General features: G+C 74.5%; 103 protein-coding genes. 51 read left to right on the top strand and 52 right to left on the bottom strand.

Going from position 1 to position 109,360, the window contains the following annotated elements:
• Nucleotides 1-77 precede the first annotated feature (77 nt).
• On the bottom strand, nucleotides 78-1,781 hold the full coding sequence (locus PHK61_RS08395; RefSeq protein ID WP_274280522.1) for an acetyl/propionyl/methylcrotonyl-CoA carboxylase subunit alpha: 1,704 nt from the start codon (nucleotides 1,779-1,781) through the stop codon (nucleotides 78-80).
• A gap of 88 nt (nucleotides 1,782-1,869) precedes the next feature.
• Between PHK61_RS08395 and PHK61_RS08390 the strand changes: the two genes are divergently transcribed.
• The 10 genes from PHK61_RS08390 (at nucleotide 1,870) to PHK61_RS08345 (ending at nucleotide 13,244) form a co-directional block, all read left to right on the top strand.
• Nucleotides 1,870-3,483, top strand: a complete 1,614-nt coding sequence (locus tag PHK61_RS08390; protein ID WP_274280521.1) for an acyl-CoA carboxylase subunit beta — start codon at nucleotides 1,870-1,872, stop codon at nucleotides 3,481-3,483.
• The gene (locus PHK61_RS08385; RefSeq protein WP_274280520.1) at nucleotides 3,480-4,256 is read left to right on the top strand and encodes an enoyl-CoA hydratase/isomerase family protein; all 777 of its coding nucleotides are present in this window, start codon (nucleotides 3,480-3,482) and stop codon (nucleotides 4,254-4,256) included. Before PHK61_RS08390 ends, PHK61_RS08385 begins: the two co-directional genes overlap by 4 nt.
• Entirely contained in the window at nucleotides 4,253-5,071 is an 819-nt protein-coding gene (locus PHK61_RS08380; protein ID WP_274280519.1) for an ester cyclase, read from the top strand. The genes PHK61_RS08385 and PHK61_RS08380 overlap by 4 nt, the downstream gene beginning before the upstream one ends.
• Complete coding sequence (locus PHK61_RS08375) at nucleotides 5,071-6,060, top strand: LLM class flavin-dependent oxidoreductase (protein ID WP_274280518.1); 990 nt, start codon at nucleotides 5,071-5,073, stop codon at nucleotides 6,058-6,060. Before PHK61_RS08380 ends, PHK61_RS08375 begins: the two co-directional genes overlap by 1 nt.
• Nucleotides 6,057-7,310 (top strand): cytochrome P450, encoded by a 1,254-nt coding sequence (locus tag PHK61_RS08370; RefSeq protein WP_274280517.1) that lies wholly within the window; start codon nucleotides 6,057-6,059, stop codon nucleotides 7,308-7,310. Before PHK61_RS08375 ends, PHK61_RS08370 begins: the two co-directional genes overlap by 4 nt.
• Nucleotides 7,307-8,902, top strand: coding sequence for a class I adenylate-forming enzyme family protein (locus tag PHK61_RS08365; protein WP_274280516.1), 1,596 nt, complete (start codon nucleotides 7,307-7,309; stop codon nucleotides 8,900-8,902). The genes PHK61_RS08370 and PHK61_RS08365 overlap by 4 nt, the downstream gene beginning before the upstream one ends.
• The gene (locus PHK61_RS08360; protein ID WP_274280515.1) at nucleotides 8,899-9,711 is read left to right on the top strand and encodes a MaoC family dehydratase; all 813 of its coding nucleotides are present in this window, start codon (nucleotides 8,899-8,901) and stop codon (nucleotides 9,709-9,711) included. Before PHK61_RS08365 ends, PHK61_RS08360 begins: the two co-directional genes overlap by 4 nt.
• Before the next feature lie 16 nt (nucleotides 9,712-9,727).
• Entirely contained in the window at nucleotides 9,728-10,558 is an 831-nt protein-coding gene (locus PHK61_RS08355) for a mycofactocin-coupled SDR family oxidoreductase (protein WP_274280514.1), read from the top strand.
• A gap of 90 nt (nucleotides 10,559-10,648) precedes the next feature.
• Complete coding sequence (locus tag PHK61_RS08350) at nucleotides 10,649-11,605, top strand: alpha/beta hydrolase (RefSeq protein WP_274280513.1); 957 nt, start codon at nucleotides 10,649-10,651, stop codon at nucleotides 11,603-11,605.
• Nucleotides 11,606-11,627: 22 nt separating this feature from the next.
• The gene (locus PHK61_RS08345; protein ID WP_274280512.1) at nucleotides 11,628-13,244 is read left to right on the top strand and encodes a flavin-containing monooxygenase; all 1,617 of its coding nucleotides are present in this window, start codon (nucleotides 11,628-11,630) and stop codon (nucleotides 13,242-13,244) included.
• On the opposite strand, the gene PHK61_RS08340 is transcribed toward PHK61_RS08345, so the two are convergent.
• The 3 genes from PHK61_RS08340 to PHK61_RS08330 all read right to left on the bottom strand — a co-directional run bounded on the left by PHK61_RS08340 (nucleotide 13,241) and on the right by PHK61_RS08330 (nucleotide 15,618).
• Nucleotides 13,241-14,041, bottom strand: coding sequence for a GAF and ANTAR domain-containing protein (locus tag PHK61_RS08340; RefSeq protein ID WP_274280511.1), 801 nt, complete (start codon nucleotides 14,039-14,041; stop codon nucleotides 13,241-13,243). The two genes, PHK61_RS08345 and PHK61_RS08340, sit on opposite strands and share 4 nt — an antisense overlap.
• A gap of 87 nt (nucleotides 14,042-14,128) precedes the next feature.
• A complete protein-coding gene (locus PHK61_RS08335) occupies nucleotides 14,129-14,473 on the bottom strand; it encodes a hypothetical protein (protein WP_274280510.1) in 345 nt (114 codons plus the stop codon).
• Between the two features lie 140 nt (nucleotides 14,474-14,613).
• Entirely contained in the window at nucleotides 14,614-15,618 is a 1,005-nt protein-coding gene (locus PHK61_RS08330; protein ID WP_274280509.1) for an AraC-like ligand-binding domain-containing protein, read from the bottom strand.
• A gap of 218 nt (nucleotides 15,619-15,836) precedes the next feature.
• Between PHK61_RS08330 and PHK61_RS08325 the strand changes: the two genes are divergently transcribed.
• Both PHK61_RS08325 and PHK61_RS08320 read left to right on the top strand, forming a co-directional pair.
• Nucleotides 15,837-16,190, top strand: coding sequence for a hypothetical protein (locus PHK61_RS08325; RefSeq protein WP_274280508.1), 354 nt, complete (start codon nucleotides 15,837-15,839; stop codon nucleotides 16,188-16,190).
• On the top strand, nucleotides 16,103-18,001 hold the full coding sequence (locus tag PHK61_RS08320; protein ID WP_274280530.1) for a molybdopterin-containing oxidoreductase family protein: 1,899 nt from the start codon (nucleotides 16,103-16,105) through the stop codon (nucleotides 17,999-18,001). The genes PHK61_RS08325 and PHK61_RS08320 overlap by 88 nt, the downstream gene beginning before the upstream one ends.
• Nucleotides 18,002-18,014: 13 nt before the next feature.
• On the opposite strand, the gene PHK61_RS08315 is transcribed toward PHK61_RS08320, so the two are convergent.
• The 7 genes from PHK61_RS08315 to PHK61_RS08285 form a co-directional block, all read right to left on the bottom strand.
• Nucleotides 18,015-18,311, bottom strand: a complete 297-nt coding sequence (locus PHK61_RS08315) for a hypothetical protein (protein ID WP_274280507.1) — start codon at nucleotides 18,309-18,311, stop codon at nucleotides 18,015-18,017.
• Nucleotides 18,295-18,501 (bottom strand): hypothetical protein, encoded by a 207-nt coding sequence (locus PHK61_RS08310; protein ID WP_274280506.1) that lies wholly within the window; start codon nucleotides 18,499-18,501, stop codon nucleotides 18,295-18,297. Before PHK61_RS08310 ends, PHK61_RS08315 begins: the two co-directional genes overlap by 17 nt.
• A gap of 219 nt (nucleotides 18,502-18,720) precedes the next feature.
• A complete protein-coding gene (locus PHK61_RS08305) occupies nucleotides 18,721-19,377 on the bottom strand; it encodes an O-methyltransferase (RefSeq protein WP_274280505.1) in 657 nt (218 codons plus the stop codon).
• Nucleotides 19,374-21,932, bottom strand: coding sequence for an HAD-IC family P-type ATPase (locus PHK61_RS08300; protein ID WP_274280504.1), 2,559 nt, complete (start codon nucleotides 21,930-21,932; stop codon nucleotides 19,374-19,376). Before PHK61_RS08300 ends, PHK61_RS08305 begins: the two co-directional genes overlap by 4 nt.
• 59 nt (nucleotides 21,933-21,991) lie before the next feature.
• Nucleotides 21,992-22,462: a hypothetical protein gene (locus PHK61_RS08295; RefSeq protein ID WP_274280503.1), complete on the bottom strand. Its 471-nt coding sequence runs from the start codon at nucleotides 22,460-22,462 to the stop codon at nucleotides 21,992-21,994.
• Nucleotides 22,463-22,596: 134 nt separating this feature from the next.
• Nucleotides 22,597-23,205, bottom strand: coding sequence for a TetR/AcrR family transcriptional regulator (locus tag PHK61_RS08290; RefSeq protein WP_274280502.1), 609 nt, complete (start codon nucleotides 23,203-23,205; stop codon nucleotides 22,597-22,599).
• 71 nt (nucleotides 23,206-23,276) lie between these two features.
• Entirely contained in the window at nucleotides 23,277-23,936 is a 660-nt protein-coding gene (locus PHK61_RS08285; RefSeq protein ID WP_274280501.1) for a TetR/AcrR family transcriptional regulator, read from the bottom strand.
• Nucleotides 23,937-23,994: 58 nt separating this feature from the next.
• Here PHK61_RS08285 and PHK61_RS08280 point away from each other — a divergent pair, with 58 nt between their 5' ends.
• The gene (locus tag PHK61_RS08280) at nucleotides 23,995-25,716 is read left to right on the top strand and encodes an MFS transporter (RefSeq protein ID WP_337993939.1); all 1,722 of its coding nucleotides are present in this window, start codon (nucleotides 23,995-23,997) and stop codon (nucleotides 25,714-25,716) included.
• Here the strand turns inward: PHK61_RS08280 and PHK61_RS08275 are convergent.
• Nucleotides 25,713-26,315, bottom strand: a complete 603-nt coding sequence (locus tag PHK61_RS08275) for an FMN reductase (protein WP_274280500.1) — start codon at nucleotides 26,313-26,315, stop codon at nucleotides 25,713-25,715. The two genes, PHK61_RS08280 and PHK61_RS08275, sit on opposite strands and share 4 nt — an antisense overlap.
• Complete coding sequence (locus PHK61_RS08270; protein WP_274280499.1) at nucleotides 26,315-27,409, bottom strand: LLM class flavin-dependent oxidoreductase; 1,095 nt, start codon at nucleotides 27,407-27,409, stop codon at nucleotides 26,315-26,317. Before PHK61_RS08270 ends, PHK61_RS08275 begins: the two co-directional genes overlap by 1 nt.
• Before the next feature lie 198 nt (nucleotides 27,410-27,607).
• Here PHK61_RS08270 and PHK61_RS08265 point away from each other — a divergent pair, with 198 nt between their 5' ends.
• Nucleotides 27,608-29,227 (top strand): FAD-dependent oxidoreductase, encoded by a 1,620-nt coding sequence (locus PHK61_RS08265; RefSeq protein ID WP_274280498.1) that lies wholly within the window; start codon nucleotides 27,608-27,610, stop codon nucleotides 29,225-29,227.
• Here the strand turns inward: PHK61_RS08265 and PHK61_RS08260 are convergent.
• From PHK61_RS08260 to PHK61_RS08250, 3 genes are all read right to left on the bottom strand, one after another.
• Nucleotides 29,224-30,690 carry a protein adenylyltransferase SelO gene (locus tag PHK61_RS08260; RefSeq protein WP_274280497.1) on the bottom strand — a complete coding sequence of 489 codons (1,467 nt, stop codon included), beginning with the start codon at nucleotides 30,688-30,690 and terminating at the stop codon, nucleotides 29,224-29,226. The genes PHK61_RS08265 and PHK61_RS08260 overlap by 4 nt on opposite strands.
• On the bottom strand, nucleotides 30,687-31,358 hold the full coding sequence (locus PHK61_RS08255; protein ID WP_274280496.1) for a hypothetical protein: 672 nt from the start codon (nucleotides 31,356-31,358) through the stop codon (nucleotides 30,687-30,689). Before PHK61_RS08255 ends, PHK61_RS08260 begins: the two co-directional genes overlap by 4 nt.
• Nucleotides 31,359-31,535: 177 nt before the next feature.
• The gene (locus PHK61_RS08250; RefSeq protein WP_274280495.1) at nucleotides 31,536-32,744 is read right to left on the bottom strand and encodes an alpha/beta hydrolase; all 1,209 of its coding nucleotides are present in this window, start codon (nucleotides 32,742-32,744) and stop codon (nucleotides 31,536-31,538) included.
• Between the two features lie 78 nt (nucleotides 32,745-32,822).
• Here PHK61_RS08250 and PHK61_RS08245 point away from each other — a divergent pair, with 78 nt between their 5' ends.
• On the top strand, nucleotides 32,823-34,595 hold the full coding sequence (locus tag PHK61_RS08245) for a pyruvate dehydrogenase (protein WP_274280494.1): 1,773 nt from the start codon (nucleotides 32,823-32,825) through the stop codon (nucleotides 34,593-34,595).
• A 111-nt stretch (nucleotides 34,596-34,706) separates the two neighbouring features.
• On the opposite strand, the gene PHK61_RS08240 is transcribed toward PHK61_RS08245, so the two are convergent.
• Nucleotides 34,707-34,889 carry a hypothetical protein gene (locus PHK61_RS08240; protein ID WP_274280493.1) on the bottom strand — a complete coding sequence of 61 codons (183 nt, stop codon included), beginning with the start codon at nucleotides 34,887-34,889 and terminating at the stop codon, nucleotides 34,707-34,709.
• A 344-nt stretch (nucleotides 34,890-35,233) separates the two neighbouring features.
• Here PHK61_RS08240 and katG point away from each other — a divergent pair, with 344 nt between their 5' ends.
• Nucleotides 35,234-37,426 carry a catalase/peroxidase HPI gene (katG, locus tag PHK61_RS08235; protein WP_274280529.1) on the top strand — a complete coding sequence of 731 codons (2,193 nt, stop codon included), beginning with the start codon at nucleotides 35,234-35,236 and terminating at the stop codon, nucleotides 37,424-37,426.
• 81 nt (nucleotides 37,427-37,507) lie between these two features.
• Here katG and PHK61_RS08230 read toward each other — a convergent pair whose 3' ends face one another.
• Nucleotides 37,508-38,947, bottom strand: a complete 1,440-nt coding sequence (locus PHK61_RS08230) for a carotenoid oxygenase family protein (protein ID WP_274280492.1) — start codon at nucleotides 38,945-38,947, stop codon at nucleotides 37,508-37,510.
• 347 nt (nucleotides 38,948-39,294) lie between these two features.
• Here PHK61_RS08230 and PHK61_RS08225 point away from each other — a divergent pair, with 347 nt between their 5' ends.
• Nucleotides 39,295-39,606, top strand: a complete 312-nt coding sequence (locus PHK61_RS08225) for a hypothetical protein (RefSeq protein ID WP_274280491.1) — start codon at nucleotides 39,295-39,297, stop codon at nucleotides 39,604-39,606.
• A 97-nt stretch (nucleotides 39,607-39,703) separates the two neighbouring features.
• Here the strand turns inward: PHK61_RS08225 and PHK61_RS08220 are convergent, their stop codons facing one another.
• Nucleotides 39,704-40,111, bottom strand: coding sequence for a hypothetical protein (locus tag PHK61_RS08220; protein WP_274280490.1), 408 nt, complete (start codon nucleotides 40,109-40,111; stop codon nucleotides 39,704-39,706).
• 99 nt (nucleotides 40,112-40,210) lie between these two features.
• Entirely contained in the window at nucleotides 40,211-41,008 is a 798-nt protein-coding gene (locus tag PHK61_RS08215) for a class I SAM-dependent methyltransferase (protein WP_274280489.1), read from the bottom strand.
• Nucleotides 41,009-41,085: 77 nt separating this feature from the next.
• On the opposite strand from PHK61_RS08215, the gene PHK61_RS08210 reads away from it, so the two are divergent.
• Nucleotides 41,086-41,871: an aldo/keto reductase gene (locus PHK61_RS08210; RefSeq protein ID WP_274280488.1), complete on the top strand. Its 786-nt coding sequence runs from the start codon at nucleotides 41,086-41,088 to the stop codon at nucleotides 41,869-41,871.
• Here the strand turns inward: PHK61_RS08210 and PHK61_RS08205 are convergent.
• Genes PHK61_RS08205 through PHK61_RS08190 form a run of 4 tightly spaced genes read right to left on the bottom strand, consistent with a single transcriptional unit; the run spans nucleotide 41,868 to nucleotide 45,245 of the window.
• Nucleotides 41,868-42,602 carry a YoaK family protein gene (locus tag PHK61_RS08205; RefSeq protein WP_274280487.1) on the bottom strand — a complete coding sequence of 245 codons (735 nt, stop codon included), beginning with the start codon at nucleotides 42,600-42,602 and terminating at the stop codon, nucleotides 41,868-41,870. The genes PHK61_RS08210 and PHK61_RS08205 overlap by 4 nt on opposite strands.
• Nucleotides 42,599-43,201 carry a TetR/AcrR family transcriptional regulator gene (locus PHK61_RS08200; protein WP_274280486.1) on the bottom strand — a complete coding sequence of 201 codons (603 nt, stop codon included), beginning with the start codon at nucleotides 43,199-43,201 and terminating at the stop codon, nucleotides 42,599-42,601. Before PHK61_RS08200 ends, PHK61_RS08205 begins: the two co-directional genes overlap by 4 nt.
• Nucleotides 43,202-43,223: 22 nt before the next feature.
• Nucleotides 43,224-44,396 carry an acyl-CoA dehydrogenase family protein gene (locus PHK61_RS08195; protein ID WP_274280485.1) on the bottom strand — a complete coding sequence of 391 codons (1,173 nt, stop codon included), beginning with the start codon at nucleotides 44,394-44,396 and terminating at the stop codon, nucleotides 43,224-43,226.
• Nucleotides 44,397-44,450: 54 nt separating this feature from the next.
• Nucleotides 44,451-45,245, bottom strand: coding sequence for an SDR family NAD(P)-dependent oxidoreductase (locus PHK61_RS08190; RefSeq protein ID WP_274280484.1), 795 nt, complete (start codon nucleotides 45,243-45,245; stop codon nucleotides 44,451-44,453).
• A gap of 53 nt (nucleotides 45,246-45,298) precedes the next feature.
• Between PHK61_RS08190 and PHK61_RS08185 the strand changes: the two genes are divergently transcribed.
• Nucleotides 45,299-46,108, top strand: coding sequence for an enoyl-CoA hydratase/isomerase family protein (locus tag PHK61_RS08185; RefSeq protein ID WP_274280483.1), 810 nt, complete (start codon nucleotides 45,299-45,301; stop codon nucleotides 46,106-46,108).
• Here the strand turns inward: PHK61_RS08185 and PHK61_RS08180 are convergent.
• Genes PHK61_RS08180 through PHK61_RS08160 form a run of 5 tightly spaced genes read right to left on the bottom strand, consistent with a single transcriptional unit; the run spans nucleotide 46,095 to nucleotide 50,044 of the window.
• A complete protein-coding gene (locus PHK61_RS08180; RefSeq protein WP_274280482.1) occupies nucleotides 46,095-46,745 on the bottom strand; it encodes a TetR/AcrR family transcriptional regulator in 651 nt (216 codons plus the stop codon). The genes PHK61_RS08185 and PHK61_RS08180 overlap by 14 nt on opposite strands.
• 9 nt (nucleotides 46,746-46,754) lie before the next feature.
• Nucleotides 46,755-47,012 (bottom strand): hypothetical protein, encoded by a 258-nt coding sequence (locus tag PHK61_RS08175; RefSeq protein ID WP_274280481.1) that lies wholly within the window; start codon nucleotides 47,010-47,012, stop codon nucleotides 46,755-46,757.
• Nucleotides 47,012-47,506 (bottom strand): aromatic-ring-hydroxylating dioxygenase subunit beta, encoded by a 495-nt coding sequence (locus tag PHK61_RS08170; protein ID WP_274280480.1) that lies wholly within the window; start codon nucleotides 47,504-47,506, stop codon nucleotides 47,012-47,014. The genes PHK61_RS08175 and PHK61_RS08170 overlap by 1 nt, the downstream gene beginning before the upstream one ends.
• A complete protein-coding gene (locus PHK61_RS08165) occupies nucleotides 47,503-48,777 on the bottom strand; it encodes an aromatic ring-hydroxylating oxygenase subunit alpha (RefSeq protein WP_274280479.1) in 1,275 nt (424 codons plus the stop codon). Before PHK61_RS08165 ends, PHK61_RS08170 begins: the two co-directional genes overlap by 4 nt.
• Nucleotides 48,778-48,826: 49 nt before the next feature.
• Nucleotides 48,827-50,044, bottom strand: coding sequence for an enoyl-CoA hydratase-related protein (locus PHK61_RS08160; protein ID WP_274280478.1), 1,218 nt, complete (start codon nucleotides 50,042-50,044; stop codon nucleotides 48,827-48,829).
• Between the two features lie 58 nt (nucleotides 50,045-50,102).
• Between PHK61_RS08160 and PHK61_RS08155 the strand changes: the two genes are divergently transcribed.
• The gene (locus PHK61_RS08155) at nucleotides 50,103-50,870 is read left to right on the top strand and encodes an enoyl-CoA hydratase/isomerase family protein (protein WP_274280477.1); all 768 of its coding nucleotides are present in this window, start codon (nucleotides 50,103-50,105) and stop codon (nucleotides 50,868-50,870) included.
• A 78-nt stretch (nucleotides 50,871-50,948) separates the two neighbouring features.
• Nucleotides 50,949-52,652, top strand: coding sequence for a class I adenylate-forming enzyme family protein (locus PHK61_RS08150; RefSeq protein ID WP_274280528.1), 1,704 nt, complete (start codon nucleotides 50,949-50,951; stop codon nucleotides 52,650-52,652).
• Between the two features lie 6 nt (nucleotides 52,653-52,658).
• Here the strand turns inward: PHK61_RS08150 and PHK61_RS08145 are convergent, their stop codons facing one another.
• From PHK61_RS08145 to PHK61_RS08135, 3 genes are read right to left on the bottom strand one after another with little or no spacing between them, the layout of a single operon-like run.
• The gene (locus PHK61_RS08145; RefSeq protein WP_274280476.1) at nucleotides 52,659-53,969 is read right to left on the bottom strand and encodes a phytoene desaturase family protein; all 1,311 of its coding nucleotides are present in this window, start codon (nucleotides 53,967-53,969) and stop codon (nucleotides 52,659-52,661) included.
• A 34-nt stretch (nucleotides 53,970-54,003) separates the two neighbouring features.
• The gene (locus PHK61_RS08140) at nucleotides 54,004-54,132 is read right to left on the bottom strand and encodes a hypothetical protein (protein WP_274280475.1); all 129 of its coding nucleotides are present in this window, start codon (nucleotides 54,130-54,132) and stop codon (nucleotides 54,004-54,006) included.
• A 31-nt stretch (nucleotides 54,133-54,163) separates the two neighbouring features.
• Complete coding sequence (locus PHK61_RS08135; RefSeq protein ID WP_274280474.1) at nucleotides 54,164-54,520, bottom strand: hypothetical protein; 357 nt, start codon at nucleotides 54,518-54,520, stop codon at nucleotides 54,164-54,166.
• Nucleotides 54,521-54,824: 304 nt separating this feature from the next.
• Here PHK61_RS08135 and PHK61_RS08130 point away from each other — a divergent pair, with 304 nt between their 5' ends.
• Nucleotides 54,825-55,481: a TetR/AcrR family transcriptional regulator gene (locus tag PHK61_RS08130; protein WP_274280473.1), complete on the top strand. Its 657-nt coding sequence runs from the start codon at nucleotides 54,825-54,827 to the stop codon at nucleotides 55,479-55,481.
• Nucleotides 55,482-55,753: 272 nt separating this feature from the next.
• On the opposite strand, the gene rox is transcribed toward PHK61_RS08130, so the two are convergent.
• Complete coding sequence (rox, locus tag PHK61_RS08125) at nucleotides 55,754-57,220, bottom strand: rifampin monooxygenase (RefSeq protein WP_274280527.1); 1,467 nt, start codon at nucleotides 57,218-57,220, stop codon at nucleotides 55,754-55,756.
• A gap of 115 nt (nucleotides 57,221-57,335) precedes the next feature.
• Nucleotides 57,336-59,735, bottom strand: a complete 2,400-nt coding sequence (locus PHK61_RS08120; protein WP_274280472.1) for a xanthine dehydrogenase family protein molybdopterin-binding subunit — start codon at nucleotides 59,733-59,735, stop codon at nucleotides 57,336-57,338.
• Between the two features lie 74 nt (nucleotides 59,736-59,809).
• Here PHK61_RS08120 and PHK61_RS08115 point away from each other — a divergent pair, with 74 nt between their 5' ends.
• A complete protein-coding gene (locus tag PHK61_RS08115; protein WP_274280471.1) occupies nucleotides 59,810-60,616 on the top strand; it encodes an SDR family NAD(P)-dependent oxidoreductase in 807 nt (268 codons plus the stop codon).
• 85 nt (nucleotides 60,617-60,701) lie between these two features.
• Nucleotides 60,702-61,490, top strand: a complete 789-nt coding sequence (locus PHK61_RS08110) for an alpha/beta fold hydrolase (RefSeq protein WP_274280470.1) — start codon at nucleotides 60,702-60,704, stop codon at nucleotides 61,488-61,490.
• A gap of 3 nt (nucleotides 61,491-61,493) precedes the next feature.
• On the opposite strand, the gene PHK61_RS08105 is transcribed toward PHK61_RS08110, so the two are convergent.
• The gene (locus PHK61_RS08105) at nucleotides 61,494-62,267 is read right to left on the bottom strand and encodes an AfsR/SARP family transcriptional regulator (protein WP_274280469.1); all 774 of its coding nucleotides are present in this window, start codon (nucleotides 62,265-62,267) and stop codon (nucleotides 61,494-61,496) included.
• A gap of 125 nt (nucleotides 62,268-62,392) precedes the next feature.
• Here PHK61_RS08105 and PHK61_RS08100 point away from each other — a divergent pair, with 125 nt between their 5' ends.
• From PHK61_RS08100 to PHK61_RS08050, 11 genes are all read left to right on the top strand, one after another.
• Nucleotides 62,393-62,554 carry a DUF1059 domain-containing protein gene (locus PHK61_RS08100; protein ID WP_274280468.1) on the top strand — a complete coding sequence of 54 codons (162 nt, stop codon included), beginning with the start codon at nucleotides 62,393-62,395 and terminating at the stop codon, nucleotides 62,552-62,554.
• A 110-nt stretch (nucleotides 62,555-62,664) separates the two neighbouring features.
• Complete coding sequence (locus tag PHK61_RS08095) at nucleotides 62,665-64,800, top strand: hydantoinase/oxoprolinase family protein (RefSeq protein WP_274280467.1); 2,136 nt, start codon at nucleotides 62,665-62,667, stop codon at nucleotides 64,798-64,800.
• Between the two features lie 3 nt (nucleotides 64,801-64,803).
• Nucleotides 64,804-67,113, top strand: coding sequence for a hydantoinase B/oxoprolinase family protein (locus PHK61_RS08090; protein WP_274280466.1), 2,310 nt, complete (start codon nucleotides 64,804-64,806; stop codon nucleotides 67,111-67,113).
• 1 nt (nucleotide 67,114) lies between these two features.
• A complete protein-coding gene (locus PHK61_RS08085) occupies nucleotides 67,115-68,689 on the top strand; it encodes an FAD-dependent monooxygenase (protein ID WP_274280465.1) in 1,575 nt (524 codons plus the stop codon).
• The gene (locus PHK61_RS08080; RefSeq protein WP_274280464.1) at nucleotides 68,686-70,281 is read left to right on the top strand and encodes a (2,3-dihydroxybenzoyl)adenylate synthase; all 1,596 of its coding nucleotides are present in this window, start codon (nucleotides 68,686-68,688) and stop codon (nucleotides 70,279-70,281) included. The genes PHK61_RS08085 and PHK61_RS08080 overlap by 4 nt, the downstream gene beginning before the upstream one ends.
• On the top strand, nucleotides 70,278-71,030 hold the full coding sequence (locus tag PHK61_RS08075; RefSeq protein ID WP_274280463.1) for a maleate cis-trans isomerase family protein: 753 nt from the start codon (nucleotides 70,278-70,280) through the stop codon (nucleotides 71,028-71,030). The genes PHK61_RS08080 and PHK61_RS08075 overlap by 4 nt, the downstream gene beginning before the upstream one ends.
• 11 nt (nucleotides 71,031-71,041) lie before the next feature.
• Nucleotides 71,042-72,217 carry a cytochrome P450 gene (locus tag PHK61_RS08070; RefSeq protein WP_274280462.1) on the top strand — a complete coding sequence of 392 codons (1,176 nt, stop codon included), beginning with the start codon at nucleotides 71,042-71,044 and terminating at the stop codon, nucleotides 72,215-72,217.
• Nucleotides 72,218-72,245: 28 nt separating this feature from the next.
• Complete coding sequence (locus PHK61_RS08065) at nucleotides 72,246-72,977, top strand: TetR/AcrR family transcriptional regulator (protein WP_274280461.1); 732 nt, start codon at nucleotides 72,246-72,248, stop codon at nucleotides 72,975-72,977.
• Between the two features lie 52 nt (nucleotides 72,978-73,029).
• Nucleotides 73,030-74,049, top strand: a complete 1,020-nt coding sequence (locus tag PHK61_RS08060; protein ID WP_274280460.1) for a LysR family transcriptional regulator — start codon at nucleotides 73,030-73,032, stop codon at nucleotides 74,047-74,049.
• Nucleotides 74,050-74,160: 111 nt separating this feature from the next.
• Entirely contained in the window at nucleotides 74,161-75,462 is a 1,302-nt protein-coding gene (locus PHK61_RS08055) for an MFS transporter (RefSeq protein ID WP_274280459.1), read from the top strand.
• On the top strand, nucleotides 75,459-76,664 hold the full coding sequence (locus PHK61_RS08050; protein WP_274280458.1) for a CaiB/BaiF CoA transferase family protein: 1,206 nt from the start codon (nucleotides 75,459-75,461) through the stop codon (nucleotides 76,662-76,664). The genes PHK61_RS08055 and PHK61_RS08050 overlap by 4 nt, the downstream gene beginning before the upstream one ends.
• Here PHK61_RS08050 and PHK61_RS08045 read toward each other — a convergent pair.
• A complete protein-coding gene (locus PHK61_RS08045; RefSeq protein ID WP_274280457.1) occupies nucleotides 76,628-77,443 on the bottom strand; it encodes an enoyl-CoA hydratase-related protein in 816 nt (271 codons plus the stop codon). The genes PHK61_RS08050 and PHK61_RS08045 overlap by 37 nt on opposite strands.
• 191 nt (nucleotides 77,444-77,634) lie before the next feature.
• Here PHK61_RS08045 and PHK61_RS08040 point away from each other — a divergent pair, with 191 nt between their 5' ends.
• From PHK61_RS08040 to PHK61_RS08030, 3 genes are read left to right on the top strand one after another with little or no spacing between them, the layout of a single operon-like run.
• A complete protein-coding gene (locus PHK61_RS08040) occupies nucleotides 77,635-78,258 on the top strand; it encodes a VOC family protein (RefSeq protein WP_274280456.1) in 624 nt (207 codons plus the stop codon).
• Nucleotides 78,255-78,500, top strand: a complete 246-nt coding sequence (locus PHK61_RS08035) for a hypothetical protein (protein ID WP_274280455.1) — start codon at nucleotides 78,255-78,257, stop codon at nucleotides 78,498-78,500. Before PHK61_RS08040 ends, PHK61_RS08035 begins: the two co-directional genes overlap by 4 nt.
• Nucleotides 78,497-79,750 (top strand): alpha/beta fold hydrolase, encoded by a 1,254-nt coding sequence (locus PHK61_RS08030; RefSeq protein WP_274280454.1) that lies wholly within the window; start codon nucleotides 78,497-78,499, stop codon nucleotides 79,748-79,750. The genes PHK61_RS08035 and PHK61_RS08030 overlap by 4 nt, the downstream gene beginning before the upstream one ends.
• Nucleotides 79,751-79,892: 142 nt before the next feature.
• On the opposite strand, the gene PHK61_RS08025 is transcribed toward PHK61_RS08030, so the two are convergent.
• Nucleotides 79,893-80,885, bottom strand: a complete 993-nt coding sequence (locus PHK61_RS08025) for a mechanosensitive ion channel family protein (protein ID WP_274280453.1) — start codon at nucleotides 80,883-80,885, stop codon at nucleotides 79,893-79,895.
• Between the two features lie 190 nt (nucleotides 80,886-81,075).
• Between PHK61_RS08025 and PHK61_RS08020 the strand changes: the two genes are divergently transcribed.
• Nucleotides 81,076-82,131 (top strand): YihY/virulence factor BrkB family protein, encoded by a 1,056-nt coding sequence (locus PHK61_RS08020; RefSeq protein WP_274280452.1) that lies wholly within the window; start codon nucleotides 81,076-81,078, stop codon nucleotides 82,129-82,131.
• A gap of 4 nt (nucleotides 82,132-82,135) precedes the next feature.
• Here the strand turns inward: PHK61_RS08020 and PHK61_RS08015 are convergent, their stop codons facing one another.
• On the bottom strand, nucleotides 82,136-82,501 hold the full coding sequence (locus PHK61_RS08015) for a VOC family protein (RefSeq protein ID WP_274280451.1): 366 nt from the start codon (nucleotides 82,499-82,501) through the stop codon (nucleotides 82,136-82,138).
• A gap of 26 nt (nucleotides 82,502-82,527) precedes the next feature.
• Nucleotides 82,528-83,271, bottom strand: a complete 744-nt coding sequence (locus PHK61_RS08010; RefSeq protein ID WP_274280450.1) for an SDR family NAD(P)-dependent oxidoreductase — start codon at nucleotides 83,269-83,271, stop codon at nucleotides 82,528-82,530.
• 34 nt (nucleotides 83,272-83,305) lie between these two features.
• Between PHK61_RS08010 and PHK61_RS08005 the strand changes: the two genes are divergently transcribed.
• Complete coding sequence (locus tag PHK61_RS08005) at nucleotides 83,306-84,316, top strand: phosphotransferase family protein (protein ID WP_274280449.1); 1,011 nt, start codon at nucleotides 83,306-83,308, stop codon at nucleotides 84,314-84,316.
• On the opposite strand, the gene PHK61_RS08000 is transcribed toward PHK61_RS08005, so the two are convergent.
• The 5 genes from PHK61_RS08000 to PHK61_RS07980 all read right to left on the bottom strand — a co-directional run bounded on the left by PHK61_RS08000 (nucleotide 84,313) and on the right by PHK61_RS07980 (nucleotide 89,544).
• Nucleotides 84,313-85,425, bottom strand: coding sequence for a uroporphyrinogen decarboxylase/cobalamine-independent methonine synthase family protein (locus tag PHK61_RS08000; protein ID WP_274280448.1), 1,113 nt, complete (start codon nucleotides 85,423-85,425; stop codon nucleotides 84,313-84,315). The two genes, PHK61_RS08005 and PHK61_RS08000, sit on opposite strands and share 4 nt — an antisense overlap.
• Nucleotides 85,422-86,564, bottom strand: a complete 1,143-nt coding sequence (locus tag PHK61_RS07995) for an LLM class flavin-dependent oxidoreductase (protein ID WP_274280447.1) — start codon at nucleotides 86,562-86,564, stop codon at nucleotides 85,422-85,424. The genes PHK61_RS08000 and PHK61_RS07995 overlap by 4 nt, the downstream gene beginning before the upstream one ends.
• 8 nt (nucleotides 86,565-86,572) lie before the next feature.
• Nucleotides 86,573-88,018: an aldehyde dehydrogenase family protein gene (locus tag PHK61_RS07990; RefSeq protein WP_274280446.1), complete on the bottom strand. Its 1,446-nt coding sequence runs from the start codon at nucleotides 88,016-88,018 to the stop codon at nucleotides 86,573-86,575.
• The gene (locus PHK61_RS07985; RefSeq protein ID WP_274280445.1) at nucleotides 88,015-88,713 is read right to left on the bottom strand and encodes a class II aldolase/adducin family protein; all 699 of its coding nucleotides are present in this window, start codon (nucleotides 88,711-88,713) and stop codon (nucleotides 88,015-88,017) included. The genes PHK61_RS07990 and PHK61_RS07985 overlap by 4 nt, the downstream gene beginning before the upstream one ends.
• A gap of 102 nt (nucleotides 88,714-88,815) precedes the next feature.
• Nucleotides 88,816-89,544 carry an IclR family transcriptional regulator gene (locus tag PHK61_RS07980; protein WP_274280444.1) on the bottom strand — a complete coding sequence of 243 codons (729 nt, stop codon included), beginning with the start codon at nucleotides 89,542-89,544 and terminating at the stop codon, nucleotides 88,816-88,818.
• Between the two features lie 48 nt (nucleotides 89,545-89,592).
• On the opposite strand from PHK61_RS07980, the gene PHK61_RS07975 reads away from it, so the two are divergent.
• Together PHK61_RS07975 and PHK61_RS07970 are read left to right on the top strand one after the other, a co-directional pair.
• A complete protein-coding gene (locus tag PHK61_RS07975) occupies nucleotides 89,593-91,407 on the top strand; it encodes an FAD-dependent monooxygenase (protein WP_274280443.1) in 1,815 nt (604 codons plus the stop codon).
• A 43-nt stretch (nucleotides 91,408-91,450) separates the two neighbouring features.
• Complete coding sequence (locus PHK61_RS07970) at nucleotides 91,451-92,146, top strand: hypothetical protein (protein ID WP_274280442.1); 696 nt, start codon at nucleotides 91,451-91,453, stop codon at nucleotides 92,144-92,146.
• Nucleotides 92,147-92,303: 157 nt separating this feature from the next.
• Here the strand turns inward: PHK61_RS07970 and PHK61_RS07965 are convergent, their stop codons facing one another.
• A complete protein-coding gene (locus PHK61_RS07965; protein WP_274280441.1) occupies nucleotides 92,304-93,710 on the bottom strand; it encodes a flavin-containing monooxygenase in 1,407 nt (468 codons plus the stop codon).
• The gene (locus PHK61_RS07960; RefSeq protein WP_274280440.1) at nucleotides 93,683-94,267 is read right to left on the bottom strand and encodes a P-loop nucleotide/nucleoside kinase family protein; all 585 of its coding nucleotides are present in this window, start codon (nucleotides 94,265-94,267) and stop codon (nucleotides 93,683-93,685) included. Before PHK61_RS07960 ends, PHK61_RS07965 begins: the two co-directional genes overlap by 28 nt.
• A gap of 52 nt (nucleotides 94,268-94,319) precedes the next feature.
• Between PHK61_RS07960 and ypfJ the strand changes: the two genes are divergently transcribed.
• Genes ypfJ through PHK61_RS07935 form a run of 5 tightly spaced genes read left to right on the top strand, consistent with a single transcriptional unit; the run spans nucleotide 94,320 to nucleotide 98,217 of the window.
• Entirely contained in the window at nucleotides 94,320-95,336 is a 1,017-nt protein-coding gene (ypfJ, locus tag PHK61_RS07955; protein WP_274280439.1) for a KPN_02809 family neutral zinc metallopeptidase, read from the top strand.
• Nucleotides 95,337-95,392: 56 nt separating this feature from the next.
• Nucleotides 95,393-95,743 carry a hypothetical protein gene (locus PHK61_RS07950; RefSeq protein WP_274280438.1) on the top strand — a complete coding sequence of 117 codons (351 nt, stop codon included), beginning with the start codon at nucleotides 95,393-95,395 and terminating at the stop codon, nucleotides 95,741-95,743.
• 10 nt (nucleotides 95,744-95,753) lie between these two features.
• Nucleotides 95,754-96,524 (top strand): IclR family transcriptional regulator, encoded by a 771-nt coding sequence (locus tag PHK61_RS07945; RefSeq protein WP_274280437.1) that lies wholly within the window; start codon nucleotides 95,754-95,756, stop codon nucleotides 96,522-96,524.
• A 19-nt stretch (nucleotides 96,525-96,543) separates the two neighbouring features.
• Nucleotides 96,544-97,560: an S-methyl-5-thioribose-1-phosphate isomerase gene (gene mtnA, locus PHK61_RS07940; RefSeq protein ID WP_274280436.1), complete on the top strand. Its 1,017-nt coding sequence runs from the start codon at nucleotides 96,544-96,546 to the stop codon at nucleotides 97,558-97,560.
• A gap of 30 nt (nucleotides 97,561-97,590) precedes the next feature.
• Nucleotides 97,591-98,217, top strand: coding sequence for a class II aldolase/adducin family protein (locus PHK61_RS07935; RefSeq protein ID WP_420791371.1), 627 nt, complete (start codon nucleotides 97,591-97,593; stop codon nucleotides 98,215-98,217).
• Between the two features lie 13 nt (nucleotides 98,218-98,230).
• Here PHK61_RS07935 and PHK61_RS07930 read toward each other — a convergent pair whose 3' ends face one another.
• Both PHK61_RS07930 and PHK61_RS07925 read right to left on the bottom strand, forming a co-directional pair.
• The gene (locus PHK61_RS07930) at nucleotides 98,231-99,241 is read right to left on the bottom strand and encodes a uroporphyrinogen decarboxylase/cobalamine-independent methonine synthase family protein (protein WP_274280434.1); all 1,011 of its coding nucleotides are present in this window, start codon (nucleotides 99,239-99,241) and stop codon (nucleotides 98,231-98,233) included.
• A 2-nt stretch (nucleotides 99,242-99,243) separates the two neighbouring features.
• Entirely contained in the window at nucleotides 99,244-100,722 is a 1,479-nt protein-coding gene (locus PHK61_RS07925; RefSeq protein ID WP_274280433.1) for a hypothetical protein, read from the bottom strand.
• Nucleotides 100,723-100,887: 165 nt separating this feature from the next.
• Here PHK61_RS07925 and PHK61_RS07920 point away from each other — a divergent pair, with 165 nt between their 5' ends.
• The 3 genes from PHK61_RS07920 to PHK61_RS07910 all read left to right on the top strand — a co-directional run bounded on the left by PHK61_RS07920 (nucleotide 100,888) and on the right by PHK61_RS07910 (nucleotide 104,138).
• Nucleotides 100,888-101,766, top strand: a complete 879-nt coding sequence (locus PHK61_RS07920; protein WP_274280432.1) for a methylenetetrahydrofolate reductase — start codon at nucleotides 100,888-100,890, stop codon at nucleotides 101,764-101,766.
• Nucleotides 101,763-102,284 carry a DUF6790 family protein gene (locus PHK61_RS07915; protein ID WP_274280431.1) on the top strand — a complete coding sequence of 174 codons (522 nt, stop codon included), beginning with the start codon at nucleotides 101,763-101,765 and terminating at the stop codon, nucleotides 102,282-102,284. Before PHK61_RS07920 ends, PHK61_RS07915 begins: the two co-directional genes overlap by 4 nt.
• Nucleotides 102,285-102,497: 213 nt before the next feature.
• Nucleotides 102,498-104,138, top strand: a complete 1,641-nt coding sequence (locus PHK61_RS07910) for an acyl-CoA dehydrogenase family protein (protein ID WP_274280430.1) — start codon at nucleotides 102,498-102,500, stop codon at nucleotides 104,136-104,138.
• On the opposite strand, the gene PHK61_RS07905 is transcribed toward PHK61_RS07910, so the two are convergent.
• Both PHK61_RS07905 and PHK61_RS07900 read right to left on the bottom strand, forming a co-directional pair.
• Nucleotides 104,113-105,426 carry an aspartate aminotransferase family protein gene (locus PHK61_RS07905; protein WP_274280429.1) on the bottom strand — a complete coding sequence of 438 codons (1,314 nt, stop codon included), beginning with the start codon at nucleotides 105,424-105,426 and terminating at the stop codon, nucleotides 104,113-104,115. The two genes, PHK61_RS07910 and PHK61_RS07905, sit on opposite strands and share 26 nt — an antisense overlap.
• Nucleotides 105,427-105,459: 33 nt before the next feature.
• Entirely contained in the window at nucleotides 105,460-106,407 is a 948-nt protein-coding gene (locus PHK61_RS07900) for a GntR family transcriptional regulator (RefSeq protein WP_274280428.1), read from the bottom strand.
• Nucleotides 106,408-106,643: 236 nt separating this feature from the next.
• Here PHK61_RS07900 and PHK61_RS07895 point away from each other — a divergent pair, with 236 nt between their 5' ends.
• The gene (locus PHK61_RS07895; protein ID WP_274280427.1) at nucleotides 106,644-107,315 is read left to right on the top strand and encodes a maleylpyruvate isomerase family mycothiol-dependent enzyme; all 672 of its coding nucleotides are present in this window, start codon (nucleotides 106,644-106,646) and stop codon (nucleotides 107,313-107,315) included.
• 9 nt (nucleotides 107,316-107,324) lie between these two features.
• On the opposite strand, the gene PHK61_RS07890 is transcribed toward PHK61_RS07895, so the two are convergent.
• Complete coding sequence (locus tag PHK61_RS07890) at nucleotides 107,325-107,597, bottom strand: hypothetical protein (RefSeq protein ID WP_274280426.1); 273 nt, start codon at nucleotides 107,595-107,597, stop codon at nucleotides 107,325-107,327.
• 47 nt (nucleotides 107,598-107,644) lie between these two features.
• Nucleotides 107,645-108,787 (bottom strand): sodium:calcium antiporter, encoded by a 1,143-nt coding sequence (locus PHK61_RS07885; RefSeq protein WP_274280425.1) that lies wholly within the window; start codon nucleotides 108,785-108,787, stop codon nucleotides 107,645-107,647.
• Nucleotides 108,788-109,360 lie beyond the last annotated feature (573 nt).

Below are 109,360 nucleotides of genomic sequence, written 5' to 3'. Positions count from 1 at the left end.
AGCCCCAGCCCCGAGCACCCGCTCCGACACCCCACTTTCTTCAGCACTCTCCTAGGTCGTGGCTGCCGCGCCTCCGGTCAGGACATCACCACCAGCGCGCTGCCGGCCGTGACGCGGTCGCCCGGGGCGACGTTCACCGCGTCGACGCGCGCCGCGTGCGGCGCCCGCACGGGCAGCTCCATCTTCATCGCCTCGAGCACGACGAGGACCGCGCCCGCGGCGACGTCGTCGCCGGCCTTCACCGCGACGTCGACGACCGTCGCATCCATCGGGGCGACGGGGTCGCCGGTGGCCGCGGCGGCGCCCGGGATGCCGGCCGACGGGGCGGCGGCCTCGCTCTCGGGCCGCGTCGCCGGCGCGCCGTGCCGCGGGACGCGCAGGGCCAGCGGGCCGCGGTCGGTGGCGAGGCGGACCGTGCGCGTCGCCGAGGGCGTGACCGGGGCGGCGGGCGCCGCCACCGGTGCCCAGTCGCGCTCGACGCTGCCGGTGTCGTGCGCCATCGCCGCGTACCCGGGGCGGTCGAGCACCGTGCGCAGGTAGGACGCGGTGGTGGGCACGCCGGTGACGTCGAGGTCGTCGAGCGCGCCGGCCAGGCGGGCCACGGCCGTCGCGCGGTCGGGGCCCCACGCCAGGACCTTGCCGAGGAGCGAGTCGTACGCGCCGGGCACGGCGTCGCCGGCCTCCACGCCGAGGTCGGCGCGCACCCACGGCCCGCTCGGCACGCTCAGCGCGCTGACCCGCCCCGGCGCCGGCCGAAAGCCCGCCCCCGGGTCCTCGGCGGCGATCCGGGCCTGGACCGCGTGGCCCCGCACCTCGACGTCACCGACCACGGCGGCGAGCTCCTCCCCGGCCGCCAGACGCAGCTGCGCGACGACGAGGTCGACGCCGGTGACCATCTCGGTGACGCCGTGCTCGACCTGCAGGCGGGTGTTCATCTCGAGGAACGCCGGCGCGCCGGTGTCGCGGTCGAGCAGGAACTCGACGGTGCCCGCGCCCCGGTAGCCCACCGCCGCCGCGAGCCGGCGCGACGCCGCGTGCAGCTCGGCGCGCACCGCGTCGGGCAGGTCGGGCGCCGGGGCCTCCTCGAGCAGCTTCTGGTGGCGGCGCTGCACCGTGCAGTCGCGGTCGCCGAGCACGGCCACGGCGCCGTGGTGGTCGGCGAGCACCTGCACCTCGACGTGGCGCGCGCGGGCGACGTGGCGCTCGAGGAACACCGCGCCGCGCCCGAACGCCGCCGTCGCCTCGCGGCCCGCGGCGGCCAGGGCGTCGTCGAGGTCGCCCGGGCCCGCGACGACGCGCATGCCCCGCCCGCCCCCGCCGTGCGCGGCCTTCACCAGCAGCGGGAAGCCGATCCGCGCGGCCGCCTCCCGGGCGGTCCCGGGGGGCACCGGCCCGTCGGTGCCGTCGAGCACCGGCACGCCGGCGTCCCGGGCCAGCGCCCGCGCCCGGACCTTGTCGCCCATCGCCGCGACGACCTCGGCGGGCGGCCCCACGAACACCAGCCCGGCCTCGGCCACCGCCCGCGCGAACCCGGCGTCCTCGGCGAGCAGGCCGTAGCCGGGGTGCACGGCCCGGGCGCCGCCGTCGACGGCCGCGCGCACCACGGCCTCGGCGTCCAGGTAGGAGGTCACGGACACGGCGGCGTCCGCCCGCCGCGTGACCAGCGATCCCGCGTCCACGTCGGTGTGGATCGCGATCGAGCGCAGACCCAGCTCCCGGCAGGCGCGCACGATGCGCACGGCGACCTCACCCCGGTTGGCGACGAGGACCGTGCCGGGCATCGCGACCTCCTGAGGAGTCATCTACCAAACGGCCGGATGGTAGATTACCGTCGCCGCGAGAGCCACGTCACGCCACGCAGGAGGCACCGTGCCAGTCGAGCACGCCGGAGGGCGCGCCAACGGTCACGAGGCGCCCCCGGACGACGCGCCCCGCTCCGGCATGGACGCCGCGCAGGCCGAGCTCGACCGTCGCCGCGCCGCCGCCGAGGCCATGGGCGGCGAGCAGGCGATCGCGCGCCACCACGCGTCCGGCCGCATGACCGTGCGCGAGCGGGTCGCGGCGGTGGTCGACGCCGGGACCTGGTTCGAGATCGGCGCGCTGGCCGAGCCGGAGATCCGGCGCGACAAGCCGGTGCCCGGCGACGCGGTCGTCACCGGGTTCGGCACGCTCGACGGGCGCCGGGTCGGGGTGATCGGCATCGACGCGACGGCGGTGGCGGGCACGACGGCGCCGATCAGCATGCGCAAGCAGGGCCGGCTCATCGAGCACGCCCAGCGCGGCGGCTTCCCGCTCGTGCTGCTCTGCGACGCCGACGGCGGGCGCATGCCCGACGTCATGGGCTGGCGGTTCTCCGGCCTGCCCCTGGACTTCACGAGCTTCCTCGGTGCCACCGACGGCTCCCCGGCCGTCCCGCGCGCGGCGGCGGTCCTCGGCCCGAGCTACGGCGACTCAGCGCTGCACGCCGCGACCGCGCACTACGTCGTCATGACCCGCGGCTCCTCGGTGGCGCTCTCGGGGCCGTCGGTGGTCGAGCCCGCGATCGGCGAGCGCCTGTCCGACGACGAGCTCGGCGGTCCCGGGGCGGCGACGGCCGCGGGCAACGCGCACCTCGTCGTCGACACCGAGCACGACGCCCTCGCCGCGCTCGGCGCGTTCCTGTCCTACCTGCCGTCGAACGCCGCGCGGCCCGCGCCGGTGAGCGAGCCCGTGGCGCCGGCCCGCGCGCCCGCCGAGCTCGCCGACGTGGTGCCCACCGGCGCCCGCGCGGGCTACGACATGCGCGAGGTGCTCGCCGCCGTCGCCGACGCGGACTCGGTGCTGCCCTGGGCCGACGGGTGGGGCCCGAGCCTGCTGTGCGCGCTCGCCCGGATCGAGGGCCGGCCGGTGGGGATCGTCGCCAACCAGCCGCTGGTCCGCGCCGGCGCGCTCGACCCCGAGTCGCTGGCCAAGGAGCACGACTTCGTCGACCTCTGCGACACCTTCGGGCTGCCGCTGGTGTTCCTGCACGACGTGCCCGGCCTGATGATCGGCAGCCAGGCCGAGCGCGCCGGCATCCTGCACGCCTACGAGCGCACGGTGTCGCGCATCGCCCGCGCCGCCGTGCCGCGCGTCGGCGTGGTGCTGCGCAAGGCCTACGGCGGCGGGCACTTCGCCATGGGCGGACGCCCCACCCGGCCGGACTTCCTCTACGCCTGGCCCACCGCCGAGATGGGGTTCATGGCACCCGAGACCGGCATCCGCACCGTGCACCGCCGCGCGCTCGACCGCCTGCTCGACGAGGACGGCCCGGAGGCCCGCGACGCCCGGGCCGCCGAGCTGACCGCCGAGTGGGTCGCCGAGTCCGAGCCGTGGGAGGCCGCCGCGCACCTCTCGCTCGACGACGTCATCGCGCCCGCCGCGACCCGCCACGTGATCGCCACCAGCATCGAGATCGCGTGGGGCGAGCGGCCGCACCGCACGGGCCACCAGGGGGGTCGATGAGCGAGTACACCGAGATCACGGTCAAGGACGACGGCCCGGTGGCGGTGATCCACCTCGACCGGCCCGAGAAGCTCAACGCGCTCACCGAGGCGTTCTGGCCGCAGATGCGCGACGCGCTGTCCCGGCTCGAGGCGTCCGGCACGACGCGCGCGGTGGTGCTCACCGGCGCCGGCGACAAGGCGTTCTCCGCGGGCGGCGACATCGCGGGCTTCGGCGAGCTCGAGGGCACCGCGGCCAAGCGCGCGTTCCAGGCCGACTGCCTGCGCACGTTCGCGGCGATCGAGGAGTCGCCGCTGCCGGTGATCGCCGCGGTCAACGGCTACGCCTTCGGCGGCGGCTGCGAGCTGGCGCTGGCGTGCGACCTGGTGCTCGCCTCCGAGCGCGCGGCGTTCGCCATGCCCGAGAGCGGGATCGGTCTGGTCCCGGGCTTCGGCGTGCTGCGCGGGCCGGCGGTGATGGGCCGGCACTGGACGAAGTGGATGGTGCTCGCCGGCGAGCGGCTCGACGCCGCGACCGCCGAGCGCGTCGGCCTGGTGCAGAGGGTCGTGGCGCACGACGCCCTGCTCGACGAGGCCGTCGCGCTCGGCGAGCGCATCGCCCGGGCCGCGCCGCTGGCCGTGCGCGTCGGCAAGACGATGATCAACCGCGGCGTAGACCGCGGCGAGACGGGCTACTCGCTCGAGGCGGTGACCATGCTGCAGGAGACCGCCGACACCGCCGAGGGCATCGCGGCCTTCACCGAGAAGCGCCCGCCACGGTTCGAGGGGCGGTGAGGGAGACGAAGCGCAGCGGAGCTCGACCCGGCAAGACCGTGGAGCCCTTCATCGCCCTCATGCGCCGCTACGTCGTCGACTACACCAACTCCCACGACCTCGCGGTGTGCGACGAGATCATGGAGCCCGACTACGTCCTGCGCATGGGCCCGCACGAGGTCGCCGGCCGCGACGAGGCCTACAAGCCCGCGACGCGCCGCCAGCTCGAGCAGTTCCCGGGGCTCGGGCTGACCGTCCACGACGTCGTCACCGACGGGGAGCGCCTGGCGCTGCTGTTCTCCGAGCACGGTGCCTCGGTGCGCCACGACGGCGCCGTCGCGGCCTGGCGCGGCCTCGGCCTCTACGCGTGGAACGGGACGCGCCTGACCGCCAACCGCGTCGAGCAGGACTACCTCGCCCGCCGCCGCCAGCTCGCCGACGGCGTCCCGGACGTCGTGCCCCCGCCGGCCCCCGCGCCCTGGGACACCCCGGCGCGCGAGCCCGACACCGCGGTGGAGAAGGTGGCCCGCGCCTGGGCGGAGCAGGGGGCGCCCGCGGTCGGCGAGGTCGTGCTCGACGACGGCCGGGACCCGTCGGCGCTGGTCGAGGCCGACGAGGTGGTCGTCGACGACCTGTTCACCGCCGGCGACCGGGCCGCCCTGCACGTCACCGTGCGCGGCGCCTACCGCGGCGGCCTGCCGGGCCTCGACGAGCACGTCGGGGCTCTGGCGACGCTGCACGCCGCCGCGCTCGTCACCGTGGCGGACGGGCACGTGGTCGCCGGCCAGGTCGTCCGCGACCGGCTGGGACTCGCGAAGGCGCTGGGGGGTCGCTGATGCCCCGCGTCGGCCTCTACCTCGACCTGCGCATCCCGCCGGGCACGCGCGGCGCCGACGTCTACGCGCGCACGCTCGACCGCGTCGCCGACGCCGAGCGGCGCGGGCTCGAGGCCGCGTGGGTCACCGAGCACCACGGCTTCGCCGACGGGTACCTGCCCGCGCCCCTGACGGCCGCGGCGGCGATCGCCGCGCGCACCCGCACCCTGCGCGTCGGCACCGCGGTGGTGATCGGGCCGATGCTGCCTGTCGAGACGCTCGCCGAGCAGGCCGCCGTGGTCGACCTGGTCTCGGGCGGGCGGCTCGAGCTCGGCGTCGGCGCGGGGTGGAGCGCCGCGGAGTTCGCCCGCGTCGGCGCCGACCACCGCGCCCGCTACACGACCCTGGAGGACCAGCTGCGCCGCCTGCCCGGGCTGTGGGCCGACGGCACCGTCACGCCGGCGCCGGTGCAGGACCCGCTGCCGACGTGGGTCGGGGCGCGCGGTCCGCGCGGGGCGCGGCTGGCCGGGCGCGTCGGCGCCGGGCTGCTGTGGCTCGACCCGGCGCTGCTCGCGCCGTACGCCGAGGGCCTCGCCGCCGGCGGCCGGACGCGCGGTCGCCTCGGCGGCCTGGTCAACGTGCTGCTCGCCGACGACCCGGACGCCGCGAAGGAGGAGGTCCGCGCGGCGGCCCGGCGCAACCGGGCGTCGTACTCCGGCAACGACGACGCGGCCGCCAACAGAGCAGATGGTCCGGCTCCGCTCCGCTCCGCGTCCGGGGGCGACGCCACCTTCCCGAGGCTCACGGTGCGCACCGCCGACGACGCGGTGGCGGCGATCCGCGAGCAGCTGGCCCCGCTGGTCGGGACATACCCCGTCACCGACGTCTTCTGCTTCGCCGACCTGGGCGGGCTGCCCGCCGACCTCGTCGACCGCCACCTCGAGCTGGTCACCGACGTCCTGCGGCCCGGCCTCGCCGATCCCGTGCCCGCCCTCGGAGGTGTGACGTGACGGTCGATCTCCCCGACGACCTGCTGGCGCCCGACGCCGTGCGCGACCCCGACGCGGCCGCCGCGGTGCTGCGCGAGCACGACCCCGTGCACTGGAGCCCGACCCACCGGGCCTGGCTCGTGACGCGCTTCGACGACGTCGTCGCCGCGTGCCGCCACCCCGCACTGTCGTCGGATCGGGTGCGGCCGCTGATGGAGCGCCGCGAGCCGTCGCACGACGCCTCCCACCGCATGCTCGCCCTGATCAGCGAGTGGATGGTGGTCACCGACCCGCCCGCGCACACCCGCCTGCGGCGCCTGGCCGGGGCGGCGTTCAAGCAGCAGCAGATCGCCGCCATGGAGGAGCGCATCCAGACCCTCGTCGACGAGCTGGTCGACGGGTTCCTGGCCGACCAGGGCACCGACCTCCCCCGGGATCTCATCGCGGGCGTCGCCTACCCGCTGCCCGCCATCGTCATCGCCGAGATGCTCGGCGCGCCGCCGGAGGACCGCGACCGGTTCCGGGAGTGGTCCGACGAGCTCGCCCTCGTCGCGTTCGGCGCCGGCGGCGACGCGCGCCCCGACCGCCACGAGCGCGCCCTGCGCGGGCTCGAGGAGATGGCGGCCTACTTCCGCGAGCTGGTCGCGCTCCGCCGCCGCGACCCGGGCGGCGACATGCTCTCGGCGATGATCGCGGGCGACGGGTCCGACACGGACGGTCTGTCCGACGACGAGCTCGTCGGCATGTGCGCGCTGCTGCTCTTCGCGGGGCACGAGACGACGACCAACGCGATCGCCAACGCGATCCGCCTGCTCACCGCCGACCCCGCGCTGCGCGACCGCGTGCGCGACGACCCGGCGCTGGTCAACCCGGCCGTCGAGGAGGCGCTGCGCCTGGTCGGGCCGATCAAGGTGCTGGTGCGCTGGGTCATCGAGGACCACGAGCTGCGCGGGCGCACCATCCGCCGCGGCGAGCGCGTCTACCTGCTGCTCTGCGGCGCGAACCGCGACCCCGAACGCTTCGCCGACCCGGATGCCGTCGACCTCGCCCGCGAGCGCGCCACGCACATCGCGTTCGGGCGCGGCATCCACGCCTGCATCGGCGCCCAGCTCGCGCGCATCGAGACCCGCATCGCCGTCGGCACGCTGCTGCGCCGGCTGCCCGGTCTGCGGGTCGAGGGCGAGCCGGAGTACCTGCCGACGATCGCGTCGCGGGCGCAGCGATCGCTGACGGTGGTGCACGACGGCGTCGCCGCGGGGAGCCCGCGATGACGCGCGCGCGGGTGACCACGCTGCACGAGCTGGTCGACGAGTCCGCCGCCCTCGACCCGCACGCCGAGGCCCTCGTCTTCGCCGACGGCGAGCGGCTCACCGTCGGCGCGCTCGCCGAACGCTCCGTGCGCCACGCCGCGGCGCTGCTCGCGCTCGGCGTCACCGCGGGCGACCGGGTGGCGCTGCTGCTGCCCGCGTCGGCCGACCTCGTCGCGCTGCTGCTCGCGGTGACCCGCGTCGGGGCGGTCGCGGTGCCCGTGAACGCCCGCTACCTGCCCGACGAGGTGCGTCACGTGGTCGTGCACTCCGGTGCCGCGCTCGTCGTCACCGCGTCGCCGTCGACGCCCGGCGCGCCCGACCTCGACGACCTCGCCCGCCGCGCCGTCGACGCGGGGCCCGCGCCGGAGCTGCGGGCGCTGGTGACGCTCGCGGAACTGGGGGATCACGACACGGGACCCGTCGCGCCCGATGTCGACACGGCCCAGGCCGGCACCCGTGTCCGCGACGCCGCCGTGCTCGTCTACACCTCCGGCACGACCGCGGCGCCGAAGGGCGCGCTGCTCTCGCACGAGGCGCTCGTGCGGCTCGCGGCCGGGATCGCCGAGCGGATGGCGCTCACGCCCTCCGACCGCATCTGGACCGCGATCCCGCTGTTCCACGGCGGCGGCATCACGTTCGCGCTCGCGGCGCTGACCGCGCGCGCCGCGTTCGTCCACCCCGGCTTCTTCGACCCGACCACCACGCCCGCGCTGCTCGAGTCCGAGCGGGTCACCGTGGCGCTCGCGGCCTTCGAGACGATCTGGATGCCGGTGCTCGACCGCCCCGACTTCACCGACCGCGACCTGCACCGGATCCGGCTCGTCATGGCCGTCGGGGTGCCCGAGCGGCTGCGCACGATGGCCGACCGCGTCCCGCAGGCGGTACACGTCTCGTGCGTGGCGATGACCGAGTCGTCGGCGTTCCTCGCGCTGGGCCGGATCGACGACCCGCTCGACGCCCGGCTGACCACCGGCGGCCACCCGATGCCGGGGATGAGCGTGCGCGTCGTCGACCCGGAAACGGGTGCCGACCTGCCGCCCGACACCCCGGGCGAGCTGCTCTTCCGCGGACCGACGGCGTTCGACGGGTACTTCCGCGACCCCGAGGCCACGGCCGCGACGATCGACGCGCAGCGCTGGGTGCACACCGGCGACGTCGTCACCGTCGACGCCGACGGCCGGGTCACGTTCCGCACGCGCCTGAAGGACATGCTCAAGGTCGGCGGCGAGAACGTGTCGGCCGCCGAGATCGAGAACCACCTGCTGACCCACCCCGCGGTCGGCGTCGTCGCCGTCGTGGCCGCGCCCGACGCCCGCTACGTCGAGGTGCCCGCCGCGTTCGTCCAGCTCGCGCCGGGCGCCACCGCGACCGCCGAGGAGCTGATCGCCCACTGCGTCGGGCGGATCGCGAGCTTCCGCGTGCCGCGCTACGTGCGCTTCGTCGACGCGTGGCCCATGTCCGGCACGAAGATCCGCAAGGTCGAGCTGCGCGGCCGGATCGCCGAGGAGCTCGCGGCCGCGGGCATCACCGAGGCGCCGCGGGTCGGCGCGTGACGGCACCCGCGCCCGAGGCGCTCGCCGGCCGCCGCCTGCCCGGCGGCACCTGCCGCGTCGAGGGCTACGAGAGCCTGCTGATGCACGACGCCGTGCGCGCCCCGCGCGACGAGCACCCGCACCCGATCTGGGCGTTCCTCGCCCCGCAGCGGGGGATGGGGATGACGCTGGCGGGGCTGTTCGACAGCTTCGGGTGCCGGCTGGAGGACGGCCCGTTGCTCGGGCGGTTCGGGGCGCGCCTCGCCGGGCCGCTGGTGCTCGACGTCGAGCACGAGGTGCGGGGCGGCATCACCGCCGTCCGGCGCCGGCGGGGGCGCGTCCTCGGTGTGGTCGACGAGGTGGAGATGGTGCTCGACCTGCGCCGCGACGGCGCCCCGGTGCTCACCGCGACCTACGGCTTCCTGCTGCCGCGGCCCGGGGTGACCGACGCGCCCGCGGCCGACCGGCCTCCGGAGCGGACCGCGGAGAGCACCGAACACCTCGGATCCCCGATCACCGTCCGCGCCGACGAGATGAAGCTGCTGGCGCTGCTGCTGCGCGACCCGAACCCGATCCACCTCGACCCGGACGCCGCCGCCGCGGTGGGTCTCGGGCGCGCCTGCGTCAACCAGGGCCCGGCGAACCTCGCCTACGCCCTGACCCACGTCACCGCGCGGCACCCCGGCGCGACGCTCGCCGCGTTCGACGCCCGCTTCCGCGCGACGGTCGTGGCCGGCGACGTCGTCACCCCGGTCGCGTGCGACGACGGCCGGTTCGCCCTGCGGCACGCGGACGGACGCGACGCGGTCACCGGGACCGCGCGGTTCTGAGGACGGGAGGTCCGGCATGGGACGGGTCGAGGGCAAGGTCGCCCTGATCACCGGGGCCGCGCGCGGCCAGGGACGCTCGCACGCGCTGCGGCTGGCGCAGGAGGGCGCCGACGTCGTGCTCGTCGACGCCTGCACCCCGATCCCCAGCGCGCCGATCTCGATGCCGGGCGAGGACGACCTGGACCGGGTCGCCGAGGAGGTCCGTGCAGCGGGCCGGCGCGCGATCGCCCACGTCGTCGATGTGCGCGACACCGGCGGGCTGGCGAAGGTCGTCGACGACGCCGTCGGCACCCTGGGGCGCCTCGACGTGGTCTGTGCGAACGCCGGCATCTTCGCGACCGCGCCGGCCGTCGACACCGACGACGCGCTGTGGGACGAGACCCTCGCGATCAACCTGACCGGGGTCTTCCGCACCGTGCGCGCCGCGGTCCCGCCGATGATCGACCGGGGCGAGGGTGGCTCGGTGATCCTCACCAGCTCCACCGCCGGGCTCAAGGGCGTGCCCAACACGGTCGCCTACGCCGCGGCCAAGCACGGCGTCGTCGGGGTGATGCGGGTGCTCGCGAACGAGCTGGCCCGCCACCGGATCCGGGTGAACTCGGTGCACCCCACGGGCGTCGACACCGACATGATCCGCAACGAGGCGACCTACCGGCTCATGGTGCCCGGCGAGGAGCACCCGACCTCCGAGCAGGCCGAGCCGGTGTTCCGGTCGGTCAACGCGCTGCCGGTGCCGTGGGTCGACGCCGCCGACGTCAGCAACGCGGTGCTCTGGCTCGCCTCCGACGAGTCCCGCTACGTCACGGGGGTGACCCTGCCCGTCGACGCCGGCGCGACGGTGAAGTGAGCGCTCCGCATCCGGATGCTCGCGGACCGTTGTGATGGAGAGCACCACGAAATAGACTACCGACCGTTTGGTAGCGAGGAGCGGAGGCCCATGGCTCTCGACGACGCGAGCACGGCGCTGCTGATGCAGCTCGGGGAGAGCGGCCTCCCGCCGATCAGCGACATGACCCCGGAGCAGGCCCGCGCCCTCGGGCCGGCGCTCGCCGAGATGTACGGGCCCGGGCCGGACGTCGAGGACGTCGTCGAGCCGGCGGACGCGCCGGTGCCGGTGCGCGTGATCGTGCCCGCGGGCACGCCGCGCGGCGTCGTCGTCTACTACCACGGCGGCGGCTGGGTGATCGGGGCGCTCGACGAGTTCGAGACGCTCGGCCGCACCCTCGCGGTGCGCACCGGCTGCGTCGTGGTGCTCGTCGACTACCGGCTCGCGCCCGAGCACCGCTACCCGACCGCGGTCGACGACGCGTGGGCCGCGCTGCGCTGGGTCGACGAGCACGTCGAGACCCTGGCCGGCGCGCGGGACACCGAGCGCAGCGGAGCCGGACCATCGGGTCGGCTGCCGGTGATCGTCGCCGGCGACTCGGCGGGCGGCAACCTCGCCGCCATCGTCGCCCGCCGCGCCCGCGACGCCGGCGGTCCGGCGATCACCGCGCAGGTGCTCGTCTACCCCGTCACCGACGCGAACGTCGACCGGCCGTCCTACACCGACCCGGCCAACCAGCTCATCGTCAGCCGCGGCGCCATGATCTGGTTCTGGGGCCACTACGTCCCCGACCCGGCGCTGCGCGGCGAGCCCGACGCGTCGCCACTGCGCGCCGAGGACCTCGGCGGGCTGCCGCCCGCGGCGGTCCTGCTCGCCGAGCACGACCCGCTGCGCGACGAGGGCCAGGCCTACGCCGAGCGCCTGGCGGAGGCCGGCACCACCGTGTCGACGCTGCTCGTGCCCGGCCAGATGCACGGCTTCTTCACCCTGCTCACGCTGCCCGGCGCGGCCGTGGGCATGGACTTCGTCGTCGAGGAGATCGCGAAGCACCTCGCGCCGACCCCCTGACGTCCGTCACCGGAGGTGACCCGTGACCGCTCCCGCCACCCCCGTCCGCCGTGTCGACGCGCTCGTCGTCGGCGCGGGCCTGTCCGGGCTCTACATGCTCCACCGCTTCCGCGGACTCGGGCTCGACACCGTCGTCCTCGAGGCCGGCAGCGACATCGGCGGCACCTGGTTCTGGAACCGCTACCCCGGCGCCCGCTGCGACGTGGAGAGCATGGAGTACTCGTACTCGTTCTCCCCGGAGCTCGAGCAGGACTGGGACTGGACCGAGAAGTACCCGACGCAGCCGGAGATCCTGCGCTACATCCACCATGTCGCCGACCGGTTCGGCCTGCACGACGGGGTGCGGCTGGAGACCCGCGTGGCGTCCGCGCACTACCGCGACGCCGAGGGCCGGTGGACGGTCACGACGGAGGCGGGGGACCGGTACGACACCGAGCAGCTGGTGATGGCCACCGGGTGCCTGTCGACCTCGAAGCTGCCCGAGATCCCCGGCGTCGAGCGCTTCGCCGGCCGCACGTTCCACACCGCGCACTGGCCCCACGAGGAGGTCGACTTCACCGGCCGGCGGGTGGCGGTGATCGGCACCGGATCGTCGGGCATCCAGGCGATCCCGCTGATCGCGGAGCAGGCCGCCGACCTCACGGTGTTCCAGCGGACGGCGAACTTCAGCATGCCGGCCAACAACGCCCCGCTCTCGGAGCAGGCGCAGGCCGAGCGCAAGCGGGGGTACCGCGAGCACCGCGAGGCCGCGCGCACGTCCGGGTTCGGCATCCCGGTGCCGGAGGCGACGCGGTCGGCGCTGGAGGTCGACCCGACCGAGCGGCACGCCCAGTACGAGAGCGTCTGGGGCCGCAACCTCGTCGGGATGCTGACCTCGTACACCGACAGCATCGTGGACCCGGCCGCCAACGAGACCGCCGCCGAGTTCGTCCGCGAGAAGATCCGGGGCATCGTCGACGACCCGGAGACCGCGGAGACGCTGTGCCCGCGCGACCACCCGTTCGGCACCAAGCGCCCGTGCCTCGACAGCGGCTACTACGCGACGTTCAACCGGGAGACCGTGCACCTGGTCGACCTCAAGAAGACCCCGCTGACCGAGATCACCGAGCACGGGGTGCGCACGTCGGAGGCGGAGTACGCGGTGGACGACATCGTCTTCGCCACCGGCTTCGACGCGATGACGGGCAGCCTGGCCGCGATCGACATCCGCGGGCGCGCGGGTCGGCCGCTGGCCGACAAGTGGGCCGACGGGCCCGTGACGCACCTGGGCCTGCAGGTCGCCGGGTTCCCGAACCTCTACATGATCACCGGTCCCGGCAGCCCGTCGGTGCTGTCGAACATGATGGTGTCGATCGAGCAGCACGTGGACTTCGTCGCCGACACCGTCGCGCACGCCCACACCCGCGGCGACACGGTGGTCGAGTCCACCGAGGAAGCCGAGCAGGGGTGGACCGACCACGTGCGCGAGGTCGGCGACTACACGCTCTACCCGCAGGCGGACTCCTGGTACATGGGGTCCAACGTGCCGGGCAAGCCGCGGGTGTTCATGGCCTACATCGGCGGCGTCGGGGCCTACCGCGCGCACTGCGAGCAGCTGGCCGCCGACGGCTACCCGGGGTTCGCGTTCTCGGCGCGCTAGCCGAGGTCGACGACGAGCGCGGCGACCTCGCGCAGCTTGATGTTGTGGTTCTGCGAGAGCCGGCGCAGCAGGGCGAACGCCTCGCCGTCGTCGCGGCCGCGCGCCATGAGCAGGCCCTTCGCCTGCTCGATGACCGCGCGCGACTCCAGCGCGGTGCGCAGCTCCTCGGTCAGCTTGGTCATCGCGGCCTGGCGGGCGAGGGCGGCGAGCGCGGTCGAGGCGAGGTCGGCGGCGAGGCGGGCGACGGGGCGCACGACGTCGAGGTCACCGGCCGGGTCGGTGGCGTAGAGGTTGAGGCTGCCGAGCACCTCGTCGCCGGCCGAGAGCGGCACGACCAGGCAGGAGCGCACGCCGAGCTCCGCGGCGCACGTGGCGTAGGGCGGCCAGGTGCGGCCCGCCGTGGCGTCCACGAGGACCGCACGGTGCTCGCGCAGCGCGAGCGGCACGGGCCCGACGCCGCCGGCGTACTGCACGTCCTCGAGGGCGGTGAAGCGCGCGACGTCGCGGCGCACCGAGCGCGGGACACCGTCCCGCAGGAGCGTCACGCCGTGGCCGGCGACGCCCGGCAGACCCGGCAGGGCCTGCTCGACGGCGGCCACGGCGAGCTCGTCCGCGACGTCGGGGGCGGCGGTCGCCGGCTCCTGCGCGAGGCGGTCGAGGACGCCCGCGACGGCGTTGAGCCCCCGGTCGACGGGGGCCGACGGGCGGGCTCGCGGGCATGCACTCACTCCAGGGGAATCGACCCCGAGCGCGACGCGCCGGGGCAGCTCCTCCGGTGGCGTGAGCGTCTCAACCACCGTGTCTCGGCCGCGCGAACCTACTGGACATGCCGATGTGAGCGAACGTCGGGGCCATGGCCCCGACGTTCGCTCACAGGGGGTGGGTCAGGCGAAGCCGTCGGGGTCGGTGCGGACGGTCTCGTAGGTGCCGTCGGCGTCGGTGTCGATGGCGGCGGTGTCGAAGTCGCCGTCGTCGTCGGTGTCCATCATGATCGTCTCGCCGTGGCCGTCGGCGTTGGTGTCGACCACGCCGGTCTCGAAGGTGCCGTTGTGGTCGGTGTCGGCGACGACGGTGTCGACGCGGCCGTCGCCGTCCTCGTCGGTGGAGGTGGAGGCGAGGTGGCCGTGCTCGTCGAGCTGGTAGGTGCCGACCACGGTGCCGTCGGCCTCGTAGATGTTGCCGTCGGCGGCGAAGTGGCGGTCGCTGGTGTCGGCAGTGTCGGCGCTCATGGTCGGTGCTCGCTCTCTGTGGGTGCTCGGTGCCCTCGTGGTGGGCGTTCGGCCCTCGTGGTGGGCGTTCGGCACTGTGACGGTGCGGGCGGGGCGGGATGTTCCCCGGGGAGCAGGGAAATCTCTCCGCGAACCGGCGACTACGCCCGGTGGCGGACGCGGAATGTGCTCGGCGGCTCGTGGAACGTCCCCTTGAACGCCCGGCTGAACGTGGCGAGGTCGCCGAAGCCGCAGCGCAGCGCGATGTCGGTGACCGAGAGGTCGGCGAGCCGCGGGTCGGCGAGCTCCCGCTGCCCGTGCTCGAGGCGCCGCCGGCGCACCAGCCGCCCCACCGTCGTCGACGCCTCCGCGAACGCCCGGTGCAGCTGGCGGGTCGACACGAAGAGCGCCCGCGCGATGGTCTCCGGGCCGAGCTCGGGGTCCTCGAGGTGCTCGGCGACGTAGGCCTCCACCCGCGCGCGCAGGTCGGCGACGCCGCGGGGGCCGGCGAGCCGGTCGTCGTGCAGGGCCTCGCCGGCCACGGTGCCCAGGAGGTCGGCGAGCTCGGTGGCCAGCCGCGCACCGGCCACCGGGGAGAGCTCGGGCGGCGCGGCCACCACGTCGGCGAGCGTGCGGCCGACGATGGCGCCGAGGCGGTCGCCGCCCAGGGCGCGGGCGGTGACGGCCCGCGACGTGTCGCGCCCGATGCCGACGAGGTCGCGGGGCCAGGTGAACACCAACATCCGCCAGTCGCCCCGGAACCGCCACGCGAACGGCCGCCCCGTCTCGTAGATCGTGTAGGCGCCGGGGCCGAGCAGCGCCTCGCGACCGTCCTGGCGCACCACCGCCTCGCCGCGCGCGATGAGGCCGACCTGGAGGTAGTCATCGGGGTCGTGACGCGCCAGCCCCGGCGTGCGCACGCACTCCTGCCCGGTCGAGTCGACGGTGGCCACCGCGAGGTGCCCGACGAGGCTGCTGCGCACCGCGCCGTCGAACGGGTCGTCGGGCTCGGCGTTGACGTCGAGCGCCACGAAGTGCTCGCGCAGGAGGTCGCGCCAGCCGTCCAGACGGTCGGCGCGCCCGTGCACCTGCGGCGACCCCGGCGCGCGCGCCACCGTCGTGCGGGGCCGGGGGAACGGCCCCACGGGGCGGGCGGTGGTCGCCACGAGCGGCTCCCGGGAGGGGAGTGAACGGGGGCGGGGGACGGTGGTCGCTCGACGCTAGGGAACCGGTGGCCCGCTGGTCAACGGGGCGCGATCCGTCGCGGAGCGACAAGCGCCCGACACCGGTGGGTGGTCACGCTGTCACCGGCGGTCGCCCCGCCCCTCGGGGCGACCGCCACTCCACCAGGACACAGCCCGAGACCACCACCCCGGGAGCTGCCGTGACCGCGCTCGACGACCTGCCGCTCACGCCCACGACGACCACGGTGCGCGCGGCGTGTCCGCACGACTGCCCCGACACCTGCGCGATGACGGTGACCGTCGAGAACGGCGTGGCCACCGGCGTCCGCGGCGACCCCGAGCACCCGATCACACGCGGCGGGCTGTGCGTCAAGGTCAACAACTACCAGGACAAGGTCTACAACCCCGACCGCGTCCTGCACCCGCTGCGCCGCACGGGACCCAAGGGCAGCGGGGCTTCGAGGAGATCACCTGGGACGAGGCGCTGGAGACCATCGCGTCGACGTTCCGGGCGAAGATCGCCGAGCACGGCGCCGAGACGGTCATGCCGGTGAGCTACCTCGGCACCCAGGGCATCCTCAACGGGCTCTCGGTCGGTGACGCGTTCTTCCACCGTCTCGGCGCCACCATCACCGAGCGGACCTACTGCGACTCGGGCTCCTGCACCGCCTACGCCGCCACGATCGGCGCGACCGCGGGCGTCGACCCCGAGAGCATCGTGCACTCCCGCTACATCATCATCTGGGCCTGCAACATGGTCTCGACCAACCTGCACCTGTGGCCGATCGTGGCCGAGGCGCAGAAGCGGGGCGCGAAGGTCGTCGTCATCGACCCCGTGCGGCACAAGACCGCGCGGCGCGCCGACTGGTACATCCCGATCCGGCCCGGCACCGACGGCGCGCTCGCGCTCGCGATGATGAACGTGATCATCAGCGAGGGCCTCACCGACGAGGACTACGTCCGCGAGCACACCGCGGGCTACGAGGAGATGGTCGAGCGCGCCGCGCAGTACACGCCGGAGTGGGCGTCGCAGGAGACCGGCATCCCCGCGGAGGACATCCGCACGCTGGCCCGCGAGTACGCCACCACCGATCCCTCGCTCATCCGCATCGGCGTCGCGATCGAGCGGCACGCGGGCGGCGGGCAGACGGTCCGCTCGATCGCCTGCCTCCCGGCCCTGGTCGGCGCCTGGCGCCACGTCGGCGGCGGGCTGCTGCAGCTCCCGCTGTGGGCGCACCCGGTGAACTGGCCGGCCTTCATCCACCCGGAGATGGCGACGCCGGGCACCCGCGTCGTCAACCAGTACCTGCTCGGGCGGGCGCTGACCGGCGAGGGCGGGGCGAGCGGAGCGACGGGGAACGACGGAGTGCTGGACCCGCCGATCTCGGCGCTCGTGGTCTACAACTCGAACCCCATGGTGGTCTGCCCCGAGCAGGAGAAGATCGCGCGCGGGCTGGCCCGCGAGGACCTGTTCACCGTGGTCAGCGACCACGTCCTCACCGACACCGCGCGCTACGCCGACATCGTGCTGCCGGCGACGACGCAGCTCGAGCAGCACGACATCATGTTCAGCTGGGGGCACTTCTACGTCACGCTGAACACCCCGGCGATCGAGCCGCTGGGCGACGCGATCCCCAACACCGAGCTGTTCCGCCGCCTCGCCGCGGCCATGGGCTTCGACGACGAGTACTTCACGCTCACCGACGAGCAGCTGCTCGAACAGTCCTACGACTGGTCCGCGCCGGCGATGGAGGGCATCACCCTGGAGTCGCTGCGCGAGACCGGCTGGGCGCGGCTCAACCTGCCGAGCCCCGACGAGTACCGCCCGCACGCCGAGGGCGGGTTCCCGACGCCGTCGGGGAAGACCGAGTTCCGGTCGTCGGCCCTGGAGGCGGCGGGCAACTTCGTCGTCCCGCTGTTCCGCCAGCTCTGCGAGGAGTACCAGCCCGGCGGGGTCGTCGACCCGCTGCCGCACTACGTGGCGCCGCGCGAGACCGGCGACAGCCACCCGCTGAACCTGCTCTCGCCCAAGTCGCACGCGTTCCTCAACTCGAGCGCCGGGGACCAGGCGATGCAGAAGCGCGTGCAGGGCGAGCAGATGGTGACCCTGCACCCCGCGGACGCCGAGGCCCGCGACATCGTCGACGGCACCTACGTGTCGGTCTACAACGACCGGGGTCGGTTCGTGGCGCTGGCGCGCGTCAGCGACGAGGTGGCCCCGGGCGTGGCGGTGGCGCCGATGGGGGCGTGGCCGAAGAACGCGAAGGACCAGAGCACGGTCAACGCGGTCAACCCGTTCGTCTTCGCCGACCTCGGCAACGCGCCGACGTTCTCCGACACCCGGGTGGAGATCGCGCCGGTCTGAGCTGCCCGTCCGCCTACCGGGCGGCCAGGACCTCCGGGACCTGGTCGCCCGGGGCGCGGGGCGCGGGCGTGGTCACCGGCGGCGGCGACGCCGCGTCGAGCGCGGCGGAGATCCGGCGCGCGGCACGGTCGGCGACGTCGGCGACCTCGTCGGCGTCCCGTCCCCGCCCGACGGCCCGGAAGAGCTCGGCGACCGCGGCGATGGCCGCCGGCGAGAGCGTCACGCCGCCGCCCGGGACGGCGCGCGGGGCGAGGGCGGCCGCGGCCCGGGTGCAGGCCGCGCCGGGCGCGATCTCACCGACCCCGGACACGGACCGACTCCGGGACGTCGGCGGCCACGGTGGCCGCAGGGGTGTCGCGCCAGACGCGCTGGAACGAGCCGGCCTTGGCGGTCGTGCTCTTCTCGGTGCGCGTCCCCTTGGCCCGCGTGTCGGTGCGGCCGAGGTCGGGTCGCTTCGTCTCGATGCGCGCCACGTCGGCGCGCCAGTGCAGGTGCCACATGGGCGGGGTCCTCCTCGTCCGCCACCGGGACCCGTGGTCGCGCGCCCGTACGGGCTAGGGCGCCGGCGCTCACGGAGGGTCGACCGTGGCTCGCGGACTGAACACGGCACCCGCGATGGTGGTCCAGATCACGCACCGCTCGCCATGCGAGCGAAGTCTGAACCGAAACAGCACCGTATCGGCTGAGGGTTCCTTCACCGGTGGTCCACCGGCTGCTCATCACCCGGTCACGGTGGCGAGCAGGACGCCGTCCCAGCCCTTGCGGTCGACGACCTGCAGCGCGGTCGCCCCCGCGAGACGCGGGTCGGCGTCGACGAGCTCGACCACCTCGCGCACCCCGCGCACGGTCGCGGAGTCGTCGCCGGGGTCGGCGACCCGCCCGCCGCGCACGACGTTGTCGACGACGACCAGCGCGCCCGGGCGGCACAGCGGCAGCGCGGCGCGGACGTAGCCCGCGTTGTTCTCCTTGTCGGCGTCGACGAACACGAGGTCGAGGGGCCCGGGCACCGTCGGCAGGGTCTCGAGGGCGGGACCGAGGACGATCTCGACGCGGTCGCCCACCCCGGCCCCGTCGACGCACGAGCGGGCGACCTCGGCGTGGTGCGGGTCGATCTCGAGGGTCGTGACGAGGCCCCGCGCGCCGACCGCGCGGGCGAGCCAGATCGTCGAGTAGCCGCCGAGGGTGCCGACCTCGAGCACCCGCCGCGCGCCCGCGAGCCGCGCGAGCAGGGCCAGGAACGCGCCCTGGGCGGGCGCGACCGCGATGTCGGGCAGGCCGGCGCCGCCGGCCCGCTCGCGCGCCGCGCGCAGGGCGTCGTCCTCGAGGTGCAGGTGCTCGGTGAACCAGGCGTCGACGTCGTCCGCGGTGGGGCTCATGGGTCGACCGTAGGCGCGGGGCGCAGCCCCAGGAGGCGCTCGAGCACGCGGTACCGGAGCACGAGGCTCAGCGTGACGAACCAGAGCACGGTGCCGATGAGGGCGGTCCTCACCACCGGTGGATCCGGGGCGGTCAGACCGAAGTAGGCCCGGGTGGACGGGACCAGCAGCACGACGGCGAAGGCCACGAACAGACCGAGCGCCAGCCAGAGGGGCCGACGGTCGTCGCTCACGGGCGCCCAAGCGGTGAAGATCCTGTGTGGTGGCTTGAGCAGCAGGATGAGGATCAGCGACGTGGTTGACACGAAGATCGAGAGCCCGGACTGGGCGCCCAGGGTGGCCGAGGCCTCCACGAAGTCGGCGTCGACGCCGTAGGTGAGCCCGGTGTAGCTCTCGAAGAGCTCGACCGCCCGCGGGAGCGGCGTGCCGGACAGCCCGGTGGTGACCCTCCGGTAGAGGAAGGCGTAGATGGCGGTCGCGAAGCCCGCGGTGAGCACCCCGACCGGGATGACGAACCGCGCGAGCGAGACCAGCAGGTCCTCGGCGGGCGGCGCCGGGCGGGCCCACATCGTGAGGAAGAACGTCGGGACCCCGACCGTGAACAGCGTCAGGCCCACCTGGGTGGGCGTGTAGGGGAAGCCGAGCCCGAGCAGCGTCACGGTGAGGATGACGAGCATCTGCGTGGCCACGCGCGACAGGAACAGGTACATCGACGAGCTGACGCCCGCGATGATCCGCCGGCCCTCGGTGCGCGCGGGCGGCAGCGTCGTGAACGAGTCGTCGAGCAGCACGATGTCGGCGACGTCGCGGGTCACCGAGCTCCCCGAGCGCATCGCCACCCCGACCTGCGCGGCCTTGAGCGCCCGGGCGTCGTTGACGCCGTCGCCGACCATCGCGACCTGGTGCCCGCGCCGGCGCAGCGAGGCGACGATCTGTTCCTTCTGCTCCGGGGCGATCCGGCCGAAGACGCCGTGGGTGTCGACGGCCTCGTCGAACGGCTCGCCCTCGAGCGCCGCGAGCTGCGGCCCGGCGATCGCGGGGGCGTCGAGCCCGGCACGGCGCGCGAGGGCGGCCACGGTGTCCGGGTCGTCGCCCGAGATGACCTTGACCGCGACGCCCTCGGCGCCCAGGTCGGCGAGGACGTCGGTGACGCCGTCGCGCAGCTCGTCGGCCAGCGCCACGAGGGCGACGCCGCGCAGGCGGGGCAGGTGCGGGTCGCCGTCGGGGGCGCGCAGGCCGTGCTCCGACCGGGCGAGGACCAGCACCCGCAAACCTTGGTCGGTGCGCCGGCGCACGGCGTCCTCGGCCGCGAGCGCGGGGTCGGTCAGCGCAGGGCGCAGGGTCGAGGGCGCGCCGAGCACGAGGGACGTGCCGTCGGCCAGCGTGATCCCGCTCCAGCGCAGCGACGAGCGGAACTCCACCTCGTCGACGACCTCGACCGGCTCGCCGGGGAGCGTGCCGTCGGCGGCGAGGGCGGCGGTGGTGGCGTTGGTCGCCGACACGGACCGGGCGAACGTGCCCAGGAGCCGCCGCGCGCCCGCCGCGTCCGTCTCATCGGGTCGAGCTCCCCTATCGGTGTGCTCGTCTGATCGCTCCGTCTCCCGCCCCTCGGGCACCACCTCCGCGAGGGTGAGCCGTCCGCTGGTCAGCGTCCCCGTCTTGTCGGTGCACACGACGTCGACGCGGCTGACCGCCTCGACGGCGTTGGTGCGCTGCACCAGGGCGCCGCGCCCGGCGATGCGTGCCGCCCCCACGGTGTAGGCCACGGCGATGAGGAAGAACAGGCCGTAGGGCACGAGGCCCGACAGGACCGCGGACGTCTGGACGAAGCGCAGCACCGTCGATCCGTCGAGGGCGGCCTGGGCGAGGATCGCGCCGCTCATCAGCACCACGAGCAGGATGAGCAGGCGCACCACCAGCTCGATGCGCCTCTGCAGCGGGGTCAGCACCGTCGTGTCGGCGCGGGCGGCGAGCGTCAGGCGCCCCGCGTGGCTCTCGGCGCCGACGGCCGCGGCGCGCTGCAGGCCCTCGCCGCCCGCGCACGAGCTGCCCGAGAGCAGCGGATCGCCGAGGGCCTTGGCGATCGGGTCGGACTCGCCGGTCAGCAGCGACTCGTCGGCCTCCACCCGGCCCGCGACGAGCGGCCCGTCGACGACGATCTGCTCGCCGGTGCGCACGCGCACCAGGTCGCCCTCGACGACCTCGCCGGGCGCGACCGTCCGGTCCGCGCCGTCGCGCACGACCGTGACGGGCTCGCGGGCGAGCAGCTGGAGCCGGTCGAGCTGCCGCTTGGCGCGCAGCTCCTGGACCGCGGCGAGCGCCGCGTTGATGATCCCGAGACCCACGCTGACCAGCGCGTCGCTGTAGCGCCCGAGGACGAGCAGCGCGAAGCCGATGACGAACAGCGTGTTGTTGTAGAACGAGAAGACCGTCGTGCGCAGGATGCGGCCGGTCGTGCGGCCCGATCCCGAGACCGGGTTGTTCGCCCGGCCCCGTCGCGCGGCGTCCTGCGCCTGCGCCTCGCTGAGCCCCTCGAGCGTCGCCGCCTGTCCCACGGGGGCATGATCCCGTCCCTTCCTGGTGCGGAGCTGAAGGGGCGGCCGGGGATCCCCGGTCAGGGCTCCGTGGGGTCGTCGTCCCCGGACCGGATCGCGCCGAGGGCCTGCTCGAGCGACCGCCACACCTCCGCCGCGGGGACGGGGCTCTCGAGCACCTGGCCCTCGGGGGCCGGTCCGAGCTCGAACCAGATCCGGTGCCCGCCGCGGTAGGGCTCCTCGCCCCAGCCGCGGGCGAGGGCCGCGTGGGGGAGGCCGTGCGTCTCGCCCCGCGCGACGGGGCGCACGGCCGATCCGTCGGCGATGCCGACCCGCAGCACTTCGTCGGCGAGGCTCAGCTCGAGGACGAGGCTGGTCTCGTTCCCGGCGTGGGCGACCACGTCGCTCGTCAGGTCGTCGACGAGCACCGCGAGGTCCTCGACGGCCGCGGGTGCGCTCCAGGCCGTGGCGAGGGCCAGGGTGATGGTCCGCGCGTCCCGGACGGTGAAGGTCGTCGTCGGCAGGTCGACGGTTGCGGTGAGTGTTGACATGGGCGTCCGATCTCCGGCGCTGGGCACCAGGACACTCGCTCGGAGCAACGCGTCGGAGGGTACAACGCCTGCTCTCCACAGAGTGTCACACACTCGATTGTGCGCAACGTGATCGCGACGCCGAGCCGGGACCGTCAGCCGGCCCGCAGCGCCCGCCGCCACTGGTCGGTGACGTCATGGCGCAGGCGTTCGGTGTCGACGCCCTCGGGGTCCACGAGGCGCTGCATGCCGATGCCGCGCAGCTGGCCGACCACGGCCACGGCGACGGCGTCCGGGTCGGCGTCGGAGCGGACGTCGCCCGCGGCGATCCCCGCCTCGACGTCCACGCGCAGGTCGGCGCGGAAGCCGCGGTCACGATCGCGGAACGTGTCGGCGAGCTCGGGGGTGGTGGCCGCCTCGGCCCAGAGCAGCAGGAACGCGCGGTTCGCCGTGCCGAGCGCGGTGACGGCGTGCAGGTAGCCGTCGACGAGCGCGAGCAGGCGGCCCAGCCCCGGGTCCATCGCGTCGAGACCGGGGACGAAGCCGCCTTGGATCGAGCGGGCCAGCGCGTCGACGAGGCCCTGTTTGGAGCCGAAGTGGTGGGTGACGATCCCGCGGCTGTAGCCGGCGCGCTCCCCGACGCGGGCGAGCGTGAGGGCCCGGACCCCGGACTCCACGACCACCTCGGCCGCGGCCGCCACCAGCGCGGTCTCGGTGTGCTCGCGGCGCTCCTGCTGGGTGCGGCGACGGGACGGGACGGTCACGGCCGGAGCCTAGCAGCACGACTTGCGTGTCGAATGACAAGTATGCAAGCGACCACCGGGCGGCCCCGGGGTCACGCACGCCCCCGACGCACGGGGGTGACCGGGGCGAGCCACACGCCGACGAGCACGTCGACGAGTCCGGTGGCGGTGTCGGCCCACGTGGCGCGGACGGTCGGCGCGCCCTCGGCGAGGGCCCGCTCGCGCTCGGCGGGGACGTGCACGAGCAGGTGGCGCCCGACGTCGCCGCGCTCGCGCCGCACGGCGGCGGGCAGGGCCGGCAGGCACGCCTGCAGGCCCTCGAGGACGCGCTGGAGCACCGGCGAGCCGAGCGACTCGTCGACGAGGATCGCGCGCAGCGCCGGGTCGGTCATCACCTGCGCCCCGAAGCGCGCGTACCAGGTGGGCGCGCCCAGGGTGGCGAGGTGGTCGAACGTCGGGCGCACGAGGCAGTCGAGCCAGTCGCGCAGGTCGTCGCCGTGCTCGATGCGCGCGACCATCTGCTCGCGGAGCTCGTCGATGGCCGCGGTGTGCCGGTGCACGATCGCGCGGACCAGGTCGGTCTTCGTGCCGAAGTGGTAGCCGACGACGGCCGTGTTGCCCTGCCCGGCGGCCTCGGCGACCTGGCGGTTGGAGACCTCGTGGACGCCGTGCTCGGCGAAGAGGCGCTCCGCGGCGTCGAGGATGCGCTCCCGGGTGGCGGCGTTGCGGTCGGTCCGGGCCTTGGCGGGCACGGCACCGAGTGAACGACCTCCTCTCGCCCGCGTCAATCGACTGATTTAGATTGTGGCCGTGACCTCGGCTGCCACCCCGGCCCGCGCACCGGCCTTCGTCCCGGTGCTCGCGCTGGCCGGCATCACCGTCTCGCTGCAGCAGACGCTCGTGGTGCCGCTGGTGCCGCAGTTCCCGCGGCTGCTCGGCGCCCCGCCGGCCGACACGGCCTGGATCGTCACCGCGACCCTGCTCACCGCGGCGGTGGCGGTGCCGATCGTCGGGCGCCTGGCCGACATGGTCGGCAAGCGCCGGATGCTGCTCGTCTGCCTCGCCATGCTCATCGCGGGCTCGGTGGTCGCGGCCCTGTCGACGTCGCTGGTCCCACTCGTCGTGGGACGCGCGCTGCAGGGGCTCGCGACCGGTGTCATCCCGCTGGGCATCAGCCTCATGCGCGACGAGCTGCCGCCCGAGCGCCTCGGCTCCGCGACGGCGCTGATGAGCGCCTCGCTCGGCGTCGGCGGCGCGCTGGGCCTGCCGCTGGCCGCGCTCATCGCGCAGACCTCCGACTGGCACGTGCTGTTCTGGGCCGCGGGCGGGCTCGGGGTCGTGGTGCTCGTCGGTGTCGTCGTGCTCGTCCCCGAGTCCGCGCAGCGCGCGGGTGGGCGCTTCGACCTCGTCGGTGCGGTCGGGCTCGCGGTCGCGCTGGTGTGCCTGCTGCTCGCGGTGTCGAAGGGCGGCACCTGGGGCTGGGGCAGCGCGACGACGGTCTCGCTGTTCGTCGCCGCGGCCGTCGTCCTGCTGGCGTGGGCGTGGTGGGAGCTGCGGACGCGCCGGCCGCTGGTCGACCTGCGGGTCAGCCGGCGCCGTCAGGTGCTGCTGACCAACACCGCGTCGATCGTCATGGGCTTCTCGATGTTCGCGATGTCGCTGGTCTACCCGCAGCTGCTGCAGCTGCCCGTGGCGACCGGCTACGGGCTCGGGCAGTCGATCCTGGTCGCGGGCCTCGTCCTCGCCCCCGGCGGGCTGTGCATGATGGCGATGTCGCCGGTGTCGGCGCGCATCAGCGCCGCCTCCGGCCCGCGCACGACGCTGATGCTCGGCGCGCTCGTGGTGGCCGTCGGCTACGGCGTCGGCGCGGCGTTCCACGGGTCGGTGGGGGAGCTGGTCATCAGCTCGATCGTCATCGCGTGCGGCATCGGGCTCGGCTACGGCGCGATGCCCTCGTTGATCATGGCCGCGGTGCCGGTCGAGCAGACGGCCGCGGCGAACAGCCTCAACAACCTCATGCGCGCGCTCGGCACGTCGTTCGCGAGTGCGGTCGCGGGCGTCCTGCTCGCCTCGCTCGTCACCGCGGCGGGCGTGCCCACCGAGGGCGCCTTCGTCCTCGTCATGCTGCTCGGGGCCGGGGCGGCCGTCGTCGCGGTGGCGATCGTCGCCGCGATCCCGCCGCAGCGCCCGGGGGCGCGGACGACGGCGGTCGCCGGCGCGCCCGAGCCGACCGGGCCCGCGCTCGTCCGCGGCACCGTGCGCCACCGCGACGCCCCGGCCGCCGGCGCCGTGCTGACCGTCGTGAGCACCGACGGCCACCAGCTCGGCACGGTCCGGGCGGCCGAGGACGGGACGTTCGCGGTCGCGCGCACCGGCGCGGGGCGGGCGCACCTGCTCGTCGTGCAGTGGTCCGGGATCGCGCAGGCCGAGCCGCTGAGCGGCACCGACGGCGTCGAGCGCGACGTGGATCTCGTGGCGCCCGAACGGGGCGGGCGCCCCGATGATGCAGCGCCCGCCCCGGTCGGTGTCTAGCCGCGCAGCAGCGCCTCGAACGGCGTCGGGTCGGCGAACGGGTCGGGCGCCGCCGTCGTCGGCCGGGCCGCCACGAGGTCGGCGAGCTCGCCGGCTGCCCGCGTGATGCGGTCGGTCAGCTCCGTGCTCGACCCCCAGTCCTCGGACGCCGCGAACACGCCGGTCGGCACGGCGGTGGCGTGCAGGTAGGCGAACAGCGGGCGCATCGCGTGGTCCAGCGCGAGCTGGTGGCGCGCGGTGCCCGCGGTCGCGCCGAGCAGCACCGGGGTGCCCGCGAGCGCGTCGCGGTCGAGGACGTCGACGAACGTCTTGAACAGGCCGCTGTAGGACGCCGAGAAGATCGGGGTGACGGCGACCAGCCCGTCGGCGCCGGCGACGGTCTCGAGCACCGGGCGCAGCGCGGCGTTCGGGAAGCCGGTGACGAGGTGGTCGGCGAGGTCGCGCGCGTGGTCGCGCAGCTCGATCACCTCGGGCCGCGCCTCGACCCCGCGCTCGCGCAGCGCGGTCACGACGCCGTCGGTGAGACGGTCGGCCAGCAGACGCGTCGACGACGGTGTCGACAGCCCGGCGCTGACCACCGCGAGGGTGCGGGTCTCCATCAGACGGTCACCTCCACCTTGCTGTCACGCGCGGCGACCAGCGACCCGTGGGTCGGCGCCTCCGGCACGTGGGCGGGCTTGAGGGCGGCGAACTCCCGGCGCAGCACCGGCACGACCTCCTCGCCGAGCAGGTCCAGCTGCTCGAGGACGGTCTTGAGCGGCAGGCCCGCGTGGTCGATGAGGAACAGCTGGCGCTGGTAGTCGCCGACGTAGTCGCGGAAGCCCAGCGTCCGGTCGATGACCTGCTGCGGGCTGCCGACGGTCAGCGGCGTCTCGCGGGCGAAGTCCTCCAGCGACGGGCCGTGGCCGTAGACCGGGGCCTCGTCGAAGTAGGGACGGAACTCGCGCACGGCGTCCTGGGAGTTCTTCCGCATGAACACCTGGCCGCCGAGGCCGACGATCGCCTGGTCGGCGTCGCCGTGGCCGTGGTGCTCGAAGCGGCGGCGGTAGAAGTCGACCATGCGCCGGGTGTGGTCGGCGGGCCAGAAGATGTGGTTGTGGAAGAAGCCGTCGCCGTAGTACGCCGCCTGCTCGGCGATCTCGGGGCTGCGGATCGATCCGTGCCACACGAACGGCGCGATGCCGTCGAGCGGGCGCGGGGTCGAGGTGAAGCCCTGCAGCGGCGTGCGGAACTTCCCCTCCCAGTCCACCACGTCCTCGTCCCACAGACGGCGCAGCAGCGCGTAGTTCTCGATCGCGAGCGGGATGCCCTGGCGGATGTCCTGGCCGAACCACGGGTAGACCGGCCCGGTGTTGCCGCGGCCCAGGGTCAGGTCGACGCGGCCGGCCGCGAGGTGCTGCAGCATCGCGTAGTCCTCGGCGATCTTCACCGGGTCGTTCGTGGTGATGAGCGTGGTCGCGGTCGACAGCTGCAGCCGCTGGGTGCGGCCCGCGAGGTAGCCCAGCGTCGTCGTGGGCGAGGACGAGAAGAACGGCGGGTTGTGGTGCTCGCCGAGGGCGAAGACGTCGAGCCCGACCTCCTCCGTCTTCTCCGCGATCCGCAGCACGGCCTGCAGCCGCTCGGCCTCGGTGGGAGCACGGCCGGTCGTCGGGTCGGGGGTGATGTCGCTGACCGAGAAGACACCGAACTGCATGGCCCTCCGCTCCATTCGTTGACGGTTCAACTTGCACTCTGGCGAACACTGGTTGACCTGTCAACTATTCCGGGATCTTGTTGACCGCCGTTCTGCCCGTGCGTTGTACTCAGGGTCATCGCCGGTCCGGGCAGAGGTCCCGTTCGGCCCAGTTGTCGGGGGACCGCCAGGACGTCGTGTGACGAACAGGAGCGTGCCATGGCCGAAGACGTCGTCGTCGTGGGTGCGGGCCCGGTCGGGCTGACCACCGCGGTCGAGCTCGCCCGGCGCGGGGTGCGGGTGCGGGTGATCGATGTCCTCGCCGCCCCGCGGCACTACGCGAAGGCCGTCGGGCTCCAGCCGCGCACGCTCGAGCACTGGGAGCGCAGCGGCATGCTCGCCCCGGCGCTCGACGAGGTCCGTCACCTGCGGGGCCAGATCGTCCACCGCGACGGCGTGGAGGTCGCGCGGACGGAGATGGTGCTGCCGCCGGACGTGCCCTACGTCTTCTCCACGCTGCCCCAGTACACGACCGAGCGCCTCCTCACCGAGGAGCTCCGGCGCCGAGGTGGCGCGGTCGAGCGGGGCACCGAGCTGGTCGGCTTCACCCAGGACGCCGACGGCGTGGACCTGCTCCTGCGCACGCCCGCCGGCGACGAGCAGGTGCGGACGTCGTACCTCGTCGGCGCCGACGGTGCCCACAGCGTGGTGCGCAAGGGTCTCGGTCTGTCCTTCGAGGGCGACGCGTTCCCCGAGTCGTACATGCTCGGCGACGTCGTGCTCGACTGGTCGATGCCGGCCGGGTTCGCGGTCCGGTGCACGCGCGGCGACGACGGACTCGTCGCCGTCCCGCTGCCCGACCACGGTCGCTACCGCATCTCGATGCTGGCCCCGCCCGAGCTCGTCGACAGCGGCTCCGGTGGCGACGGTGTCGTGCACGGTCTCGAGGCCGGCCGGACGCCGACCCTCGCCGACCTCCAGGCCGTCGTCGACCGCCTCGCCCCGGAACCGACGACCGTGTCGGACCTGCGCTGGTCGTCGGTGTTCCGCATCAGCCACCGGCTCGCCGGCGGCTACGGCGCGGGACGCTGCTTCATCGCCGGCGACGCCGCGCACATCCACCCGCCGACCGGCGGCCAGGGCATGAACACCGGCATTCAGGACGGGCTCAACCTCGCCTGGAAGCTCGCGCTCGTCCTCGACGGCACCGCCGACCCGGCGCTGCTGGAGAGCTATCACGCCGAGCGGCACCCCATCGGCGAGGAGGTCGTCGGCCGCACCGTGCGGCACGCCCGCGAGGGCTTCGACGCCGAGGACCCGGCGATGATGGCGCGGCGCGAGGCGCAGCTGCTGGTCGCCTACCCGGACAGCCCGATCGTCGGGGCCGCCGGCGAGGCCCTCGGGGTCCGGCCGGGGGAGCGCGCCCCGGACGCGCGTGGCCTGCGCCGCGAGGTGGTCAACGACCCGCTGCGCCTGCACGCGGTGCTCGCCGCCACCGAGTTCGCGCTGCTCGCCTACGTCGACGATCCCGCCCAGCTCGCCGCCGTCGCCGCGGCCCGCGAGGTCGCCGCGGCGTCGGGGCTGTCGCTGGTCGTGCACACGGTGGCCGCGCCGGACCTCGGCGCCGCGTTCGCGGACGCCGGCGAGCCGTGCCTCGTCGACGGTGCCGGCGACGTCGCCGCCGCCTACGGCGTGCGCGGCGGTGACGCGGTGCTCGTGCGTCCCGACGGCTACGTCGGCTGGACGGCGCGGCCGCTCACGGCGGCGGGCCTCACGGCGCACCTCGCCGTGCTGACCGGGGCGCCGCTGCCGGAGCCGCCCCCGGTCGCGATCGCCTAGGTCCCGCAGTACGTGACGTACCCCGTGGCCGACGGGTCGCCCTGCGCGTACTCCTCGAGCCCCGGCCGCTCCTCGAACGGGCGGGAGACCACGTCGACGAGCCGGTGGAACGGCGCGGGATCGCCCGCGACCGCGGCGTCCAGCGCGGCCTCGACGTGGTGGTTGCGCGGGATGTAGACGGGGTTGACGCGGTCCATGGCGTCGGCGGACTCGGCCGCCGGGCGGTCCTGGTCGTCCAGCACCGCGCGCCAGCGACCCAGCCAGGCGTCGAGTGCGTCGCGGTCGACGACGAGGTCGAGCACGGGGGAGGCGTCGCCCCGCGCGGCGCTCGAGAGCCCGCGGAAGAAGCGGGTGTGGTCGGGCTTCTGCTCGGCCATGAGCGTGATCAGCTCCTCGGCGAGCTCCCGGTGCTCGCCGACCAGCCCGAGCTTGGCGTGCAGCCCCGCCGAGCGGTGCCGGGCGAAGCGCGGTGCGAACGAGGACACCACCTCGGTGGCCGCGGGGATCGCGGCCTCCGGGTCGTCCTCGATCCGGCTCAGCAGCGACTCCGCGAACCGCGCGAGGTTCCACTGCGCCACCTGCGGCTGGTTGCCGTACGCGTACCGCCCGCCGTGGTCGATCGAGCTGTAGACCGTCGCCGGGTCGTAGGCGTCGAGGAACGCGCAGGGCCCGTAGTCGATGGTCTCGCCGGAGATCGTCATGTTGTCGGTGTTCATGACGCCGTGCACGAACCCGACGTCCATCCACTGCGCGACGAGCGCCGCCTGCGCCTCGACGACCGCCTCGAGCAGGGCCAGCGCGGGCCGCTCGGCCTCGGCGGCCTGCGGGTGGTGGCGCGCGATCGCGTGGCCGGTGAGGCGCGCGAGCAGGTCGGCGTCGCCCGTCGCCGCGGCGTACTGGAAGGTGCCGACGCGCAGGTGGCTGGACGCGACGCGGGCGAGCACGGCGCCGGGCAGCGGCCGCTCGCGCATCACCCGCTCGCCGGTGGTGGCGACGGACAGCGCGCGCGTGGTCGGGACGCCCAGCGCGTGCATCGCCTCGCCGACGACGTACTCGCGCAGCATCGGACCCAGGGTCGCCAGCCCGTCCCCGCCGCGGGCGAACGGGGTGCGGCCGGAACCCTTCAGGTGCAGGTCGCGGCGCCGCCCGGCGGTGTCGGTGATCTCGCCGAGCAGCAGCGCGCGCCCGTCGCCGAGGCGCGGGGAGTAGTTGCCGAACTGGTGGCCGGCGTAGGCCATCGCCACCGGTGTCGCGCCCGTCGGCACGGCCGTGCCGGTGAGCACCGCGACGCCCTCGGGGGCGCGCAGGGCGGCGGCGTCGAGACCGAGCTCGGCGGCGAGGTCGTCGTTGAACGCGACCAGCTCCGGCGACGGGGCGGGCGCGGCCTGCCACGGCTGGTAGAGGCCCCCGAGGTCCCGGACGAACCAGTCGTCGAGGGGGACGGGCGACGCGGCGACGGTCATGTCTCCGAGGCTAACCGCGCGTCCCGGCCGGTATTCACCGTCGGCGCGGCGGCTCCGCCGCGCTGCGTGCCGCCGGTATGCCTAATCGACGTCGTGATGCGCACCAGCGACGGCGTCCGCGGCGTCGACCCGAAGCCGAAGTGCACCGGCGGGGAGACCGCGGTGAGCGCACCCTGGTCGGCACCCTCCCAGCGCACGCGCGCGCGGGTCACCCGGAGCAGGTCCCGCGCGCCGTAGTACTCGCGACGCCCGCCGCCCGCGGTGCCGACCGTGCGCACACCGGGCAGGACACGCCGCGCCACGGCGTCGATTGCGGTGATCCACGCCGGGGCGGTCGCGAGCCGTGCGGGCACCGCGCGCAGCAGCCACCCCAGCGGTGGGCGGCCGCCGACGTGCAGGGTGAGGTCGAGGTCGGTGGTCGTGACGCGGTGCTCCCGGCCCTCCCGGGCGTGCGTCACCGGGCCCAGCCGGGTCTCGTCGAAGGTGTACGTGGCGCCCACGAACGCGGCGACGCGCTCGTCGGGCGCGAGCAGGATCCGGTGGCCGTCGGGGCGCTCGACCATCACGTCGGTGAAGGCCCCGAGCGGCGACGCCGGCCAGTGCCCCACCACCGCGCGCAGCCCGCCCGCCGTCCCGATGCCGGCGATCCAGCCCTCGAACCTGTCCACGACCTGGGCGTACCCGCTCCCGGCCGACGCCTGCGGTGATCGGTCACGATGCCGAGGCGGTGTCCGTGACGGGCACGGAGCCGCACGCTCCGGGCAGGCGCCGGCCGATGAGCGACGTGGTCGCCCGGCTCTGGGAGGCCGTGCGGGCGGCCACGCACGGGGTGATCGGAGAGGTCCTCACCGAACCCGGCGCGTGACCCAGTCCGCGAGCACCGAGAACGCGGCCTGGTGCCCGAGCGAGCCGTCCGGGCCGACGTCGAAGGCGTGGTCGGCGAACGGGATGTCGACCTGCTGCGCGTCCACCCCGGCGGCGCGCGCGGAGGCGACGAAGTGGGCCGCGCCCTCGGGGGGCACGAGGTGGTCGCGGGCCGGCACGATCGCGAGGGTCGGCGGCGCCGCCGGCGTGAGCGCGTCCGTGCCCGACACCGCGCCGTAGCGGCCGGGGACCTGCTCGGGCGTGCCGCCGGTGTAGGCGACGGCGAACGGCTGCGCGCCGATGCCGCGGCGGTGGGTGTCGGCGAGGTCGACCGCGGGATAGATCGTGGCGACCGCGCGCGGGACGGGCACCGGCACCGGGGACGCGCACGCCGAGGGCTGGGTGCCGGCCGCCGCCCGGTAGCCGACCGAGATCGCGAGCTGGCCCCCCGCGGAGTCGCCGCCGAGCACGATGCGGCGCGGGTCGCCGCCCTGCTCGGCCGCCTGCTCGGCGACCCGGGCGAGCGCGCACGCGACCTGCGGGCCGGCGACGTCCCAGGTGGGGCGCCCGGGTGCGGAGAGCGTGTACTCCACCGAGACCGCGAGGAAGCCGGCGTCGGCGAGACGGCGCATGTCGGCGGCGCGGTCGAGCTCCGAGCCGGTCGCCCAGCCGCCGCCGTGCACCCACACGAACACCGGCGCGGGGCCGGGCGTGCGCGGGCGCGTGACCGCGAGGTGGAGGTCCTGGCCCTCGGGGGTGGTCGTGTACACCGTGCGCGTGTCCGGGGCCGCATCCGCGGGCGGCCCGGCGAGCGTCAGCGCGCGCCACGGGTCGATGCTCCCGCCGGCGCCGAGCGTCGCGGTGACCACGCCGCCGATGGCCCCGGCGAGCACGAGCGTCGCGACCGTGGCGGTCGCCGCCACCGCGGTGCCGACCATCCGGAACGCCCGGCGCGACGCGCGCACGAGCCACGCGCCGACCGACACGACGAGCCCGAGGAGCACGAGCAGCGGGCCGTGCACGACCACGACGCGCTTCGAGGGCTCCGTCCCGAGCAGGGCCGCCCCGGGCACCAGCGCGGTGACCGCGGCGGTGAGCAGGAACAGCGCCGCGAGGCCCAGCACGACGAGCAGCGCGACGGTGACGGCGCGCGGGGTCGTGTGCTCCGGCGCCTCGTCCACGTCCACCACGTACCCAGGGTGCCGTGCGGGCAGGTGGTCGCTGTCGGGCCGGGTGCGTTCCGAGCGTGCAGGCGCGAAGATCGCGCCATGGCTCGCACCGTCGCCGACCAGATCATCGAGGTCCTGATCCAGGCCGGCGTCCGCCGGATCTACGGCCTGGTCGGGGACAGCCTGAACCCGATCGTCGACGCGGTGCGCCGCTCGGGCGGGGCCGCGGCGGGCGGGATCGACTGGATCCACGTGCACAACGAGGAGGCCGGGGCGCTCGCGGCCGCCGCCGAGGCGCAGCTGACCGGCGCGCTCGCGGTGTGCGCCGGCAGCTGCGGGCCGGGCAACACGCACCTCGTCCAGGGGCTCTACGACGCGCACCGCTCCGGCGCGCCGGTGCTCGCGATCGCGTCGCACATCCCGTCGCTGCAGATCGGGACGAACTACTTCCAGGAGACGCACCCCGAGCGGCTGTTCGTCGAGTGCTCCTCGTGGGTCGAGCTGATCTCGCGGCCGGAGCAGATGCCGCGGCTGCAGCGGATCGCGATGCAGACCGCGCTCGCCGACCGCGGGGTGTCGGTGCTGGTGCTGCCCGGCGACATCACCGCGCTGCCCGCCGCGCACCCCACCGGCCGGGGCGACCTCGTCGCCCCGTCGTCGGTGGTGCAGCCCGCGCCCGACCGCGTCGAGGCGCTCGCCGAGCACATCAACCGCGCGCGCACGGTGACGCTGTTCGTCGGCGCGGGGGTGCGGGAGGCGCGCGACGAGGTGCTGGCCCTGGCCGAGCGGATCGGGTCGCCGGTCGGGCACTCGCTGGGCGGCAAGGAGTGGATCCAGTACGACAACCCCTACGACGTGGGGATGAGCGGGCTGCTCGGCTACGGCGCCTGCTTCGAGGCGAGCCACTCCGCCGAGCTGCTCGTGCTGCTCGGCACCGACTTCCCCTACGACGGGTTCCTGCCGCAGACGCGCACCGTGCAGGTCGACCGCGACGCGCGGCACCTCGGGCGGCGCACCGTGCTCGACCTCGGCGTCGAGGGCGACGTCGGCGCGACCCTGCGCGCGCTGCTCCCGCTGGTCGAGGAGAAGACCGACCGCACGTTCCTCGAGGAGATGCTGCGTCACCACGCCGACGCGCTCGAGCACGTCGTCGACGCCTACACGCGGCGCGTCGAGGACCACCGGCCCGTGCACCCCGAGTACGTCGCCTCGGTGCTCGACGACGAGCTCGACGACGACGCCGTCGTCACCGTCGACACGGGCATGTGCAACGTGTGGGCCGCGCGGTACATCACGCCGACGGGGCGGCGGCGCATCATCGGCTCGTTCCGCCACGGGACGATGGCCAACGCGCTGCTGCACGCGATCGGGGCGGCGGTGTCGCACCGTGACGTCCCCGGGGGCCGTCAGGTCGTGTCGATGTCCGGTGACGGCGGGCTGACCATGCTGATGGGCGAGCTGCTGACCGCCGCCGAGCAGGACCTCGACCTCACGGTCGTCGCGTTCAACAACGGCTCGCTGGGCATGATCCGCCTGGAGATGATGGTCGCGGGGTTCCCGTCGTTCCAGACCGACCACGGCCCCGCCGACCTCGGCGCGATCGCCCGCGCGTCCGGTCTGCACGCCGTGACCGTGGCGGACCCGCAGGAGCTGCGCGGCGCCCTGCGCTCGGCGCTCGACCACCGCGGCCCCGCGCTCGTCGACGTGCGCACCGACCCCAACGCGCTCTCGATCCCGCCGCACATCACCGCCGAACAGGTCCGCGGCTTCGCGCTCGCGGGCATGCGCACGGTGCTGGCCGGCGGCGTCGGGAAGATGGTCGACCTCGCGCGCTCGAACCTCCGCTCGGTGCCTCGCCACCCCCTGCGCTGACCGCTCGCTCCACCGGGGGGCGCCGTGCCGCGAGCTTCAGCGTGTCGCGTCGGCGAGGATGTGGCGATCCTGGCGTCACACGCCAGCGATGCCGCATCGCTCGTACGGCGGTCAGCCCGGCGCGTGCACGCGGGTGACGCGCGAGCGGCCGCGCAGGCGCACCACTCCAGCAGAGGCCGACGAGCACCGCGGCGGCGAGGTAGAGGCCGAACCCCACAGGTTGCGGTCGAGGGCGCCCTCGAGGTCGGCCACCAGCGACTGGGTCGGCAGCACGTAGCCGGCGAGCCCCAGCACGATGGCCGCGCCGACGACGTTCGCTCGTCTCAGGTGTGTCGATCGCCACCGCCGTCGCCGCCGTGGCTCACCCACCCGCGGCGACTGGTCCGATCGAGTGATCGGTGACGGCACGCCCGGTACGGCGTGTCATCGCCGGTGGTCACGGCGTGATCGGCGACGCGCAGATGTTGCTCGCTCACCCCGGATTCTTGATCTGTTCCAGAAAAGGGGCGACACTGCGACGCGTGTCTCCGCCGGTCCGGACCCGCCTCGACGGGGCCGCGAGCCCGGCTCCACCGCATTGACAGCTCAGTGACCCGGAGGACTTCCTCGTGTCAGAACACGTGACCCGCGAGACCGAGATGAACACCCAGGACGCTGGTGGGTGCCCGGTCAACGCCGGTCGTCTCGCGCACCCGACCGAGGGCGGCGGCAACGTCGACTGGTGGCCGAACCAGCTGAACCTGCGCGTCCTGCGCACGCACACCGCCGTCTCCGACCCGATGGACGACGACTTCGACTACGCCGAGGCGTTCAAGACCGTCGACCTCGACGCGCTCGCCGCCGACGTCGACCACGTCCTGACGACCTCGCAGGACTGGTGGCCCGCCGACTTCGGCCACTACGGCGGCTTCATGATCCGCATGGCCTGGCACTCGGCCGGCACCTACCGCCTCGCCGACGGTCGGGGCGGAGCGGGCATGGGCATGCAGCGCTTCGCGCCGCTGAACAGCTGGCCGGACAACGGCAACCTCGACAAGGCCCGTCGCCTCCTGTGGCCGGTCAAGCAGAAGTGGGGCAAGAAGGTCTCCTGGGCCGACCTCATGATCTTCACGGGCAACCGTGCCCTCGAGACCATGGGCTTCCCGACCTTCGGCTTCGCGGGCGGGCGCCCCGACGTGTGGGAGCCCGACAACGAGACCTACTGGGGCCCCGAGAACTACTGGCTCGGCGGCGACCAGCGCTACACCGGCGACCGCCGGCTCGAGCAGCCGCTCGGCGCCTCGCAGATGGGTCTGATCTACGTCAACCCGGAGGGCCCGGACGGCAACCCCGACCCGCTGGCCGCCGCCCGCGACATCCGCGAGACGTTCGGCCGGATGGCGATGAACGACGAGGAGACCGTCGCCCTCATCGCCGGTGGTCACACCTTCGGCAAGACCCACGGTGCCGCCGACCCCGACCAGTACGTCGGCCCGGAGCCCGAGGGCGCCGACATCACCGAGCAGGGCCTCGGCTGGCACCAGCAGTTCGGCAAGGGCAAGGGCCGCGACACCATCACCTCCGGCCTCGAGGTCACCTGGACCTCCACGCCGGCGCAGTGGAGCAACGGCTACTTCGACAACCTCTTCGGCTACGAGTGGGAGCTCCACAAGTCGCCGGCGGGCGCGTGGCAGTACCGGCCGGTGGACAACGGCGGCGCGAACACCGTGCCGGACCCGGAGACCGGTGAGCTCACCCGCCAGCCCACGATGCTCGTCACCGACATCTCCCTGAAGGTCGACCCGGTCTACAAGGAGATCTCGCAGCGGTTCCACCAGAACCCCGACGAGTTCGCCGACGCGTTCGCCCGCGCCTGGTACAAGCTGACCCACCGCGACATGGGCCCGATCCAGCGCTACCTCGGCCCCTGGGTCCCGCAGGAGACGCTGATCTGGCAGGACCCGGTGCCCGCGCACGAGGGCCCGGTGATCGGCTCCGCCGAGATCGCCGACCTCAAGAAGCAGATCCTCGACTCCGACGCGACGGTGTCCGCGCTGGTCAAGGCCGCCTGGGCCTCGGCGTCGACGTTCCGCATCGGCGACAAGCGCGGCGGCGCCAACGGTGCCCGCGTGCGCCTCGACCCGCAGAAGGACTGGGAGGTCAACGACCCGCAGGAGCTGCGCCGCACGCTGGCCACGCTCGAGGGCATCCAGTCGTCGTTCAACGCCTCGGGCACCCAGGTGTCGCTGGCCGACCTCATCGTCCTCGGCGGCGTCGCCGCGGTGGAGAAGGCGGCCCGCGGCGCCGGGTACGACGTCACCGTCCCGTTCACCCCGGGCCGCACGGACGCCTCGCTCGAGTGGACCGACGTCGACTCGTTCACCCACCTCGAGCCGCAGGCCGACGGCTTCCGCAACTACCTCGGCAAGGGCCACCAGCTGCCCGCCGAGTACCTGCTGGTCGACCGCGCGAACCTGCTCAACCTGTCGGCGCCGGAGATGACCGTGCTCGTCGGCGGCCTGCGCGTGCTCGGCGCCAACACCGCCGGCGCGACGCACGGCGTGCTCACCGACCGTCCCGGGCAGCTGACGAACGACTTCTTCGTCAACCTGCTCGACATGGACACCCAGTGGGCGAAGGTGGCCGAGGAGGACGGGCTGTACGAGGCCCGCGGCGCCGACGGCGAGATCCGCTGGACCGGCACCCGCAACGACCTCGTGTTCGGCTCGAACTCCGAGCTGCGCGCGATCGCCGAGGTGTACGCCTCGTCCGACGGCGCCGAGAAGTTCGTCCGCGACTTCGCGAAGGCGTTCGACAAGGTCATGATGCTGGACCGCTACGACCTGAACTGATCGCCCTCTGATCACGACGCCTGATCACGACGAAGGCCCCGGCCGCACCAGCTGTCGGGGCCTTCGTCGTCCTCGGGCGCGCTACTCCTCGGTCGGCAGCCAGGCGCCGTGCAGGCCGAGCGGGACGCGCACCGGGATGCGCACCCTGGCGACCGGCCCGGCGCCGGGATCGGCGGCGGCGAACACGACGAACCAGCTCGAGCGGTCGGTGCGGTCGGTCGCGAACGTGACCCACCAGCCGTGCGCGGTGTCCCCGTCATCGGTACTGCCGCCGGGCCGCGGCACGAAGCACGGCTCACCGACCGACAGGTCACCGGCGTCCCACGTGACCGTCTGCTCGGTGGCGGTGTCGAGCCACAGCACCGCGTCGAACTCGCCGTTGGCGAGCGCGACGCGCTGCGTCTTCGTGCCGAGCGCGACGACGCCGTGCTGCTGCCCGATGCGACGGTCGTCGACGCGCGGGAACTCCATGCCGTGCGGGTCGGTGAGGAAGCGGCGGCGGATCGTCCCGCTCACCGGGTCGATCTCGGCCCGCGCGATGCCGCCGACGACCGGGCCCGTGTCCGGCGACAGGCCGCCCGGCCGGGACCACTCCACGTAGTCCAGCACGACGCCGCCGTCCGGCGCGTCGTAGGCGTTGGCGCTGTGCCAGCTCCAGAACGCCTCGGTGTGCGCCCACCGCACCGGCCCGCCGTCGCGCGGGATCAGCGCGACGCGGGTCCCGTCCCCGGGGCGCCACGCGAGGAGCGACCCGCCGCGCATCGCGGCGGCGACGTCGAAGTACATCGGCCCGAGCACGAGCACGACGAAGCGTTCGGTCAGCGCCATGTCGTGGATCATCACCGGCTGGTCGACCCCGGCCACCGCGGCCGGCGCCCGTCGCGTGCCCCCGTCGGGGCCGAGCACCGACCACGTGAGGTGGGGCGCCTCCAGTCCGTAGCAGAACACGACCATCTCGCCGGTGCGCGGATCGACCTTCGGGTGCGCGCAGATGCCCGCGGGCAGCGAGCCGCCGAAGGTCTCGCGGCCGACGGTCGCGAGCTCGGGGGTCAGCGCGTACGGCGGGGCCGACTCCGCGAGCGCGAGGAGCTTGCCGCCGTGGCGGACCACGTTGATGTCGGGCAGGTCCTTCATCGTCCCGGCCAGCGACGGCCCGACCTCGGCGGCGCCGGGCGTGTAGCCGGTCATGAGCCCGCCCCACAGCGCGCGGCCGGCCGCGATCTCCGCGTCGAGCATCGGCGTGTGCACGAAGCGGTTCGCGTAGCGGGCCTTCCCGCCGGAGACCCACATCCCGTGCACCATCCCGTCGCCCTCGAGCGGGAAGATGTACGAGCCCAGCGGCGTGAAGCGCGGGTTCGGGCCGTTGCGGACGTACATGCCGTCCATCTCGGGCGGCAGCTCGCCGGTGACCTCGAGGTCGCCGGCGTCGATCTCGTCGATCACCGGCTCGAACGTCCCGGACAGGTGCGGGTCGTGGGCGGCGTCGACGGGCGGGGGTGCGCCCGGCACGGTGGCGGTCACGGTGCCCTCCTTCAGGCCGGCTGGCCGGGGGACGGGACGCCTCGTGCGCGCCCTGGCTGCGGGCCTGCTGCGCGGCGTGCTCGGGGTACGAGCTGGTGATCTTGACCGCGACCACGATCGCGACGACCGGGACGACCCAGTTGCAGAGGTCGGGGCTCGCGCCGAGGAAGCCGACCGCCGCGTCGCACAGCGCGTTGAGGACGAACACGCCGCCCCACAGGCCGGTGAGCACGCGGTTGACCTTCTTGAAGGTCGGCGTCTCCCAGACCTCCCGCGGCGCCTCCTTCTTCGCGTAGAACTCGGTGAACGGCCGGCCGACGGCCAGCGAGCCGAGGGCCACCACGGCGATGACGACGCTCGAGATCAGCTGGGCGCGGTCCTCGATCGGCTGCAGCGTCGCGCGGTCGAGCACGAGCGCGAGCACCACCAGCACCGCGAAGAAGACCAGCGCCGCCGCGTCGAGGACGCTGATCGACCGGCTCCGCCGCCAGTCCGGGACCGACAGCACGAGCGAGCACACGAGCGCGGCGAGCGCCGCCCACATCCAGGTGCTCGGTCCCGCGATGACCGAGAAGACGATCCAGGGCACGAACCCCAGGAAGATGGCGGCCTTCTGCACGATGCCTCCTGCCGGTGATGATGACTCTCCGTCATCATGAGAGCGGGAAGGCCCGGAGAACAAGAGATCTGTCGTCGGTGTGACTCGCGGAAGGTAACGATCTTACGTGCTCGATGGCCCGGACGGGTGACGAGAGCTCAGTGCGCGGGACCGACCGGGCGCAGGGTGGCGATCGCGGCGCGGAGGGGGACCCCGCCGACGGTGCGCGGCATCGGGACGGTCCCGGCGGTGGCGCCGACCACGACCAGCCCGTCGACCGCCGGGTGCTGGGCGTAGCGGGCCAGGCGCGTGCTCAGTGCCTCCGAGGAGGGAGGCGCCGCGACCGCCGGCACGATCCCGATCGAGGCCTCCACCCGCGGGAACGGCTCCGCGACGAGCAGGGGCAGGTGGTCGCCGGTGCCGAGCGCATAGTCCCGGACCGTGACGAACCCGGCGCCGGCGAGCAGCAGCGCGATCACGCTGATCACCGAGGTGGCCTCGAGGTGTGGGAACGCAGCGCCCTCGATCAGGTCCACCACGCGCTGGGCCAGCAGGTCGGCGTGCACGATCCCTCCCTCCCCGCGTCGGGTCTCGTCGGCACCATGATTCCCGTTGGGGGGCCGCGGGGCGAGACCCAAGTTCGGCGCGTCGTGAGGGGATCTCCGTCAGGGGCGCTCGGCCTCGACGAGGTGGGCCGACATCGCAGCGGTGACCGGGCCGTCGCCGAGCAGCCGGGTCATCGCGACGGCGACGCGCTCCACCGTGCCGTCCAGGTCGCCGCGGCGCTCGAGCTCGGCGCGCAGCGGCGAGCCGGTGCACAGGCCGACGGCGACCTGGCGCGCGTCCTCGGCGCGGCCCTCGAGCGTCAGGGTCGCGACGTCGACCACCTCGAGGCCGCCCGCGCGCACGTCGGCGCCGACCTGCTCGGTGTCGTGGTAGCCGTGCGGGACCGCCTCGAGGAACGCCGGCACGTCTCCGGCGAACACCTGCTCCAGGGCCAGCCCGAGCGGATGGCCGAAGCCGTGCGAGGCGAGCGCGTCCCACGTCGTGAAGAGCAGCCGGCCGCCGGGCGCGAGGACGCGCGCGGCCTCGGTGAAGGCCGCCTTCTTGTCCGGCACGAACATCACCCCGAAGCCGCACACCACGCGGTCGAACGACGCGTCGGGGAACGGCAGGGCCACCGCGTCGGCGACCTGCCACGTCGGCCCGGGGACGCGCGACGTCGACAGCTCGACCATCGCCGGGTTGAGGTCGGTCGCCGTGATCTCGGCGTCCGGGCAGGTGGCGAGGAGCTCCCGGGTCACGGCGCCGGTGCCGGCCGCCAGCTCCAGGATCCGGTGCGGGTCCCCGCGCGCGACGCGCGCGGCGAGCTCGCGCGCGAACGGCGTGAAGAACGGCCCGACCAGGCACCGCTCGTACACCTCGGGCATCGACCCGACCCAGCGGGCGTCCTCACCGTCCATCCCCGTTGTTGTCCTCGCCCTGCCGGCGCGAGGCAAGAGCCGGACAGAGCAGAGAGGAGAGTGGAGGATCGACGTCGATGACCGACATCCCGTACCTCACGCTCAACGACGGCACCGCGATCCCGCAGTTCGGGCTCGGCGTCTACCAGGTGCCCCCGGACGACACCGCCGCGCTCGTGCGCTCCGCGCTGGAGATGGGCTACCGCCACATCGACACCGCCCAGGGCTACGGCAACGAGGAGGGCGTCGGGCAGGGGCTGCGCGCGTCCGGTGTCCCGCGCGAGGACGTCTGGATCACGACGAAGCTCGACGATCCCTTCCACGGCGACGCCGCGCCGGCCTCGCTGGACGACAGCCTCGCCCGGCTCGGCACCGACCACGTCGACCTGTTCCTCGTCCACCGCCCCGGCGACGGCGACGACGTCGACACCTGGCGGGCGCTCGAGTCGCTGCGCCGCGACGGGCGGGCGCGCTCCATCGGGCTCTCCAACTTCACACGGGACGGCATCGAGCGCCTCGTCACCGCGACCGGCGTCGTGCCCTCGGTGCACCAGATCCGCCTCAACCCCCGCACCCCGCAGAGCGTCTTGCGGCGCTACCACCGGCGCCGGGGCATCGCGACCGAGTCGTGGGCTCCGCTGCGCGAGGGCAAGCTCGCGCGCGACCCGATCGTGCGGCGCATCGCCGCGCGCCACGGCCGCACGCCCGCGCAGGTCGTGCTGCGCTGGCACCTGCAGCACGGGCTCATCGTGTTCCCGAAGTCGTCGAGCCCGCAGCGGCTGCGCGAGAACCTCGACGTCACGGGTTTCCGGCTCTCCCGCGCGGACCTCGCGGCGCTCGCGCTGCTGCGCCGCAGGCCCTAACGCGGTGCCGTCCACGGGGCCTCGGCGCGCGACACCACGTGGCTGCCCGCGCCGACCGCCGCGATGATGAGCAACCCGAACGCCAGCGCGGCGCCGGGCGAGACGAGGCGCACGAGCAGACCGCCCGCGAGGACGCCGGTGACGAAGGCCGCGACCGCGAGACCGCGGCGCAGGACCAACGGGTCGTGGTGCTCCGCGCCGCGCTCGGTGAGCATCCCGATCGTCGTGAACGTGACCATCGCGGTGAGCAGGTCCGGGACCTTGACGTAGCGGATGAGCGCCATCTGGGCGCCCATCGACGCGGCGAGCAGGGCCGTGACGACGAACCGGACGGTGGGGTGCAGCGGCTGGTCGCCGGCGAGCACGACGACGACCGTCACCGGCACGGCCAGGACGGCCTTGGTGATCGCGGTGTCGCGGACCGCCCGCCCGCGGTGGCGCCCGCCGGGCCGCCGGCAGACGCGGGCCGAGACGATCGCGCCGACGATGAACCCGCCCACCGCGACGGCCGGGGAGACGATCGAGAAGCCGCTCGCTCCGGACAGTCCGAGCCCGAGGAAGACGATGTTGCCGGTGATCGCGGCGACGAAGACGTGGTCGAGCGCGAGGATGCTCGTCGCGTCGACGACGCCCGCGAGCATCGTCAGCGCGATGAGCATGGCGGGCAGCGGGCCGTCGCGGTCGTCGACGAGCGCACGCCGCAGCGCGGAGCCGCCCGCGGGCGCGCTCACGCCGCGAGCCCCTGCCGCACCAGGCGCTGCGCCGCGTCGATGACACCCTCGAGCGAGCCGCGCGCCGGGTCCCACCACTCGGCGGTCCAGTTGAGCGCGCCCAGCACGACCATCAGCGCGGTGCCCGGGTCGAGCGCGGGGTCGAGGTCGCCCTCCTCGCGCACCTGCGTCACCAGCGCGCGCCACACGTCGACGTAGTCGCGCTGGGCCTGGCGGTGGCGCTCGCGCATCGCCTCGGGCAGCTGCGGCACGGTGCGCACCGCCGCGGCGGCGTGGTCGGAGTGCGTGAGCAGCGTGCGCAGGTGCGCGGCGACCGCGATCGCGAGCCGGTCGATCGCCGGGGCGTCCGCGGGCGCCTCGGCGAGCGCGTCGGTGACGAGCGACCGCGCGCGGTCGAGCCCGACGGCGACGGCCTCGTCGATCAGATCCTCGCGCGAGGAGAAGTAGTAGTAGATCGCCGGCGCCTGCACCTGCGCGACCTCGGCGACGTCGGACAGGCGCGTGCCCGCGTAGCCGCGGCGCAGCAGGACGTGCGCGGCCGCGTCGACGACGCGCCGGCGGGTCCGCGCCGACTTGCTGTCGTGCGCGGGCCCGGTCACCACGCCAGCCTAGGGCCGCGCGTCAGTACGAGGACGGAAGACCGAGGCTGTGCTGCGCGACGAAGTTCAGCACCATCTCGCGGCTGACCGGCGCGGTCTTGAGCATGCGCGCGAGGAACCAGAGGTCGGCGAGCCCGTACTCCAGCGCCAGGCCGTTGCCGCCGTGGGTCTGCATGGCCTGGTCGAGCGCGCGCAGCGACGCGTCGGCGGCGGCGAACTTGGCGATGTTCGACGCCTCGGCCGCATCGGCGCCGGCGTCGAAGAGCTCGGCGGCGCGGGCCGTCATCAGCCGTGCCTGCGCGACGCCGATGTAGGCCTCGGCGAGCGGGTGCGCGACGCCCTGGTGCGCGCCGATCGGCACGCCCTTCCACACGGTGCGCTGCGTCGCGTACGCCGCGGCCTTGTCCAGCGCGTACCGCGAGATGCCGTTGCTGATGGAGGCCGCGGTGATGCGCTCGGGGTTGAGCCCGGAGAACACCTGGCGCAGCCCGTTGCCGTCGTCGCCGATGAGCGCCTCGGGGCCGAGCGGGACGTCGTCGAACCACACCGTGAACTGGTGCTCGGGCTGCACGAGCGCGGCCTCGATCGGCTGCCAGGTCAGGCCGGGGGAGTCGGTGGGGACGACGAACAGCGACAGCGGACGGCGCGTCCTGCCGGCCTCCGCCGTGCCGCTGCGCGCCACCACGAGGATCGCGTCCGCTTCGTCCACGCCGGAGGTCCAGTACTTGGTGCCGCTCAACCGCCATCCGTCCCCGTCCCGGTGCGCGGTGGTCGTGATCTCGTGGGAGTTCGACCCGGCGTCCGGCTCGGTGATCGCGAACGCCATCTTCGTCGAGCCGTCGGCGATGCCGGTGAGCCAGCGCCGGTTCATCTCCTCCGACGCGTGGCGGGCCAGGATCGTGCCGCAGATGGCGGGCGAGATGACGGTCATCAGCAGCGGGCAGCCCGCGGCCGACGCCGCCTCGACGACCACCGAGAGGTCGCCGAGCGTGCCGCCGCCCCCGCCGTACCGCTCGGGCAGGTGCACGCCGAGGAAGCCGCCCGCGCCGAGGTCCTTCCACAGCGCGGTCGGCTCCTCGTGCGCCCGGGCCCGCGCGACGAAGTAGTCGTGGCCGTAGCGACCGACCAGGCCCGTGACGGCCTCGCGCAGCGCCGCGCGCTCGTCGGTCTCGGGGACGATCGAGGTCTTGTTCACGCGGGCTCCCGTGCTCGGATTCTCATCGAGAATAAAAAACGAGTGCGGCCGTGTCTACGGCATGGAGGAACCACCGCCGACGGCGATCACCTGGCCCGTCACCTGGCGCGCCGCGCGCGGGGAGGAGAGCCAGACGACGGCGTCGGCGACGTCGCCGGGCGTGGTGAGCCGACGCAGCGGCTGCTGCTCGAGGACGGACGCGACCTGGTCCTCGTCGAAGATCGCGTCCCGGCCCGCGGACCAGAGGCTGTCCGCGCCGACCCCGCCCTCCTCGGGCAGCACGAGCCCCGGGCACACGACGTTCGCGCGCACCCCGCGGCGGCCCTGCTCGCGCGCGGTCGTGCGCGCGAGCGCGATGAGCCCCGCCTTCGTCGTGCCGTACACGCCCTGGCGGATCGCGCCGAACGCGGCGTCGCTGGAGATGAACACGATCGACCCCGCGCCGGCCTCGCCCAACGGCCCGAGCGCGGCCTGCGTGCAGTCGATCGCCGTGTAGAGGTTCGTCTCGATCGTGCGCTGCCACAGCGCGCGGTCGGTCTGCTCGGTGAGGAAGCCGGGGACGCTCCAGCCGGCGTTGTTCACCAGCGCGTCGACGCCGCCGAAGCGGTCCACCGCCGCACCGACCACCCGCCCGCCCGCACCCTCGACGGTGAGGTCGAGCTCGAGCACCTCCACCGCCGCGGCGCCGAGCGCGAGCCCCTCCTCGCGTACGCGGGCGGCCTGCTCGCCGTCGCGGTCGACGAGCAGGACGCGCGCCCCCTCGCGCGCGAACCCGTGCACGATGCCGCGCCCGATGTTCGACGCGCCGCCGGTGACGACGACGCGGGCGTCGGCGAGCGCGAGCTCCATGGGCCCTCCCGTGTACGGTTAATCCGCATTAGAAACCAGCGAGGAGGGTACCGGTGGGCGAGCAGCTCGTGGGGTCCGGACCGGTGCTGCTCGACGTCGACGACCGGGGTGTCGCCCGCCTGCGGCTCAACCGGCCGGAGGCCTCGAACGGCCTGGACGTCGAGCTGCTGCGCGCGTTCCACGACGCGGTGATGGCGTGCCACGCGCGCCCGGGTCTGCGCGTGCTCGTGATCTCCGGCGAGGGGAGGCACTTCTGTGCCGGCGGCGACGTCAAGACGTTCGCGAGCAAGGGGACCGGCCTCCCGGACTACCTGCGCGAGGCCACGTCGCGGCTGCAGATGGTGGTGCAGGCGCTGCTCGCGCTGCCCGCGCCGGTGGTCGCGTCGGTGCACGGGTTCGCGGCGGGCGGCGGCGGCTTCGGCCTCGTGTGCGCGGCGGACCTGGTCGTGGCCGCCCAGTCCGCGCAGTTCCTCAGCGGCGCGACCCGCGTCGGCATGGCGCCGGACGCGGGCGCGACGGTGACGCTCCCGGCGCTCGTGGGCCTGCGCAAGGCGATGGAGATCGCGCTGACCAACCCCGTGCTGTCCGCCGCCGAGGCGCTCGACGCCGGCATCCTCACCGCGGTGGTGCCCGACGACGAGCTCGCCGCGCGCACCGAGGAGCTCGCCCTGCGCCTCGCCGCCGGCGCCCCGCAGGCGCTCGCCGCCACCAAGCGCCTGCTCTGGTCCGGGCTCGGCGCGCGCGTCGAGGCCCAGTTGGGAGAGGAGGCGCGCACGGTCTCCGAGCTGTCGGGCACCGCCGACGCGCGCGAGGGCCTCGACGCGGTGATCGAGCGCCGGGCGCCGCGGTTCACCGGCCGCTAGCTGCCCTGGCGAGCCCCCGGCGCACGACGTGCTGGGTGGTCGCGACGACCTCCTCGAGCGGCCCGCGCTCCGGGTTCCACCACTCCGGCGCCCAGTTCAGCGCGCCGAGCACGAGCATGCGCGCCGCGCGCGCGTCGACGTCGGCGGTCAGCTCCCCGGCGGCGACGGCGTCCTCGACGAGCCCGCGCCACACGTCGGCGTACGCGCGCTGGCCGACGAGCTGGCGCTCGCGGATGTCGTCGGGCAGCTGCGCGGCGTTGCGGATCGCGGCCAGCGAGAACTCGGAGCGGCGCAGCACCACCTCGAGGTGCGCCGCGATCGCGCGGTCGATCCGGTCGAACGCCGAGGCGTCCGCGGGCAGGGCGTCCAGCGACGCGACGACGTGCTCGAGCGTCGCCTGCTGGCCGGTGACGACGACCTCGGCCAGCAGGTCCTCGCGCGAGGTCCAGTAGTAGTACACCGCGGGCGCCTGCACCGCGGCGACCTCGGCGATGTCGACCAGCCGCGTGCCCGCCCAGCCCTTGCGGCTGAGGATCTGCGCGGCCGCGGCGAGGATGCGCTCGCGCGTGCGGGCGGACTTCCGTCCCGACGTGGGCGCGCCGTCGGCCGACGGCCGCGCGGTCCGCTCCCGGGGCACGGCGTGATCCTAGGCGGGCGGCTCCTCGGGCGGCTCCGGCATCGACTCCTGCGCGGGGCCCCGGTCGGCGTCGCGCCACCGGTGCTGGGACGGGTCGAGCAGCGCGCGCATCCAGCTCTCCGGCGCCCACACGATCGACTCCAGCTCGAGCGCGTCGAGGAAGCGCACCGTCCCGGTGCGCAGGTCCTCGAGACGCAGGCGCGTGCCGTTGCCGTGGTCGTCGACCGAGACGGACACGGTGGCGAACTCGCTGGCGACGACGTCCATCAGATCAGGAACGACATCGTCGGCAGGGCGCGGTCGCTGTCGACGAGGACCACGGTCTTGGCGGCCATGCGCAGCTCGCCGTCGAGACGACGCAGGCGGTGGGTGACCCGCCCGACCCACCACGTCGCGCCGCGGTCGCGCGACTCGAGGATCTGGACGACGGAACCGACGACGGTGTCGCCCCTGTCGTCACCGCCCTCGACGCCCAGCACCTCGACGTTCGTCACCGACCGGCACAGCCGCGACGGCGGGCGCTGCGAGTGCCGCCGGCCGGTCTGCAGCTGCTTGATGCGCGTCGCGATCCGCCCGCGGTTGTCGAAGACGATCGACATGTGCGTGCGCGGGTCGGCGTCGGGGTCGACCGGCACGTGGTAGACGGCGTCGTCGGTCCAGAGCGCCTCCCACTCCTCGAGCGCGAACGCATCGGCCAGGCGCGCCTCGCGGTAGAGGAACTGCTCGGCCTCCCGGAGGTCGATCGCGAGCGCCGTGGTCATGTCATCAGCTCCAGGTAGTGCCGCCACATCGCGCGCATCGACGTCTCGTCGGTGGCGGTGCCGATCGTGTGGCCGTCGTCGTCGACGCGCTCGCGGTGGAGCCCGCGGGTCAGGTCGAGCCACTCCGGCCGGCGCTGCGCGACGCCGCGCTGGTTGCGCTCGTACATCTCCGCGTCGTCGGCCAGCAGCATCCCGGCGGGCCCGACCGAGCCGACGCACTGGGTGACGAGCCGGCGGTTGAGGTCGGGCGCGCCCGCGAACTGGATCGCGGTGACGTGCTGGACGGTGCGGTCGACCGCGAGCGGCTGGATCTGGAAGAGCTGGATCTCCGCGACGAACAGGTTCGGGAAGATCATGACGTGGGGCGAGCCGTCGATCATGATCTCGTCGGCGGTGTCGGTGCCGTAGGCGTCGCGCATGGCGGCGACGTAGTCCGGGATCTTGGCCTCGGGCGTGCCCGCCCAGCCCATCGGCACCCCGAGGCGGCGGAACTCGGGGCTCAGGTCGTTCTCGGTGTGCCCGCCGCCGAGCGCGCGCGTCACCGCCGTCGACTTGTCGCTGTAGAGCGCGCCGATGCCGCTGCCCGAGATCGAGAAGATCGAGGAGTGGACGAACTGCGGGTGGTAGCCGTCGGTCTCGTTCTCGACGAGCATCTTCCAGTTCGCGGTGACCTCGTGGCGGACCCAGCCCGCGGTCAGCTCCACCTCGCCGGAGGGGGAGAGCCGGCAGAGCCGGTCGAGGCGCTCGGCCGCCGCGCCCAGGTGCTCGCGCAGCGTCGGCCCGTCCGGCGACAGGCTCGCGAACACGAAGCCGCGGTAGGACTCGACGCGCGGGGCGGTGGCGAGGCCGGGCAGCTGCGCGCGGGCGGAGGAGCCGCCGTAGCCCTGGTTGAACGGGAAGCCGAGCAGGTCGCCCGTGTTCGCGAACGTCCACCCGTGGTACGGGCAGCGGAACGAGCCGGCGTTGCCGCGCTCGGCGTCGCAGACGAGGTTGCCGCGGTGCGAGCAGCGGTTGTGCAGCACGTGGATCGCGCCGGTCTTGTCGCGGGTCATGACGACCTGCTGCGGGCCGATCGTCTTGCGCACGTAGTCGTTGGGCTCAGGCACCTCGCTCGCGTGCCCGACGTAGACCCACGTCGTGTACCAGATGCGCTCGAGCTCGCGGGCGTAGACGTCGGGGTCGGTGTAGATCGAGCCGTGGACGCGGTCGGGGAGGACCAGCGAGCGGATGCGGGCTGCCTCGGGGTCGGTATCGACGTCGGTGGTGGTCACGGCGTGCCTCCTCTGCTCCTCGTGCTCGGACCCGGACCCGCGCCGAGGCCTAGCGTCCCCGGAAGTCGGGACGCCGGCGCTCGACGAACGCCGTGATCCCCTCCCGCGCGTCGGCCGTCGCGCCGCTCGCGGTCATGCGCCGGGACTCCTCGGCGAGCTGGTCGGACAGCGTCGCGTCCTGGCTCGCGAGCAGCAGGCGCTTCATGTGCCCGAACGCCCGCGTGGGGCCGGCGGCGAGGGTCGTCGCGAGATCCCGGGCCCGCGCGGCGAGCTCGCGGGCCGGCACCACCTCGGTGACGATCCCGGCCTCGAGCGCCTCGGGACCGGTCAGCACGCGGTTGAGCAGGAACATCTCCTGGGCGCGCCGCATCCCGACCAGGCGCGGCAGGTACCAGGTGTTCGCCCCGTCCGAGGCCAGCCCGATCGCGCCGTAGCCGACGGCGAACTTGGCGTCCTCGGCGGCGACGACGATGTCGCTGACGTGCGCCAGGCCGAGCCCGCCGCCGGCGAGCGCCCCGTGCACCGCGCACACCACCGGCGCCTCGAGCGTGGCGAGCCGGTCGAGGGTGACGTGGTAGCGGTCGATGATCCCCCGCAGGCGCGCCGGGATGTCGTCGGCATGGCGGGCGAAGTACGCGAGGTCGCCGCCGACCGAGAGGCTGCGTCCGCCGCCGCGGATCAGCACCGCGCGCACCGCCGGGTCGTGCGCGGCGCGGAAGGTGGCCTCGTCGAGGTCCTCGACCATCGTGGGGTCGATCGCGTTGCCGGCCTCGGGACGGTCGAGCTCGACGGTCGCGACACCGTCGGCGACGTCGTAGCGCACGACGCGCAGCTCCCGCTGGCCGGCGGGCGCGGACCGGGTGGCAGCCGGATCGAGGGCCTGGGCCCAGCGGGCGCTGTCGGTGTACTGGCGCAGGGAGGCGATGCGGCCGTCGTCGGCGAAGGTCAGGACGTGCGCGAACGCCGCGTCGAGCGCGCGCCCGCCGTCGCGCGCGCTGCCGGTGTAGCGCCCGAGGACGACGAGCCCGCCGTCGGCGAGGGCCAGGAACTGGGCGGGCTCGGCGCGGGCGCGGTAGTGCTGCCCGATCGCCCACCAGAAGTCGTCGATCATCGCCTCGGCGCCGTGGTGGGCGCCGCCGAGGCCGAACGGCAGCCCCTCGGTGGCCTCGCCGGTGAAGGCCGGGTCGAGCAGCGTGTCGAGGAGCGCGCGGTCGCCCGTCGCGAGCGCGTCGTAGAGCAGGCGCGCGGACTTCTCGTGGGACGTCATGCAGGCCCTCCTCATTCTTCTAATATAGATTAGAACACGCCGTGGGAGAGGAGTCACCGTGTCCGAGGACGCCCCGGTGCTGGCCCGGCTCGAGGGGGACGTCGGGCACGTCGTCCTGCACCGCCCGCGGGCCCGCAACGCGATCACCGTGGCGCTGGCCGAGGCGCTGCACGACCACCTCGTCGACCTCGCGACCCGCGCGCGGGTGATCGTCGTCCGCGGCGCCGGCGGGCACTTCTGCGCGGGTGGCGACGTGGACGAGGTGACGCGGCGGCGCGCCGCGGGCGGGGACGCGCTGCGCGGGCTGTTCGACGCCTTCCACCGTGCGTGCTCGGTGGTGGCGACACTGCCGGTGCCGGTCGTCGCGGCCGTCGAGGGGTCCGCGACCGCGGGCGGCTTCGAGTTCGTGCAGGCCGCCGACGTCGTGGTGGTGCGCGACGACGCGGTGCTCGCCGACAACCACGCGCGCCTCGGCCAGGTCCCCGCGGGCGGCGGCTCGCAGCGCCTGCCGCGCCTGCTCGGGCCGCAGCGCGCGCTGACCCACATCCTGCTCGGCGAGCGGCTCTCCGGCGACGAGGCGGTCGCGCTCGGGCTGGCCTGGCGCAGCGCGCCCGCCGAGGGGTTCGAGGCGCTGGTGGACGAGGTCGTCGAGCGCCTGCTGCGCGTCGACCCCGGGGCGGCGGCGCGCACGAAGCGGCTCGTGCACGAGGGCTTGCGCGCCCCGCTGTCCGACGGGCTGGCGCGCGAGACCGCGGTGGTGCTCGAGCACCTCGCCGACCCGGCGGTGAGCGAGCGGCTGGCCCGGTTCCGCGCCCGCGGAAACTGAGGGTGGTCCGGGTCACGGGTCGCCCATATTCTTCTCGCGACTAAAAAACGGGGGAACGGCCCGGGGAGTGGTGCGGTGATGGGTGCGAGCCTCGAGGAACGACGCGACGCGCTGCGGCGGCGCTTCCCGGAGTGGACGCCGATGGCGCTGCACGAGCGGCTCGCGCGGTGCGCCGAGGAGTTCGGCGACCGCCCGATGGTGATCACCGACGACCGGACGGTGACCTACGCCGACGTCGCCGCGTGGACCGAGCGCCTGGCCGACGGGCTCGTCGCGCTGGGCGTGCGCCCGGGCGACCGGGTCGGGCTGGTGATGGCGAACTACGTCGAGTTCGTGCCGCTGAAGTTCGCGATCTCGCGCGCCGGCGCCGTCGCGATCCCGTTCAACTTCCTCTACCGCACCGACGAGCTGCACTACGTCCTCGAGCAGTCGCAGGCCAACCTGCTGATCACGATGACCGGGTTCGCGGGCCTCGACCACCTCGGGATGCTCGACGAGATCGCGCCCGGGTGGGACCGCGGCGAGCAGGACGCGCTCCCGGACCTGCGGGGTGTCGTCACGCTCTCGACCGATGGGCGGTGGCGGGAGGGCGTCGGGTCGGTCGAGGACCTCGAACAGCTCGGCCGCGAGCACCCGGGCGGCAGCGCGGGCCGCGGTGGCGCCGCCGACGACGTCGCCGACATCCTCTACACGTCGGGCACCACCGGCTCGCCCAAGGGCGTGCTCATCACCCACGACGCGAGCCAGCGCACGGGCTACGCGTCGGCGCTGACCCGGGCGTTCGAGGACGGCCGTCGCATCCTGTTCTCGCTGCCCTGCTACCACATGTTCGGCTACGTCGAGGGCCTCATGGCGGCGATGATGGTCGGCGGCGCGATCATCCCGCAGACCGCGTTCGACCCGGGCCGCTACCTCGAGGGCATCGAGCGCCACCGCGCCACCGACATCCTCTGCGTGCCGACGATGACCGTCGCGATCCTCGAGCACCCCGACCTCGCGACGCGCGACCTCTCCAGCCTGCGCGCGATCCTCTCCGGCGCCGCGCCGGCGCCGGTGTGGCTGTGGGAGAAGGTCCGCGACACCCTCGGCGTCGACGAGATCGTCACCGGCTACGGCATGACCGAGCAGGGCGGGGCGATGACGCTCTCGCTGCCCGAGGACCCGTTCGAGCGCCTCGCGGGGACCGTGGGCCGGGTCAAGCTCGCCGGGTCCGCGGGGCTGCCGGAGACCGGGGACCTCACCGAGTACCGCACGATCGACGTGCTCACCGGCGAGCCGCTGCCGGCCGGCGGCGAGGGCGAGCTCGCCGCGCGCGGGCCGACGAACATGCTGGGCTTCTGGGGCAAGCCCGAGGAGACCGCGCGGGCCCTCGACGACGAGGGCTGGGTGCGCTCGGGCGACCTCGGCTACCTCACCGAGGACCGCTACGTCGTGCTCACCGGGCGCAGCAAGGAGCTCTACAAGTCCGGTGGCGAGCTCGTCATGCCCAAGGAGGTCGAGGAGGTCCTCTCCCGCCACCCGGGTGTCAGCCAGGCGTTCGCCGTCGGGGTCGCCGACGACCGCTGGGGCGAGATCGGCGTCGCGTGCGTGGTGCCGAAGGCCGGCGCGGCGGTCACCGCCGACGAGCTCGTCGCGCTGTGCCGCGAGCAGCTCGCGCGGTTCAAGGTGCCGCGGCGCGTGGTGTTCCTCGAGGCGGCGGACCTGCCGACGACGCCGACCGGCAAGGTGCAGAAGTTCCGCCTGGCGCGGATGGTGGCGCAGACCCAGCCGGCGCCCGCCTAGCTGCACCTAGCGCAGAGCCGCGACCGGGTACCGCGCGGCGATCTCGTCGGTGACGAGCGCGGCGGTCTCGGCGCACGCCGTGGTGCCGCCGTTGGCGTACTGCTTCACCGCGTCGCCGACGTTCCAGAGGTTCGCGATCGGTGTGGTGTGCGGCAGGTCGTGGCCGGCGACGGCGCGCTGCGGCGGCCACGCGTCGCGCCACACGGTCGTGGAGAGCACGCGCGCCCCGTCGAACCCGGGGATCTGCTCGCGGAGGTCGGCGTGGAGGAGCTCGAGCTCGGCGTCGGCGTTGAACGCGCCGGTCGCGGGCTCGGGCACCGAGGTGCCGTTGTAGAGGTGCCAGCCGTCGGGGGCCATCTCCGGGCAGGTCGCGGTGAAGTTCGCGACGTAGGCCATGCGCCGGGTGGTGGCGAAGCTGAGCAGTCCGGGTGCCTCCACCAGGGGTTCGCGGCTCGCGAAGTTGACCACCAGCATCGCGCACGGCGTCGTGTCGACGGCGGCGGTGTGGTCGGCGGGCAGGCGGTCGCGCCCGACGAGGTCGGCGGTCGCCGCGGGCCCGGCGTCGCTGATCGCGACCCGGCAGGTGACCTCGATGTCGCGCCCGGCGCGCCGCACCGTCGCGGCGCTGACCGTGCCGTCGGCACCGAGCCGCAGCGACGACACCTCGCTGTCGAGCCACACCTCGCCGCGGCCCGTGCCCTCGATCGCGTCCGCCAGCGCGCGCCAGACACCGATCGTGCCCTCGGGGCAGAAGCCGAACCTCTTGAACGCGCTGCGCCGGGTGAAGTAGGTCAGGAAGACCGCCGCCGGGAGGTCCTCGGAGCTCACCGCGAAGATCGACGCGCACATGTTGCGGAAGATCCCGTGCACCTTCTCGTTCGCGGTGTACCGGCGCACCCAGTCGGCGGTCGAGAGCTCCCCGTCGGGCAGTCCGTCGTCGGTGCGCGCCGCGCCGAGGCCGTCGAGCAGCTTCGCGCCCTGGCGCGTGAGCTTGCCCAGCAGGTAGCCCCAGCCGCCGCCGGTGACGTCGACGTCCTTGCCGCCGAGCCGGTAGAGGATCGGCGGCGTCGCCGGGCGCACGTCGAAGCGCGCGCCGACCTCGGCGAACGTCGCCTCGGTGATCCCGCCGGTCTCGATGACGATCGCACCGTTGTTGACCGTGAAGCCGTCGATCACCTCGCTCGAGGCCCGCCCGCCGAGGCGGTCGAGGCGCTCGACCACGAGCGTGCGGTAGCCGCGGTGGGCGAGCCGGGCGGCGGTGAACAGCCCGCCCGCGCCGGCGCCGATCACCAGGACGTCGACCGCGGGGTGCTCCATGGGTCCGGATCGTCGCCCACGCCGCCCAGTTTTTCTAGTCTGTATTCAAAGATGTGGGGAAGCGCGTCGGGATGAGCGGGCCGGCCGTGGCCGCGAGGCGGCGACCGAACGCCCGGACGATGCCGCCGGAACCGCCCGCCACCAGCGCCCGAGGTCGGCTCACGGGGCGAGGCAAGATCGCCCGCGGGGCGGGCCTACACGGGCAGGACGGGCGCCGTCTGCGGGCGCCGGGCGACGAAGTGCGCGCCGTCCTGGTCGTCGGGGACGTGGTTCCACCCGCTGACGAACACCCCCTGCTCGGTGAGCACACGCACGGCCACGGCCTGGGCGACGGCCGGGCGCACCCGCGGCGCCGCACCACGCGGGGCCAGGGGCATCGACCACGCGATGCGGCCGGCGCGACGGCACAGCAGCGACCACCCGTCGCGGGACGGCGGGACCTCGCAGAGGAGCTCGTAGGTGATCTCGTCCAGCGGCGCCGGCCGGGCCGGGGCGGCGAGGTCGCCGAGGTCGCGGACCCCGATGACGTCCAGATCGCGGTTCGTGATCACGATGAGTCCCTCCCCGCCGCCGTGCCGCCCCTGCGCCCACCCGGCGATACACAGCAGCCATGTATCGAATCGACCCAAACGTTATCCTCGCCACAGCGCCGTGAGCAACACGGTCTGTATCGGTCACCCCGGTGGCGCAGGGAGTCCGTGGTCACACGTCACCCTGACGGAGCAGTCATGATCGCCCCTGGTGAGAGCCGGACGGCGTGGCGGGCAGCGGTCACTGTCCGCAGCGATACGACACGTTTGTGTATCCGTCCGGCAGGGTCACCTAGGGGTCGTGTCCGCGGCCGAGCACTCTCCCGTGCCCCCACCGGCGGCGCCGCCCCGCCCGGCGGCGTCCGGTGACGGTGCGGTGCACGTGGGCGGGCGGCCCCGCAACGCCGAGATCGACCGGCTCGTCCTCGAGGTGGCCCTGCGCCACCTCCGCCACCAGGGCCTGCCGGGCCTGTCCGTGGCCGCCGTCGCGGAGGAGGCGGGTACGACGCGCGCGGCGGTCTACCGCCGCTGGTCGGGGCGGACCGAGCTCGCGCTCGCCGCGGTCGCCACCATCGAGGCCCGCGGGCCCGCGCCGGCGTCGGGCGACGCGTTCGCCGACCTCGTCGCCGAGCTCGCCCGGTTCCGGCACTTCGTCGTGGAGCACGATGTGGCCGCCCTCGTCGCCGTGGCACTGGGCGCGGGCGCCGACCCGCGCGTCCGCGAGGAGATCCGCCGGCGTCTCCTCGAGCCCTGTCGCGCCCGCCTGCGCGCCTGCCTGCGTGCCGGCGTGGAGTCCGGCGCCCTGCGCGGCCACGCCGACCACACGACGGCGGAGGACCTGCTGACCGGCTCGTGGCTGGCGCACGCCGCCCGCGGCGAACCCCTCGCCGAGGACTGGGCGGCCCGCACCGCGGCGATGGTCTGGGCGGGCTGCGGAGGCGTCCCCGGGGAGCGCCGGGGACACGCCGCCCCGATCGAGTGATCGAGTTCCGGGCGGAGCGTGCCGTTGGGAGGATGTGACCGTTTCGCCGGGTATCGCCCCCCAGAGAGTCTCCGAGCGAGCCTCCGACCGCCTCGTCGCCGGTGTCGCCGCAGTGCGCGCCGGGATCGCCGACGGGTCCCTGCACCACCACCGACCCGAGGACGTCCCCGCCGGTCACCGGTCGCATGCGGTCGACGTGGCGCGGGCCTGGGCCGCGGGGGAGGACCTCGACGCCCAGCGCCGTCGCTGCGGGGTGTGCGCGCCCGCCCTCGTCACGCCCCGCCCGCGAGAGCGCCGGTGACGAGACCGGCCCGCACGGGCGGGCCGAACCACTGCGCCAGCCGCGCGGTGAGGCCGGCCGGGTCGTCGCCGACCCAGGCGACGTAGCCGTCGGGGCGCACGAGGACCGCGGGGTGGTCGAGCCCGGCGCCGGGGTCGGCGACGTGGTCGACGCGGTCCGCCCACCCCGCCGTGCTCAGCCCGCCGGTGCGGTCGAGCAGCACACCGCGGCCGGTGCGCTGGCGCTCGTAGAGCCGCCCGTCGGAGAGCGGGACGTCGCGCAGCCGCCGCCCGACGAGCGGGTGCCCGTCGCCGAGGTCGTAGCGGATCCCGATCGCCGTGATCTTCTCGATGAGGAACCGGTTGACCTCGTCGAAGTCCATCAGCTGCGCGAACAGCCGTCGCGCCGCCTGCGGGCCCGGCTCGGTCGACATCAGCTCCATCTGCGCGCGGGTGTTGTCCAGGACGTCGGCGGCGACCGGGTGGCGCTCGGCCTCGTAGGTGTCGAGCAGGCCGTCGGGCGCCCACCCGGCGATCGCCGCGGCCAGCTTCCACCCGAGGTTCGCCGCGTCCTGGACGCCGAGGTTGAGCCCCTGCCCGCCGGTCGGGGGGTGGACGTGGGCGGCGTCGCCGGCCAGCAGCACCCGCCCGACGCGGTAGCGCTCGGCCTGCCGGGTGGCGTCGCCGAAGCGCGAGAGCCAGCGGGGGGAGTGCACGCCGAAGTCGGTGCCGGCCACCGCCCGCAGCTGCTCGCGGAAGTCCTCGAGGTTCGGCGACGCGGCGCGGCCCTCGATCACGCCCGCGGCCGGCACGACGACCCGGTACACCCCGTCGGTGCCCGAGGGCCCGAGACCGAAGCGCAGCTGCGTGCGCCGGACCTCGGCGACGACCGAGGCCACCTCGTCCGGGGACGCCGTCGCCTCCATCTCGCCCAGCAGCGTGTCGTGGCGGGACGGCTCCCCGGGGAAGCCGACCCCGAGCAGCTTGCGCACCGTGCTGCGCCCGCCGTCCGCCCCGACGAGGTACCGCGCGCGCAGCGAGGTGCCGTCGACCGCGGTGATCGTGACCCCGCCGTCGTCCTGCTCGAGCCCGGCGACCTCGACGCCGCGCCGGACCTCGGCGCCCAGCTCGACCGCCCGCGCGGCGAGGAGGCGGTCGGTCCGCGTCTGCGGGATGCCGAGCACGTACCCGTGCGCGGTGTCGAGGTCGCGCGACAACGGTTTCGCGATGCCCGCGAAGAATCCCCCGAGCGGATACCGCTTCCCCTCCGCGAGGAATCGCCCGAGCATTCCGCGCTGGTCCATCAGCTCGATGCTGCGCACGTGCAGCCCGAGCGAGCGCACGTACGGCGGCGGCTCGGTGTCCCTCTCCAGGACGACCACCCCGACACCGTGCAACCGCAGCTCGGCGGCCAGCATCGTGCCGGTCGGCCCGCCGCCGGCGATCACCACGTCGACCACGTCGGTCACGCATTCCCCCTCGCGTCCGTCTCCGAGGACCGCGATTCTGGGGACCACCCCGGGTCTTGCGGCAAGTCCCCCGCCGCGCTATAGCTTGGGGGCGGCGGGGGAATGCCTACACGTCGACCGATGCCGCTTCCGGATCGGCGGACGCACCCCGCACCGGCAGGTCCGCGAAGAACGCCGGCGGTTCGGTCCAGGGGTCCGCGGACGTGCCGGCCTCCGCGTCGCGGATCGCGCGCCACACGCGGTCGGGCGTCAGCGGCATGTCCACGTGGCGCACGCCGAGCGGGGCGAGCGCGTCCACGACGGCGTTCTGCACCGCGGGCGTCGATCCGATCGTCGCGGCCTCCCCGATGCCCTTGGCACCCAGCGGGTTGTAGGGCGTGGGGGTCTCGGTGGACGAGGCCTCGTACATCGGCACCTCGGCGGCGGTCGGCAGCAGGTAGGCCGCGAACGTGCCCGAGGTCGGGTTGCCGTCGGCGTCGTAGGAGAAGCCCTCCCACAGCGCCTGCGAGATGCCCTGCGCGAGTCCCCCGTGCTGCTGTCCGGCGACGAGCGTCGGGTTGAGCACGGTGCCGCAGTCGTCGACGGCGACGTGGCGCACGGGCGTGACGCGCCCGGTGTCGAGGTCGACCTCGACCACCGAGACGTGCGCGCCGAACGGGTAGGTCGCGCCGGGCTGCGTCTCGTCGCGAGCCTCGGACAGCGACACCCCCTGCTCGTCGGCCGCGGCCGCGATCTCGCGCCAGGTCAGCGCCCGGTCGGGGACACCGGCGACGCCGAGACCGGCGTCGGTGCCCGTGATGTCGTCGACGTCGGCCTCCAGCGCGGACGCGACGACCTCACGGGCCCGGGCGAGCACGGTGTCGGCGGCCACGAACACGCTGGAGCCGGCGAGCTGCAGCGACCGCGACCCGCCCGTGCCCCCGCCGCGCGGCACCGCTGCCGTGTCGGACTGCACGAAGCGCACCTGCTCCATCGGCACGCCCAGGCGGTCGGCGACGATCATCGCGAAGGACGTCGCGTGCCCCTGGCCGTGGCCCGAGGTGCCCACCGAGACCGTGGCGCCGCCATCGGCGTCGACGCTCACCGCGCCGTACTCCCCGCCGCCGCCCCCGGCGGTGACCTCGACGTACACCGCGAGCCCGATGCCCAGCGCGACGCGGTCGCCGCGCTCGCGGCGCTGCGCCTGCTCGCGGCGCAGGGCGTCGTACCCCGCCTCGCGCAGCGCGACGTCGAGGGCGTGGCCGTAGTCGCCGGAGTCGTAGAGCGAGCCGGTGCGCGTGGTCAGCGGGAACTCGTCGGGCTGCAGGAAGTTCTTGCGGCGCAGCTCGGCGGGGTCCTCGCCGAGCTCGCGGGCCGCCATGTCGACGAGCCGCTCGATCATCGCCGCGGCCTCGGGGCGCCCGGCCCCGCGGAACGCGCCCATCGGTGTCGTGGTGGTCAGGACGGCGGCGCCGTCGTAGGTGATCTCGGGGATGTGGTAGACGCCCTGCGCCATGTTCCGCGTCGGCCCGAGGGTGAGTGCGCCGCCGAACCCGGCGTAGGCACCCGAGTCGCCGACGACCCGGGCGCGCAGCCCGACGATCGTGCCGTCGCGGCGCAGCCCGAGCTCGCCGTACTGCACCTGGCCGCGCCCGTGGGGCATCGCGGTGAGGTTCTCCGAGCGGGTCTCGGTCCAGGTCACCGCCCGGCCGAGCTGCCGCGCCGCCTCGATGACCACGGCGTGCTCGGGCGCCAGGCCGGCCTTGCCGCCGAAGCCGCCGCCGACGTGCGGCGCGACGACGCGCACCCGCTCGGTGTCCCATCCCCACTGGGCCGCGACCTGGTTGCGCAGGCCGTGCGGCATCTGCGTGGAGACGTGCACGGTCATGTCGTACGGCTCGTCCGCGCCGTCCTCACCGGTCGAGATCCGCTGCGCTGCGTCTCCCCCCGGCGTCGCCGTCACCGCGTTGCCCTCCATGGGCGCGACGGCGAGGCGCTGGTTGACGATCCGGGCGCGCACGACGACGTCGGCGCCGTCGAGCGGACGCACGTCGTCGGGGTCGCGGAACCCGGCGGCGAGGTTCGAGCCGAGCTCCTCGAACTGCAGCGGGGCGCCCTCGGCGAGGGCGGCCTCGGGGTCCACGACCGGCTCGAGCGGGTCGTAGTCGATCTCCACGAGCTCGGCGGCGTCCACGGCCTCGGCGCGGGTCGCGGCGATCACCGCGGCCACCATGTCGCCGACGAAGCGCACCTTGCCGCGGGCGAGCAGCGGCCGCGCGCAGGCGTCGTTGAGGACCATGAACGGCCGATGGTCGGGGAGCTCCGTCATGTCGTCGCCGGTGAGGACCGCGACGACGCCCGGCGCCTCCCGGGCCTTCGCGACGTCGACCGCTCCCAGGCGGGCGTGCGCGAGCGGTGAGCGCACGAAGACGCAGTGCAGCGCCCCCGGCGGCACGATGTTGTCGACGTAGGTGGCGTGACCGCGGATCAGCTCCGGGTCCTCGACGCGTCGGACGGCCGTTCCCATGATCGAACCAGGCACGTCTCGACGCTATGCCTTCGAGTGCACTCCAACGCAAGTCCGGCGGGTACTCCCCGATCATGCCGCTGCCGCCGCCCGGACCCACCTCCCGCGTCCTCGTCACCGGGGCGTCCTCGGGGATCGGGGCCGCCGTCGCGCGGGCGCTCGCGCACCGCGGATACCCGACCACGCTCGTCGCCCGCCGGGAGGACGCGCTCGCCGACCTCGCGGCGGAGCTGGGCCCCGAGCACGAGGTGCACGCCGCGGACCTGGGCACCGACGCGGGGCTGGATGCCGCCCGGCGTCTGCTCGACGACGAGCGCGTCGTCGGCCTGGTCAACTCGGCCGGCTTCGGTGTCACGGGGCGGGTGGCCGAGCTCGCCGGCGACGCCGAGCAGCGGGCCGCCCTCGACGGCCTGGTGCGCCTCAACGTCCTGGCGCTGCACGACCTCCCCGTCGCCGCCGTGGGGGCCCTGACCCGGCGCGGACGTCCGGGCGCGCTGCTCAACGTCTCGTCGATCACCGCGTTCCAGCCGCTCCCGGGTGCTGCGTCCTACGCCGCCAGCAAGGCGTTCGTGCATTCGTTCTCCGAGGCCGTGCACGCTGAGCTCGCGGGCACCGGGGTCACCCTGACCACCGTCAGCCCGGGTCTGACCCGCACCGGGTTCGCCGACGCGGCCGGCACCGACGCCTTCGACCAGGTGCCCGACCTGCTCGTCGGGGAGGCGGGCGACGTCGCCGAGGCCGGCGTCGCGGCGATGGCGCGCGGCGACCGCGCCGTCACGCCGGGCCTGGTCAACCAGCTGACCGCCCTCGGCGGGCGGTTCGCCCCGCGCACGCTGCTGCTGCCGGCCCTCGACGCCGGGATGCGGGCCTTCGACGCCTGACGACGATGTCCGAGCGTGTGTCGAAGGGGGTCGACGCCGTTCGACGCCAGGGTGCCAGCACGGACCGCACCCCTCGGAGATCCTGATGAGCACCACGACGACGACCGGCTACGCCCCCCTCGGCGACCTGCAGATGTACTACGAGATCCACGGCGAGGGCGGCGTCCCGCTGCTGCTCCTGCACGGCGGCCTGTTCGACATCGACCTGCAGTTCGGCGCGCTGCTGCCCGACCTGGCGGCGGGCCGGACCGTGATCGCCGCCGACTTCCAGGGCCACGGCCGCACCAACGACATCGACCGGCCGCTGTCCATCCCGGAGCTCACCGGCGACGTCGTCGCGCTGCTCGCGCACCTCGGCATCGCGCAGGTGGACGTGTTCGGGTTCAGCGTCGGCGGGGCGGTGGCACTGACCCTCGCGATCCGGCACCCGGAGCTGGTCCGCCGCGCGGTCGTGTCCTCGGCGGCCTTCACCCCCGACGGGATGCGCCCGGAGAACAGCGAGGCCGTCGGTGCCATGACCGTCGACATGATCGAGGGGACGCCGATGGCGGACTCCTACCGCGCGAAGTCGCCGCACCCCGAGCGCCTGCAGGGCCTGCTCGACAAGCTCGGCACGCTCGACCCCGGCCCGGCGTGGAGCGAGGCCGACATCGCCGGCTACGCCGCGCCGACGCTCTACACGGTCGGTGACTGCGACGCGGTGCGCCTCGAGCACGCGCTGCGCTTCCTGCGCCTGCGCGGCGGCGACGTCAACGGCGACTTCGTCGGCGTCCCGGCCACCCAGCTCGCCGTCCTGCCGGGCACCACGCACTTCGGCGGCATCGCCCGCACGGCGCTCGCCGCGGACATGGTGACGACGTTCCTCGACGCGTGAGCCTCACCCCAGGAGCTCGGCGTGGAGCTCCTGGGCGGCCGGGCTGGGCAGGGCGCCGAGGTGGTCGCGCAGGGCGCAGCGCATCCGCTCGTACACCGCCAGCGCGGCCGCCCGGTCGTCCTGCGCGAGGTGGGCCCGCATGAGCAGCCGGTAGCCGGTCTCGGCCAGCGGGTCGAGCGCGATGAGGGTGCGGGCGCTGCGCTCGGCGCCGGCGCGCTCGCCGGGGCCGAGGTGCAGGCACGCCTCGGCGTAGCACTGCAGCACGCGGCGGTGCTGGTGCGCGGCCTCCTCGCGGCGCTCCTCGCTCCAGGGGTCCTCGAAGTCGCCGAGCAGGCCGCGCTGGGTCACGAACAGCGCGCTGAGCGACTCGGTCCACGCCCGCGGCCAGTCCTCGCGCGCCGCGGCCGCCTCGGCGGCGTGCAGCGCGCCCTGCGCCACGACCGCGTCGATGATCGAGCCCGGCGGCAGGACCAGCTGCAGGGTGCGCCGCCCGCGGATCTCCCCCGGCGCGAGCGCCGTGCGCACCTTCGACAGCAGCGCGGCGAACGTCCCCGCCGCGCCGTCCCCGGGGCGGGCCGGGCGCCACAGCACGTCGATCACCGTCGAGCGCTCGACCGCGCTGCGGGGCGAGAGCGCCAGCACCGCGACGAGCAGGCGGGCGCGCCGGCCGGGCAGCAGGTGCTCGACGCCCTGCCCGTCGACGGCGAGGGCGAACCGGCCGTGGAGCTGGATCCGCACGGGTGGGTCGCCGTGCGGTGCTGGGGCGGTCTCGGTCATTCCCCTCCCCGTGCCGCGCTGACCGGGAGTCTAGGCAGCGGGCGACCATCCGACGACAAGGTTGTGGCAAGCGCGGGCCGGGATCGTTCCCGGCGCCGGACGCATCCCACGGGAGGAGCAGGACCATGAACCAGGTGACGTGCGAGTGCGGCTTCGAGGTCCGGGCGGGCGCGGAGTCGCAGGTCGTCGACCAGGTGCTGACGCACGTGCGCACCGACCACCCCGACCTCGTCGGCCAGGTGACCCCGGACGTCGTGCGCGGATGGATCGAGCTCGTGCCCGACTGATCCCGCGGTCGCACGCCGCCCCTTGACGAGCCTTTCGTTGGTGTCGAATACTCAACGGCACCGTCAAATGCGTGGCTCGGGTCACGCCCCTGGCTCGATGAGGAGTGGCCATGACGTATGTGATCGGCGTCGACGTGGGGGGCACGTTCACCGACGCGGTGCTCGACGACGACTCCGGATCGGTCATCGCGGCGAAGGCGCCGTCGACGCCCCCGGACTACTCGCAGGGCGTGCTGGACGTGCTCGAGCTGCTCGCCGAGCAGCTCGGGCGCTCGGTCGAGGAGATGCTGGCCGACACCCACCACGTCGCCCACGGCACGACGTCGAGCCTCAACGCGCTGGTCATGCGCCGGGTCCCCGAGGTCGGGTTCCTCACCACCAGGGGCCACCGCGACTCGATCTTCATCATGAACGTCGAGGGCCGCTACCTGGGCCGCAGCCCGCACGAGCTGCAGCACGTCCTCGCCCAGGACAAGGACCACCAGCTGCTGCCCAAGCGGCACGCCCTCGAGGTCACCGAGCGCGTCGACCGCGACGGCAACGTCGTGGTCGCCCTCGACGAGGACGAGGTCCGCCGCCGGGTCGAGAGGCTGCGCGCCGACGGCATCCGCGCCATCGCCGTCTCCCTGCTCTGGGCCTTCCGCAACCCCGTGCACGAGCGCCGCATCCGCGAGCTGGTGGGCGAGATCGACCCGGACATCTACGTCGCGCTCTCCAGCGAGGTCAGCCCGCGCATCCGCGAGTTCGCCCGCAACTCCACGACGATCATGAGCACGCAGGTGGGCCCCGGCCTGCGGGACTACCTGACGAACCTCGAGAGCAGCCTCACCGACCGCGGTCTCGCCGGTCCGCTGCTCGTCATGCAGTCCAACGGCGGTGCCGTCGCGGCCTCGGAGGCGCCCCAGCAGGCCATCTCCACCGTCGGCTCGGTGCTCACCGGCGGCGTCGTCGGCTCGAGCCAGCTCGGCCGGCGCCTCGGGCACCGCAACATCATCTCCACCGACGTCGGCGGCACGACGTTCCTCGTCGGGCTCATCGTGGACGGCGAGCCGGAGCGCGACACCACGACCGTCATCAACCACCACCCGATCAACGTCCCGACGCTGCGCGTGCACGCCATCGGCTCGGGCGGCGGCGCGATCGCGTGGGTCGACGCCGGCGGCAACCTGCGCATCGGGCCACACTCGGCGCAGGCCGACCCCGGCCCCGCCTGCTACGACCAGGGCGGCACCGAGCCCACCAACACCGACGCCAACCTCGTCCTCGGCATCCTGCCGACGACGGGCCTGCTCGGCGGCCGCAAGGCCCTCGACCTCGGACGCGCCCGCGAGGCGATCCGCACGAGGATCGCCGAGCCGCTGGGCCTGTCCGTCGAGGACGCCGCCGCCGCCATCCACGCCGCGCAGAACGCCCAGACCGGCGACCTGCTGCGCAAGAGCGTCGTCGAGGCCGGCCACGACCCCCGCGACTTCGTCCTCTACGCCTTCGGCGGCTCCGGGCCGGCGTTCTGCGCGAAGTACGCCACCCACCTCGGGGTCGGCGAGGTCGTCGTCCCGCTCGGTCCCGTCGCCTCGGCGTTCTCCGCCTACGGGCTGGCCGCCTCGGACATCGCGCTCGCCCAGGAGCTCTCCGACCCCGCCCAGCTCCCCGTCGACGCGGTGCGCGCGGAGAAGAACTTCGCGCAGCTCGAGGACCAGGTCCGCCAGGGCCTCGACCGCCAGGGCCTCACGTTCGACCGCGTCGAGATCGTCCGCGAGGTCGACATGCGCTACGCGATGCAGCTCGCCGAGGTCACCGTGCCGGTCGGCGAGGGCCCGCTCGACGAGAACGCGATGCAGGCCGCGGCGGACCGGTTCGAGCAGAAGTACGCCGAGCTCTACGGCCAGGGCTCCGGCTTCGGCGCCGCCGGCATCCAGGCCATCACCTACCGCGTGCGCGGCCGCGGCGTCCTCCCGTTCAGTCCCGAGCTCCCGCCGCTCGCCGCGGCCGAGGGCGACCCGCCGGAGTCGGGGCGCCGGCCGGTCTACCTCGAGATCGGCCAGGGTTTCGTCGACACCCCGATCTACGACTACGCCGCGCTGCGCGCCGGCCACGTCATCACCGGGCCGGCCGTCGTCGAGGTCCCGACGACGACCGTCGTCGTCCCCGACGGCCGCACCGGCACCGTCGACGAGCTCGGCAACCTCCACATCCAGCTGAGTTCGATGGTCGAGCTCCGCTCCGCTGCGTCTCCCGAAGGAGCCTGACCCATGGTGATGGCCGTCCCCGGCTCCGAGAGGTTCTCGAGCCGCCCCGTCGACCCCGCCGTGCTCGCCGCGCAGCTGCCGGCGGGCCTGCCGGTGCACACCGTCACCCAGGAGCAGATCGACGCGCTCGACCCGCTCACCTACGAGGTGATCCGCCACCGCCTCTGGTCGGTCACCGACGAGATGGGCGAGGCGCTCAAGCGCATGTCCGGCTCGCCGATCGTCACCGACGCCAACGACTTCGACTTCGCGGTGTCCGACGAGTTGGGCCAGGAGGTCCAGGTCGGGCTCTACAACACGATGCTCGTCGGCGCCGTCGACCTCGCCATCTACTGGACCCTGCAGCACCGCGCGACCAACCCCGGCATCGCCGAGGGCGACATGTTCCTCACCAACGACCCGTGGGTCGGCGGCGGGCTGCACCAGAACGACGCGATGGTCTACCAGCCCGTGTTCTGGGAGGGGAAGCTCTTCGGCTGGACCTCGGCGATCGCCCACCAGCCCGACCTCGGCGGCGTCGGTCTCGGCTCGTTCTCCCCGGCCGCGCAGGACGTCTTCTCCGAGTCGCTGCCCACCCCGCCGATCAAGGTCGTGCGCGACGGCGTGCTGCAGGACGACGTCGCCGACGTCTGGGTCCGCCGCTCCCGCGTGCCGATGATGATCGGGCTGGACCTGCGGGCGAAGGTCGGCGCCAACACCGTCGGCCGCGACCGCCTCCTCGCGGTCATCGAGCAGTACGGCGCCGACACGGTCAAGGCCGTGATGAAGCGGATGATGGCCGACGCCGAGTCGCGCCTGCGCGGCAAGCTCACCGACCTCCCCGACGGCACCTGGCACGCCACCGGCTACCAGGACCAGTCGCACACCGGCGACCGCGGCCTGCACAAGATCACGGTGGCGATGACGAAGGCCGCCGACCACCTGACGTTCGACTTCACCGGCACCGACCCGCAGTCCGGCGTCGTCAACTGCACCTACGCCGGCATGCGCGGCGGGGTGATGCTCGCGCTGCTGCCGATCCTCGCCGGCGACATCCCGTGGTCGGCCGGCGGGCTGATGCGCTGCTTCGACCTCGTCGCCGAGGAAGGCACGATCAACAACGCCAGCTTCCCGGCCGCGGTCGGCCGCGGGCCGATCGGGCCGGCGTGGCTGACCGGCAACCTCGTCGCCGAGTGCCTGAGCCAGATGCTCGACCAGGCGCCGGGCCTGGACGCGCACGTCCAGGCCACCTGCTGCGGCACCTGGGACACCGCCGTCATCGCCGGGCTCGACCAGCGCGGCGCCGTCCCGACCCCGTTCCTCTCGATCATGATGGACCCGATGGCGGGCGGGTACGGCGCCCAGCCGCAGGCCGACGGGATGGACACCGGCGGGCTGTTCTGCATCCCGCTGGGGCGCGTGCCCGACGTCGAGATGACCGAGTTCCTCTACCCGGTGCTCGCGCTCTGGCGGCGCGAGGAGCCGGACTCGGGCGGTCCCGGACGGCGCCGCGGCGGTGTCGGGGCGTCGCTCGCGATCACCCCGCACGGCACGAGCTTCCCGATCGGCCTCGTGCTGGCCTCCAACGGCAAGGCGGTGAGCCAGAACAACGGGCTCGCGGGCGGCTACCCCGGCAACACCGGGGTGGAGTGGATCGCGCGCGGCAGCGACGTCACGGCGAAGCTGGACGAGGGCCGGCTGCCCGCCGACCTCGAGGAGATCGGCGGCACCGCGGAGCTGCAGCCCTGCTACGGCGAGACGTACGTGGCGCCCGGCGAGGTCTTCACCATGTTCTGGCAGGGCGGCGGGGGCTACGGCGACCCGCTGACCCGCGACCCCGCCGACGTCGCCCGCGACGTCCGGGAGGAGAAGGTCACCGCCGCGACGGCCGAGCAGGCCTACGGCGTCGTCCTCGACGGCGCCGGTGCGGTCGAGGCCGGCGCGACCGACCGCCGCCGCGGCGAGCTGCGGGAGGCCCGTCGCGCCCGCGCCGCGGTCGGTGACCGCGACCGCTCCACCGTCGACCTCACCGACAGCCGGCGCCTGGACGACAACCTCGTCGCGGTCGGGACCGAGGTCGCCTGCCGGCACTGCGCGACCGTGCTCGGCTCCGGCGCGGTCGGCGAGCTCGACCTCGTGCGCTACGAGGGGCCGGTCACCGACGCCGGCCCGCAGGTCGTGGACGGCGCGGGCGACTACGTCGACGGCGCGGTGCACTTCCGGCAGTACTGCTGCCCGGGGTGCTTCACGGCGATCTCGACGGCGGTCGTGCCGGTCGAGCACGTCGACGACGTGACGCGCACCAGCCGGGTGCTCGCGGACGCGAGGTCCTGACGTGCTCCTGAGACGCGTGGCCGTGCTCGGCGGCGGGCCCGGAGGCCTGTACGCCGCGCGGCTGCTGAAGCTCGCCCGGCCCGGGTGCGACGTCGTCGTGCACGAGCAGGGCGTGCCGGACCAGACGTTCGGGTTCGGGGTCGGGCTCGCCGCGCGCACCCAGCGCCGGCTCGCCGAGGCCGACCCCGCCTCGCTCGACGACATCCTCAGGAACGCGTGGTCGCACGACATGCGGATGCGCGTCGGCGACCGCGAGGCCGGGATGAGCGTGTCCAGCCTGGTGGCCGTCGGGCGCGCGGAGCTGCTGGCCGTGCTGCAGCGCCACGCCGAGGACGCCGGGGTGAAGCTGGAGTTCGGCACGCGGCGCGCCGCCGACGAGCTCGACGCGGACCTGGTGATCGCCGCCGACGGGGTCGGGAGCGCGACGCGGGGCGCGGGCGACTTCGGCGAGGACGTCGAGGTCGGCAGCGGCTGGTACCTGTGGGCCGGCGTCGACGTCGCCCTGCCGCACGCGCTGTTCGCGCCCGAACGCACCCGGCACGGCGTGTTCGTCACGCACGCCTACCCGTACGCGCCGGACCGCAGCACGTTCCTCGTCGAGACCGACGAGGCGACCTGGCGGGCGGCCGGCTTCGACCGCACGACGGCGCAGCTGCCGTTCGACGCCTCCGACGACGTCGCGCTGGACCACCTGTCCGACGTGTTCGCCCGCCACCTCGACGGCCACCGGCTGATCGGGAACCGGACACGCTGGCTGCAGTTCCGCACCGTGCGCTGCGCCCGCTGGCACGACGGGCGGACCGTCCTGCTCGGGGACGCCGCCCACACCGCGCACTACTCGGTGGGCTCGGGCACGAAGCTCGCGATGGAGGACGCGATCGCGCTGGTCACCGCGCTGGGGGAGGCCGACGACCCCGGGCCCGCGCTGACCGCCTACGAGGCGGCCCGCCGGCCCGCGGTCAGGCGCCTGCAGGACATTGCCGAGCGGTCCCGTCGTTGGTGGGAGACGTTCCCCGAGCGCCTGGACCTCCCCGTCGAGCAGCTCCTCGTGGCCTACATGAGCCGCGCGGGCAACGTCTCGCTCGACCGCTTCGCGGCCGGCACCCCCGACGTCGTCCGCACCGCCCTGCGGCAGTGGGCGGGGGAGGAGCCTCCGGCGGGCGCCGCGCTGGCGGACTGGGCGCTCACGCGGTCCCTGCGTGCCTCGACGCCGGGTCAGGAGCCGGACCTCGAGGCCGCGGACGGAGCGCCCGGGGCGCGGGGCTTCGACACCCGCGTCGTCCCCGACGACCCCCCGGCGCTGGGCGCGACCGTGCTCGACACCGGCACCGACGACCGGCCGGCGGGGCGCGAGGAGGTCGTCGAGGAGGCCGTCGCCCGGGGTGCCGCGGTGACCGGCACCGTCTGGCTGACCGGCGGCGACGACCGCGCCAGCGTGCTCACCCGCCTCGAGGTCGCCGAACGGCTGCGCCGCCGGACCCCCGCCCTCGTCGTCGTCGCGGGCCCGCACGACCTGCGCGACCTCCTCGCCGACGGCCTCGCCGCCGACCGGACCCACCTGGTGGCGCTGCGATGACCCATCCCGCGGATCTCGTCGCGCAGTACCGCGCCGAGGGCCTCTGGGGCACGCGCACGATCGCCGAGGAGCTCCACGAGGTCGCGATCGCCCACGCGGACCGCGACGCCGTCGTCGCCGCCCAGGGCCGCCTGGGCTACGCCGAGCTCGACGCCCGGGCCGACCGCGTCGCCGTCGGGCTCGCGGACCTCGGGCTGGCGCCCGGCGACCCGGTGATCGTGCAGGTCACCAACCGGCTCGAGACCGTCGTCGCCTGGTACGCGATGCTCAAGGCGGGCCTGGTCCCCGTGGCGACGCTCGCCGCGCACCGCGGGCACGAGATCGCGCAGATCAGCCGGGCCGTCGGCGCCCGCGCGCACCTCGTCGAGGCGGGGCTGCGCGGCACCGACCTCGTCGCCTTCGCCCACGAGCAGGCCCGCGACCACCCCACGATGCGGCACGTCCTGGTCCTCGGCGACCTGCCCGTCGCCGACCTCGATCCCGGCGAGGCCCGCCGGCGCGTCGAGGAGATCCAGCGCGGCATCGACCCCGACGACGTCGCCGTCTTCCAGCTCTCCGGCGGCACCACCGGGGTCCCGAAGCTGATCCCGCGGCGGCACGCCGAGTACTGGTACAACGCCTGCGCCTACGCCGAGGTGCTCGGCTGGACCTCCGACGACCGCGTCGGCCACCTCATCCCGGTGATCCACAATGCCGGCATCACCTGCGGGGTCCACGGGGCGCACGCCGTGGGCGCGTGCCTCGTGCTCACCGACCACGACCTCGACACCGCCCTGCCGCTGCTCGTCGCCGAGCGCACCACCTCGGTGCTGTTCGGCCACGTCCACTACCGCGCCCCGGAGCACCCGCTCTACGACCAGCTCGCGGCGACCCTGCGCGTCGTCCTGCTCTCCGGGGCCAAGGTCTCGGAGGAGCTGTTCGCCGCGACCGGCCGGGGCGGCGCGTGGGTCGGGCAGCTGTTCGGCATGGCCGAGGGCCTGTTCCTCGTCACGCCGCGGGGCAGCTCCGCCGAGCTGCGCCGCACGACGGTCGGGGTGCCGATCTCGCCGCGCGACGAGGTGCGCATCCTCGAGCCGGGCGGCGAGGAGGAGGTCGCCGACGGCGAGGTCGGCGAGCTGTGCTGCCGCGGCCCGTACACCCTGCGCGGCTACTTCGGCGTCGACCGGCCCGAGGCGTTCACCGCCGACGGCTCCTACCGCACCGGCGACCTCGCGGCCGTCCGCGTCCTGGACGGCCACCGGGCCGTGTCGATCGAGGGACGGATCAAGGACCTCATCAACCGCGGCGGCGAGAAGATCAACGCCGAGGAGGTCGAGCTCCTCCTGCTCGCCCACGAGCACGTCGTCGAGGCGGCGCTGGTCGCGATGCCCGACCCGCGGCTCGGGGAGCGGGGCTGCGCCTACCTCGCGACCGACGGCACCGCCGTCACGCTCGAGGACCTGCGTGCGCACCTGGCCGCGCTGGACGTCGCCAAGTTCAAGTGGCCGGAGCGCGTGGAGCTGGTGGACGCCCTGCCGCGCACGAAGGTCGGGAAGCTCGACAAGAAGGCGATGACTGCCGACATCACCGCGCGTCTGGAGACCGAGATATGAGCCACCACCGCGTCGGGCTGATCGTCCCGAGCTCCAACGTCACCGTCGAGACGGAGATCCCCGCCCTGCTCGCGCGCCACCGGGACGCGACGTTCTCGTTCCACGGCAGCCGGATGCGCATGCACACGGTCTCGCCCGAGGAGCTGGCGGCGATGAACGACCAGCGCGGCCGGTGCGTCGACGAGCTCGCCGACGCCCGGGTCGACGCCCTGCTCTACGCGTGCCTCGTCGCCGTCATGGCGCAGGGCCCGGGCGAGCACCGCCGCGTCGAGTCGGAGGTCGCCGCGCAGCTGCACGAGCGCGGCGTCGCCGCCGACCTGGTCTCCAGCGCGGGTGCCCTCGTCGACGCGCTGGCCGCGCTCGGGGCGCGCCGGATCGCGCTGGTCACGCCGTACGTGCGCCCGTTGGCCGAGCGGGTCGTGGCCTACCTCGAGGCCGAGGAGCTCGAGGTCGCCGACTGGACCGCGCTCGAGGTCGCCGACAACGCCGAGGTGGGCGCCATCCCCGGCGAGCGGGTGATGGACGCCGCGCGCGGGCTCGACCTCACCGGAGTCGACGCGCTCGTGATCTCCGCCTGCGTGCAGATGCCGTCGCTGCCGCTGGTCGAGCGGGCCGAGCAGGAGCTCGGCGTGCCCGTCCTGTCCGCGGCCACCGCGGGCGCGTTCTGCCTGCTGGCCGGCCTCGGCCTCGCCCCCGACCTCCCCGACGCCGGCTCGCTCCTGCGCGCCACCACGCCCGCCCGCCTCTGAGGAGCCGCACCTTGACCACCACCGAGTCGTTCGATCCCCTCGTGCCCGGCCCCCTCGACGAGGTGCGCGCCCAGCTCGCCGAGGTCCGCGCCGGCTGCCCCGTGCACCGCGTCGCCCCCGGCCTCGGCTTCGCCGGCCGGCACGAGGTGGTCGGCCGGGCACTGCTCGACCACGAGACCTTCTCGAACCAGGGCAACTTCGTGCTGGAGGGCGACGAGGGCGCCGAGCCGCCGCCCGCGCTCATCACCCAGAGCGACCCGCCCGAGCACACCGCCCTGCGCGCGCTGCTGCGGCCCGGCTTCGCGCGCAAGGCCATCACCGACGCCGCGCCCTGGGTCCGCGAGTACGCCGTGGAGCTCATCGACGCGCTGCCGGCGGGCGGCCCCGCGGACCTCGTCGGTCAGGTCGCGCTGCCGCTGACCGCGCGGGTGATCGCCCGGCTGGTCGGCGTGCCGGCGGAGGACTCCGACGAGCTGGCCCGGCTGTCGCTGGCGATCACCGCGATCCTGCCGGCGAGCTTCGTCGGCACCGACGAGTGGCGCCGGCTCGAGGAGTACTTCACCGCGGCGGCCCGGTCACGGCGCGCCACGGAGAACCCGCCCGACGACCTCGTCACGCGCCTGGCGCTGGGCCGCGTCGACGGGCGCGAGCTCACCGAGCAGGAGGTCGCGTTCCACGCCTGGCAGCTCTTCGTCGCCGGGCTGGAGAGCACCGCGTACACGATCGGCTCGACGCTCCACCAGCTGCTCGTCGACCGGTCGCGGTGGGAGCGGCTGCTCGCGGACCGCTCGCTCGTCGACGGGGTCCGCGAGGAGGGGCTGCGGTACGGCTCGGCGATCCGCTGGGTGCTGCGCACGGTCACCACGGACACCGACGTCGAGGGCGCGGCGCTCGCCGCCGACGAGCGCCTCATCATCGGGCTGGAGTCGGCGAACACGGACGAGGCGGTCTTCGGCGAGGACGCCGACGCGTTCGTCCTCGACCGGCCGACCGCCCGGCGGCACTTCTCGTTCGGCCACGGCGTGCACCTCTGCCTCGGTGCGGAGCTGTCGCGCATCGAGATCTCGACGGTGCTCGACGCCCTGCTCGACCGCCTCCCGACGCTCGCGCTCGCCCCGGGCGCGACCTACGACGACGTGGCCAGCCCGATGTTCTGCGGCCCGCAGCGCGTCGACGTCGTCTGGTGAGGCGGGGACGCCCGTATCGTCGCCGCCCATGAGCGCGGCGGAACCCGACGAGCTCCCGGCGGCCCGCAAGCCCCGCCGGGAGCTGGTCGAGGCCCAGATCTACGAGCAGGCGACCCGGCTCTTCGCCGAGCGGGGCTTCGCGGGCACGAGCCTGCAGGACATCGCCGACGCGATGGGCATGACGCGTCCGGCGCTCTACTACTACGTCAAGAACAAGGACCAGCTGCTCGCGCGCCTGGTCACCGAGATCACCGAGGGGCCGGCCGCGGCGACCGAGGAGATCGCGGGCCGCGACGCCGACGCCACGTCGAAGCTGCGCGACCTCGTCCTGCTCGTCGCCGGGCAGCAGGCCCGGCACGCCGCCCGGTTCCAGCTGGTCATCCGCTCGGAGTCGGAGCTGCCCGACGACCTCGCCGTCGCCCACGAGGCCGCGAAGCGTCGGGTGCTCGACGGGTTCTCGCGCGTGGTCGACCAGGGCGTGCGCAGCGGGGAGTTCCGCCCGCGTCCGGTGCGCACGACCGCGCTCGCCGTCATCGGCATGTGCAACTGGGTGGCGTGGTGGTTCCGGCCCGGTGGCGCGCAGTCGCCGGACGAGGTGGCCGAGCAGATGGCGGACATGGCCGTCTCCCTGGTCGCGCAGGCGCCCGACCGGCGGCCGGAGAGCCCGCGCCCCGACGACCCGGCAGCCGTCCTGCGGCTGCTGCGCCAGGACCTGGACTACCTGGAGAGCGTGTTGACGACGAACGCGACCGACGAGTGACCTGCCGACCCGACGGTGCTCGTGCGGGTGCGGCGGGCCGTACGGTCGCCACGTGGACCTGCGGCAGCTCCGCTACTTCCTCGCGGTGGTCGAGGAGGGCGGCGTGCACCGTGCGGCCGCCGCCCTGCACGTCGCGCAGCCGTCGCTGAGCCAGGCCATCCGCAAGCTCGAACACGATGTCGGGGCGGAGCTCTTCCACCGCATCGGGCGCCGGCTCGTGCTCTCGCCCGCCGGGGAGGCGCTGATCGGCCCGGCCCGACAGATGCTGCGGACCGTCGATGTGGCGTACGACGCCGTCCGGGAGGTCGCCGACGTGGAGGCCGGCCGGCTGGACGTGGCCTCGCTCGCCGACCTCTCGGCCGATCCGACTGCGATCTGGGTCGCGCAGTTCCGGGTGGTCAACCGGGGGGTGACGGCCCGCGTCGAGGAACGGGCGTACGCGGCGCAGGTGGCCGACCTGGTGCGCACGGGCGAGGCCGAGATCGGGGTGACCGTCCTGCCTCTCCCGGAGGGGCACCTCGCCCAGGAGCGGCTCCTCACCCAGCACTTCGTGCTGATCGCCCCGCCCGGCACGGAGAGCGCCTTCCCCGCGACGGTGTCGTTGCCGGCCCTCGACGGCGTCCCCCTGGTGATGGGGGAGCGCCATGCCACGACACGGGAGTGGGTGGAATCGGCGCTGCGCCGCCACGGGGTCGAGCCCTCGGTCGCGATCGAGGTGCCGCAACGGGGCGCGGTGGTCCCCATGGTGCTCAACGGAGCGGGTGCGGCCGTGGTCCCGTTGCGTCTCGCGCTCGACGCCCGACAGCACGACGCGGTGGTGCGTCCGCTGGACCCGCCGCTGAGCCGGGAGGTGGGGCTGCTCCACCGGCCGGGGGCCCTCACCGCGGCGGCCGCCGCGTTCCTGACCCACACCCGCGATCGGGTCGCCTCGTGGAACCGGGCGGTCGAGCGTCGACGTCGGGCCGGGGCCGGGTTGATCGAGGCGGCAGCGTCCACGGAGCGGTCGGTGCGGAGCCGCCTGCGGTCCGGGTTCGCGTCGGACCCGCCCGCGGCCGTCCGCGACGATCGATAGGGAGCGCCGATCAGCAGGCGGGTCAACCGGTCTTTGACCGCGCCGAGCGGCTGTCCTTGACTGCGTCGCAGGTCGCGCACCCTGTGCGCCTCGATCCGCGGGAGCATCCCCATGCCACCTCCGACCGACGCCGACGTCGCCACCCCGGGCCGGACCGCCGCCGGCATCCGCCGCGGGGCCTGGACGGCGACCGCGCTCGCCTTCGTCTTCATGGTCCTGAACTTCGCCGACAAGTCCGCGCTGGGCTTCGCCGGGACCCGGATCATGGACGACCTCGGCATCGGGCCCGCGGACTTCGGTCTCGTGCAGAGCGCCTTCTTCTGGCTCTTCGCCGCCGGTGCCCTGATCGTCGGCGCGCTGAGCACCCGGGTCTCGATGCGCTGGCTGATGCCGACGCTGATGGTCCTCTGGATGTTGACGATGGTGCCGTTGCTGACACCGGTGACCTTCGGCGTCCTCCTCGCGTGTCGCATCGTGCTCGGGTTCGCCGAGGGGCCGGCCTACGCGCTCGCCACCCACGTCGTGCACTCGTGGTTCCCCTCCGAGAAGCGAGCGCTCCCGGCGGGGATCATCAGTGCCGGGAGCTCGGTCGGCCCTCTGGTCGCGGCGCCCGTCCTCACCTGGGTCATCGTCTCGTGGAACTGGCACGCCGCGTTCGGCGTGCTGATCGTGCTGGGCGCGGTGTGGGTGGCGGCCTGGTTCCTCCTCGTCCGTCCCTCACCGGAGGAGGCGAGCCTGGCCGACCGTCCCCGCGTGCGCACCGACTGGCGCCTCGTCGGCCGTCAGCTGGCCACCCCGACGATCCTCGGGGTCGGGCTGCTCACCTTCGTGGGCTACTGGACGACGACGCTGCGGGTGTCCTGGCTGCCCCTCTACCTCGAACAGGGGCTCGGCTACGACACCACCGACGCCGGGCGGCTGGTGACCCTGCCCTACGCGGTGGCCGCCGTGGCGGCGATCGGTGCCGGGATGCTGTCGAACCGGATGGTCGCCCGTGGGGTGCCCAGGCGGATCGCCCGCGGATGGCTGTCCGCGGCCTTCGTCGTCACCGGCGGCGCGTGCATGTTCCTGCTGACGCTCCTCGGGGCCGGCGCCGCCCAGATGGCGCTCACCGTTCTGGCGTTCTCGCTGAACTCGGCGTCCTACGGTGTCGCCCTCACCGTCGTCGCCGACCTGGTCACCCCGGCCCATCGCGGTGCGGTGCTCGGCGTCCTCGTGGCGATCTACAGCATGGCCGGGGTGATCGCCCCGCTCGTGCTCGGCTTCGCCGTCGCGGGGGCGAGCTCGACCGTGGCGGGCTACGGGCTCGGTTTCGCGATCAGCGGCGTGGTCATCGTCGTCGGGGGTCTGCTGTCGGTCCCGCTGATCGATCCCGACCGCGACGCCGCTCGTCTCGAGCGGGCGGCCGCGTGACCGCCCCGCTCGCCGGGGTACGGGTCGTCGACCTCGGACAGTTCATCGCCGCTCCCGCCGCCGGCCGCGCACTCGTGGAGATGGGCGCCGACGTGATCAAGCTCGAACCGGTCACCGGAGAGGGGGCGCGTCACATCGGGATCTACGGCGACGCGATGGTGCGGACCTACAACGGCGGCAAGCGGGCGATCGCCGTGGACCTTCGCTCGGCGGACGGTCGCGCCCTCGCGCGGCGGCTCGTGGGGCGGGCCGACATCGTCCTGCAGAACGCGCGCCACGGGGCCCTCGACGCGGCCGGCCTCGGGCCGGCGGAGGTCCGGCGGGACCACCCGGGCATCGTCTACGGCACGGTGTCCGGCTTCGGCCGGAACGGGCCGTCCGCGCGCCGTCCGGGCTTCGACATCGCGGCCCAGGCGGAGAGCGGGATCATGTGGGTCACCGGCGAGTCCGGCGGTCCGCCGCAGCGTGTCGGCTTCCCGGTCGTCGACGCCGCGGCCGGGCACGTGCTCGCGGAGGCCGTGCTGGCCGCGTACATCGGCCGGCTGCGCTTCGGCGAGGGGCGCCACGTGGAGGTGTCACTGCTCGAGGTCGCCATCGCCCTGCAGAGCACGGTGTGGGGGGAGTACTTCGCCACCGGACGGGCGCCGAGCCGCAAGGGCAACGGCCAGCCGACCGTGGCGCCGGCCGCCGACCTCGTCGACACCGCCGACGGGCCGATCGTGGTGTCGGCCTACACCCCGGCCCACTTCGCGCGGCTGTGCGCCCTCCTGGAGCGGCCGGACCTCGCCGAGGACCCGCGATTCGCCACGAACGCGGATCGCGTCACCCACCGGGGCGCCCTGCTCGCCGAGCTCTCCGCCGCGTTCGGGTCGATGTCCCGCCACGATGCTCTCGATCTGCTCGTCGGTCAGGGGCTCGTCGCGGCGTCGATCGACTCCTACGACGAGGTCGAGCGCAATCCCGACGTCGTCGCCGGCGGGATCTTCACCGAGGTGTCGTCGGCGGCGGGTTCCCACCGGGTCGTCGGCGTCCCGTGGCGCGACGACGCGGCACCGCCCACGCGGACGTGGCACGCTCCCGCGCTCGGGGAGCACACGGCGGACGTCCTCGCCGAGATCGGTTGCACGCCCGACGAGGTGGCCGCGCTCGCCGCCGCGGGTGTCGTTCACCTCCCGTCGGTGACCTCCACCGCGTCGGCGTAGCTCGGGGTCCGGCGCTCCAGGAACGCCCGGGCCGCCTCGGGCGCTTCCTCGCCGTGGAAGGCGGCGACCATGCGTTCGCTCTCCTGGCGCAGGTAGTCCCCGAGCGTGGTCGTCGCGGCGGCCTGGAGGTTCTGCTTCATCGCCCGCGCCGCGGCCGGGGCGTTCACCGCGAGACGGCGGGCGAGGTCGTCGACCGCCGCGTCGAACCCCTCGTCGGCGACGACGCGCGTGACGAGCCCGGCGTCCGCGGCGGCGACCGCCGAGAGCTTGCCCGGCAGCAGGAAGAGCTCCCGGGCGCGAGCGGCGCCGAGCATGTGGGTCGCGAACCAGATCCCGCCGAAGTCGCCGGGCAGCCCGGCGCTGAGGAAGGCGGTGTTGACCACCGCCCGGTCCGTCGCGACCCTCAGGTCGCACGCCAGGGCGAGCGCGAGACCTGCCCCCGCGGCGGCGCCGTTGATCGCCGCCACGGTCACGGGCGGCAGGAGGTGGAGGCGCTCGACGATGCGCGTGGCGCGCCGCAGGCGGGTCAGGTCGCCCGCGACCGTCTCCCGTCGCAGCCACCGCTGCGCGGGGGGAGCTGCGAGATCGGCCCCGACGGAGAAGGCGCGACCCCGACCGGTGAGGACCACCACGCGCACCGACGGATCGGCCTCGATCTCCTCCAGATGGCGGTCGAGGTCCTCGAGCAGGTCGACCGACACCGGGTTCCCGCGGGCCTCCTGGCACAGGGTCAGGCGGACGGTGCCGCCGGTCGTGGTGCGGTCGACGAACGCGGGCACGCCGGTCTCCTTCCTCGGGACGGGCCGCCGAGGACGGGGCCCGCTCCAGTCAAGGCAAGGGCGCTGCACGGGTCAAAGACGGGAAGGTCGTGCCCGTGATAGCCCGGCCCTATCATCGCGCGGTGACGTAGACGTCCAAAGATTGACGCTTGCGTAGAGAACTCGTAGCCTCGTGCCAGGAGGTACGAGACATGGCTGAGCTCGAGCACAAGGTCCGCGGTGTCGACCACGCGGCGTTCCCGACGTTCGACCCGGCGGGGACGGTGCGCTTCTACCGCGACGTCCTCGGCTTCCCGGTGGTGCACTCGATCTGCGCCGCTGGGTGGGGCCCGGAGGACCACCCGGACTTCATCCACTTCTTCTTCGACATCGGCAACGACGACCGGATCGCGTTCTTCTACTACTTCGGTCTCGAGCCCCAGCACGCCCACGCGCGCGGCGACGTCTACGCGGGCTTCGGCCCGGAGGTGCCGGAGTTCTTCGTGCGGTCGCGCCACCTGGCCATCCACGTCGAGGACGACGCCGACCTGCTCGAGTACCGGCGCCGGCTCGACGACTCCGAGTGGCCCGTCGAGATGCAGATCCAGCACGAGACGATCGAGTCGATCTACACGCACGACCCCAACGGCTACATGGTCGAGTTCACCCGCGCGATGCGTCCGGTGACGCCGCAGGAGGACCTCGACGCCGACCTCACGATCGACGCGCTGCTCGACGTCGTGGCCGAGCCCGACCCGAGCTTCGGCAAGCTGCTCGCGCGCAAGGCGGAGCTGATCGTCGAGCGCGCGGCCGACTGGGAGCCGGCCCGGTCATGACCGCCCTCTACGTGCTCGACGTCCCGGAGAACACGTCGGTGGCGAAGGTGGCCGGCGAGGACGCGACCGTCACCGTCAACAAGATCGGCCCGTACTTCGAGATCACCGCGGAGGGCCCGATCGTCATCGACCGCCGCGCGACGGGGTGCCGCCACGCGGTCTGGTACTCGTGCGTCGCGGGCGTCGGCGGCGGCCGCATCACCCAGCACGACAAGGACGCGCTGCGGGTCGACCCGGCATGAGCGCTCCCACCGCCGGGCTGGGCGCGGGGCGGTACGTCGCCGCCGACGAGCGTCCTGCCGCCACCGTGACGAGCGTCCACGAGCTGACGACAGCCGACGGCGCCACGGTGCGCGGGGTGCTCGCGACCGTGCCGGGCGCCCGCACGGTCGTGTGCCTCATGCACCCGCGCCAGGACGTGACCCACCACGCGCTCGTGCCGCACCTCCTGCGCGCCGGGGCGGCGGTGTGGACCCAGCACACCCGCTCGGTCAACAACGATCTCACGCTCGTGCACGAGCAGGCGCTGCTCGACGTCGCCGCGGGCATGGTCTTCCTGCGCGAGCGGGGATTCGAGGCGATCGTCCCGCTCGGGCACTCCGGCGGCGGCACGCTCTACGCCTTCTACCTCGAGCAGGCCGCGCTCGCGCCGGGCGACCGGCTCGCGACCACGCCCGCCGGGCGCCCGACGAGGCTCGCCGCCGCGGCGATGCCCGTGGGCGACGGCGTCGTGTTCCTCGCCCCGCACCCGGGCCAGGGTCGCCTGCTGCTCGGGTGCATCGACCCCTCGGTGGCCGACGAGACCGACCCCCTCGCGGTGGTGCCCGAGCTCGACCCCTTCCGCGCGGAGAACGGTTTCGCCGAGCCGCCGGCGAGCTCGTCGTACGCGCCGGCGTTCCTCGAGCGCTACCGCGCCGCGCAGCGCGAGCGCGTCGCGCGCATCGACGCGGTCGCCCGCGAGCACGTCGCGCGCGCCGCGGCGGCCCGTGCCGCGCACCAGGTCTCCGGCGACCCCGCCGACCGGCGCCGCGCGCTCGCGCCGCGCGTCATCACGGTGTTCCGCACCGACGCCGACCCGCGCACCGTCGACCTCTCGCTCGACCCCAGCGAGCGGCCCTACGGCTCGCTGTTCGGGGCGCGGCCCGACCTCATCAACTACGGCCAGATCGGGTTCGGGCGTCTCACGACGCCCGAGGCGTGGCTGTCGACCTGGTCGGGGCTCTCCTCGCACGCCGACTTCGTGCGCTGCGCGCCGGGCGTCACCGTGCCGACGCTGGTCGTCGAGCTCACCGGCGACCAGGCGGCGTTCCCGTCCAACACCCGCGCGATGGTCGCCGCGCTGGGCGCCGCGGACCGCACCCACGTCGCGGTCCGCGGCACCCACTTCGGTGGCGCCATCGCTCCCGGCGAGCCCACCGGCAACGAGCTCGCCGCCGCCCGCATCACCGCCTGGCTCGCCGACCGGCACGAGCTCGCCACGCCCCCCGTGTGAGCACGCCGACGTCACGACGTTCGCGCGCGCGTTCCGGCGCCGCCACGTCGTGCGCCCGGCCGCCTGGTCGCGCACCCGCCCCTGACACACGACCGCCCCGCGACGGCGGGCGTCGCGGGGCGGTCGTGCGGCGTGCGGAAGGTCAGCGGCGAGGTGCCCCGCCCGGCGGCGTCGACGGCGCCACCGGCTCGGTCATGCCGGGCTGCGGGTCGCCGTAGGGGTCGCCGTAGGGGTCGCCGGGGCGGGTCGCCCCGCCCGCGGTGCCCGGCTGGGCCGGGGTGCCCTCGGGCGGCGTCGCCGCGGTCGGCGGCGCGGCGTACTGGACCGTGGCGTCGTACGGGCCGGCCTCATGGGCCCCGCCGCGGCCGTTGCCGGCACCGCGGGGCGCGTACGCACGGGCCTCGGCCTCCGCCCGCTCGCGGCCCTGCTGCAGGTCGCGCTGGACCTGGTCGGACTGCTGCTGGGCCTTGCGGTAGCCGGAGTTGATGAGGTCGGCGGCCGCGTCGCGGCCACCGAGCCCGAAGGCCAGCGCCGAGCCGAGCGCGACCGCGCCGATGAGCGCGATGTAGGTCGCGTTGACGATCGTCTGGGCGATGCCGAGCTGGTTGAGGATCATGAACACGGCGATCGCCATGACCAGCGTCGGCGCCGCGGTGCGGGCGACGCGGCCGGTGGGGGTGTCGCCCATGGTGCGGTGCACGAGCCCGCCGACGGCGGCGGCGATCGCGGCGGCGATCAGGAAGATCAGCAGCGCGGCGAGCACGTTGGGCAGGTACGACAGCACCAGGTTCACGAAGCCGGTGACCGCGGGGATGTTCAGGGTCCCGACCGCGGAGACGATCACGAAGACCATCAGCACGTACTGGACGACGAGGCCGACCAGCTGCGACGGCTTGCCCTGCGGGGAGAAGCGCGCGACGTACTCGCCGCCCTTGCCGTGGGTGAGCTTCTCGTCGACGCGGACCTTGCGCAGCAGACGGCTGATCCCGGCGCGCAGCAGCCGGGCGATGATGTAACCGATGAGCAGGACGAGCAGCGCGCCGATCACGTTCGGCACGTAGTTCAGCAGCGTGGTGAAAGCATTCTGCAGGCTCTGCAGAATGTCGAATCCACCACCAGATGGTGCAGGAGGCATCCCGTTCTCCTCATTCCGTCGTGGAGTGCCGTGGTGCCCGATCGATGCGCGCGGAAACCACACGGTCACCCGGTCGGCGGCTACCGCCCGGCCGTGCGGGAGGTCTGACCCGGCGCGGTGATGGGCACGGCCACGCATCGGGTACCAGCGGCTCCGTCTCACCGATCCGAGCGACCCGAGGGGGGCCACCGTGGGTCTCGTCGTCCGACTGCTCTCCGCCGTGCTCGTCGTCCGCCAGGTGCTGCAGGGCCCCGGTGACGACCCGCCGCGGCGCCGTGCCGCGCCGACGGCCGCGGGGGCGGGCACCGCTCCGGCCGTGCCCGGAGCCCGCGCGCGCTCGCCGCAGGAGGTCCCGGCGCGGGGCTGGTGGCAGATCGTGCGCCGCGGGTTCCGGGAGAGCAGCGCCGACAACGTCAGCATGCTCGCCGGCGGCGTGGCGTTCTTCGGCTTCCTGGCGATCATCCCGGCGCTCATCGCGCTGGTGTCGCTCTACGGGCTCGTCGCCGACCCCGCCCAGGTGGCCGCGACGATCGAGGGTCTCAGCGAGGCGCTGCCGGCGAGCGCGCAGAGCCTGGTCACCGACCAGATCGCGGCGGTGGTCGGTGCGGGCACCGGGAGCCTGACGGCCGGCCTCGTCATCTCGGTGCTCGCGGCGCTGTTCAGCGCGTCGAGCGGGACGCAGAACCTCATGGCGGCGATCAACATCGCGTACGACGAGACCGAGGGGCGCGGTGCGGTGAAGCTGCGCGCCCTGGCCCTCGCCCTCACCCTCGGGGCGATCGTCTTCGTCATCGTGGCGGTCGCCCTCGTCGCCGTGGCCCCGTTGCTGCTCGACGCCCTCGGCACCGCCGGGCGGGTCCTCGCGCAGGTCGTGCGCTGGGTGCTGCTGGTCGGGCTCGTCGTCGTGGGCCTCGCCGTCGCCTACCGCATCGCGCCCGACCGCGACGCGCCCCGCTTCCGCTGGGTGACGCCGGGCTCCCTGTTCGCGACGCTGCTCTGGATCGTCGGCAGCATCGCCTTCAGCTTCTACGTCGACAACTTCGGCAGCTACAACAAGACCTACGGCACGCTCGCCGGCATCGTCGTGTTCCTGCTGTGGCTGTACCTGACCAGCTACATCGTCCTGCTCGGCGCCGAGATCAACTCGGAGGCGGAGTACCAGACCGAGCAGGACACGACGCGCGGCGCCCCGCAGCCGATGGGCACCCGGGGCGCGGCGAAGGCGGACGACGCCGTCGACGCGTGAGGGCTCACCGAGCGGGCAGCACGCAGAACTCGTTGTCCTCGGGGTCGGCGAGCACGATCCACGGGTGGTCGGGCGCCTCGTCGAGCACGCGGGCGCCGAGGCCGACGAGCCGCTCGACCTCGACACGCTGGTCGCCGGGCGCCGCGATGTCGAGGTGCAGCCGGTTCTTGCCGGCCTTGCGGTCGGTCACGTGCTGGAAGAGCAGGACGACGTCGCCGGCGAGTCCGACCTCGACGTACGACGTCCCGTGCGCGTCGTCCCAGCGGCGCACCACCGACGAGCCCAGCGCGGCGCACCAGAACCAGGCCAGCGCCTCCGGCTCACGGGTGTCGATCGCGACGGCGGCCAGACGGGCGCGGGAGGGCGGCACGGAGGAACGCTAGCGACGACACCGGCTCAGGGCATCCCGCCGTCCACCCGGAGCACCGCGCCCGTGGTGAACGACGCCTCGTCCGAGGCGAGGTGCAGCACGGCGGGCACGACCTCCTCGGGCTCGCCGATCCGCCCCAGCGCGGTGCTGCGCTCGAACGCGCCGACGACGTCCGGGGTCCAGGCCGTCGAGATGTCGGTGCGGAACGGGCCCGCCTGCACGGCGTTGACCCGCACGGTGGGGCCGAAGGCCTGCGCGAGGCCCTCGGTGAGCGTGTTCAACCCCGCCTTGGCCACCGCGTAGGGCAGCTCCGAGGGCCCCGGGCGGATCGCCGCGATCGAGCTGATGTTGACGATCGCCCCGCCCCCGGCCGCCACCATCCGCGTGCCCAGGGCGGCCGAGAGCCGGAACGGGCCCTTGAGGTTGACGCCCAGCACCTTGTCGAACAGCCCCTCGGACACCTCGTCCAGCGCCGGGTAGAGCGGCGAGAGCCCGGCGTTGTTGACCAGCACGTCGACGCGGCCGAAGCGCTCGTCGACGGCGGCGACCAGGGCGTCGCAGTCGTCCCAGCTCGAGACGTTGCAGGCCACCGGCAGCGTCGCGACGCCGTGCCGCTCGGCGACCTCGGCAGCCAGCTCCCGGCACGCGTCGATCTTGCGGCTCGCGATCACGACCGACGCGCCCTCGGCGGCGAACGCGCGCACCATCGCCCGGCCCATGCCGCGGCTGCCGCCGGTGACGACGGCGACCCTGTCCTCGAACCTGCCCATGCGGGGCGATCCCCCTCCCGGTGATGATGGACGCATGCTGGCACGGGAGGAGACCGACGCCGTCGTCGCGTGGCTGGCCTCCGCCGGGCTGGGCGACGGGCCCTGGACCTTCGAGCCGCTCGCCGGCGGCACCCAGAACCTCATGCTGCGCGCGGTCGGCCCGGACCGGCGCCTCGTGGTCCGCAGCGGGCCCCGCCACCTGCGCCGGGGCAGCAACGCCGCGATCGAGCGCGAGATCCGTGTGCTCGGGGCGCTCGCGTCGACCGACGTCCCGCACCCGCGCCTGCTCGCGACCGCGCCGGCCGACGGGGTGCTGCCGGGTCGCGTCGTCTACGCGATGGCCGAGGTGCCGGGCGTCAACGTCGCGACCGGGGTGTCGCCGGCGCAGGAGGCCGACGCGGCGCTGCGGCACGGGCTGGGCCCGGCGATGGTCGACGCGCTGGCCGCCCTGCACGCCGTGGACGTCGACGCGGTCGGCCTGGGCGACGTCGGCAACCCGCAGGGGTTCCTCGCGCGCCAGGTGCCGCGCTGGCGCGACGAGCTCGCGCGCTACCGCGAGGTCGAGGGCTACCCGGGCTTCGGCGACGACACCGACGACGTCGCGGACTGGCTCGAGCGCCACCGGCCCGCGTCCGGCCCGCCCGCGCTCGCGCACGGCGACTACCACCTCGCCAACGTGCTGTTCGACCCCGACGGCGCGGCGGTCACCGCCATCGTCGACTGGGAGATGGCCACGGTCGCCGACCCGCTGCTCGATCTCGGCTGGCTGCTCGCCACGTGGCCGGTGAGTGGCACGGACCTCGGCTGGGCACGCGTGGACGGGCTGGCCGGCGAGGACGAGCTGGTCGCCCGCTACGCCGAGCTCACCGGCACCGACCCGGCCGTCGTGCCCTGGTACGCGGTGATGGCGTGCTTCAAGCTCGGCGTCCTGCTCGAGGGCACCCACGCCCGCGCGTGCGCCGGCAAGGCCCCCGAGGACGTCGGGTCGCGCATGCACGCCTCGGCGCGCAGCCTGATCGACCAGGCCCGCCGGCGGATCGGCTAGCCCCAGATCCGCGCCGCGGCCTCCAGCAGCACCTCGAACTTGCGCCACTGCGCGTCGGGGGTCAGGTCGTTGCCCTCGATCGTCGAGGCGAACCCGCACTGCGGGCTGATCGCCAGCTGCTCGACGGGCAGGTGGCGCGCGGCCTCCTCGACGCGGGCGACCACCTCGTCGACGGTCTCCACCCGCGCCGACTTCGTGCTGACCACGCCGAGCACCACCGTTGTCCCCGGCCGCACGAAGCGCAGCGGCGCGAACGACCCGGCGCGCTCGGTGTCGTACTCCAGCAGGAGCCGGTCGTGCTCGAGCCCGGCGAACACCTGCTCGGCGACGGCGTCGTAGTGCCCCTCGCGGTGCCAGTGGCCCTGCTCGTTGCCGCGGCACACGTGCAGGCCGAACGTGGTGCCCGGGAACCCGCGGACCACGGCGTTCTCGGCGGCGAGGGTGCGGGTGAGCACCTCGGCGGTGTCGAGGCCGCGACGGCGCATCCGCTCCAGCGACGGCGGATCGACGTAGGCGGTGATGCCCGGCGCGTCCATGTGCACGTACCGGCAGCCCGCGTCGACGAGGCCCGCCACGATCTCGCGCTCGACCGCGACGACGTCGTCGAGGAACGCCCACGGGTCGGGGTAGACCGCGCGGGAGCCCTCGGCGTCGAACGTCGCGAACACGCGGTCGGGCCCGAGCACCGTGGTCTTCACCGGCACGTCGGTGCAGCCCTGCGCGAAGGCGAACTCCTCGCGCGGCCGGTTGTGCACGAGTCGCAGTGGCTCGGTCGCGACCGTCGCGCTGGACGCCGACGGGGCCTCGGCGCGCTCCGGGGCGTCGACGTCGAGCGAGCGGGCCGCGTGCGCGGCCCACAGGTCGGCGGCGAGGTCGGCGTACCCGGCGACGTCGGCGAAGCTGTCCATGAACGTCGAGCGCCGGTACTCGCCGTCGACGACGACCGGCAGGCCCACCTTCTCCTGGGCGCGCACGACCTCGCGGACGGCCTCGTCCTGCGCCTCCTCGAGCGTTCCGGTGTCGATCTCGCCGCGCCGCCACCGCGCGAACGTCGCGGAGAGCGCGGGAGGGCGCAGGAGGCTCCCGACGCTGTCGACGCGCAGGGTCACCGCAGCCCGGCCTGCACGATCATCGGGTGGACCTCCTGCTGGAAGCGCCGCATGTCCTGCACGTAGCGGGGGAACGACAGCAGGATGCCGTCGAGGCCGGCCGCGACGAGGTCGCCGAGCGCGCCCACGATCTGCTCGCCGGTGCCGATGATCGGGTAGCCCGCCCAGCCGGCGATGAAGTGGCGCTCCATGTCCTCGATGGTCGACAGGTCGTAGGACTGCGAGTTCACGCCGAGCGAGGTGACGAGGTTCGACGCGGCCTCCCAGTCGCCGAGCTCGTCGACGTAGTGGTGCAGGAACGCCTGCGCGTCGGCCTCGGTGTCGCCCTGGACGACGTAGGCGTTGATCCAGACCTGGATCTCGCGCCCGTACTCGGTGCGGGCCAGCTCCCGGAACTGGTTGACCTTGTCCTTCATGCCCTCCGGCGTCTGGTTCTTGATGTCGGAGGACGCGAAGACGACGTCGCAGTTGCGGGCCCCGAAGTGCCGGCCCTTCGGCGAGCTGCCGGCGTTCATCGTCACGGGGTAGGGCGACTGCACCGGCAGCGGCGAGATGCGGGCGTCGACGATCCGGTAGAACTCGCCCTCGAAGTCGAAGGTCTCCTCGGCGGTCCACAGCCGCCGGACGACGTCGAACCACTCCTGCGACATGTCGTAGCGCTTGTCGTGCTCGAGCTGCGCGGCCCCGAACATCTCGATCTCCGGCGTGTGCCAGCCGGTGACGATGTTGAGCGCGAGGCGGCCGTTCGTGATGTGGTCGACCGTCGCGGCCTGCTTCGCCGCCATCAGCGGGTGGATGGTCGGGACGTGCGAGGTGACGAACACGCCCGCGTCGCGCGTCGTGGCCCCGATGCCCGCGGCCCAGGTGAAGCACTCGAACCCGGTGCCGTTGAAGTTGGTCGGGCCGCCGAAGCCGCGCCAGCGCCCGACGGGCACGAGCGCCTCGAACCCCATCTCGTCGCCCATCCGCGCGAGCTCCGCGGTGTTCTCCCAGGTCGCCTCGAGCGCGCCGTCGACGGTGGAGATCGAGCACCCGCCGGACAGGTTCGTCGAGAACGTGCCGAGGTGCAGCTTGCGGTCGTTGTAGACGGGGTGCTTCGCCGCGCGCAGCTGGTCGGCGCGCGTTTCGGTCGTGGTCATCGGGGTCCTCAGCGGCCGTAGTTGATGTGCACGTTCTTGAGCTGCGTGTACGAGAAGAGCTCGTCGAGGTCCTCCTCGCGGCCGATCCCGCTGTCCTTGACCCCGCCGAACGGCGTGCCGGGGACGTGGCGCCCGACCTCGTTCACCCAGACGTAGCCGGCCTCGAGGTCCTCGGCGAAGCGGTGGGCGGTGCCCAGGTCGCGGGTGAAGACGCTGGCGGTGAGCCCCAGGCTCGTGGCGTTGGCGATGCGCAGCGCCTCGTCGGCGTCGGCGAAGGGCCGGAGCACCGCCAGCACCGGGCCGAAGATCTCCTCCTGCGCGAGGTGGGAGGCCGGGTCGACGTCGGCGAACACGGCGGGCCGGACGAACAGGCCGTCGGCGAGGCCGCCGTCGGTGACGCGCTCGCCGCCCGTACACAGGCGCGCGCCCTCCTCCTGGCCGAGGCGCACGTACGACAGCACCTTGTCCAGCTGCCCGGCGTTGACGATCGCGCCGGTGTCGGCGTCGGGGTCGTCGGGCAGACCGGGTCGCAGGGCGCCGACCCGCGCGGCCAGCCTCTCGACGAACGCGTCGTGCACGTCGCGGTGCACGACGACGCGCGACAGCGACCCGCACGACTGGCCCTGCCACGTGAAGTTCATGCCGCGCACCGCGGCGGCGACCGCGACGTCGAGGTCGGCGTCCGGGAAGACGACCAGCGGGTTCTTGCCGCCCAGCTCGAGCGTCACCGTCTTGATGGCCACCTCGGCCGCGCGCCGCTGGATCGCGCGCCCGGTGGCCGTGGAGCCGGTGAACGCGAGGCGCCGCACGTCGGGGTGCGCGACCAGCGCGTCGCCGCAGCGCGCGCCGGTGCCCGTCACCACGTTGAGCACACCCGGCGGGACGACGTCGGCGACGAGCTCGCCGAGACGCAGCGCCGAGAGGCTGGTGTGCTCGCTCGGCTTGATCACCACGGTGTTGCCGGCGGCGAGCGGGGCCGCGATCTTCGACGCCGCGAACATCAGCGGGTGGTTGAACGGGATCAGCCGCCCGACCACCCCGTACGGCCGGCGCACCGAGTAGGTCAGCGTCCCCGGCTCGCTCGGCACCGTGTCGCCGTGGGTCTGGAGGACCAGGCCGGCGTAGTAGCGGAGGGAGAAGACGGCCACGTCGACGTCACGGCGCATCTCGCGGTACAGCGAGCCGTTGTCGTCGGCGTCGAGGCGCGCGAGCTCGTCGGCGTGCGCGGTGACGACGTCCGCGAGCGTCGTGAGCAGCGCGGTGCGCTCGCCCGGCGTGCTGCGCCGCCAGCTCGCGAACGCCGACGAGGCGGCCGCGACGGCGTCGTCGACGTCCTCGGTGGTGGCGTCGGGGATCGTGTCCAGCCGCGCGCCGGTCGCGGGGTTCCACGCGTCGAGCACGCCGCCGTCGGACGCGGGGCGCAGCTTGCCGCCGATCACCATGTCGGCGCTCATCGCTCCAGCTCCCGCACGAGGTGGTCCCACACCGCGGCGATCGCGGCCGGCGAGTAGATGTGCTCGCGCTTGGCGAGCGCCTCCTCCGGCGGGGACCAGGTGGGCCAGCCGCCCGCACTGCGGGTGAGGATCTGCTGGGCGCAGGCCCGCTCGAGGATCACCGCGGTGACGACGGCCGTCGGCAGGTCGGGGCCGACGGTGACGATGCCGTGGTTGACCAGGAACAGGGCGTTGTGGCCGCCGAGCTCGGCCGCCACGCGCTTGCCGAGCTCGCTGGTGAGGATGAGGTCGGCGGTGTCGGTGAAGCGCGGCACCTCGGGCGGCACGAACATCGTCGCGGTGTGGCTGACGGGCTGCAGCGCCTGTCCCGTCGCGGCGAGCGCCACGGCGTGCGGCGGGTGGGTGTGCACGACCGCGCCGACGTCGGGTCGCGCGGCCAGGATCTCGGTGTGGATGGGGTACTCGCTGTGCCGGGGGCTCGCCGGTCCGGCCGCCCCGTCCCGGACCGCTCCCGTGCCGTCGACCAGGTGCACCCGCTCCGCGGTGACCTCGCCGAGGCCCCACTCCGCCGTCTTGAGCCAGGCGCCGCCCCCGTCGGGGTCGCGGACCGAGGCGTGGCCCCAGATGAGGTCGTCGTGGCCGTTCGCGGCGAGCACGCGTGACGCCAGCGCCACCAGCTCCGCGATCTCGTTCATGCGTCCCTCCCGGGAGCGACGGGGTCACGTCGTCTGGGGAGACATCTAGTCCGGTGCGCGGACTTCCTGGGCGAGATTCTGCTGAGAAGAACCCGGTTCTGGTCAGAGGTCGCGGGCGATGCGCCGGGCGGTGTCGCCCAGCAGGCCCGCCCACTCGGTGAGGCGCGCCCGGCGGTAGCGCGCCGTCGGCATGGAGAGGGAGATGGCGCCGGGCACGGTCGGGGTCGGTATCGCCGTGCCGATCGCCGTCACCCCGGTCTCGGTGCGCTGGTCGTTGAGCGCGAAGCCCTGCCGCCGGGTGCGCCGCAGGTCGCGCAGCAGGGCCTCGACGTCGGCGACCGGGGAGTCGGCGCCCGCGTAGAGCGCGCGGACCTCGTCCTCGTCGCGCGTGGCGAGCACGGCGCGGCCCCCGGAGGCCAGGTGCGCGGGCAGCACCCGCCCGCCGCGGTCGCCGACGCGCAGGACCTGGTCGCACTCGACCGACGCCACGAAGCGCGCCTGGTCGTCGACCACCACCAGGAGGTTCGTCGTCTCGTCGGTCTGCCCGGTGAGCTCGTGGAGGTGCGGGAGGGCGGCGCGCCGCAGGTCGGCGACGGGCTCGGGCGCGGCCGGGCGGCGCAGCACCGGACCGGCGACGTACCGGCGGTCCTCGTCCTGCTCGGCGAAGTCGCGGTACACGAGCATCGCGAGCAGCCGGTGTGCCGTCGACCGCGCGACCCCCAGGCGCTCGGCGGCGTCGCTGACCCGCAGCGGGCCCTCCTGCTGCAGCACGGCCGCGAGCCGCAGCGCGTGGTCCACCGACTGGATCCCGTACGTCGGCTTGTTCTGCACGCCAGAAGAGTAGGGGTCGCCGGGCAGAACGCACCTAGCCTCGGAGCGATGGCGCAGTTCTACGTCGGCGGGTACCGCACCGGCGACCCGTTCCTCGAGGACCCGCACCCCTCGGTGGCGCGGCGACCCGAGGGGCTCCCGGAGACCGCGGACGTGCTGGTCGTCGGGTGCGGGCCGGCGGGCCTCGTGCTCGCGGCGCAGCTGGCGGCGTTCCCGGACATCACGACCGTGGTCGTCGACCGCCGGGACGGCCCGCTCGGGGTCGGGCAGGCCGACGGCGTCGCGTGCCGCACGGTGGAGATGTTCGAGGCGTTCGGGCTGGCGGGGCACATCGTCGCCGAGGGCTACCAGGTCAACGAGGTCGCGTTCTGGCGCTCGCCCCCGGACGACCCGGAGAGCATCGTGCGGACCGGGCGCATCCCGGACGTCGAGGACGACCTCTCCGAGATGCCGCACCTGATCGTCAACCAGGCGCGGATGCTCGCCTTCCTGCGCGAGCGCATGGCGCGGTCGGCGAGCCGTCTCGAGCCGCGGTACGGGCTGCCGGTCACGGGCCTCGAGGTCGGTCCCGGGGAGTTCCCGGTGACCGTGCAGCTCGGGTCGTCGACGATCCGCGCCCGCTACGTCGTCGGCTGCGACGGCGCGCGCAGCGCGGTCCGCGAGGCGATCGGGCAGCGCCTGGTCGGCGACCCGATGAACCAGCGGTGGGGTGTCATGGACGTCCTGGTCGACACCGACTTCCCCGACATCCGCCTCAAGAGCGCGATCACCTCGGGCGCGGGCAGCCTGCTGATCATCCCGCGCGAGGGCGGGTACCTCGTGCGGCTCTACATCGAACTGGACGGGGACCGCGATCGCGACGTCACTCCCGAGTCCCTCGCGGCCGTGGCCAACCGCATCCTGCACCCGTACACGATCGACGTGCGCGACGTCGGCTGGTGGTCGGTGTACGAGGTCGGCCAGCGGCTGTGCGACCGCTTCGACGACGCGTCCGGGTCGCGGGCGCCGCGGGTGTTCATCGCCGGCGACGCCTGCCACACCCACAGCGCCAAGGCGGGCCAGGGCATGAACGTGTCGATGGCGGACACGTGGAACCTCGGCTGGAAGCTCGCCGCGGTCCTGCGGGGCCGGGCACGCCCGGAGCTGCTGGACACCTACTCCGCCGAGCGCCAGGCGGTCGCCCGGGAGCTGATCGACTTCGACTGCGAGTTCGCCGCGATGTTCAGCGCGCACCCCGAGGGGAGCGCGGCCGACCCCGAGAAGTTCCAGCGCTACTTCCGCGACCAGGGACGCTTCACCGCCGGCGTCGCCGTCCGGTACGCGCCGTCGATGATCACCTCGGGAGCCGCGCACCAGCACCTCGCCGAGGGCCTGCCGGTGGGGATGCGGTTCCACTCGGCGCCGGTGGTGCGGGTGGCCGACGCGAAGCCGATGCACCTCGGGCACGTCGCGCGCGCCGACGGGGCCTGGCGGCTCTACGTCTTCGCGGACCGCGACCGGGCGCGGTTCGACCCGCTGTGCGGGTTCCTGGCGACGCTGACGGCGCGCTTCACCCCCGCCGGCGCCGACCCGGACGAGGCGATCGACGTCCGCGCCGTCCTCCCGTGCGGGCACCGCGAGGTCGCCGTCGTCGACCTGCCGCCGGTGCTCCGGCCGCGCAAGGGCCCGTTCGGGCTGGTCGACCACGAGAAGGTGTTCTGCCCCGACCCGGCCCGCGCGGACGTCTTCGATCTGCGGGGGATCGACCGTGCCGCGGGGTGCGTGGTGGTCGTGCGCCCCGACCAGTACGTCGCCCACGTCCTGCCGCTGGACGCCCACGGCGAGCTCGCCGACTTCCTCGACGGGGTGCTGCTCGAGGCGTGAGGTAACGCCCACCCGGCCACCGACGAGACATCCCCGTCGAGCCGTGATCAGTCGGGGGACCGCGATGACCCAGCAGTACCCGCCGCCCTACCAGCCGTATCAGCACCACTACGGCGGGCCGCCCTCGTACCGGCCGCAGCCGTCCAACGGGATCGGGACCGGCGGCTTCGTCGTGGCGCTGATCGGCGCGGTGCTCTCGCTCGTGCCGTTCCTCGGCATCGTGTCGTGGGTGATCAGCCCCGTCGGGCTCGTGCTCTCGATCGTCGGGCTCACCGCCGCGACCCGGAAGAACGGCGCCGGGCGCGGGCTCGCGATCGCCGGCGTCGTCCTCGGCGGGGTCGGGCTCCTGATCTGCATGCTCTGGGCGATCGGGTTCGCCGGGGCGATGGAGGAGTCGCGGACCGGCACGTCGACCTACACGGCACCGTCGTCCTCGGCACCGTCGTCCTCGGCACCGTCGTCCTCGGCGAGCGCGCCGACCACAGCCGCCGCGCCGGCGGGCAGCTTCACGGCGGGCACCTACACGGTGGGCTCGGAGATCGCGCCCGGGCGCTACCGCACGGCCGGCGCCCCGGCGGACGACATCTTCCGGTACTGCTCGGCGACACGGGAGAGCACCGACGGCGCCACGATCGGCAGCCCGGAGACCACGAGCGGGGGTCCGGCCTACGTCACCGTGCGGCCGGGCGACGGCCAGGTCGAGTTCTCCGGCGACTGCGTCTGGTCGCCTGCCTCGTAGGTGTCCCCGGGGCGCGAGAGGCACGTTCCGCCTGATCGACAGGGCAGCGGACCTGCGGAACGTGCCGTTCGACCGTCGACGGGTTCCGGCGAAGGGCGCCCCTCGCCCGTCGAGCTGAGCGAAGGTGCCCTTCGCTCAGTATCCCGGCGCGAGCGCGTCAACCGCGGCGGAACGACGGGTAGCCCGCCGCCGTCTCGGCCTCGCAGCGCGCGACGTAGTCGCCGACGCCGTCCACGGCCGCCCCGTCCGCGGCCACCGCCTCGATCGTGGAGCCGCCGGCCGCGTCGAGGTCGCGGATCGCCCGGGTGATCCACTCCGCCTGGTGCTGGCGCACCGTCGTCATCACCGCGCGCGCCGAGGTCGGGGCCGGGGCCGCGGCCGTGGTGAAGAGGTTCGGGAAGCCCGGGACGCCCAGGCCGAGCACGGTTTCCGGTGCGTCGGCGAGCGCGCGCCCGTCACGACCGCGCACGTCGACGTCGGCGAGGGCGGGCGGTCCGGCGTCCGGCTCCTCGGTCAGCACCAGGACGTCGATCTCGTGGACGGCTCCGGACGCGAGCTCGAGGCCCCCGGCGCGGACCGCGGCGACCGGGTCGGCGCGCAGGTCGACGAGGGTGACGTCCGCGCGACCGAACGCCTCGAGGTACCCGGCGTCGAGAGCCATCGGCGCGTCGTCGTCGGCGGGGACGAGCACCGCGGCCAGCGCGGGGTCGTCCAGCCGGGCCGTCATCGCCGCGCGGACGTACCCCGCCACGGCGGCGTCCGGCGGGCCGCCGAACCACAGCCGCCGCGAGCCGTCGGCGTAGAGCCCGGCCGGATCGCCCGCCCGGTGCCCGTCCTCGCCGCCCGTGACGGTGTGCGGGAGCGTCGCGCGCCGCTCGGCGAACCGCGACCGGTAGGCGTCGCGCTCCTGCCAGCCGTACATCGTGTTCACCCGCGGCACGACGGCCACCGGCTCACGCGCGAACAGCGTCAGGTGTGCGGTCTCCGCGGCGATGCGGGGCACGAGCTGCACGGCGGGCGTCCCGCTGCCGAGGACGCCGACGCGCCGGCCCCCGAGGTCGAGGCTCTTCTCCGGCCAGCGCGAGGTCCGCACGACCGTCCCGGCGAAGCCGTCGAGCTCGAGCGCCTCGGCCGGGCCGGGGATCAGCCCCGTGCAGGCGACGACGAACCGCGCCTCGACCGTCTCCCCGTGCCCGGTCCGGACGGTCCAGCGGGCGCGCTCCTCGTCGAACGCCGCGGCCACGACGGGGGTGCCCAGGACGATGTCGCGGCGCAGGTCGAGGCGGTCGGCGACGAAGCGCAGCCACCGCAGCACCTCGTAGCCGGCCGGGAAGCGCTCGCTCCAGCCCCAGTCGCGCACGAGGTCCTCGGAGAAGGAGTACTGGTAGGACGCGCCCTCGGTGTCGAGCCGCGAGCCGGGGTAGCCGTGCCACCACCAGGACCCGCCGACGTCGTCGGCGGCGTCGTAGGCCCGCACCCGCAGACCCTGGCCGCGCAGCAGGTGCAGGGTCGCCAGCCCGGCGACGCCGGCGCCGATCACGACGACGTCGAGCTCGTCTCCCATGGACCGGGATTCTGGCGCAGCTGATCGTCGATCGGCACGTCCGCGGCGGTGTCGACCGCGAGGTGCGGCACCGGCGGCGGGGTGTCGGGCTGCATGCGGGCGACGAAGGCGTCGAACGCCGCGAGCTTGCCGGCGTCCTGCGGCCGTCCCCGGGCCTCCAGGCGGCGCCGCAGCGTCGCCGGGTCGCACGCGACCCAGACGAGGTGCACGGGGGCGCCGCCGAGCTCGGCGACCCAGGCAGCCCAGCGCGCCGGGTCCCGGATCTGTCCGGTGAACGGGGCGCAGAGCACCACCGGGCAGCCGCGCGAGCGGATCGCCAGGGCGAGCGCCGTCAGGCCCCCGTACTCGTGGACCTTGACGTGCTCGTCGTACCAGGGCCCCTCGCGCTCCCCGGGCTCGCGACCGGCGGCGGCGAGGGTCGCGGCCACGAAGTCGCCGTACACCGTGTCCTTGTCGAGCAGCGCCGGAGCGGGGGAGAGCAGGGCGATCAGCCGGTCGGCGACCGTGCTCTTCCCGGCACCCGGGGCGCCGCCGACGATCCAGACGCGTGCCGTCACACCGGCACGATCGCACGCGACACGAATGGCCCTCCTCCGCCAGGATCGAGCGATGCGCTACGAGGACGACGCCCAGCTCGACGCGTCGGAGGTCACCGACCAGCGGGGCCGGGGCGGCGGCGGAGCCGGGTTCGGCGGGGGGACGGGCGGCGGGGGCGGCTTGGGCGGCCTGCTGCCCCTGCTGATCAGCCTGCTGTTCCGCGGGCGGAGCGGGAAGGTCAGCTGGGTCCTCATCGTCGTGGTGGTCGTCGGGTTCTTCGCGTTGCCGTACCTCACCGGCGGCTCCGGGACGTCGTCGCAGGTCGCGGGCGGCTTCGGGGAGCCCGGCGGGCCGCCGGTGGCGGGGACCTGGGAGCTCGCGAGCGAGTGCCGCACCGGCGCGGACGCCAACACCAACCCCGACTGCGCGATCGTCGCGGACATCAACTCGATCCAGGCGTACTGGGCGGGCGGGGGGTACGCGCAGATCGCCCGCGTCACCCGCGGCGCCCAGCCCACCTACCAGAGGGTCGACACCGTCTTCTTCTCCGGCGCGGTGAACACCCGCTGCGGCCGCGCCGACTCGAGCGCCGGCCCGTTCTACTGCCCCGGCGACGACCTCGTGTACATCGACCTCACGTTCTACGACCAGCTGCGCCAGCAGTTCGGCGCGCAGGGCGGCGGGCTGACCAACGCCTACGTGCTCGCCCACGAGTACGGGCACCACGTGCAGGACCAGCTGGGCACGGAAGCGGCGGTGCGCACGCGGCAGGGCGCGACGTCGGACGCCGTGCGCCTCGAGCTCCAGGCCGACTGCTACGCGGGCGTGTGGATGAACCACGCCGCCGAGCCGTCGAACGGGCGCCCCGCACTGATCACCGACGTCACCCGGGCCGACCTCGACGGGGCGATCGACGCCGCCCAGCGCATCGGCGACGACTACATCCAGGGCCGGCTCGGCGGCGGGACCGTCGACCCGGACTCGTTCACCCACGGCACGTCGGCGCAGCGCAAGAAGTGGCTGACCACCGGCTACACCACCGGCGACCCGACACGCTGCGACACCTTCCGCACCAACGACCTCGGCTGATCGCGGCCCGGTCGTTGCCCGGAGCCGCCCCGCTCGTTTGCCGGGTGACGGCGCGCGTGCACAGGCGGGAGTGGTCGACGATGGGGCACCACCGCAAGGGCCGGCCGGGTCGGCGCCAGGAGCCGGAGCCGCAGACCCCGGCACCCCACAGCACCGCCCCGGCGCCGCGCGGTGCCGGCGGCGTCACCGGGCGGGGTCTGGACGAGCTCGCCGACGCCGCCCGCGCCGCGCGCCGCACCGGCTGGCCGTTCGGGGCGGAGGTCCTCGCGACCGTCGACACCCGCGGGGTCCCGGCGACGACCCCGCCGCCGCGGGACGGGAAGCCGCGCCGCTACGCGACCCACCAGCCGACCGCCCCGCTCGAGGTCATCACCGAGAGCCAGGTCGCCGGGGCGCGCGAGGCCTGATACTGCGGGGATGGAGGGCGTCCCCGCGACGGTGCTCGGGAAGGCGGTCGCCGTCCTGCGCGCATTCACCGCCGAGGACACCACGCTCGGGCTCGCGGAGCTCCAGCGCCGCACCGGCCTGGCCAAGAGCACGCTGCACCGCACGCTCGGCGACCTCGTCGGCCACGGCCTGCTCGAGCGCCCCGAGCACGCCGGCGGGCGTTACCGCCTCTCGGGGCTCGTGTTCGAGCTGGGCATGCGGGCGTCGGTGGGCCGCGGTCTGCTGGAGGTCGCGACCCCCTTCCTCGAGGACCTCTACGAGCGCACCCACGAGACCGTGCACCTCGGCGTGCGCGAGGGCGCCGAGGTCGTCCACGTGGCGAAGATGGGCGGGCACCGGCAGGTGCGGGCGCCCTCGCGGCTCGGTGGGCGCATGCCGCTGCACGCCACCGCCATCGGCAAGGTCCTGCTCGCCCACGCGCCCGCCGAGGAGCGCGACGAGCTGCTCGACGCACCGCTGGCCCGGCGCGCACCCCGCACGATCACCCACGCCCCGGTGCTCCGCGCCCAGCTCGCCGAGGTCCTCGAGCGCGGGGTCGCGTTCGAGCACGAAGAGTCCGCCACCGGGATCACCTGCGTCGCCGCCGGGGTCGCCGAGCCCGGGCAGGGCGTGCGTACGGCCGTGAGCATCACCGGTCCCGTGCACCGCTTCCGGCCCGCACGCCACGCCGACGCCGTGCGGGCCGCGGCGTCGGGGATCGCGGCGATGCTCGCCCACCGGGCGGCCCTGCGCGAGCCCTGATCACGGCAGACTGGTCGCCATGGTGCGGACGGTGGACTGGGACGACGGCGACGGTGGTGCGGTCACGGCGATCGACCAGCGCGCGCTGCCCGGCGAGTACCGCGTCCAGCGGCTCGCGTCGGTCGACTCGCTGGTCGCCGCGATCGCGGACCTGACGATCCGCGGCGCGCCGGCCCTGGGCGCCGCGGGCGCGCTCGGCGTCGCGCTCGCCGCGCGCCGGCACCCCGGCGATCCCGCCCGTGTGCGCGCCGAGGCGGAGCGGGTGGCCGCGGTCCGGCCGACCGCGGTGAACCTGCGCCGCGGCGTCGAGCGGGCGCTCGCGCGGCTCGACGACGGCCCCGACGCCGTGGTCGCCGAGGCGTGCGCGGTGCTCGACGAGGACGAGGCCACCAACCGCCGGCTCGCCCGCCGCGCCGCCGACGTCCTCACCGCCCTGGGTCCCGACCGCCCGCTGCGCCTGCTCACCCACTGCAACTCGGGTGCCCTGGCCACCGTCGCGTGGGGCACGGGGCTCGGCACGATCCGCGAGCTCACCCAGCGCGGCCGGGTCGCCGAGGTGCTCGCCTGCGAGACCCGCCCGCTGCTGCAGGGCGCGCGCCTGACCGCCTGGGAGCTGCGCGAGATAGGGGTCGCCCACCGGCTGCTCGTCGACTCCGCGGCCGCCTCCGCGATGGCCCGCGGCCTCGTCGACGGCGTGGTCGTCGGCGCCGACCGGGTCGCGGCCAACGGCGACGCCGCCAACAAGATCGGCACCTACGCGCTGGCCTGCGCCGCGGCGCGCCACGGCGTGCCGATGGTCGTCGTGGCGCCCGAGTCGACCGTCGACCACGCCACCCCGTCCGGCGACGACATCGTCATCGAGGAGCGGGACGGCGACGAGGTGCGGGCGTTCGCGGGCGTGCCGATCGCGCCGCCCGGCACGCCCGTCTACAACCCCGCCTTCGACGTGACGCCCGCGGAGCTGCTCGCCGCGGTGGTCACCGAGGAGGCGACGTTCCGCGCCGGGGCGTGGGAGCGCACGGCGGTGCTGCGATGAGAGGGCTGCGATGAGGGGGCCGCGGTGAGGATGCGCGAGGAGCGCGAGGCCGTCATCGCCTACTCGCGCCGGATGGCGGGCGATGGGCTCGCGGTGGGGACGTCGGGCAACGTCTCGGTCCGCGCCGGTGACCTCATCGCGATCACCCCGACCGGCGTCGCCTACGACGACCTCACCGCCGCCGACGTGTGCCTCGTCGACCTCGACGGGGAGCCGGTGGAGGCGCGGCTGCGCCCGTCGTCCGAGGTCCCGATGCACACCGCGGTGTACGCAGCGACCGACGCCGGCGCCGTCGTCCACACCCACCCGCTGCACGCGACCGCGCTGTCGCTGCTGGTCGACGAGCTGCCCGGAGTGCACTACCTGATCGCGCTGCTCGGCGGCCCGGTCCGCGTCGTGCCCTACGCGCCGTACGGCACCGAGGAGCTCGCCCGCCTCGGCGTCGAGGGGCTCGCCGACCGCACGGCGGTGATCCTCGCGAACCACGGCGCCACGACCTACGGCGCGCACCTCGAGCAGGCCTACACGCGCAGCATCTACCTGGAGTGGCTCTGCCGGCTCTGGGCGCAGGCGCGCACCCTGGGCGAGCCGCGCCTCCTCGACGCCGACCAGCTCGAGGCGGCCCGCGTCGCGTTCGGCGGGTACGGGCAGCGGTGACGCCCCAGGCGGCTCAGGTCAGGGTCGCCCGCACCTTCGCGGCCCCGTCGACCATCGCGCGCAGCTTCGCCGTCGCGACGGCCGTCGGCAGGTTGCGCAGCCCGCAGTCGGGGTTGATCACCAGGCGCTCGGCCGGCACGAACTCGAGCGCGCGCCGGATGCGCGCCTCGACGATCTCGGGCGTCTCGACCGTGCGCGACTTGACGTCGATGACGCCGAGCCCGACCGCGCGGTCCCACCCGGAGCGCTCGATCACCGGGAGGTCCTCGTCGCCCTTGCGCGCGAACTCGAGCACGAGCTGGTCCACCCGCGCGTCGAGGGCGGCGGGGAACAGGAAGTCGTAGTGCCCCTCCCACAGCGGGCGCGCGTAGCGGTTGCCGTAACAGACGTGCAGCGCCCAGCTGACGTCCACGTCGCGGGTGACGATGTTGATCGCCTCGACCGCCAGGTCCACCTGCTCGGGGTAGCCCGCGAGGAACGGCTCGTCGATCTGCAGCAGTTGCGCGCCCGCGTCGCGCAGGGCCCCGGCGGCCCCGGCGAGTACGTGCGCGATCGCGCGCACGAGGTCGGCGGGGTCGCGGTGCACGTCGTCGGTGAGACGTCGCGCCAACGAGAACGGCCCCGTGAACGAGAACTTCACCGGCCGGTCGGTGCGGGCGCGCGTGAACGCGAAGTCGGCGTCGAGGCCCAGCCCGGGCGCGCCCGCCGACGAGGACGGTGTCGCCGCGACGGAGGCGTCGTAGTAGTCGTAGTAGAAGTCCTTGCCGGTCGGCGGGATCGCGATGCCGGGGATGCGCGCGAGCAGGTAGTCCACGTCGTTGTCGCGGCGCAGTTCACCGTCGGACACGATGTCGATGCCCGCGAGCTCCTGCTCCTTGATCGCCGCGGTCACCGCGCAGTCGTGGATCTCGTCGAGCTGGGTCCGGCTCATCCGGCTGCGGAACCAGTCGGTCTTGAGGCGTTCGAGCCACTCCGGGACGGGCCAGGATCCGACGACGGCGGTCGGCAGCAGCTGGGTCTCCATGGTCAGTCCCTCACCTGAGCGGTCATCGTGACGATGTTCGTGCCGGTCCGGTGGGCGAACGGCGCGTAGGAGACGTCGAACCCGCGGCGGCGCCCGATGTGCGCCAGCAGCGGGCCGTTCACCCAGTTCACGACCGAGCCGTCGTACTTGCCCGGCCCGCGGAAGCCGGTGCGGTAGGCGCCGACGTCGCGGGCGAACAGGTCGTGGCAGACGAGCTTGCCGAACGGGTGCAGCAGCCCGATCGTCTCGGTGAAGCTCGCGACCGCCCCGTTGCTGACGTGCATGCGCACGTCCGCGCCGGACTCCAGCAGCGGGCGCAGCGCCTCGCCGTTGACGGTGGGGGAGAGCTCGTAGAGGTCGAGGCCGGCGAGGCCCGCGTAGCGCTCGGCGAGCCGCACCGCCGACCACACCCGGCGCCAGAACGCCACGGCCTCGTCGGGGCTCCCGACGTGGTCCGGGCGCGCCTCGGCCAGCAGCGTCGGGCCCAGGCGCAGCAGCGTCGACACCAGCCCGGGCAGCTGGTCGGGGCGCGCGTTCACCGAGGCGGCGATCTCGGCGGCCTCCGCCGCGGGCAGGTAGGCCCGCGACTCGACGAGGTAGGTGCGCCCGCCGAGCTGCGCGACCTCGTCGTTGGGCAGGTTGTCGTAGACGTTCGAGATGTAGATCAGGAACACCCGGAACTGCAGGAACGCCAGCACCGAGCGCGGCCTGCAGGCGTCGACGACGAACGCGCTGACGTGCTCTGCGTGGTCGGCGACGGTCTCGCGGGCGAGGTCCAGGACGTGCTGCGAGTAGTCGCACATGAGGTAGTGCAGCCGCCGGTAGTACCCGCGCCCGTGCCGGGCGTCCATGTCGCGGAGCTCGTCGAGGAAGACCCGGGCCTGCGCGCCGTTGCCGACACCGATCTCGACGACGTAGAGCTCGGGCGGCAGGGCGCCGCGGTCGGCGAGCCCGTCCCAGACGGCGAACAGCTCGCCGATGACGTCCCGCGCGGCGCCCCGGTTGCGGGCGTCGCTCTCGCCGCCGGGCAGCGCCTGCTCGTAGGCCTGCCCGGTCGCCTTCTCCCAGAGTTCGAGCGCCGACCAGTACAGGGCGTTGAAGCCCCAGAGGCAGCTCTGCCGCGTCGGCGTCCAGTCCTCGAGGAACACGTCGCCGACGCCGGCGGTGCCCTCGAGGACCTCCCGCGTGCGGGCCCGCAGGTCGACCCCCGCCGCGCGACGGACGTCGACGGCGACCTCGAGGTCGTCGTCGCGCACGCCCTCGGGCACCGGACCGTCCGGGTCGCCCGAGAGGATCGGCCGCACCTCGACGACCTCGCGGAAGTTCTGCTTGTACTGCACCCAGTCGCACACGACGCGCACGCGGGACAGGTCGGTCCCGCTCTCGCCCAGCGCGCCCACCACCGGGCCGAGCGACTCGTCGATCGTCACCGGCGTCGTCGGACTGCACAGGCGGGCGTGCGGGCGGAAATCGACGAGCATCCGCGTCTCCTTCGCAAGGCGTCTCGTCGCAGCCTGCTGCCCGGGAGTGACGGGCGTCATCGTCGCCGACGACAGGAAACGGCGACCCAGCCTTGTGGTCGCGCACGAAGCATCCCGACGCCTCCGCCCGCGAGACTCGCGGACGTCCCCTGATGCGGAGGTCCCATGAACAACGCCGTGCGCAGGCTCCTGACGGACTTCAGCATCGAGGTGACCCCGCGCGAGACGGCGGCGCTCGACGAGGCGGCGACCGTTCTCCCGCCGGGCACGAAGGTCTTCGTCACCGACCTCCCCGGCGTCGACCTCGCCCGCGGCCTCGACGCCGCGACGCGCGTCCGCGAGCACGGGCTGCGCCCGGTGGTCCACCTCGCGGTGCGGTCGATCCCGGACCTCGCGGCGCTGGACCGGACCCTCGGCGCGGTCGCTGACGCCGGTGTCGAGGACGTGCTGCTCATCGCCGGGTCGCGCCCGGCGGCCGGCGCGATCGAGAACACGCTGCAGGTCCTCGAGTCCGAGGCGCTCGCGCGCCGGGAGTTCGCGAGCATCGGCGTCGCGGGGCACCCGGAGGGCAACCCGGGCGTCGACGAGAGCGCCGTCGACCACGCCCTCGCGCGCAAGGACAAGATCGCCCGCGAGGACGGGCTGCCGCTCTACGTCGTCACCCAGTTCGGCTTCGCCGCCGACCCGGTGCTCGGGTGGGAGCGGCGCATGCGCGAGGCGGGCCTCGGCCTGCCCGTGCGCGTCGGGCTCCCCGGGCTGACCTCGCCGGCGCGCCTGCTCAGGTTCGGCCTGTCGTGCGGGGTCGGGCCGTCGCTCGCGGTGCTGCGCAAGCAGACCGGCAGCGTGCTGAAGCTCGCGACCCAGGTCTACCGGCCGACCGAGACCGTGCTCGGCCTCGCCCGCGCGGTCGCGGCCGACCCGGAGAGCCTGATCTCGGCGGTGCACTTCTTCCCGTTCGGCGCCGTGGTCCCGACGGCGCGCTACGCCGTTTCCGGACAGGAGGATGGACTCGGGGCGCAGGGCGCGGCGATCATGGGCGGGTGACCACCGAGCAATCGCCGGCGGCGGCGACCACCGGGGGCCCGCCGCCGTGGGTCCTGCGGCTCCTGAGCCTCACGACCTACATCGGCATCGCCGGGTTCGTCGTCGCGGAGATCGTGCAGATCGCGCAGTACGGCACCGAGGGGCTGCTCGCGGCGTCGCTGCTCAACGCCCTGGCCTGGATCGTCGGCGTCAACGCGATCATCGTCGGCTCCGGCCACCTCGTCATGCCCGACCCCATCGCGGACTCCATCGGCTGGCCGCGCGGGAGCCCGTTCCAGTGGGAGGTCGGGCTCGCCGGGCTGCTGATCGGCGTGCTCGGGGTGCTGGCGCCGGCGTTCGACCGCCAGTTCCAGCTCGCCGCCGTCATCGCCTTCTCGATCTTCTACCTCGGTGCGGCGGTGGGGCACGTGGTCCAGAAGCTGCGCGCGCACAACACCTCGCCCGGCAACACCGGGTTCATCTTCTGGTTCGACATCGTGGCGCCGATCGCCGTGATCGCGCTCTACGTCGCGACCTGAGCAGCGCGGGGCGAGCCCGCCTCAGCCGGGCGGGTCGTCGAGGAAGTCCGCGGTCGGGACGACGTACAGGTTGCCGGTGATCGCCGTCGAGAAGTCGGGTGCAGCTCAGCTCGCCCTCGGAGCCGGAAACCGACCGAGCGCCGCAGGCCCTCCGCGTCGCCCCGTCTCCCCGGTCCATGGGCTCACCCTGCCCGATCGTGGATGCTGACGACCATGACGCTCGTCGACGACTTCGCCCGGCCGCGCCCCGTCCCCGACAACCTCGTCCCGGACCTGACCGGCGCGAACGCGTTCACCGGGGACCGGGTCGCGACGGCGGTCGTGGACCGGCACGCCCCCTGGGCGCGCGGGCGGGCCGAGGCGCTCGGGGCGCGGGTGTGGGACCCGCGGGTGCTCAAGGCGGCGCGCGACGCGCAGCGCCACACCCCGGAGCTGCGCACCCTCGACCGGCTCGGCCGCGAGGTGTGCGACGTCGACTTCCACCCCGCGTACCACGAGCTGATGGCCCTGGGTTTCGGCTCCGGCGTGCACTCGCTCGCGTGGACGGTCGACCGGCCCGGCGGCCACGCGGCGCGCGCGGTGCTGTCCTACCTGTGGAACCAGGTCGACGGCTCGACCGCGTGCCCGCTCGGCATGGCGTACGCGTCGATCCCGGTCCTGCGCAGCCAGCCCGAGCTCGCGCCGTGGGCCCGGGCGCTCGCGGTCGAGGGCTACGACCCCGCCGACGTGCCGATCACCGAGAAGTCCGCGGGCACCATCGGCTACTTCATGACCGAGAAGCACGGCGGCTCCGACCTGCGCGCCAACGTCACCGTGGCCCGCCCCGTCGGACGGCGCGGGCCCGGCGAGACGTACCTGGTCAACGGGCACAAGTGGTTCGCCTCGGTGCCGATGGCCGACTGCTACCTCACCGTCGCGCAGACCGAGGGCGGCGTCTCGTGCCTGTTCCTCCCGCGCCGGCGCGCGGACGGCGGCCTCAACGGGATCACGGTCAAGCGCCTCAAGGACAAGCTGGGCAACCGCGCCAACGCGTCCTCGGAGATCGAGTACCACGACGCCGAGGCCGTCCTGGTCGGCGAGGAGGGCCAGGGCGTCCGGACGATCCTGTCGTCCGCCGAGTACACGCGGCTCGACTTCGCGGTCGGCTCGGCCGGCCTCATGCGCGCGGCGCTGTCGCAGGCCCTGCACCACAACGACCACCGCACCGCGTTCGGGGCGCCGCTCGCGGCGCTGCCGATCCAGGCGCCGGTGCTCGCCGACCTCGTCCTCGAGTGGGCCGGTGCCGCGCACCTCGGCTTCCGGGTGGCGCGGGCGGAGGACGCGCACGACGACGTCGCCGAGCGTCTCGTGAGCCGCCTGCTCACCCCCGTCGCGAAGTTCTGGAACTGCCGCCGCGTCGCCGGCGTGACCGAGGAGGTCATCCAGTCGATCGGCGGCAACGCCTACATCGAGGAGCACGACTGCCCGCGCTACTACCGGGAGGCGCCGCTCAACGCGATCTGGGAGGGCACCTCGAACATGATGGTCATGGACGTCGGGCGCGTGCTGGCCCGCGAGCCCAAGGCCGTCGAGCCCGTCATCGACGAGATCCGGCCCGTCGCGGACGAGCACCCGCTGCTCGCCGACGCGCTCGCCGAGATCGAGGAGCTCGTGACGGCGCCCGAGGACACCGCGCGCTACCTGGTCGCGAAGATCGCCCTCGCGACCCAGGCCGCGCTGCTCGTGCGCGAGGCGCCCACGGTCGTGGCCGAGGCGTTCATCGCCTCGCGGCTCGGCAGCGGCTGGGGGCCGGGTTACGGCACCCTGCGCGGCCTCGACTTCCCGGCGATCATCGACTACGGGCGCCTGGCGTGAGCCCGCCCGTCCCCGCGGTGACCTCGAGGGCGTCGGCGAGGATGTCGAGCCCGAGGTGCAGGTCGTCGTCGGTGATCGTCAGCGGCGGCGCCATCCGGACGACGCCGCCGAGCCCGGGCAGCTGCACGATGTTGACGTGCAGGCCGCGACGCAGGCACTCGGCGGTGAGCTCGTGGTTGAGGGCGAGGTTCGGCGTCCGGCTCACCTTGTCCGCCACGAGCTCGATGCCCTGGAGCAGGCCGCGCCCGCGGACGTCGCCGACCTGCTCGTGACGGTCGCGGAGCTCGATCAGCCGCGGCGTCATGGCCTCGCCCAGCCGGCGGGCCCGCTCGGCCAGCCGGTCGCGCGTGACGACCTGCAGGACGGTGTGCGCGACCGACGCGGCGAGCGGGTCCGAGACGTGCGTCGTGTAGAAGAGGAAGCCGCGCTCGTGGCACGTCTGCTCGATCTCGGGTGACGTCACGACGGCGGCGACGGGCAGCCCCGCTCCGAGCGTCTTGGACAGCGTCAGCAGGTCGGGCGCCACGCCGTCGCGCTCGAACGCGTACATCGTGCCGGTGCGCCCGACCCCGGTCTGGGCCTCGTCGAGGATCAGCAGCATGCCGCGCTCGTCGCACTTCTCCCGCAGCCGCGCGAGGTAGCCGAGCGGGAGCTCGATGATCCCGCCCGAGGACAGGACGGGCTCGACGAGGCAGGCCGCGAGACTGCCCGCGGACTGCCGGTCGATCAGCTCGAACCCGACGTCCAGCTCGGTCCCCCAGTCGTGGCTGCCGTCGGCGCGCCGGAACGGGGAGCGGTAGGCGTCGGGTGTCGGGAGCGCGAGGTTGCCGGGGATCGGCGGGCCGTACCCGCGGCGTCCGGCCGAGAACGTGGCCGCGGCGGCGCCGGACGTCATCCCGTGCCAGGAGCGGTCGAACGAGACGACCTCATACCGCCCGGTGGCGAGCTTGGCCATCTTCAGGGCGGCCTCGTTGGACTCCGCGCCGGTGCTCACGAGCAGGACCTTCGACAGCGGCGCGGGCAGCGTGCCGGCCAGCGCGGCCGCGAACTCGAGCAGCGGCGGGCTGAGCATGCCGCTGTGCAGGTGGTCGAGGGTCGCGACGGCCCGGCCGACGGTCTCGACCACGTCGGGGTGCGAGTGGCCCAGCACGGAGCTCATCTGTCCCGACGTGAAGTCGAGGACCTCGGCGCCGTCGCGGGTGGTCACGCGCGAGCCGGCGGCCCGCTCGACGAGGTCCGGGGCGAACGGGACGCCGTAGCGGACGAGGTGCTCGCTGAGGTCCGACACGTCCTCGAGGGTGAGGGCTCGACTTGTCCTAGGTCAAGAGGGGCGCTCGCGGAGCTCGTCCACGACCGCGCCGACCATCCGGATCGAGCCCTCGTCGAGCACGTTGCCGAACTCCAGCACCGTCGTGTCCGGTCCCGCGCCCGCCGCCAGCGCGGGGTCCTCGCTCGGGACGACGAGCACCGCGAGATCGCGTGGCACCTCGTCGTCGTGGGGCACGACGGCGATGTCGGCGACGCCCGCCGACCGGAGCCAGTCCCGCACCTGCTCGGCCTGGTGCGCCGTCGAGTACCGCACGCCCACCCGGGCCCCGTCGGGCAGGTCCGCGACCCGCGCCAGGGTGCGGATGTGCGGCGCCACGACGACGGCGACCGTCGCGAGGTCGCGCTGCGCGCGGTGCGCCCACCGGCGGACCTCGGCGAGGTGGAAGAAGGTGGTGACGACGAGGTCGCAGTCGGCGGTCGTGGTGTCGAGCTCGTCGATGAGGCTCGGGTGCACCGCGGTGTGCAGGCGCGCGCTCAGCTCCTCCGCGAACGCCTGCGCGCGCTCGGGGTTGCACTCGACGAACACGGTGCGGACCTCGCCGGTCGCCCGCCGGGCGAGGGTGAAGGCGAGGTCGCGGACCTCGTCGGGTGACAGGCCGGCCCGCACGGCCTCGCGGACGGCGGCGGCGAGGTCGGCGTGGGGGTCGGGGTCGGGGTCGGGGTCGGCGGGGGCGTCGGGGTCCTCCGTGCGGCGCGGGAGGCGGGTCGTGACCGCGGTCCCGCCGCCGGCCCGGGTCTCGAGCACACCGAGCTCGCGGAGCGTGGCGTAGGCCTTGGAGACGGTGTTGCGGTTGACCCCGAGGCTGTCGGCGAGCCGGCGCACGGTCGGGAGACGCTCGCCCGCGGGCAGCCTGCCGCCCTCGACCAGCGAGCGGATCTGCTCGACGATCTGCCGGTACACCGGGGTGCCCGACGTCGCGTCCAGGCTCAGATCGGGCACGCGCCACCTCTCCACGGGGTGGCGGCATGCTACGTCCTGTCCGGCAGCTTGTCCTGGGACAAGCGGGCGGCGCCCCTCGCCCTCTATCCGAACCACGGTGCCCTCCGCTCAGAACCCCCGGGTCGCTCGCCGACCGCCACGCCGTCCGAGCACCCCGGGGAGCCCACCGATGAGTTCCGCCCGCCGCGTCCGTCCACCTCCCGACAGACGTCCGCGAGGAAGGGATCCTGATCGAGATGACCGCCGACACCGCCGCCGTGCTCGCCGAGACCCGGGACGAGCGGGCTGCGCTCGCCGACGACCTCGCGGGGCTCACCGCTGCGCAGTGGGCGACGCCCTCGCTGTGCGACCGGTGGACGGTCGAGGAGACCGTCGCGCACCTCACCGCCGCCGCGAGCACCGGACCATGGCGCTGGATGCGCAGCGTCCTCGGGGCCCGCTTCGACTTCGCCCTCCACAACGACCGGCGCCTCGCCGAGCACCGCGGCGCCACGCCCGCGGAGACCCTCGCGCGGTTCCGGGCGGTCATCGGCAGCACCACGTCGACGTGGGGCCCGAAGCAGGCGTGGCTCGGCGAGGTCGTCGTGCACGGCGAGGACGTCCGCCGGCCCCTGGGTCTCGTGCGCGTCCCGCCGGTGGCCGTGACGACCGAGGTCGCCCGCTTCTTCGCGAGCCGCGACTTCACCGTGGCCGGCCGGACCGTGGCCGCGGGCCTGCGCCTCGCCGCGACCGACGGCCCGTTCCGGGCCGGTGAGGGTGCCGGTGAGGGTGCCGGTGACGGCCCCGACGTCACCGGCCCGACGCTCGCGCTCGTCATGGTGCTGGCCGGCCGCGCCGCGCACCTCGACGACCTCGAGGGCCCCGGGGTGGCGACGCTGCGCGAGCGCCTGGCCGATCAGGGCAGGTAGCGGCGGACCTCAGCCGTCGTCATCGTCGTCGTCACCGCCGGTGTCGCCGGGCTGCTCCTGCTGCTGCGGCGCGGGCTGCTCGACCTGGCCGCCGGGTGCGGGCTGCTGCACCTGACCGGGGGCCGGAGCGGGCTGGCCCGGCGCGGCCGGGGCCACCTCGCTGGTCTCGGGGCCGTCGTCATCGCCGCCGCCGGGCTCGGACTGCGGGAACTGGAAGACCAGCACCAGCCCGATGATCGCGGCCAGGACCGCGAGGCCCGCTCCGACTCGATCCTTCGTCACCTCGTCACTCCCTTCTCGTTCGCGGTCGCGCGGGTCGGTCGTGCGGCTCAGTCGTCGACGGGGACCTCGCCGAACAGCACGAGGCTCAGGACGAAGTAGGTGACGTAGAGGACGAGCAGAACGATGCCGTGCCAGCGGCGCAGCCTTCCGGTGGCCAGGAAGATCGCGGAGAGCACGGTCATCACGAGCAGGACCGGCAGGTGCCAGGCGAGCGTGTCGTCGTCGACGAGGATGGCGCCGCCGACCAGCAGGATGATGCCGAGCTTGCCGGTCACCGAGAACACGACGCTGCCGATGACGTTCGCGATGCCGATCTCCGGCGCCCCGCGGCGCGACGGCTCGACGGACAGCAGGATGTCCTCGAGCGTCAGGGCCAGCGTCGCGATGGTGACGCCGAAGACGGTGCCCTCGATCTCGAAGGTCTCGAGGATGCCCTCGGTGCCCTGCCCGGCGATCAGGGCGCCGACGACGAGCCCGATCAGCGCGACGACGGCGAGGATGATCGTCCCGGCCGGCGAGGTCGCGCGGGCCTTGAGGAAGCCCTGGTCGACGCGCAGGTCGGGCGGCAGGTCGAAGCCGCCGGAGCGGCCACCGGACCCGCCGGGACCGGTGGCGGTCGCGTCGTTCCCCCCGCCCCCGCCGCCGCGCCCGCCGCCCTCGCGGGTCAGGGTCGCCGTCACCGTGCCGCCTCCGGGGGCGACCCCCGCCTTCTCGAGCTGCTCGTAGAGCTCGGCGTTGCGGAACACCGGGCGCCGGGCGGAGTACTCGCGGTAGGCGATCCAGCCGACGAACGCCACGAACAGCAGGATGAGCACGACACCGATGCCGGTGCCCAGCGTGCCGGTCAGCGCCAGCAGGTACATGACCACCGGAGCGGCGACGAACAGCGCGAGGTAGCTCTTCGGGACGTCGATCTCGCACGGCGCCACGACGGCCATGAGGGCAAGCACGATGCCGGTCATCGCGATCGTCGTGCCGATGACCGTGCCGAGGGCGACCTCGCTGAGGTCCTCGAGGTTCAGGGCGATCCCGAAGGCCAGGTCGTCGAACTCGATCCCGGTGAACACGACCGCGATGAGGAACAGCGAGACCGCCCACCGACTGGCCACGCCGACCAGGTAACCGATGAGCTTCTCGGCGCTGTACACGAGCACCGCGATGCCCAGGACGAACTCGATGATGGAGATCACGGCACCACTGCTCCTCGGTACGCCGATGTCGTCAAGAGATCGCGTCGCAGGAGATGGTGATGGTGATCTTCCGGGCAAGCAACGGTTGACTTGCGTCACACTGTGTGTATCGGTGCGGCCGAACGGCCCCACGGCAGGGTCACGCCGTTGTTCGGCCCGGGGAGGTCGGTGCCGGGGCGGACGAACCTGGTGACCTGGCACGACTCCCCGCCTCCCCGCTGCGACCCCCACGCGGCGGGCTCCGACACACGGGGGCGTCGCGCGCCGGGTGGACACTCGTGTCCGGCGCCCCGCAGGAATTGTTTCGGCGCGCCGAAACAATTCCTGCGGAAGGCCGACACGGGCTCTTCCGTGGCCGCGGTCACCTATTGTTGGAAATGGCGCGGACGATTCGCTACGGTCGTCCTCAGCGAAGGGGAGTAGCTCCCAACATCGCGGTCGACACACTGACGCCCCGCGCGTCCGGCCGCGGCGGCCGTCGGGTCCCGGCGGCGGGCGAGACCTTCGGCGACGACCCGTCTGCACGGGTCGGGCCGGAGAGTGCGCCCTCGGTCCGGCCGACCGAGAGGAGCG

It is taken from the genome of Actinomycetospora lutea, assembly GCF_028737205.1.
Classification (GTDB): Bacteria; Actinomycetota; Actinomycetes; order Mycobacteriales; family Pseudonocardiaceae; genus Actinomycetospora; species Actinomycetospora lutea.
The sequence above is the reverse complement of the archived record's forward strand: the minus strand, read 5'-3'. Positions and strand labels throughout refer to the sequence as shown.

What these genes read in the sequence shown, in the direction of transcription:
- PHK61_RS08395 (WP_274280522.1), bottom strand. Translation starts at nt 1,781, where the DNA reads ATGCCCGGCACGGTCCTCGTCGCCAACCGGGGTGAGGTCGCCGTGCGC.
- PHK61_RS08385 (WP_274280520.1), top strand. Translation starts at nt 3,480, where the DNA reads ATGAGCGAGTACACCGAGATCACGGTCAAGGACGACGGCCCGGTGGCG.
- PHK61_RS08375 (WP_274280518.1), top strand. Translation starts at nt 5,071, where the DNA reads ATGCCCCGCGTCGGCCTCTACCTCGACCTGCGCATCCCGCCGGGCACG.
- PHK61_RS08365 (WP_274280516.1), top strand. Translation starts at nt 7,307, where the DNA reads ATGACGCGCGCGCGGGTGACCACGCTGCACGAGCTGGTCGACGAGTCC.
- PHK61_RS08355 (WP_274280514.1), top strand. Translation starts at nt 9,728, where the DNA reads ATGGGACGGGTCGAGGGCAAGGTCGCCCTGATCACCGGGGCCGCGCGC.
- PHK61_RS08350 (WP_274280513.1), top strand. Translation starts at nt 10,649, where the DNA reads ATGGCTCTCGACGACGCGAGCACGGCGCTGCTGATGCAGCTCGGGGAG.
- PHK61_RS08335 (WP_274280510.1), bottom strand. Translation starts at nt 14,473, where the DNA reads ATGAGCGCCGACACTGCCGACACCAGCGACCGCCACTTCGCCGCCGAC.
- PHK61_RS08310 (WP_274280506.1), bottom strand. Translation starts at nt 18,501, where the DNA reads ATGTGGCACCTGCACTGGCGCGCCGACGTGGCGCGCATCGAGACGAAG.
- PHK61_RS08305 (WP_274280505.1), bottom strand. Translation starts at nt 19,377, where the DNA reads ATGAGCCCCACCGCGGACGACGTCGACGCCTGGTTCACCGAGCACCTG.
- PHK61_RS08295 (WP_274280503.1), bottom strand. Translation starts at nt 22,462, where the DNA reads ATGTCAACACTCACCGCAACCGTCGACCTGCCGACGACGACCTTCACC.
- PHK61_RS08275 (WP_274280500.1), bottom strand. Translation starts at nt 26,315, where the DNA reads ATGGAGACCCGCACCCTCGCGGTGGTCAGCGCCGGGCTGTCGACACCG.
- PHK61_RS08270 (WP_274280499.1), bottom strand. Translation starts at nt 27,409, where the DNA reads ATGCAGTTCGGTGTCTTCTCGGTCAGCGACATCACCCCCGACCCGACG.
- PHK61_RS08265 (WP_274280498.1), top strand. Translation starts at nt 27,608, where the DNA reads ATGGCCGAAGACGTCGTCGTCGTGGGTGCGGGCCCGGTCGGGCTGACC.
- PHK61_RS08260 (WP_274280497.1), bottom strand. Translation starts at nt 30,690, where the DNA reads ATGACCGTCGCCGCGTCGCCCGTCCCCCTCGACGACTGGTTCGTCCGG.
- PHK61_RS08245 (WP_274280494.1), top strand. Translation starts at nt 32,823, where the DNA reads ATGGCTCGCACCGTCGCCGACCAGATCATCGAGGTCCTGATCCAGGCC.
- katG (WP_274280529.1), top strand. Translation starts at nt 35,234, where the DNA reads ATGAACACCCAGGACGCTGGTGGGTGCCCGGTCAACGCCGGTCGTCTC.
- PHK61_RS08225 (WP_274280491.1), top strand. Translation starts at nt 39,295, where the DNA reads ATGACGACGCTCGAGATCAGCTGGGCGCGGTCCTCGATCGGCTGCAGC.
- PHK61_RS08215 (WP_274280489.1), bottom strand. Translation starts at nt 41,008, where the DNA reads ATGGACGGTGAGGACGCCCGCTGGGTCGGGTCGATGCCCGAGGTGTAC.
- PHK61_RS08210 (WP_274280488.1), top strand. Translation starts at nt 41,086, where the DNA reads ATGACCGACATCCCGTACCTCACGCTCAACGACGGCACCGCGATCCCG.
- PHK61_RS08190 (WP_274280484.1), bottom strand. Translation starts at nt 45,245, where the DNA reads ATGGAGCTCGCGCTCGCCGACGCCCGCGTCGTCGTCACCGGCGGCGCG.
- PHK61_RS08175 (WP_274280481.1), bottom strand. Translation starts at nt 47,012, where the DNA reads ATGGACGTCGTCGCCAGCGAGTTCGCCACCGTGTCCGTCTCGGTCGAC.
- PHK61_RS08170 (WP_274280480.1), bottom strand. Translation starts at nt 47,506, where the DNA reads ATGACCACGGCGCTCGCGATCGACCTCCGGGAGGCCGAGCAGTTCCTC.
- PHK61_RS08160 (WP_274280478.1), bottom strand. Translation starts at nt 50,044, where the DNA reads ATGACGTCCCACGAGAAGTCCGCGCGCCTGCTCTACGACGCGCTCGCG.
- PHK61_RS08150 (WP_274280528.1), top strand. Translation starts at nt 50,949, where the DNA reads ATGGGTGCGAGCCTCGAGGAACGACGCGACGCGCTGCGGCGGCGCTTC.
- PHK61_RS08145 (WP_274280476.1), bottom strand. Translation starts at nt 53,969, where the DNA reads ATGGAGCACCCCGCGGTCGACGTCCTGGTGATCGGCGCCGGCGCGGGC.
- PHK61_RS08120 (WP_274280472.1), bottom strand. Translation starts at nt 59,735, where the DNA reads ATGGGAACGGCCGTCCGACGCGTCGAGGACCCGGAGCTGATCCGCGGT.
- PHK61_RS08115 (WP_274280471.1), top strand. Translation starts at nt 59,810, where the DNA reads ATGCCGCTGCCGCCGCCCGGACCCACCTCCCGCGTCCTCGTCACCGGG.
- PHK61_RS08110 (WP_274280470.1), top strand. Translation starts at nt 60,702, where the DNA reads ATGAGCACCACGACGACGACCGGCTACGCCCCCCTCGGCGACCTGCAG.
- PHK61_RS08105 (WP_274280469.1), bottom strand. Translation starts at nt 62,267, where the DNA reads ATGACCGAGACCGCCCCAGCACCGCACGGCGACCCACCCGTGCGGATC.
- PHK61_RS08100 (WP_274280468.1), top strand. Translation starts at nt 62,393, where the DNA reads ATGAACCAGGTGACGTGCGAGTGCGGCTTCGAGGTCCGGGCGGGCGCG.
- PHK61_RS08095 (WP_274280467.1), top strand. Translation starts at nt 62,665, where the DNA reads ATGACGTATGTGATCGGCGTCGACGTGGGGGGCACGTTCACCGACGCG.
- PHK61_RS08090 (WP_274280466.1), top strand. Translation starts at nt 64,804, where the DNA reads ATGGTGATGGCCGTCCCCGGCTCCGAGAGGTTCTCGAGCCGCCCCGTC.
- PHK61_RS08080 (WP_274280464.1), top strand. Translation starts at nt 68,686, where the DNA reads ATGACCCATCCCGCGGATCTCGTCGCGCAGTACCGCGCCGAGGGCCTC.
- PHK61_RS08075 (WP_274280463.1), top strand. Translation starts at nt 70,278, where the DNA reads ATGAGCCACCACCGCGTCGGGCTGATCGTCCCGAGCTCCAACGTCACC.
- PHK61_RS08065 (WP_274280461.1), top strand. Translation starts at nt 72,246, where the DNA reads ATGAGCGCGGCGGAACCCGACGAGCTCCCGGCGGCCCGCAAGCCCCGC.
- PHK61_RS08055 (WP_274280459.1), top strand. Translation starts at nt 74,161, where the DNA reads ATGCCACCTCCGACCGACGCCGACGTCGCCACCCCGGGCCGGACCGCC.
- PHK61_RS08040 (WP_274280456.1), top strand. Translation starts at nt 77,635, where the DNA reads ATGGCTGAGCTCGAGCACAAGGTCCGCGGTGTCGACCACGCGGCGTTC.
- PHK61_RS08035 (WP_274280455.1), top strand. Translation starts at nt 78,255, where the DNA reads ATGACCGCCCTCTACGTGCTCGACGTCCCGGAGAACACGTCGGTGGCG.
- PHK61_RS08030 (WP_274280454.1), top strand. Translation starts at nt 78,497, where the DNA reads ATGAGCGCTCCCACCGCCGGGCTGGGCGCGGGGCGGTACGTCGCCGCC.
- PHK61_RS08025 (WP_274280453.1), bottom strand. Translation starts at nt 80,885, where the DNA reads ATGCCTCCTGCACCATCTGGTGGTGGATTCGACATTCTGCAGAGCCTG.
- PHK61_RS08010 (WP_274280450.1), bottom strand. Translation starts at nt 83,271, where the DNA reads ATGGGCAGGTTCGAGGACAGGGTCGCCGTCGTCACCGGCGGCAGCCGC.
- PHK61_RS08005 (WP_274280449.1), top strand. Translation starts at nt 83,306, where the DNA reads ATGCTGGCACGGGAGGAGACCGACGCCGTCGTCGCGTGGCTGGCCTCC.
- PHK61_RS07995 (WP_274280447.1), bottom strand. Translation starts at nt 86,564, where the DNA reads ATGACCACGACCGAAACGCGCGCCGACCAGCTGCGCGCGGCGAAGCAC.
- PHK61_RS07990 (WP_274280446.1), bottom strand. Translation starts at nt 88,018, where the DNA reads ATGAGCGCCGACATGGTGATCGGCGGCAAGCTGCGCCCCGCGTCCGAC.
- PHK61_RS07985 (WP_274280445.1), bottom strand. Translation starts at nt 88,713, where the DNA reads ATGAACGAGATCGCGGAGCTGGTGGCGCTGGCGTCACGCGTGCTCGCC.
- PHK61_RS07975 (WP_274280443.1), top strand. Translation starts at nt 89,593, where the DNA reads ATGGCGCAGTTCTACGTCGGCGGGTACCGCACCGGCGACCCGTTCCTC.
- PHK61_RS07965 (WP_274280441.1), bottom strand. Translation starts at nt 93,710, where the DNA reads ATGGGAGACGAGCTCGACGTCGTCGTGATCGGCGCCGGCGTCGCCGGG.
- ypfJ (WP_274280439.1), top strand. Translation starts at nt 94,320, where the DNA reads ATGCGCTACGAGGACGACGCCCAGCTCGACGCGTCGGAGGTCACCGAC.
- PHK61_RS07945 (WP_274280437.1), top strand. Translation starts at nt 95,754, where the DNA reads ATGGAGGGCGTCCCCGCGACGGTGCTCGGGAAGGCGGTCGCCGTCCTG.
- mtnA (WP_274280436.1), top strand. Translation starts at nt 96,544, where the DNA reads ATGGTGCGGACGGTGGACTGGGACGACGGCGACGGTGGTGCGGTCACG.
- PHK61_RS07935 (WP_420791371.1), top strand. Translation starts at nt 97,591, where the DNA reads ATGCGCGAGGAGCGCGAGGCCGTCATCGCCTACTCGCGCCGGATGGCG.
- PHK61_RS07930 (WP_274280434.1), bottom strand. Translation starts at nt 99,241, where the DNA reads ATGGAGACCCAGCTGCTGCCGACCGCCGTCGTCGGATCCTGGCCCGTC.
- PHK61_RS07925 (WP_274280433.1), bottom strand. Translation starts at nt 100,722, where the DNA reads ATGCTCGTCGATTTCCGCCCGCACGCCCGCCTGTGCAGTCCGACGACG.
- PHK61_RS07920 (WP_274280432.1), top strand. Translation starts at nt 100,888, where the DNA reads ATGAACAACGCCGTGCGCAGGCTCCTGACGGACTTCAGCATCGAGGTG.
- PHK61_RS07910 (WP_274280430.1), top strand. Translation starts at nt 102,498, where the DNA reads ATGACGCTCGTCGACGACTTCGCCCGGCCGCGCCCCGTCCCCGACAAC.
- PHK61_RS07895 (WP_274280427.1), top strand. Translation starts at nt 106,644, where the DNA reads ATGACCGCCGACACCGCCGCCGTGCTCGCCGAGACCCGGGACGAGCGG.